A 115343-nucleotide genomic window follows, 5' to 3' on the forward strand; every position below is an offset into this window, starting at 1 on the left:
GGTGCCCAGCGGGCCGTTACGTTGCTTGCCGATGATGATTTCGGCCACGCCCTTGAACTCGGTCTCGGGGTGGTACACCTCGTCGCGGTACACGAACAGGATGATGTCGGCGTCCTGCTCGATCGCCCCGGATTCGCGAAGGTCGGAGTTGATCGGGCGTTTGTTCGGGCGCTGTTCGAGGCCCCGGTTCAACTGAGATAGGGCGATCACCGGACAGTTGAACTCCTTGGCCAGGGCCTTGAGCGAGCGCGAGATCTCGGAAATCTCGTTCACCCGGCTATCGCCGCTGGAACCGGGAATCTGCATCAGCTGCAGGTAGTCGACCATGATCAGGCCGATCTCGCCGTGCTCGCGCGCCAGGCGGCGGGTACGGGCGCGCATCTCGGAGGGCGAGATGCCGGCGGTGTCATCGATGAACAGCTTGCGGTCATTGAGCAGGTTGACCGCGGAAGTCAGGCGCGGCCAATCGTCGTCGTCGAGGCGGCCTGCGCGAACCTTGGTCTGGTCGATGCGACCGAGGGACGCGAGCATACGAATCACGATGGATTCAGAGGGCATCTCCAGGGAATACACCAGGATCGCCTTGTCGCTGCGCATCAGGGCGTTTTCCACCAGGTTCATGGCGAAGGTGGTCTTACCCATGGACGGACGGCCGGCGACGATGATCATGTCGGCCGGCTGCAGGCCGCTGGTCAGGTTATCGAGGTCGTTGAAACCGGTGGACAGGCCGGTAATCGCATCGCCGTTGTTGAACAGCTCGTCGATGCGGTCGATGGCCTTGACCAGGATGTCATTGATGCCCACCGGGCCGCCGGTCTTCGGCCGCGCCTCGGCGATCTGGAAGATCAGGCGCTCGGCTTCGTCGAGGATCTCTTCACCGGTCCGTCCCTGGGGCGCATAGGCGCTGTCGGCGATTTCTGTGCTGATGCCGATCAGCTGGCGCAGCGTGGCGCGCTCGCGAATGATCTGGGCATAGGCCTTGATGTTGGCCACCGACGGGGTGTTTTTCGCCAGTTCGCCGAGGTAGGCCAGTCCGCCGACCTGGGACAGTTGGCCTTCCTTGTCCAGCTGTTCGGACAGGGTGACCACGTCGAACGGCATGTTGCGTTCGGCCAGCTTGAAGATGGCGCGGAAGATCAGCCGATGATCGTGACGATAGAAGTCGCCGTCGGACACCTGGTCGAGCACGCGCTCCCAGGCATTGTTGTCCAGCATCAGGCCCCCGAGGACGGCCTGCTCGGCCTCGATGGAGTGCGGCGGCACCTTGAGGGCGGCAGTTTGCAGGTCGAACTGTTCCGGGGCGGTGATTTCGTTCATGGGCTCGGAAAATTCTCGGGCTGGAAAGACATCGGGCACGTCACCGCTTTCGCAATGACGTGCCCGATGTTAGCGAGCCGGCACCTGAGTGCAAGCTCACTTCGACGGCTTGCTTAGCCGGCAATCACGATCAGCTTGACCGCAGCTTCGACGTCGGTGTGCAGGTGCAGTGCAACGTCGTACTCGCCAACTTGACGGATGGTGCCGTTCGGCAGACGGACTTCAGCCTTGGCAACCGGAACGCCAGCGGCGGTCAGGGCGTCAGCGATGTCGTGGGTGCCGATGGAACCGAACAGCTTGCCTTCGTCGCCGGCGCTGGCAGTGATGGTCACTTCCAGTTCGGACAGCTGGGCAGCGCGGGCTTCGGCAGCAGCCTTCTTGTCGGCAGCCTGCTTTTCCAGCTCAGCGCGGCGGGCTTCGAACGCAGCAACGTTCGCAGCGGTAGCAGCGGTGGCCTTGCCTTTCGGCAGCAGGAAGTTACGGCCGTAGCCGGACTTTACGTTCACCTTGTCGCCCAGGTTGCCCAGGTTGGCGATTTTTTCCAGCAGGATGACTTCCATTTGGGTCTTACCTCTTAACTTTTAACCTTCACCGTTCGCGGGACCGGCGCCATTCTTGCGCGCCTTGCGACCGCGAAAATCAATCAGACTGTCGACGATGGCCAAAACCACCAGCAACGGATAGATCAGCTGCATGAACAGCAACAGCGACACGTACAGACCGACCAGCCAGAAACCGGCCAGCCCACCCTGCTTCGCCAGACCGTGCACCAGTGCCAGGCCGGCGAAAGCCAGCGGCACGCTGCAGATCGGTGTCAGCATCGCCAGCTCGAGGCCCAGGTTCGGCCCCAGCAGCATGGCGGCCAGCAAGCCGAAGGCCAGTGCTGGCGGCAGTTTCAGCGCGCGGAACTCGCTGCCGAAACCACCAGGGTTGTACAGGGCTGCCTGCCAGTAGCGACCGAGCGTCAGGCTCAGCACGCTGACCAGCTGCAGCAGCGCAGCGATCAGGCCGGTCAGGACCGGCGCGACCATGGCTCCCAGACGCGCTCGCTCGTCATCCGCCAATTGCGAATAGACGCCCCCCATCACCTGCGGCATGAGCTTCTGCAGCTCACCCGCCATGGCGGCAATGGGTTCGCGGAACACCGCGCCCAGCACCAGGCCGTACAACAGACCAAGCGCCACGCTGATCATCAGCACCCGCGTCCAGGACACGCTGGAACGCAGTACCAGAGCCAATCCCAGCGCACCGAGCAGCACCATCAAGGTGCGCGGTTCGCCGAAATACCACCAGCCAAGAGCTGGTAGAAGGGCCCAGGCAATGATGCCGAGAGCATCGTTCACACCACGCCGCAGCAGCACCAGGCAACCTGCGGCTGCGCTCAGCCAGAACATCAGGGGCAGAGCCGCTGCACCCGCCACCACGAGGGTGGCCTGCATACGGCCGCGCATGATGAATTCCGCCAGAGCGCGCATTGCGATCTATCCCTTACCTAGGTCGACCGACCGAGATCAACGGCCGTGGCTGTCGGTGTAGGGCAGCAGGGCCAGGTAGCGGGCGCGCTTGATAGCGGTAGCCAGCTGACGCTGATACTTGGCTTTGGTGCCGGTGATACGGCTCGGAACGATCTTGCCGGTTTCGGAGACGTATGCCTTCAGGGTGTTGAGATCCTTGAAGTCGATCTCTTTCACGCCTTCAGCGGTGAAACGGCAGAACTTACGACGACGGAAGAAACGTGCCATGAACTTGGCTCCTCAATAGATCCGTGGATTACTCGTCAGCGTTGTCGCTGTCTTCGCCTTCGGCGACAGCGTCAGTCTCAACGCGCTCACGGCGCTCACGGCGCTCGTTGCGGTTTTCCTCGGCCTTGAGCATCTCGGACTGGCCAGTGATGGCTTCGTCGCGACGGATGACCAGGTTACGGATGACGGCGTCGTTGTAGCGGAAGTTGTCTTCCAGCTCGGCGAGGGCTTTGCCGCTGCACTCAACGTTCAGCATCACGTAGTGAGCCTTGTGAACGTTGTTGATGGCGTAGGCCAGCTGACGACGGCCCCAGTCTTCCAGGCGGTGAATCTTGCCACCGTCTTCTTCGATGAGCTTGGTGTAGCGCTCAACCATGCCGCCAACCTGCTCGCTCTGGTCCGGGTGAACCAGGAAGATGATTTCGTAATGACGCATAAATGCTCCTTACGGGTTGTAGCCTGCCAACATCGTGGTCAGGCAAGGAGTGAATATCTCGTTTGGGCTTGCCGGGTCGGGGACGTGCGCGAGCCTGCCCCCACGGCAAGGGGCGACATTCTAGAGAAGGGTCGAATGCCGCGCAAGATGAATTGGTGAAACTTTGAACAGCCCCGGACGACAGGAAAGCCGCCCGGGGCAAGCCGGCCTCAGGGGCGGCTGCGGCGCTGGCGCACGGCCTCGAACAGGCAGACGCCGGTGGCCACGGAGACGTTGAGGCTGCTGACGCTGCCGGCCATGGGCAGCTTGACCAGGTAATCGCAGTGCTCGCGGGTCAGGCGGCGCATGCCCTTGCCTTCCGCGCCCATGACCAGCACGGTCGGACCGGTCATGTCCTGCTCATAGACTTCCTGCTCCGCCTCGCCGGCAGTACCGACCACCCACAAGCCCTTCTTCTGCAGCTTCTCCAAGGTACGCGACAGGTTGGTCACAGCCACCAGCGGCATGACTTCCGCCGCGCCGCAGGCAACCTTGCGCACCGTGGCGTTGAGGGTGGCGGACTTGTCCTTCGGCACGATCACCGCCAGCACGCCGGCAGCATCGGCGGTGCGCAGGCAGGCGCCGAGGTTGTGCGGATCGGTGACGCCGTCCAGGGCGAGCAGCAAGGGTGCACCCGGGCTGCGCTCGAGCAGTTCGTCGAGCATGTTCTCGCCCCAGACCTGGCTAGGGCTGACCTCGGCCACCACGCCCTGGTGGACGCCTTCGGCCCATTCGTCCAGTTCGTGGCGATCCTTGTGGCCCACCGCGATGCGATGCTGCCCGGCCAGGTCGAGCAGGACCTGGACCCGCGGGTCATGCCGACTTTCCGCCAGCCAGAGCTGCTTGACGCGTTTGGGGTGATGGCGCAGCAGCGCCTCCACAGCATGTACGCCGTAGACCTTTTCCAACTGACTCATTTATTGACCTTGCTACCAGGCGCCTTGGGTTTCGGCGGACCTTTGCGATGTTTCGTGGGTTTGCCGGCGGCCTTGGCCTTCGCCGCCTTGGATTTTTTCTTCGGCGGCTTGGCGCCCGTCCTGGCGGCATCGTTAGCCGGTTTTTCCAGCGCTTTCTGGGCCGGGCGCGTACCTTTGCTGGCCTTGGCACCCTGACGGGCCTCGCTGAGCAGCGCCTGCTTCATGGCCCTGCTCTTGCCTACATCGGTATTGCCAAGCAATTCCTCTGCCTGGGCGAGCATTTCCGGCGGCACTGCCGGCAACGCCTGGACCTTGCCAGCGCGATGACGCCGCGGCGCCACGGCTGCCCTCGGTTCATGCTGCTGGGGCGTGTCACGCTGGGCGTGGCGAGCAGCACCCTTGGCACCCCGACTGCGGCCCTTGCCGACCTTGGGCTCGGCAGCCTTGGCCTTGCCTTTGACCGGAGCGGACTTGTCGGCGCCCCGATTCTTGCGGCCGACCGGTGCGGTGAGGACGTTGTCGGAGAGCTCGAAATCGATCTTGCGCTCGTCCAGATCGACCCGCGCCACCACCACTTCCACCTCGTCACCCAGGCGGAAGCTGCGACCAGAGCGCTCGCCGGACAGGCGATGGTGAATGGGATCGAAGTGGTAGTAGTCGCCCGGCAATGCGGTCACGTGCACCAGGCCTTCGACATAGATGTCGATCAGCTCGACGAAGATGCCGAAGCCGGTCACTGCCGATATCACACCGGGGAAGGTCTCGCCCACGCGATCACGCATGTACTCGCACTTGAGCCAGTTGGTGACATCGCGGGTCGCCTCGTCAGCGCGGCGCTCGGTCATCGAGCATTGCTCACCGAGCTGGACCAGGCGCGCTTCGTCGTACGGGTAGATGCGTGCCTTGGGCATGCTCGCCGCACCGGCCCGCTGCACATGGGCGCTTTCGCGCTTGGAACGGATCAGGCTGCGAATGGCGCGATGCACCAGCAGGTCCGGGTAGCGCCGGATGGGCGACGTGAAGTGGGTGTACGCGTCGTAGTTGAGGCCGAAGTGCCCCTCGTTGTCCGGGCTGTACACGGCCTGACTGAGGGAGCGCAGCATCACCGTCTGGATCAGGTGATAGTCCGGGCGCTCGCGAATCTGCTCGAGCAGCGCCTGGTAGTCACTCGGCGTCGGCTCGTTCTTGCCGCGATTCAGGGACAGCCCCAGCTCGGCCAGGAACTGTCGCAGCTTGTCCAGACGCTCGCTCGGCGGACCGTCGTGGACACGGTAGAGCGCCGGAATCTCGTGCTGCATAAGGAAGCGGGCGGTGGCCACGTTGGCGCACAGCATGCATTCCTCGATCAGCTTGTGGGCGTCATTGCGCTGAGTCGGCAGGATCTCGGAGATCTTGCGGTCGGCGCTGAAGACGATGCGGGTTTCCTGGGTCTCGAAGTCGATGGCTCCACGCAACTGGCGCTGCGCCAGCAGGACCTTGTAGAGCTTGTAGAGTTGCTGAAGCGGCTTGACCAGATGCGGCAGCTGCCCGGCGAACTGTTCGGCTTCGGCGGAATCCGGGGTTTCCAGGAACTGGCTGACCTTCGTATAGGTAAGCCGCGCATGGGAATGAATGACCGCCTCGTAGAACTCGTACCCGGTCAGCTTGCCGGCGCGGGAAATGGTCATATCGCAGACCATCGCCAGGCGATCCACCAGGGGATTCAGGGAGCAGAGGCCATTGGAAAGCACCTCGGGCAACATCGGAATGACCTTCTCCGGGAAGTACACCGAGTTGCCACGGTTGCTCGCTTCTTCATCCAGCGCCGAGCCCACCTTTACATAGTGGGAAACGTCGGCGATGGCGACGACCAGGCGCCAGCCGCCACCCTTGCGGGCCTCGGCATAAACCGCGTCGTCGAAGTCACGGGCGTCTTCGCCGTCGATAGTGACCAGGGGCAAGTCGCGCAGGTCGATGCGCTTCTCCTTGTCCTTCTCGGCCACCTCGGGCTTCAGTTTGGCCGCTTCCTTGATCACAGCGGCCGGCCATTCGTGCGGGATGTCGTAGCTGCGCAGGGCGACTTCGATCTCCATGCCCGGCGCCATGTATTCGCCCAGCACTTCGATCACCTCGCCCTGGGCCAGGCGGAAGTTGCTCGGCCACTGCTCGATCTTCACCTGGACGAACTGGCCGTGCTTGGCCGCACCCTGCTTGCCCTGGGGCACCAGGACTTCCTGCTGGATCTTCGGATTGTCGGCGACCACTCGGGCAATGCCGCTTTCTTCAAAGAAACGGCCGACCAGAGTTTCGTGGGCGCGCGCGATCACTTCCACCAGGGCACCTTCGCGGCGACCACGGCGGTCAACGCCGGACACCCGCGCCAACGCGCGGTCACCATCGAATACCAGGCGCATCTGCGCGGGGCTGAGGAAGAGGTCTTCGGAAGCGTCGTCAGGAATGAGGAAGCCGAAGCCATCGCGGTGACCACTGACGCGACCACAGATCAGGTCGAGCTTGTCCACCGGTGCATAGGTTCCGCGACGGGTATAGATAAGCTGGCCATCGCGCTCCATGGCGCGAAGTCGACGACGCAGGGCTTCGAGCTGCTCGTCGGTGGTCAGGCCGAACTCTTCCACCAGCTGCTCCCGACTGGCCGGGGCGCCGCGTTCGTCGAGGCGCTGCAGGATCAATTCGCGGCTGGGGATGGGGTTCTCGTATTTTTCCGCCTCGCGAGCGGCCTCGGGGTCGAGGTTCTGCCAATCGGCCATTAGGGGGTGATCACCTTTTTATCCATAGAGGGATTTGCCATGTGTCTTATTGAAGCGCGAATTCCGATTGTCGGTCAGCTTAGTCCGAAGAATAATTTTTTTCGCGCTCAGGGGTTTACAACACAAAAGTCGGCTCGTATAGTTCGCGCCCACAGCGTCGCTGAGACGTTGTGAAGGAAGTGAATGAGCAATCATCGCATCCTGAAGTGCCCAGGTGGCGGAATTGGTAGACGCACTAGGTTCAGGTCCTAGCGGTGGCAACACCGTGGAAGTTCGAGTCTTCTCCTGGGCACCATTTTCAAAAACCGAGCCGCGAAGCTCGGTTTCGTTTTAACGGACTGTACGGTTCCGTGTCGTTCACGATGAACACCGTATAAGTCGATGAGCGATCATCGCAATGTGCCCAGGTGGCGGAATTGGTAGACGCACTAGGTTCAGGTCCTAGCGGTGGCAACACCGTGGAAGTTCGAGTCTTCTCCTGGGCACCACTCTTCAACAAAGCCGAGCTCTGCTCGGCTTTGTGCTTTCTGGCTCCCGGCAATTCCGCGACAGCCACCTGATAAAGAGGCGAGCCTGCGCCCGCCCCTTCCCCGCTCCCTTTACGCTTTGAACTGCCCCAGGCTGGCCTTCAACTGATCAGCCAGACCGGCGAGCACGCGTCCGCTGCTGGCAGTCGCCGCTACCGCCTCGGCCGCCCGGCTAGCCTCGATATGGATCACATCGACCCGGCCACGAACACCGTCGGCCCCGGTCGCCTGATGCTCCGCCGCACGAGCCGCCGCCTGCACCGCACCATGCACCTGCTCCACGGCCTGCTGCACGCTCTGCTGCAGACGCTCGCTGTCACGCAGCGCCTCCAGCCCCTCCACCGCACGCTCGCGCGCCTGGGAAATCGCCGACACGGCCTCACGCGCACCGGTCTGCAGGGCCACGATGTGTTCCTGGATATCGCCGGTGGACTGCTGGGTCTTGCTGGCCAGCGCCCGCACTTCATCGGCGACGACGGCAAAACCACGCCCGCTCTCCCCCGCTCTCGCCGCCTCGATGGCTGCGTTCAACGCCAGCAGGTTGGTCTGCTCGGCGATGCCATGAATCACCGACAGCACCATTTCTATCTGCTGACTCTGCCGCGCCAGTCGCTCGATCACTTCGGAACCGTTCTGGACCCGCGCCTCCAGGTTCTCGATCAGACCTCCTACTTTGCGCGCGATGGCGGCATTGTCTTGTGCCGCCTGGCGAATCTCTCCCACCTGACGCAAGGCATCCTGCATCGCCTGGCTTTCAGCCTGGGCTTCCGCCGCCATCCCGGCCAACGCACTCAGACTGCCTTCCACCTCACTGCGCTGGCGGTGTGCCGCGGCCTCGGCGGACTGGCTGCGCTCGGACAGCGCCCGGATTTCCACGCCGGTGCGCTGCGCCACATCCCCCGCCTCACGGACGATGGGCTGCAGCTTGTCGACGAAGCGGTTCACCGCAGTGGCCATTTCGCCGACCTCATCACGACTGTCGAGTTTGACGCGACGCGTCAGGTCGCCTTCACCTGCAGCCAGGTCGTTCAGGGCATTGATCAGCAGGCGCAGTCGCACCACCACGCGGCGCCCGAGTACCACAGCAAGCACCAGCAGGACACCGAGACCGACCAACGCCAATCCCAGACCGATGCGCCAGCGCAACTCAGCCGCGGCCGACTCCACCGCCTGACGGGTACCCACACTCATGCTGCCAGCAGCTTCCCGGGCCGACTGCAGGCGAGCCGTCAGGACCGCACTGCTCTCGCTGGCGGCGCCGGAGAGGCTTTCGCTCACCAGTTCGCCTCCACTGGCGATCAGCGCGACGAAACGCTGGTCCAGCGCCTTCAACTGCTCCTCCACTGCGGCAGTCGAGACACCCATGCGCACCTTGCCGATTTCCACGCCATTGGGACTGATAGGCGCCTCCACCAGGTAGACGGAGGGCTCGTTGGCCGCCGCATTCAGCACCTTGTCCAGGGCGCGATCACCCTGCCCCCTGGCCAACAGCGCCTTGATCTGCGGGTTCTCGCGATTGAGGTAGCGGGTCAGATGCTGACCATTGGCGTCGTCATAAACGACGAAGAGCACATTGGGATTGCGCTGGGCGCGACGGGCGAACTCGGAGAGCGTGGGCACATCGTTGTCCCACATGGCGCGCGGCGCTACGGCCGCCAGCAATTGCGCCAGGTCGTTGGCCGACTCCTTGAGGCTCTGCTCGAGGGTCTGGCGCAACTGCCCCTGCTCTTGCTGGAGACGCTCACTCAGGGCCACCCCCAGGCGCTCGCGAGTCTTGGTGGAGAGGGCACTCAAGCTACCGGAAACTTCTTGGCCGGCCTGCTCGAGATCGCCCGCCAGGCGCTGAGTGTCACCCCCGAGGCGCACACCCAGCTCATCCACCAGCGAGTTCACGGTGCTCCTCGTAAGGGCAACGGCAACCAGCACCTGCACCAGGAGGGCAATGCCCAGCGCCATGAAGACCGGACGAAGCAAACGGCTTTGCAACAAAGACAGGATGGCTGACACGACTTGTGGCTCCTTTACGACCGTTACCGCTATAACGGCGACAACTCGGATTTATAAAGTGCCAGCAAGGTACGTGCCGACCAGCAGCGCGACATTCGCGGCCACTGAAACGACGAAGGGCCGCACATGGCGGCCCTTCGGGGGAGTCAGGAGACTCAGGCGTAGGGGTGACGCAGGACGATCGTCTCGTTACGGTCAGGACCGGTGGAGATGATATCGATAGGCGCACCCACCAGCTCTTCCACGCGCTTGATGTAGGCGCGGGCGTTGGCCGGCAGTTCTTCCAGGCTCTTGGCGCCGACGGTGGATTCGCTCCAGCCCGGCATTTCCTCGTAGACCGGCTGCAGGCCGATGTAGCTGTCGGCATCGGTCGGCGCATCGACCAGAATTTCGCCGTTCACATCTTTATAGCCGGTGCAGATACGGATGGTTTCCAGGCCGTCGAGCACGTCCAGCTTGGTCAGGCACAGGCCCGAGATGCTGTTGATTTCGATGGCGCGACGCAGGATCACGGCATCGAACCAGCCGCAGCGACGGGCGCGACCAGTGGTGGAGCCGAACTCGTGGCCACGCTTGGCGAGGAAGGCGCCGGTTTCGTCGAACAGCTCGGTCGGGAACGGGCCGGAACCCACACGAGTGGTGTAGGCCTTGGTGATGCCGAGGATGTAGTCCAGGTAAAGCGGACCGAAGCCGGAGCCGGTGGCGGTACCGCCAGCGGTGGTGTTGGAGCTGGTGACGTAGGGATAGGTGCCGTGGTCGATGTCCAGCAGCGAGCCTTGCGCGCCTTCGAACATGATGTAGGCGCCTTGCTTGCGCAGCTGGTGCAGGCGCGCAGCGACGTCGACCATCATCGGCTTGAGCAGCTCGGCGTAGGCCAGGGCCTCGTCCAGGGTCTTCTGGAAGTCGACCGCCGGCTCCTTGTAATAGTGCTGCAGAACGAAGTTGTGGTAGTCCAGCAACTCGCCCAGCTTGGCGGCAAAGCGCTCGCGGTGGAACAGGTCGCCGATACGCAGGCCGCGACGAGCGACCTTGTCTTCGTAGGCCGGGCCGATGCCGCGACCGGTGGTGCCGATCTTGGCGTCGCCGCGGGCCTTCTCGCGAGCCTGGTCCAGGGCCACGTGGTACGGCAGGATCAAGGTGCAAGCCGGGCTGATGCGCAGGCGCTCACGCACCGGTACACCCTTCTCTTCCAGCTTGGTGATTTCGCGCATCAGCGCATCGGGCGCGACCACGACGCCGTTACCGATCAGGCACTCGACATTTTCACGCAGGATGCCGGACGGGATCAGGTGCAGCACGGTCTTCTCGCCGTCGATCACCAGGGTGTGACCGGCGTTGTGGCCGCCCTGGTAACGCACTACGGCGGCAGCCTGGTCGGTCAGCAGATCGACGATCTTGCCCTTACCCTCATCACCCCACTGGGTGCCCAGGACTACGACATTCTTACCCATAACACTTGTCCTCTTCGCAGAAGCTCGGAGCCGGCAGCCGCCGGCGGAAAACACGGAAAATCGTTAGCGGCCGGCAATTCAGCACCGGCCTTGAAACGTCTTAGGAAAGCGCCGCCACCTGCCAACGCCCGCCGTTCAGAACTAGCTGGCGGTCACAGCCGGCTTCCTGTGCGTTTGCCACTTCCTGGCCCGGCAGGGCCTGCACCACACGCTGGCCATCAGCCCGAAGGCGCTTGACCTCGTACCACAGGTACGGGTCATGGCTGTCCGGGGCCCAGATACCAGAAACTTCCTGCTCCAGCGACATGTTGCCCAGGGTCACCAGGGTCTTCAGGTCGGTGGAGAAACCGGTGGCCGGGCGCGCCCGGCCGAAGTCGGCGCCAATATCGTCATAGCGACCGCCCTGCGCGATGGACTGCCCAACGCCCGGCACGAAGGCGGCAAAGACCACCCCGGTGTGATAGTGGTAACCGCGCAGCTCACCCAGGTCGAAGTACAGCGGCAACTCTGGATAGCGCAGCTCCAGCGCATCGGCGATGGCGATCAGCTCGTCCAGTGCACGATGCACGTCCTCCGGCGCATCCATCAGCACGCCCTGGGCCAGATCCAGCACTTCGCGGCTGCCACAGAGTTCGGCCAGGGAACGGAGCATGGATGCCAGTTCGTGAGGCAGGTCTTCGGTGAGCTCGGCCACCTCGTCCACTGCCTTGCGCTGCAGGGCGTCGAACAGGCTGCGCTCAACCTCGCCGGAAAGACCCGCGGCCTTGGCCAGCCCGCGATAGATTCCGACATGGCCAAGGTCCATATGCACGTCCGGCACGGCGGCCAGTTCGAGCATCTCCAGCATCAAGCTGATGACTTCCACGTCACTCGCCGGACTGGCGTCGCCGTAAAGCTCAGCACCCAACTGGATCGGGCTGCGCGAAGTGGATAGCGCTCGCGGCTTGGCGTGCAGCACGCTGCCGGCATAGCACAGGCGATTCGGGCCTTCACGACGCAGCGTGTGAGCATCGATGCGCGCAACTTGCGGCGTGATGTCCGCGCGGAATCCCATCAGGTGGCCCGACTGCGGGTCGGTCACCTTGAACGTGCGCAGGTCGAGGTCCTGACCGGCACCGGTCAGCAGGGACTCGAGATATTCAATATGCGGAGTGACCACGAAGTCGTAGCCCCAACGCTGGAACAGATCCAGCACCTGGCGGCGGGCTGCCTCGATGCGTGCCGCCTCGGGCGGCAGTACTTCTTCGATACCGTCTGGCAGCAGCCAGCGATCTACCGTTGCCATTTCGCCAATCCCCTCTCAACCGGGCGGCAAGCCATCAGTGAAGCAGATAAAGGAGGCCGGTCCCCAGCAACATGCTGGACAGGCCCATCAGGCGGAGATGACGGTCTTTGAACTCCGCCACCCCAAGCACCGCGGCGCGCCAACGGCGCGGATAGAGGAAGGGCAGGATGCCTTCCAGCACCAGCATCAGACAAAACGCAATGCCGAGTTCCTGCCACATGATTCCCGCGGACGCAAAAAAGCCGGGATTTCCCGGCTGACCCATGATAACACGTTTTCCCTGACGGTCACCCGGCGGACGATGAGCGTCCGCCGGAGGACTTGTATCAGCGTGCGGCCTTGTCCAGATAGCGGAAGAAGTCGCTATTGGGATCCAGCACCATCACGTCGCTCTTGTTGGCAAAGCTTTCACGGTAAGCCTGGAGGCTGCGGTGGAAAGCGTAGAACTCCTGGTCCTGCCCGTATGCCTTGGCGTAGATCGCAGCGGCCTTGGCATCGCCGTCACCGCGGGTCTCCTCGGCTTCGCGATAGGCTTCAGCCAGCAGCACACGACGCTGGCGGTCAGCATCCGCACGGATACCTTCGGCCAGTTCCGAACCCTTGGCACGGTGCTCGCGAGCCTCACGCTCCCGCTCGGTACTCATCCGCTCGAACACGCTGCGGTTGACTTCCTTGGGCAGGTCGATGGCCTTTACACGAACATCCACAACCTCGATGCCCAGCTCCTTGCTGGCCATGCGATTGAGGGCGGAGGTGATGTCAGCCATCAGCGCATCACGCTCACCCGACACCACTTCATGCAGCGTGCGTTTACCGAACTGGTCACGCAGGCCTGCTTCCAGGCGGCGGGACAAACGCTCGTCGGCAATCTGCTTCATGCCAGAGGTGGCGGTGTAGAAGCGCTCGGCATCAGCCACTCGCCATTTGGCGTAGGCATCCACCATCACTGCCTTCTTCTCAAGAGTGAGGAAGCGCTGTGTGGGCGAGTCCAGAGTCAGCAGACGCGCGTCGAACTTGCGCACCTGGTTGACGTACGGAATCTTGAAGTGCAGGCCGGGCTGGACATTCGCCTCGACGATGCGGCCGAACTGCAGCAGCACTGCCTTCTCGGTCTGCGACACGATGTACAGGCTGCTCCACAGGAGCAGGGCCACCACCACGCCGCCGATCAGGGCAAACAGCGATTTATTGCTCATCAGCGACTCTCCCTGGAACGCGAATTGCGCTGCTGCAAGTCAGTGGCGACACGCGAACCGAGATCACTGCCGCTCGCGGCGGCCGACGCTGCCGGAGCAACCGGAGCCTGGCTGGCACCTCGGTTATCGATCATCTTGTCCAGCGGCAGGTAGAGCAGGTTGCTTTGCCCATCCTTGCCGGAAACCAGAACCTTGCTGGTATTGGCCAGCACATCCTGCATGGTTTCCAGGTACAGACGCTGGCGGGTAACTTCCGGCGCCTTCTGGTACTCAGTGAGCAGCTTGGTGAAGCGGTCAGCCTCACCTTCGGCGCGCGCAACGACTTCATCGCGGTAACCGTTGGCATCCTCGATGATGCGCTGGGCTTGACCACGAGCCTCGGGGACCACGGCATTGGCATAGGCCTCGGCCTGGTTCTTGGCACGTTGTTCGTCCTCGCGAGCACGGATGACGTCATCGAAGGCTTCCTGCACTTCACGCGGCGCGGCCGCACTCTGCACGTTGACCTGGGTGACGGTGATACCGGTGCGATAGGTATCGAGGAAGCGCTGCAGGCGCTCCTTGATTTCGCTGGCCATCAGCTCGCGACCTTCAGTCAGCACCTGGTCCATCTCGGTAGAACCGACCACATGGCGCAAGGCACTCTCGGTGGCATGCTGCAGGCTGACCTCAGGCTGGTCGACGTTCAGCACGAAGTCCTGGAGGTTGCTGATCTTGTACTGGACGGTGAGCGGCACTTCGACGATGTTCTCGTCCTCGGTGAGCATCTGACCCTGCTTGCTGTAAGCACGCTCGCGGGTGACGTTCTCCTGGAACTTGCGATCGATCGGCGGGAAGTAGATGTTCAGGCCAGGGCCGACAGTCTCGTAGTACTTGCCGAAGCGCAGCACCACGGCTTGCTCCTGCTCGTCCACAACATAAACCGCGCTGTACAGCCAGACCACGGCAAGCAAGGCCAGGCCGATGCCAAGCAGGCCGAAACCGCCCGACCTGCCGCCACCTTCGTCGCCGCCGCCACGTTTCTTGCCGCTGCCGAACAATCCGTTCAGGCTGTCCTGCAGCTTGCGGAAGGCCTCGTCCAGGTCCGGTGGCCCTTTGCGGTCGCCGCCACGGCGTCCACCCCAGGGGTCCTGGTTATTCGAGTTGCCACCCGGCTCGTTCCAAGCCATAGCGCTCTCCATACTGATAAAGCAAAGACGCGCCCACGGCGCGCCCGCCCATGCTACCCAAGCCCGCGGCCCGCCGCAAAATCACCTCAGCGGGCTTTATTGCAAAGTGTGTTGCTCGAGAAACTCGCTCGGCTGCCAGCCTTCTCGGCTGACCAGTCGATTCAGCTCAACGCGCGGCAGACGCACTGCAAGGAGAGCATCCCCAGCCTCGTTGTGATCCTCGGTCTGTACCGCACCCAAGGCAAAGAACTGTGCCCGCAACCGACCAAAACGCTGAGGCAGACGCAGGGTACCCACGAAGAGATCATCACCCAGCAACTCGGCCACGGCCTGTTCCAGCAACTCGAGACCGCTGCCATCACGCGCCGACAACCAGACCCGTTCGGGCTTGCCGTCCTCGTCGCGCTGGATATGCGGCTCGACGTTCGCCAACAGGTCGACCTTGTTGTAGACCTCCAGCATCGGCAGGCCTTCGGCACCGATCTCACCCAGCACCGCCAGCACCTGTTCGATCTGCGCCATGCGTTCGGGCTCGTGAGCATCGATGACATGCAGCAGTAGATCGGAGTTGGACGATTCTTCAAGGGTAGCCCGGAAGGCTTCGACCAGCTTGTGCGGCAGGTGGCGAATGAACCCCACCGTGTCGGCCAGGACAATCGGCCCGAGGTCATCCAGTTCGAGCCGGCGCAGGGTCGGGTCGAGGGTGGCGAACAACTGGTCAGCGGCATAAACCTCGGACGTGGTCAGCGAATTGAACAGCGTGGACTTGCCAGCGTTCGTGTAGCCGACCAGGGACACCGAGGGAATATCCGCACGCTTGCGCCCACGACGGGCCTGCTCGCGCTGGCTGCGGACCTTTTCGAGACGCTGCTTGATCTGGCGAATGCGCACGCGCAGCAGACGACGGTCGGTTTCCAGCTGGGTTTCACCGGGACCGCGCAGGCCGATACCGCCTTTCTGGCGCTCAAGGTGAGTCCAGCCGCGCACCAGACGCGTACTCATGTGCTCGAGCTGGGCCAGTTCGACCTGCAGCTTGCCTTCATGAGTACGGGCACGTTGGGCGAAGATATCGAGAATCAGACCGGTACGGTCGAGCACCCGGCATTCAAAAGCGCGCTCGAGGTTGCGCTCCTGACTGGGTGTGAGGGTGTGGTTGAAGATGACCAGTTCGGCCTTTTCGGCCCCGACCAGGTCATGCAACTCATCGACCTTGCCGCTCCCGATCAGATACTTGGCCGTTGGCTGGTGACGGGAAACAGAGACGAATGCCACTGTATCCGCACCGGCCGAACGAGCAAGTTCCAGGAATTCCTGCGGGTCTTCGCGCGCCTCGGGATCTTGGCCTTCCAGATGAACCAGAATGGCTCGTTCACCACCACCAGGGCGTTCGAAAAACAAAGCAGTCTCCTATCAGGCGTTACCCGGCTCAGCCTGCTCTTGCTCGGAAGCGCTGGGCAGACGTACGGGGCGGCTCGGTACCACAGTGGAAATGGCGTGTTTGTAGACCATCTGGCTGACAGTGTTCTTCAGCAGAATCACGAACTGGTCGAAGGATTCGATCTGGCCCTGCAGCTTGATGCCGTTCACCAGATAGATGGAAACCGGTACGCGTTCCTTACGCAGGGTATTGAGGTAAGGGTCTTGTAGCGAATGCCCTTTTGACATGTGCCGCACTCCTTTAGGGAAAAGTTTTTAGTTTTCAAATGACAAGAAAGATGACTGGTCCCGCCCTACCCCCAAGGATAGACGGTAACCGGTAAGGTCTCAGTTCAATATGGAGACCGACTTCAGGTATTTCAAGGTACGCGGCAGATTGTCGCAAGCAAGACTGTCCAACCAGTACAGATCGGACCAGCTACGCAACCAGGTGAACTGTCGCTTGGCGAGTTGGCGGGTGGCGATGATGCCGCGCTCTTCCATCTCGTTCCGGGTCAGCACGCCATCCAGGTAATCCCAGGCCTGGCGATAGCCAACCGCCCTTATCGACGGCAACCCTGCATGCAAGTCACTTCTGCAGCGCAGCGCTTCGACCTCTTCGATGAAACCCTGTTCCAGCATCAGACGAAAACGTTGCGCAATTCTTTCGTGCAACACCTGACGCTGGGTCGGCGCAATAGCCAAGTGCGCGACAGTATACGGCAAATGCGCCGTTCCTGGCGTGTTCTCGGCCGTAGTTTGCGCAGCTTGCCGCTGTCGGTGGGCGGTCATGGTGAGCCCGCTGACCTTGTAGACCTCAAGCGCCCTTGTCAGACGCTGCGGGTCGTTGGGATGGATGCGCGCCGCGGACTCGGGATCGATCGCTGCCAGCTCCCGATGCAGCGCAGCCCAGCCCTCGCGGGCCGCCCGGGCCTCCAGCTCGGCACGCACATCGGGATCGGCGCTGGGCATATCCGCCAACCCTTCCAGCAATGCCTTGTAATACAGCATGGTGCCGCCCACCAGCAGCGGAATCCGCCCCTTGGCGGTGATTTCCGCCATCGCAGCCAGGGCATCAGCGCGGAATTCCGCGGCCGAATAGCTCTCTGCCGGATCACGGATATCAATGAGGCGATGGGGAAACTCGGCCAGGGTGGCCTTATCCGGCTTGGCGGTACCGATATCCATGTCGCGATAGATCAACGCCGAATCGACGCTGATCAGCTCGCAAGGCAGGGTTCGCGCCAGCTCCAGCGCAAGATCGGTCTTGCCGGCGGCTGTCGGGCCCATGAGGAAGATTGCCGGTGGCAGCCTTTCAGCCATGCTCAGCGACCACGAAGGAACAGTTTATCCAGGTCATCCATGCCCAATTGGGTCCAGGTCGGACGCCCGTGGTTGCATTGGCCGCTGCGCTCCGTGTGTTCCATGTCGCGCAGCAGGGCATTCATTTCCGGCTGGGTCAGGCGACGATTCGCCCGCACGGCACCGTGACAGGCCATGGTGCCCAGAAGCTCGTTGAGGTGCGCCTGGATACGGTCGCTCGTGCCGTATTCCAGCAGGTCTGAAAACACATCGCGCACCAGCTGGGAGGCCTCGGCCTGTTTCAGCAGGGCCGGGATCTGGCGGATGGCCAGGGTTTCCGGACCCAGGCGCTGCAACTCGAAGCCAAGACGGCGGAACCACTCGCCATGCTCCTCGGCACAATCGGCCTCGCGCTGGCTGACTGCGATGGATTCCGGCACCAGGAGCGGCTGCCCCTTGAGCCCTTCGCTGGCCATGGCCACTTTCAGGCGCTCGTAAGTAATGCGCTCATGGGCCGCATGCATATCCACCAGCACCAGCCCCTGGGCGTTCTCCGCGAGGATGTAGATGCCCTTGAGCTGCGCCAGGGCGTAGCCCAGCGGCGGCACATCGCCCTGGGCCTCCGGCAGCGCAGCCGGTGCAGAAGCCGTCGACAATGGTGCGAAGAACTCACGGTACGCTCCCTGGGCCTCGGCAATCGGCACGACAGGTTGCGGACGCGGCGCCTGGTAGCCACTGACAGGCGGATTCCAGGCCGGTTGAGACGACGAGCGTTCCAGGACGTTGGCCGCCAAGCTCATTTCCCCCTGGGGACCGAATTCACCCGCAGCAAGACCACTCGGCCGGACAACCGCGTCGGTAGCGGCAGGCGCAGCGAGCTGATCCTCCGGACGCACTTCACCCAGGGCGCGGTGCAGGGTGCCGTAAAGGAAGTCATGAACCATGCGGCTATCGCGGAAGCGCACTTCGTGCTTGGTCGGGTGCACATTGACGTCGACCACTGCAGGATCGACCTCGAAGAACAGTACGAAGGTCGGATGCCGGCCGTTGTAGAGCACATCCCGGTAGGCCTGGCGTACAGCGTGGGCCACCAGTTTGTCGCGCACCATGCGGCCATTCACATAGAAGTACTGCAGATCGGCCTGGCTACGGGAGAAGGTGGGCAGGCCCACCCAGCCCCAAAGATGCAAGCCATTGCGCTCGACCTCGATGGGCAACGCCTGCTCCAGGAAGGCGGGACCGCACACCGTAGCGACCCGGCGGGCACGGGCGATGGCGTCGCGTGCTTCATGGAGCGCGAAGATGGTCTTGCCGTTGTGCCGCAAATGGAAGGCCACATCGAAGCGAGCCAGGGCCAGACGCTTGATGACTTCCTGCAGATGGTCGAACTCTGTTTTCTCGGCACGCAGGAACTTGCGCCGCGCCGGGGTATTGAAGAACAGGTCACGAACTTCCACCGAAGTGCCCACCGGATGCGCAGCGGGCTGGACCCGCGCTTCCATGTCGCGCCCCTCGGTTTCCACCTGCCAGGCCTGGTCGGCATCGGCAGTGCGCGAAGTCATGGTCAGCCGCGCAACGGAACTGATCGACGCCAGCGCTTCGCCACGGAAGCCCAGGCTCATCACCCGCTCCAGGTCTTCCAGATCGCGAATCTTGCTGGTGGCGTGGCGCGCCAGTGCCAGGGGCAGGTCGTCCGGGGGAATGCCGCCGCCGTCGTCGCGAACCCGCAGCAGTTTGACGCCACCCTGCTCGACTTCGACATCGATACGGCGGGCACCCGCATCCAGGCTGTTTTCCAGAAGCTCCTTGATGACGGAGGCGGGACGCTCGACCACCTCGCCGGCGGCAATCTGGTTCGCCAGCCGCGGACTCAGCAGCTGGATGCGCGCCAGCTCGCTCATGGCTGTGCCGCCAGGGTCGCGGCAGGGATGTTCAGGACCTGACCAACCTTGACGTTGTCGTTGGACAGCGAGTTGGCCTTGCGCAGTGTCGCCACACTCACTTCGTAACGCTGGGCGATCAGCGCCAGGCTCTCGCCGGAGGTGACAATGTGCTCGCGCGGGCCAATGGCGATCTTGCCCTGATCACGCAGCCAGGCGACGTAGGTACCGGGCGGCGGGTTCTGCTGGAAGAACTGCTTCACCCCGGTCTTGATCGAGCGCGCCAAGGCCTGTTGGTGGCCCGGCGATGCCAGCTTCTGGGATTCGTTATGGTTGGAGATGAACCCGGTTTCCACGAGGATCGAGGGAATATCCGGCGACTTCAGCACCATGAACCCCGCCTGCTCCACCCGACGCTTGTGCAAGGAAGTGACCTGGCCGACGTTGGACAGCACCTTCTGCCCGACATTGAGGCTGGAAGACAACGTCGCCGTCATCGACAGGTCGAGCAGCACGCCAGCAAGCATCCGGTCCTTGTCATCGAGACTGACACTGCCCACGCCGCCGATCAGGTCGGAGCGGTTTTCGTTATCGGCCAGCCAGCGGGCGGTTTCCGACGTGGCGCCGCGGTCCGACAGGGCGAACACCGAGGCCCCGAAGGCGCTGCGGCTGGGCGCAGCGTCGGCATGAATGGAAACGAAGAGGTCAGCGCCTTTCTTGCGGGCGATCTCGGTGCGTTTGCGCAACGGGATGAAATAGTCGCCGGTACGCACCAGTTCGGCGCGGAAGCCTTTCTCCTGGCTGATCTGGCGCTGCAGTTCCTTGGCGATGGCCAGCGTCACGTTCTTCTCATGCTGGCCCTTGGGCCCAAGGGCACCGGGGTCTTCGCCGCCGTGGCCGGCGTCGATTGCGACCACGATGTCGCGCTTGCCACCGGGCACTGGCGGCAGCTTGCTGGGGACCGGCTGGGTGGGTGTCACGGGCGGTTGCGGCGTGGTCGGTGCAATCGCCACCTGGGGCGCGCTGGCCTCTTTGGCGGCGGCTTCCTGATCGAACAGGTCCACCACCAGGCGGTTGCCGTACTGCTGGTTGGGCGCCAGGAAAAAGCTTTTCGGCGTCACGGTGGAAGATATATCGATCACCACCCGCAGGTCGGTGGGCGTGCGCTGGGCGGAGCGAACACTGGTGATCGGCGTATTGCTGAGGGACAACTGCTCCAGCTTGGTAGCCAGCTGGGCGCCATTGATATCGATGACGATGCGGTTGGGCGCCGTCAGGGTGAATACGGAATGTTGCACCGGCCCGGATAGATCGAAGACCAGACGGGTATTGTCAGGCGCGCGCCAAAGCCGCACCCCGCGGACCTCCGCGGCAGCCAGGACATCAGCGGCGAACGCCGCGAGCAGAACCCCAATCCCGGCAAACAGTGCGCGCGAGCGCATACCCCACCCCATCTTTGTTTTCATGCTCCCAAGGCCAGGGCGGCACACCATGCTTCGCCACGTTTGGTATGTGGCGAAAAACGCAGCGAACGGCCGCCCGCTTGCGGCGTAATGTTAATGTCCAGGTCGGCCTTTGGCAAAATGCCGGCGCCCCGCTGGGGCCACTCGATCAGACACAAGGCGTCGCCTTCGAAGTAGTCGCGGATACCCAGAAATTCCAGTTCTTCCGGGTCGGCCAGGCGGTATAGATCGAAATGGAAGGCGCGCTTGTCACCTATTTCATAAGGCTCCACCAGGGTGAAGGTGGGACTTTTCACCGCCCCGGCATGACCCAATCCCCGCAGGAGGCCGCGAGATAGCGTGGTCTTGCCCGCTCCCAGATCCCCGTGCAGATAGAGAATGCCGTGCCCTTCGGTCAGGGTCGCCAGACGGGCGCCGAGGGCCATCATGGCGTCCTCGCCTTCGGCATACAGGATCACTTCAGGCACGGTGCAAACTCCTCGAGCAACTGACGAATGGTCGGAATCAGATCGCTGGCCGCCAGCCCCCGGCCCGCTCGGGCCAGGTTCTCGCCCGCATTGGCATGCAGCCAGACCGCAAGGCAGGCGGCGGCATAGCCGTGCATCCCCTGCGCCAGCAGGGCGCCGATCAGCCCGGCGAGCACATCGCCCAGCCCCGCCCCGGCCATTACCGGATGACCGCGATCACAAAGTGCGAGACGGCCATCAGGGGCCGCCACCAGACTGCCAGCGCCTTTCAGCAGGACGACAGCATTGAACTTCTGCGCCAGCGCGAGGGCCGCGCGCGGCCGATCAGCCTGTACCTCGTCGGTCGGAATACCGAGCAGGCGCCCCGCCTCGCCCGGATGCGGCGTGATCACCGACCCCGCAGGCAGTTGAGCCTGACCGTTCGCGAGCAGATTGAGTGCATCGGCGTCCCAGACCTGGGTAGCCTCCAAGCCGACCACGACGCTGAGCAGGCTGCGCCCCCAAGCGCCCTGCCCCAGCCCCGGCCCCACTACCAGCACATCGGCTTTCTCGGCCAAGGCCAGCAATTGATTGGCGGAGCTGATCCCGGCACACATCACTTCCGGACACCTCGCCAGGGCGGCAGCAACATGCTCCGGCCGGGTCGCCAGGGATACCAGTCCGGCGCCGCTACGCAGCGCACTCTCCGCCGACAGCAGTGCCGCGCCGCCCAGCCCACGATCACCGCCCACGACCAGCAGGTGCCCGAACTGCCCTTTGTGAGCGGTACGCGGCCGCGGCGCCAGGCGTTGCAGACTGCCCGCCGCCATGCGCTCGGCGACACGGGGCGTTGCAGCGACCAGTGCGGTGTCGGCCTGCAGATCATCGAACACCAGTTCGCCGACCTGGTTCGGCGCATCCGCCGTGAAAAGGCCCAGCTTGAGCCCGATAAAGGTCACCGTCAGATCCGCGCGCACCGCAACACCCAGCACACGACCGGTATCGGCACAGAGGCCGGACGGAATATCCACTGCCAGCACCGGCAGGCCACTGGCATTGACCAGGCGGATGGCCTGCGCATAGGGCTCGCGCACTACGCCAGCAAGACCGGTACCCAGCAGCGCATCGACTATGACGCCTTCGAGTACCGCGCATTCACTCCAGGGCTGGATGGCGATCCCGGCGGCAACGGCTTCGTCCCGTGCCAATGCGGCATCACCAACCAACGCATCGGCAGCGCCCACAGCCAGGACCTTCACCCGCCAGCCGGCACGCAAGGCCAGAGCAGCGACCAGATAACCATCGCCGGCATTATTGCCACGCCCGGCCAGCACGCTGAGGCTACCTGCCTCAGGCCAGCGTCGGCGCAAGGCACGCCAGGCCGCATGGGCGGCGCGCTGCATCAGCTCGAAACCCGGGATACCCGCCGCAATCAGACGGGCATCGAGGTCGCGCACCTGGGCGGCGCTATGAAGTGAAAGTGGCAGGTCGTCGCGGGAGGAAAGCATCGGATTCGGTTATGGCTGCGAGGTCTGGCAGAATTATATCCACCTCGCCACCGGTTTCCCGCCCCAGCATGACCCTTTCCACGCAAGATCTCGCCTCCCTCGCCCAATCGATCAAGGAATGGGGCCGAGAGCTGGGCTTTCAGCAGGTGGGTATCACCGATGTGGAACTCGGCGAACACGAACACCACTTGCAGCGATGGCTGGACGCCGGCTACCAGGGCGAGATGGACTATATGGCCGCGCATGGCAGCAAGCGCTCCCACCCTGACGAGCTGGTGCCGGGCACGTTGCGCGTGATTTCCCTGCGCATGGATTACCTGCCCGGCGACACGCGGATGGCCAAGGTGCTGGGCCAGCCGGAAAAGGCCTATGTGTCGCGCTACGCCCTGGGCCGCGACTATCACAAACTGATCCGCAAACGCCTGCAGCACCTGGCCGAACGCATCGAGAAGGCGATAGGCCCCTTCAGCTACCGCGCCTTCGTCGACAGCGCACCGGTACTGGAGAAAGCCATCGCGGAGAAGGCCGGCCTGGGCTGGATCGGCAAGAACACCCTGGTTCTCAATCGCAAGGCCGGCAGCTACTTCTTCCTCGGCGAGCTGTTCGTCGATGCCCCGCTACCGGTGGACGCACCGCACGGCAGCGAACATTGCGGCCGTTGCTCGGCGTGCATGGATATCTGCCCGACCGCCGCGTTCACAGGCCCCTATCAGTTGGACGCGCGGCGCTGCATCTCCTACCTGACCATCGAATACAAGGGCAGCATTCCCGAAGACTTGCGCCCGCTGATCGGCAATCGGGTATTCGGCTGCGACGACTGCCAGATGGTCTGCCCGTGGAACCGCTTCGCCCGCCCGTCGGATGAAGGCGATTTCCAGCCGCGCCATGGCCTGGACAACGCCGAACTGGCGGAGCTGTTCCGCTGGAGCGAGGAAGAATTCCTGAGTCGCACCGAAGGCTCGCCCCTACGCCGCGCCGGCTATGAGCGCTGGTTACGCAATCTGGCAGTGGGGTTGGGCAATGCGCCTTCGAGCATTCCGGTACTGGAGGCGCTCAACCTGCGCCGCGAACATCCCTCGGCGCTGGTTCGCGAGCATGTGGAGTGGGCGCTTGCCCGGCACGGGGCAAGCGGGGCCTGAATCAGATCTTGAAGAAGTGCTCGCGGTAGTGCTGAAGCTCCGCGATCGAATCACGGATATCGTCCATTGCCAGGTGGCTGCTGCTCTTCTTCACCCCTTCACGCACTTTCGGCGACCAGCGCGCGGCCAACTCCTTGACGGTGGAAACGTCCAGGTTGCGGTAGTGGAAGTAGGCTTCCAGTTGCGGCATGTGCCGATAGAGGAAGCGGCGGTCCTGGCAGATGCTATTGCCGCAGATCGGCGATTTGCCCTTGGGCACCCATTGTTCGAGGAAGGTCAGGGTCTGCGCCTCGGCTTCCGCCATGCTGATACGGCTCTCGCGTACGCGCTGGGTCAGACCGCTCTGGCCATGCTGACGGGTGTTCCACTCATCCATGCCGGCAAGAATCTCATCGCTCTGATGGATCGCAATGGTCGGACCCTCGGCCAGGACGTTCAACTCGCTGTCCGTCACGATGGTGGCCATTTCGATGATGACGTCCGTATCCGGGTTCAGGCCGGTCATTTCCAGATCGATCCAGATCAGGTTCAGGGCATTCTGCATGTTCGGTCTCCAGGGCAAGACGCGCATTCTAGCTCAGAGCCTATCCACCGATCTGCTGCGCGTCGGCCCTGCTGCGTTAAAAGCAGGCTCGGGTGCTCATTTACCACTCGTAAACTCCGCGCCCTCGCCTGCTTCTGCCTTGCATGACTCTAGCTCGCGATATCGTGAACAGGCTCTCGGGGCCTGAAGTGGTGGGCTGCGTGCTAAACTCGCGCGGTTTTTTCCAAGCGGAACCACCATGGCCAAACGCCAACTTACCCGCCGGCAGAGCTGGCGCATCGAGAAGATTCAGGAGGAGCGCGCCGCCCGCGCAGCCAAGCGGGAGTCGCGCGCACTCGAAGAGCTTGAGGGTGGCGACCTCGGCCCCGAGCAGACGGGTCTGGTGATCGCCCACTTCGGCGTCCAGGTGGAGGTCGAAGCCCTGGACGGCGAGCAGGCCGGCGAAGTGGTGCGCTGCCACTTGCGCGCCAACCTGCCGCCCCTGGTGACCGGTGATCGCGTCGTCTGGCGCCATGGCAACCAGGGCAGCGGCGTGATCGTCGCCCAGCTGCCCCGCAGCTCCGAGCTGTGCCGACCGGACATGCGAGGCGTGCTCAAGCCGGTGGCGGCCAACGTCGACCAGATCGTCATCGTCTTCGCCCCGCTCCCGCATCCGCACGCCAACCTGATCGACCGTTACCTGATCGCTGCCGAGCACGCTGGCATCCACCCGCTGCTGCTGCTGAACAAGGCCGATCTGGTGGATGACGAAAACGCCGCCATGCTCGACGACCTGCTCGGCGTGTATCGCCAGCTGGGCTACCCGCTGCTGGAAGTATCGGCGCGCGAAGGCGGCGGCATGGAAGACCTGATGGCCCGGCTCGACGGCCACATCAGCGTGTTCGTCGGCCAGTCCGGCGTGGGCAAGTCGTCGCTGGTCAACAGCCTGTTGCCGGGAGTGGACACCCGCGTAGGCGCGCTTTCCGAACTCACCGGCAAGGGCACCCACACCACCACGACGGCGCGCCTGTTCCACTTCCCGGGCGGCGGCGAGCTGATCGACTCCCCCGGTATCCGCGAGTTCGGCCTGGGGCATGTCAGCCGTAGCGATGTCGAGGCCGGCTTCGTCGAGTTCAACGAGCTGCTCGGAACCTGTCGCTTCCGCGACTGCAAACACGACCGCGAACCGGGCTGCGCCCTGCTCAAGGCCCTGGAAGACGGCCGCGTGCATCCGCAACGGATGGCCAGTTACCGGCACATCCTTTCCAGCCTGCCGGTGGACGAATACTGAGCCGGCAGCCGCCCGGCAACGCAAAAGCCGCGTAAGGCGCGGCTTCTGCTCGGCATCCGCTAGGCGTCAGCCCGACACAGCCTCGATACCGGGATGCGCATAGGGTGGGAGGACGGGCGCCGGCAGGGTCTCGACACCGTCCAGGGAGTGGACGGTCAGCCCGGCGGAGAGCGGGAAGTGCAGACTGTGGGTGAGCAGTCCGGTGCGTTCCCGGGCAGGTAGGTGACAGAGCGCCAGCGCCGTCTCGGCCAGGTATTCCACCCGCTCGGTGGGGTACTCGGCCGGGATATAACGGGCGGCACCCGGCGTGAGAATCGCGGTACTCGGCGCAACCAGGTTGACCGCGATGTTATCGGCTTCCAGCTCGGCGGCCAGCCCCTGGGTGAAGCGCGCTAGAGCAGCCTTGGCCGCGGCATAGACACTGATACCGCCTACCCGGGCGAAGTCGTCGTAGGGTTTCAGCGGCGGCAGGGCGGTGACCGAGCCCAGGTTGACTATCCAGCCGGCGCCGCGCGGGCGCATCAGTGGGATCGCAGCCTTGCAGAGGGCAAAGGGAATGCGCAGGTAGTGGTCCAGCGTGCGTTCGTACACCTCCAGCGGCATGTCCTCCACGCGACTGTAGTCCGCCACTCCGGCATTGTTCACCAGGATGTCCAGCCCGCCTGCCAGCTGCGCCGCGCGGGCCGGCAGCGCATCGCGCTCGGCTGCGTTGCACAGGTCCACGGCGAGCGGGATGGCGCGGCCACCAGCCTGCTCGATCAGGCCCACCGTTTCGGCCAGGGTGCCGCTCATGCTCGCCGAGTGCTCCTGGCTGCGCGCCGCGACCACCACAGTGGCGCCTGCGGAGGCGAGACGCTGGGCGATGGCGCGGCCGATGCCGCGGCTGGCACCGGTCACCAGTGCGACCTTGCCGGCGAGTTCGGGCTTGCGGGAATGGGACATGGTTCATCTCCTCAGGGATTGGATGAACCGATTGTGTGAGGTCCGCCTGCGGACAACCGTCGCTCTGTCACTCAACACGCGCTACCGGATCGCTCACTGCGCGTTTCGGTAACGGCTGGGTGGATGGCCCGTCAGCCGCACCATCGCACGGCGCATCGCGGCGGCGTTGCTGAACCCCAGATAACCGGCTACCCGCTCGATAGGCCACTCGGTATTGCGCAGGTAATGTTTCGCCGCTTCCAGCAGGCAGGCCTCGCGCAGGGCGCGGTAGCCAGTGCCTTCGGCGTGCAGCCGGCGGCGCAGCGTGGCCACGCTGAGGGACAGCGCGGCGCCGAGTTCCTGCTGGGTCGGCAGCGGCGCCTGCCGCGCCAGGGCGGCATCGATGAAACTGCGCACCTGCTGGGCCAGCGGAACCTGCGAGGCCGGCTCGCCGGCCGCCAGGCGAAAGGGGAAGTCCACCAGGAAGGCCTCGAGCTCCGCAGGCCGGCGCCGCACCGGACGCGCCAGCAGCGCGGCGTCGAAGACGAAACCGTAGGTCGGTTGCCCGACCTCCACGGGGCGGTCGAACAGGCTGAGGAAGGGAATGGCGTCCTCGCGGTTCGGATGGCCGATAAAGTTGCGCAGCGGGCGGATGGGTTCGCCGATCAGCCAGGTGAACAAGCGCTGGTAGAACAGCAGCCCGGTGACATCCACCAGGCAGGCCGCCGGGCTGTGCCGGCGGCGCAGCGAGTCCATGCGAAAAACCGCGGCGCCCTGATCGGTGGAAAGGCTCAACGCCCCCGCTCGCGGGTTCAGCATCGAGCAGAAGTCGGCGGCGCAGTGGATGGCATCGGCCAAGGTCCGGCAGCTCAGCAGACAGCGGCAGAGCAAGTCCACCTCGCGCTTACGCATCGGTGGGTGGCCGTCGCCCTGGGCAACCTGGGCCTCCAAGTGCTCGATGGCCGAACGGTACAGCGTGGCGAATGCGCCGGCGGACAGGTGCCCGGCCGCGTCGGCCATTGCCGCGCTGTCGGCACCGCTGCGGCGCAACTCGTCCAGCAGCCGGGTACCAAGGCCCGGGGCGGGTGGAACTTCGGCGGAACGGGATCGCGGCATACAGCCCAGCCTGAGCGTTCTAATGGCGTTGGGTGATCGGTCGGGTAGCGGTCCGACCGGGTATGAGCATGCAAGATGTCCATCGAATTTGGCAAAGGGCCCGATCGATGATTCACCTTCTTGACGAACTCACCCTCGACGCCAGCGACGTGAAACAGGTGCTGGCGCTGCTCGACGAGGAATTGCTGCCGGGCCGAGCGGAGCCCATTCCGCACCTGCTCAACCGCTGGGTCTCGCCGCCGGTGGTGGTGCCGGGTGTGTCCACCACGCTCTGGCTGCTCTGGCAGGTACCCGATCCGCCGGCCTATTACCGGATGCGCGGCAACCCCGGTTCGACGCCAGCCGTCTGGCCGAAGCTGGACCGTCTCTGCCACCAGCGGCAGCGCCACATCCTGACTGACGCGGAGGCGGTGCTGCCGCTGCCGGGGGAGTTCGATCATGCCGGCTGAAGTCGCTCAGGTTTACCTCGCTGGCGATGCCGACCAGCCCGCGTTCGAGCAGGCCCTGGTGCGCTGGTGCCAGTCCCATCCCGGTGCCTTCGGCGGCCGCAATCTGTCGGGCTGCTGGGGCGCGGGGGACTTCAGCGTCGAGTCGCGCGGGAACGGTTTGGCCAGTCTTGAAGACTTGCCCGGCGTAGCGTGGGTGGATCGGCTCGGCCATAGGCGCATCGGCGGCGGCACCCGAGCACCAGGCCTGACCGGCGGTGTCCTGCGCACCTTGCTGCTCCGGGTGCGTACGGATGTCGCGGCTAGTCAGGTGGAGGCGCTGGAGCGCGAACTGCTGGCCATGCCCAACTACATGGCGGGCATCCGCAACTGGCAACTCGGCCGCGTCACCTCCGACAGCAGCTGGACCCACGTCTGGCAGCAGGAATTCGCCGAGGTGGGTGACCTGCATGGCGAATACCTGATGCACCCCTACCACTGGGGCTGGGTCGACCGCTGGTTCGACCCGGCATTCCCCGAGTGGACGGTCGAGGCCATCTGCCATGCGTACTGCCCGCTGCCGGCGAGCATCCTCGCGGCGGACTGAGCGAGCGCCGCGCAGCAGTCGCCACGGACGGCGATTATTCAACCCGGCGCGGCCTGCGCACGGCGGCGACCTGCAGCCACATGCCCAGCGGCGAGGCGCTGGGCCGGGTGGAAGTTCTATCGCGGGCTTTGACTGACCGGCGGCAAGACGGGACACAGCCATAAAAAAGGCCACGCATTGCGTGGCCTTTCAGTTTCTCGGATGGATCACTGCCCTTTGGGCTCGTCCATCTTCAGCACGCCATCCTCGAAGATATTCAGCTTCTCCCGCAGTTCACGCGGCTGGGTGGGCACTGCCGGCTCGTTCGCTGGCGCTTCCGGCGCTACACCTCCGCTGGCGGGCGGTTCGGGCTGCACCGGCGGCTCTTCAGGCTTGGCTGCATCGCCCTGCTCGCCCTCGATGGCGCGCTGGGCCTTCTTGGTCAGGACGATGATGTCGATACGGCGGTTCACGGGGTTGAACGGGTCCTTGCGGTCGAACAACGCCGACGACGCATAACCCACCACCCGCGCCACCTGCTCGTCCGGGTAACCACCGGCGATCAGGGTCCGGCGCGCAGCGTTGGCACGACCGGCGGAAAGCTCCCAGTTGCCGAACTCACCATCCCCCGCATAGGGCTTGGCGTCGGTATGCCCACTGATGCTGATCTTGTTCGGCACCGCCTTGATGGTCTCGGCGAGGATCAGCAGGATGTCTTCGAAGTACGGCTGCAGGCGCGCGCTGCCGAGGTCGAACATGGGCCGATTGGCCGCGTCCATGATCTGGATACGCAGACCGTCCTGGGTGATCTCGAAGAGGATCTGGTCCTTGAACTTGCGCAGTTCGGGGTTCTCTTCGACTTTGTTCTGCAACTCCTGCAGCAACAATTCCAGGCGTTCCCGCTCGATCTGGTCGGCCAGTGTTTCCACCTGACTGGCATCCACCGGCGCCTTTTCCGTGGAATCGATCGCCGAATCCTGGGAGTCGGGGGCGTCCTTCAACTCCGGATTGAGCGTGCGGTCAGGTGCAGGCGTCGGCGTACCACCCAGGTCGATGACATAAGGACTGGCGCTTTCGGTGAAGCCAATGGGGTCCTTGAAGTAGCCGGAAATGGCCTTCTTCTGTTCCGGAGTGGCCGACGACATCAGCCACAGCACCAGGAAGAAGGCCATCATCGCGGTGGCGAAGTCGGCGAAGGCGATCTTCCATGCGCCGCCGTGATGCCCGGCGGCGTAGCGCTTGACGCGCTTGACGATGATGGGCTGATTGTTCTCCATGACTCAGCCTTCAGCTGCCGCGTACGGCCTGCTCCAGCTCGCTGAAGCTCGGACGGTGGGCCGGGAACAGCGTCTTGCGGCCGAACTCCACTGCCAGAGACGGCGGCATGCCTGAAGCCGAGGCTACCAGGCAGGCCTTGATGGACTCGAACACGTTCAATTCCTCGCGAGCGTCATGCTCCAGCGACACTGCCAGCGGGCCGAAGAAGCCGTAAGCCGCGAGAATACCGAGGAAGGTACCCACCAGCGCCGCCCCCACGTGCTGGCCCAGCGCTGCCTGCTCGGCCTCGCCCAGCATGGCCATGGTGACCACGATGCCGAGTACCGCCGCGACGATACCGAAACCCGGCAGGCCGTCGGCGATGCGGTTGACCGCGTGGGCCGGGTGCTCCAGTTCTTCCTTCAGGCTGGCCAGCTCCATGTCGAACAGGCCTTCCAGTTCGTGGGGCGCCATGTTGCCGGAGGACATGATGCGCAAGTAGTCGCATATATAGGCAGTCATTCGCTCATCCTTGAGGATGCCGGGATACTTGCTGAAGATCGGACTGGCGGGAGCGTCTTCGATGTCGGCCTCGATGGCCATCATCCCTTCGCGACGGCTCTTGTTGAGGATTTCGTAGAGCAGCCGCAACACTTCCAGGTAGAACCCGTGAGTGAAGCGGGAACCGAACATCTTCAGCGACTTCTTGAACACGATCATTGTCGTGCTGCCAGGGTTGGCCTGCAGGAATGCACCCAGCGCAGCACCGCCGATGATCATCACCTCGAAGGGTTGGATCAGCGCGGCGATCTTGCCGTGGGACAGGATGTATCCGCCGAGCACGCTGGCGAATACGACGATGATGCCGATGATTTTTGCCATAGGAAGGGAGCTTGAAGAGTCAGTAGAAAGGGTTATGAAAAGAGCCCCTTCTAATTATCGGAAGATATGCGCCAGACTATAGCCTGTTCAGGCGAAAAGCCAGATTGGCGGCCCCCTATGTCAACCGCAAAGCCCATGCCACGCAGCCTCGAAGGCTGGATCAAGCACCTCGATGGGGTTCGCCTGCCCGTTCCCGCCGCCGCCCACGAAAGTGTCCGCCGTGCCTTGGGCGACAACCGCCGCTCCCTGCGCGAGATCGCCGATCTCACCCAGGACAGCCCCGCCCTCGCCCTCAGCCTGCTGCGCGAGGCCAACGCCAGCGCCAATATGCTGAGCAGCCCCGCGGAAAGTCTGGAAGTCGCCCTGAGCCGACTCGGCCTGAAACGCGCGGAAGTGCTGCTCAATCGCCTGCCCGCTGTGCCCGAAGAAGAAATTCCCCACGGCCTGCGGCAACTGCAATTGATCAGCCAGCACGCCGCCCAGCAGGCCAACGGTCTGTTCGCCGCCCGCCTGGCCCGCCTCTGGCAGGAAATCCATTGGTGCAGCCTGCTGTTCCTTTCTCCCCTGTGGCCGTTGCTGGCCAGCCACCCGGAACTCCTCGATACCTGGGAGAAACGCGTGCTGGGCGAAGGCGAGCCGGCCCGCAAGGTCGAACGCGAGTTGCTCGGCGTGCCGCTGCTGCGCCTCTGCCAAGCGCTGGCCACGCACTGGAAGCTGCCTGACTGGATCATCCAGGGCTATCGCCTGCTGAACGAGGACCGCCGCCTACTGGTGCAGGCCTTGCACATCGCCCGCGACAATGAACATCCGCTGCACCAGCAGCAGCAACTGGACAGCAACCCAACCCTGGCTCGCTGGCTGACCCAGCCGGGCAATACCGTTCTGCTGGCCAACGGCCTGGCGATGTCCGCCCATGTCGGCTGGGGCGACGGGCACAGCCTGCGCTGGCAGCGTCTCACCGGCTTGTTCATGAAGGTGCCGCTCGCCGAACTGCAACAGCAGGTCCACCAACATGCAGCGCAGAGTGGGCGCCTGCATGGCCGCAGCGACCTCTGGCACCCCGCCGAAGCCCTGCTCTGGCCCTGGAACCAGCATCGCCTCAAACGCGAACCGGCCACCGCACCGCCGCCTAACAGCGCCGAACTGGAAGACTGGCGCCGGTTCTGCGGTGAACTGCTCCGCGACCCCAGCCCCTTCACCAACGTCGTGCAGCTCGCCGCATGCGCGCGGGACGCCCTGCAAAGCGGGGGCATGCGCCGTGTCCTGCTGTTGCTGGCTGACCGCAATCACAACCGCTTGCTCGCCCAGAACCAGGCGGGGTTGCCGAAAGAAGCCAACGGCCTGCAACTGGACCCCAGCCAGAGCCAGCTGCTGCGGCGCTTGCTGGCGCAACCCGGTCAGCTGCGCCTGGGGCCTGACAACATGGCGCAATTCTCCGCGCTGTTACCCGGCCAGCTGAAAAGCCTGTTCCCGGGCCATCACATCCTGCTCCGCTCCATTGCCGTGAATGGCCGGGTGGTCATGCTGGTGGTGGCCGACCAGGACGGGGCCCCCTTTGCCGAACTCAGCCTGCGCGCCTTCGCCAAGACCGCGCAGTGCATTGAGCGCGCCCTCTCCAGCTTCGCCAGCCGCGGTCGCTAGGCTTTCCTATACAATCTGCCACTTTGCCCATTACTGGAGGCTTCCATGTCCGCCTTCTCCAACCTGCCGCTGGTGATCGAACCGGCCGAGCTGGCGCCCCTGCTTGGTGCCAACGAGCTGATCCTGGTCGACCTCACCAGTGCCGCCCGTTACGCGGCGGGCCATGTTCCGGGCGCTCGATTCGTCGATCCTAAGCGCACCCAGCTCGGCCAGCCGCCGGCACCGGGCCTGCTGCCCGCCAAGGCCGACCTCGAAGCACTGTTCGGCGAACTGGGTCATCGCGCCGATGCCACCTATGTGGTCTACGACGATGAAGGTGGCGGCTGGGCCGGCCGCTTCATCTGGCTGCTCGATGTCATCGGCCATCAGCGTTACCACTACCTGGACGGCGGCCTGCACGCCTGGCTGGCCGAAGGCCGGGAAACCAGCGATGTCGTTCCGGCTGCGGTCGGCGCCCCGATTCCCTTGACCTTGCATGACGAGCCCACCGCCACTCGCGAGTACATCCAGAGCCGCCTCGGCGCCGCCGACCTGGCCATCTGGGACGCCCGCGGCCCCGGCGAATACAACGGCACCAAGGTGCTGGCCGCCAAGGGCGGGCATATCCCCGGCGCGGTCAACTTCGAGTGGACCGCTGGCATGGACCCGGCACGCGCCATGCGAATTCGCAGCGATATGGCCGAGATCCTCCAGTCCCTGGGCATTACCCCGGACAAGGAAATCGTCACCCATTGCCAGACGCACCACCGCTCGGGCTTCACCTACCTGGTCGCCAAGGCCCTGGGCTACCCGCGCGTGAAAGGCTACGCCGGCTCGTGGTCCGAGTGGGGCAACCATCCGGACACCCCGGTCGAGCTCTGAAGCTCCCCATCAAGGAAAACCAATGAAAGAACGCCTCTTCATCATCAGCCAGTACCTGCTGCCGCATAACCTGATTTCGCGCCTGGCCGGCTGCATCGCCGAGTGCCGCGTGCCCTGGTTCAAGAATGCCTTCACCGCCTGGTTCGCCAAGCGCTACCAGGTGAACATGGGCGAAGCGCTGGTCGAGGACCTCACCGCCTACCAGCACTTCAACGATTTCTTCACCCGTGCGCTGAAGCCTGGTGCCCGCCCGCTGGACGAAACCCCCGGCGCCATCCTCTGCCCGGCCGACGGCGCCATCAGCCAGATCGGCCCGATCGAGCACGGCCGCTGCTTCCAGGCCAAGGGGCACAGCTTCAGCGTGCTCGAACTGCTGGGCGGCGACGCTGATCGCTCTGCGCCCTTCATGGGCGGCGAGTTCGCCACGGTGTACCTGTCGCCCAAGGACTACCACCGCGTGCATGCGCCCTTGGGTGGAACCCTGCGGGAAATGGTCTACGTGCCTGGCCGTCTGTTCTCGGTGAACCAGAGCACCGCCGAAAACGTGCCCGAACTGTTCGCCCGCAACGAGCGTGTCGTGTGCATCTTCGACACCGAACGCGGCCCGATGGCCGTGGTGCTGGTGGGGGCGATGATCGTCGCTTCGATCGAAACCACCTGGGCCGGCCTGGTCACCCCGCCCAAGCGCGAACTGAAAACCTTCAGCTACGACGAAAACGCGCGCGCACCCATCACGCTGGAGAAGGGTGATGAGATCGGCCGCTTCAAGCTGGGCTCCACCGCCATCGTCCTGTTCGGGCCGGATCAGGTGAATTGGGCCGAAAGTGCCTGGCCCGGTAGCCCGGTACGCATGGGCCAACTGCTGGCCACGCCGAAGAGTGCCTGACCTGGCGCTGATCCCGGTCGAACCGCTGGGTTCGATCGGGGTCGGATCAGGAATGCGGCACAGGTCCACCGGAATCTGCCAACGCCTCTACAGCCCGGCCATGGATAGGCTGCGACCGGCTAAAGATGCTGATAGAGTGCTGAGATTCAACCTTTTCCCCCGTATGAGAATTCGGAGAAACTGATCCGAATGGAGCACCAGAGCCCTCACCTGCTGTTGCGCGTACCAGCGCCTAGCAAACAGAGCCTGTCCTTCTGCGATGCCACCCCTCGTGAGCTGAAACGCTGGATCTCCCACCTGCCCAAGGCCAATCTCGGCGAGACAGCTCGCCAGCTTTATCAGGCACTGGTGGAACTCAACCAATTCGTCACTCCGACCGAAAACCGCCTGCAACTGCTGGAACTGATGCGGCCTGAGGTGCACTTCGTCTGCCAGCACCTGGAACGCCACTTCCTCGGCCAGTCGATCGTCCTGGATGAACGTCCGCGCAAAGTCGCCAACCTCTGCCAGGCCCTGCAGAACCATCTGGCGATCGGTTACAAACTGATCATCGTGCAGGAATCGCCTCGCCCGACCCGCGACCGCGAGCGCGCCCAGTTCCTCGCCATCGCCCTGCAGCGCGCAGTGCACAGCCTGAACGGCCCCCTCATTCGCTCCAGCCAGCTTTATTGCCCAGTTCCCGAAGGCCTCTGGCTGGAACTGCACCAGCTCTACCAACTGGCCCAAAGCCGTCAGCTCCACCGCGTGACCGTGCGCGACCCGCTCGCCCGCCATACCGCTGGGCTGAGCGTCGAGCAGACCTACCTGGTCGCCCTGCTGCTGGGTTGCGCCCGCTGCAACCAGATGCGCCAGAACGGTATCGCGCGTCTCGCGGAAATTCTCGAACCCTGGAGCGCACTGGTACGACTGCAGACGGCGGAACTGCCTTCCAGCCTCTTCGCCGTGGCGCCGCAGCTCGACGGCCCGCCCCGCTACAAGTCGTTGTTCCAGGAAGTCGAACCGCGCACCTTGCTCGGCCTCGATCCGCTGCCGCTGGTGGATGCCATCAAGGAATACCTGCTGCTGCCGGCCGAGCAGCGCAACCAATCGCGCCTGCCGATGGCCGAGGGCCTGACCCTCGACCTCCTGCAGCATGTGAGTTCGGCCTGGGGCGACATTTCCGAGCGCACCTTCCAGCGCAATCCCGGCCAGGGCAGCCTGACCCTGTGCATCGGCATGAGTGCGCTGCACTTCTTCCTCGCTGGCAGCCGCCCCTTCAGCGAAGTGCTCAAGCTGCAGGAAGAGATTGGCCAGGCAGTGTTCGATATGGCTACCAAACAAACCGCCAAAGATATCTGGGCCAACGCTTTCGACGCCCAGCCCACGCAAGGTTGGCAGCCGGGCATGCCGCTGGAAGAAATCGAGTACTCCAGGCCTGCGACTGAGAGCGGTGCCCCGCCGCCCCAGAGCAGTAGCGCACCGGAAAGCTATCCGACATTCAATGTCGCCGTGGTCAACCACAGCCCGGGCGGCTACTGCCTGAGCTGGCCGAAGGAAGTTCCCAGCCAGTTGCAGGCCGGCGAACTGCTCGGTGTGCAGGACGCACCCGGCCAGGGCTGGAGCATCGCCGCCGTACGCTGGATTCGCCAGGTACGCGGTGGTGGCACGCAGATGGGCATCGAACTGGTGGCACCCCAGGCGCAATCCTGTGGCGTGCTACTGCTGCGCAAGGGCGAGCAGAACAGTCACTACCTGCGAGCCCTGCTGCTCCCGGCCATCGGCGCCATTTCCCGCCCCGCCACCCTGATCACTCCGCGACTACCCTTCCAGGAAGGCAACAAGGTGCAGATCAATCTGCATGGCGACGAGCACCGTGCCGTCCTGACCCGGCGCCTCACCAGTACGGGCAGTTTCAACCAATTCGAGTACCGGACTTTCGAGCAGCCGACACCTCCACAGGGGAAGCCGGCCACCGGTTCGGGAACCCAGCCACAGGGTGGCGAGGAAGATTTTGACTCACTATGGAAGTCACTGTAGATTCCGGATTCACCACCATTCGTCGCCTATTCGCGCTCGTTCGGCGCTAAGCACAGGCCATGGCCATCGAAAAGAAAACGATCCGTCTGCTGATCCTGGAAGACTCGCAGAACGAAGCCGAGCGCCTGGTCAGCTTGTTCCGCAACGCCGGTCGCGCGACGCGAGTCCATCGCATCGTTTCCGCCGACGATCTCAATGAAGCTCTGCAGCAGAGCTGGGACCTCCTGATTGCCGCGCCAAGCAGCGAGCACCTGAGCCCCGGCGAAGCCCTCGGCAGCATTCGACGCCAGTCCAAGGACATCCCCTTCATCCAACTGGTGCAGGACAACGACTCCGACCTCATCACCGAGGCCCTGGCCCTGGGTGCGCAGGACGCCCTGCCCCAAGGCGAGGATGAACGGCTGGTACTGGTGGCCAACCGCGAGCTGGCCAACCTCGAGCAACGCCGCGCCCGTCGCGCCGCCGAGGTCAGCCTGCGGGAAGCGGAAAAACGCTGCCAGTTGCTGCTGGACAGCTCGGTCGACGCCATCGCCTACGTTCACGACGGCATGCACATCTATGCCAACCGCGCCTACGTGGAGATGTTCGGCTACGACGACGGCGACGAACTCGAAGGCATGCCGATGATCGACCTGATCGCTGGCGCCGACCAGGCCGGATTCAAGGACTTCCTGAAGAATTATCGAGAAGGCGAAGGCAGTGGCGAGCTCACCTGCAACGGCTGCAAGGTCGACGGCCAGAGCTTCCAGGCGCGCATGAACTTCTCCCCCGCCACCTACGATGGCGAGCCGTGTATCCAGGTGGTGATCCGCGCCGAAACCGACAGCACCGAACTGGAAGAGAAGCTTCGCGAGATCAGCAGCCAGGACCTGGTCACCGGCCTGTTCAACCGCTCCCACTTCAACGAGATGCTCGACGCCGCTGCCGAACGCGCAGTCAAGGCCAGCCAGCCATCGAGCCTCGCGTACATCCGCGTCGCACGCTATTCCAGCCTGCTGGCCGAAATCGGCATCGCCGGCGTCGACCTGCTGCTCACGGATCTCGCCAACCTGCTGCGCGCCCACTTCGCCGGCGATGCGCAACTCGCCCGCTATGGCGACGACGTCTTCAGTGTCCTGCAGCAGGGAATCTCGCCAGAACAGGCGGCAGAAGGACTGCACGGCCTGCTGAAGAAGATCGACATCCATCTGTTCGACGTCAGCAGCCGTACCGTGCAGCTCAACCTGTGCATCGGCGTTGCCGGTCTCAGTGAAACTACGCCGAAGGCCCAGGACGTGGTGGACCGCGCCCACCGCTGTGCCGACGAGCTGGGCGACGCGAACGGTCTCAAGCTTTACAACCCTGCCGATGAGCTCGCGGCGGCGGCCAACCGGGGCAGCCTCGTGGCCATGGTCCAGCAGGCCCTGGAGAACAACAGCTTCCGACTGCTGTTCCAGCCGATCATCAGCCTGCGCGGTGACAGTTTCGAGCACTACGAAGTTCTGCTGCGCCTGCTCAACCCGCAAGGCGCGGAAGTACCGCCAGTTGACTTCCTCGATGCGGCGAAGGACGCCGGCCTGGCCGAGAAGATCGACCGCTGGGTGATCCTCAATTCCATCAAGTTGCTCGCCGAGCACCGCACCAAGGGTCACAACACGCGGCTCTTCGTTCATCTCTCGGGCGCAAGCCTGCAGGACCAGACCCTGCTGCCCTGGCTCAGCGTGGCACTGAAAGCGGCGCGACTGCCGTCCGACGCGCTGATCTTCCAGTTCAGCGAACCGGATGCCATCGCCTACCTGAAACAAGCCAAGGCGCTGACCCAGGGTCTCGCCGAGCTGCACTGCCAAGTGGCGCTCAGCCAATTCGGCTGTGCCCTCAACCCGTTCAACACCCTCAAGCATCTCTCCATCGACTTCGTGAAAGTGGACGGTTCCTTCACCCAGGACCTCAGCCGCGCCGAGAACCAGGAAGTCCTCAAGACCTTGCTGGCCAGTCTGCATGCCCAGGCCAAGCTGACCATCGTGCCCTTCGTCGAGACCGCCAGCGTGCTGGCGACCCTCTGGCAGGCCGGCGTCAATTACATCCAGGGCTATTACCTGCAAGGGCCCAGCCAGGCGATGGACTACGACTTCTCGTCCGGCGACGAGTAACCCGCCTGCAACGAAAAAGCCGCCCGAAGGCGGCTTTTTCATGTCCAGCTGGACGATCAGTCCTTGCCGTCGCGGTCGCGGAAACCGAGCAGATAAAGGATGCCGTCCAGGCCGAGGGTGGAGATGGCCTGCTTGGCCGACTGCTTGACCAGGGGCTTGGCACGGAAGGCCACGCCCAGTCCCGCCAGCCCCAGCATCGGCAGGTCGTTGGCGCCATCGCCGACGGCGATCGTCTGCTCCAGACGCAAGCCTTCCTTCTGCGCCAGCTCGCGCAGCAGATCAGCCTTGCGCTGGGCGTCGACGATCGGCTCGATGGCCACGCCGGTCAGCTTGCCGTCGACGATCTGCAGTTCGTTGGCGAATACGTAGTCGATCCCGAGCTTTTCCTGCAGTTGCTTGGCGAAATAGCTGAAGCCGCCGGAGAGGATTGCAGTCTTGTAGCCCAGGCGCTTGAGCTCGGCGAACAGGGTTTCCGCCCCTTCGGTCAGGCGCAGGGAAGCACCTATTTCTTCCAGCACGTCCTCGGACAGCCCCTTGAGCAGCCCCAGGCGTTCCTTGAAGCTGGCGCGGAAGTCCAGCTCGCCACGCATGGCACGCTCGGTGATCTCGGCGACCTGCTCGCCCACGCCAGCGGCCTTGGCGAGTTCGTCGATCACCTCGGCCTCGATCAGGGTCGAATCCATGTCGAACACGGCCAGGCGGCGGTTGCGGCGGAACAGCGAGTCGCGCTGGAAGGCGATGTCGACATTCAGCTCCTGGGCCACGCTGAGGAATTCGGCGCGCAGGGCCACGGGGTCCGCCGGCTCGCCGCGAACGGAGAACTCGATGCAGCCCTTGCCTTGGTCAGCAGGCGTATCCAGCGGCATGCGACCCGACAGACGGTCGATGTGATCGATGTTGAGGCCGTACTTGGCGGTGATCGAGCTCACTCGCTGCAGCTGCTCCGCGGTGACCTTGCGGGTCAGCAGGGTGACGATATAGCGGCTCTTGCCCTGGCCATCGACCCACTGCTGGTAATCCGCTTCGGGAACCGGGGTGAAACGCACCTGCTGGTCCAGCTTGTAGGCGGTGAACAGCACGTCCTTCAGCACGGCCGAGGCCTCGGCGTTATCCGGGATTTCCACCAGGATGCCGAACGACAAGGTGTCGTGGATCACCGCCTGGCCGATATCCAGGATATTCACGCCGCCCTGGGCCAGAGCACCGGTAATGGCCGCGGTCAGGCCGGGGCGGTCCTCGCCAGTGATGTTGATCAGGACAATTTCGCGCAAGGCGCACCTCACTCAACGCATGAAAAGGCGCACATTCTACCCACTTTCGCAGCACTCGTAGCATGCCCGGCGCTTTGCCCTGCAAGGGGCGCTCGCTATACTGCGCCACAATTTCGTCCGAGAAGAGCCGCGCTCTGTGAACCGGCCCACGCCTGTCAAACCCGACAATTTCTTCCTGTTGATCTTCCACGCCCTGCGCCAGCGCCGCGTGCCGATCGCCCTGCGCATCGCCAGCCACAGCCTGCTCCTGGTGGCGCTGGCGCTGGTGATCTACGCCTGGGTCATGGGCATGCAGTTCAAGCAGGCCATGCAGCAGCAGGCCGACGCCCTGGGCCAGAGCCTGACGGCGCAGACCGCCGCATCCGCCACGGAGCTGCTGGTGTCCAACGACATCCTCAGCCTCAACGTGCTGCTGAATAACCTGGTGAAGAACCCGCTGGTGGCCCACGCTGCCATCTACAGCGTGGACAACCGCATCCTCGCAGAGGCCGGTTCACGCCCCAAGCAGGGCCTGCTGGGCGAGACCGAGGGCCTGTATTCCACCCCCATCACCTTCCAGGAAGTGATTGCCGGCCACCTGCGCCTGAGCCTGGACATGGAGCAGTTCCAGCAGCCCATGACCATCAGCCTGCAGAGCATGGGGCTGCTCAGCCTGATCCTGCTGGCGTTAACCCTGTCCCTGAGCCTGCGCCTCGGCCGCCATATCTCCACGCCGCTGCTGCAACTGCGGGTGTGGCTTCGTGACCCCGACGATCCCGCGCCGGGGGCCGGCCGCCAGGATGAAATCGGTGATCTCGCCCGCCAGCTGCAAGCCCGCCTCGTACCGGAAAAGCCGGAACCCGAGCCGGAGCTGGAGTCCATCCCCGAAATGGACTTTGCCGAGGCCGACGAAGACTACCTGGACGAAGAGCAAGACGAGCAGGACGAGCACGACGAACAGGATCACTTCGAAGTCCGCGACCTGCGTGACGACAGCTTCGACGGCGAAGACGAAACGCCGAGCAAGCTGTTCACCCCGGATGACGAAGACCCGTTCTCCGAGCTGCGCGAGGAATCGGCCGAGCCGACCCTGGCCCCCGCCCCAGTCGCAGAGCAAGAGCCCCAGAACAGTGCCGTCCTGGCCATCCAGCTGGGTGCACAGGACCAGTTGCGCCGCCTGCCGCGCACGCGCTTGATGGACCTGCTGCAACGCTATCGCGACTGCCTCGACCAGGCCGCCCGCCTTTATCACGGCCAGTTGCTGACCCTGAACGACGGCAGCAGCCTGATGCTGTTCCACAGCCAGGACGGCGGCGAGGACTACCTCACCCACGCCCTCTGCTGCGGCGAGCTCATGCGCGCCCTTGGCCACGCCCTGCAGATCGAGGTCGCCGACAGCGGCATCACCCTGCAACTGCAACTGGGTCTTACCCTGGGCGAAGACCTTTCCAGCCTCGGCCAGGGCGACCTCCTGCTCAACGACACTACCCAGAGCGCCCTGGCACTGAGCCAGCACAGCCGCAACCTGCTGCTGGTGGAGCGCGCCATCGCCGACGACGAACTGGTCCGTCAGCGCGCGCGCATCCGCGCCATCACCAGCCCGGAAGGTGCCTGCTGCGTCGAACGCCTGCTGGAACCCTATCCCTCGCTGCTTGAGCGCCAACTGGCACGTATGCATGAAGCCCGCGCACATTGAATGCACGAATGACGAAAAAGCCCGCTTGATGCGGGCTTTTTTGTAGCCGATGCCCTGACTTTCCAGAGTGAACAACGCTTCGCGAGCAGAGCTCGCTCCTACAGATAGCAAGGGTGCGGGGCGTCAGCTCAGCGGACTCAGGAAAACCGGACGATCAGACAGCAAAAAGCCCGCATTGAGCGGGCTTTTCACAATCCAGCGATCAGAAGCGGAACACTTCCACATCCGTGCGCACCGGAGCCGCCATGGGAATCTTCGGCGGCTGCGGTTCCTTGGCCTTTGCCGGGGCTGGCGCTGCAGGTTTGCGCGGCGCCTCGACAACGACCGGCTGGCCTTCCAGGGGTTTGACCGCAGCAGCCAGCTGCTCGGCCAGTTGTTGCAGCAATTTGCTCTGCGCGCGCACCTGGTCGGCAGCGGTACCGGCATGGGCCTCTTCCAGGCGCACCAGGCGGCTGTCACGCAGCTGACCGGCACGATCCAGCAGGCGCCATTGGGCTTCCAGCACAGCCGGGCGTTGCGGACCCGAGTCCAGTCGGCTGATGGTCAGCAGGACCTGCACTTCAGGTGTGAAACCAGGATTGCCCGGCGCCAGCACCAGGCGCTGGCTGTCCAGACGCCAGGACAGCTGACGCAGCAGTACCTGATCGATATCCGCTGCCAGACTGCCGGCCCAGCGACCATCCGGTGCGGCGGTCAGGGTGCCGTCGGCCTGGCGCTGCAGGAGGGTTTCGCGCTGAAGATAGTCGGCCACGGTCACCGGACCGAGCAGAACTTGCATCCCAGCCTTCTTGGAGGGCACCTCCGGGGTGCCCGCGTCCAGCTGGAACATCGGAATAGGGGGGCTATGTACGCAGCCAGTAAGCCCAAGCAGGCTCACCAGCATCAATGCCACGGGGAAACGCAAAGTCATCAATCTCACCCACGGCCGCCTTGTGGGCAGCCTGCAGTCGAATTCATTCGTCTTGGCCATCATCAGTGAATGGCGAGGGGACATATCATCCGTCAATGTGACGCAGGACTCCAGAGCCCCACGTCAATTCGCAGCCGTCAGTGTCAGGCCAGCGGTTCCACCTGCAGGGCATCGACCCGCTGGAAGCCACGCGGCAGCTTGTTGCCACGGCGTCCACGCTCGCCCTTGTAGTGCTCAAGATCATCCGCCTTGAGTGAAAGGGTGCGCTTGCCAGCCTGGAGGACCAGGGTTGCACCGGCCGGCAGAACCGCCAGGTCGGTGAGGTATTCCTCGCGGCTGGCCACGCGATCGCCGGGTATACCGATGATCTTGTTGCCCTTGCCCTTGGCCAGCTGAGGCAGGTCGGCCACCTTGAACAGCAGCAGACGACCTTCGGTGGTCACCGCCGCCAACCAGTCTTCTTCGACGCTCTGCACGGGCCGTGGAGCAACCACCTTGGCCCCATTGGGCAGGCTGAGCAGGGCCTTGCCGGCCTTGTTCTTGGCTTGCAGGTCCGCACCTTTTACCACGAAGCCGTAACCGGCATCCGAGGCGATGACATAGGTGGCATCGTCTTCTGGCAACATCACGCAGTCGAAGCTGGCGCCCGGAGGCGGTGTCAGGCGGCCGGTGAGCGGCTCGCCCTGGCCACGTGCCGAGGGCAGCGAATGGGCCGCCAGCGAGTAGCTGCGACCTGTGGAGTCGATGAACACCGCATATTGGTTCGAACGTCCGGGGGCGGCCGCCTTGAATCCGTCACCCGCCTTGTAGGACAGGCCGGTGGCATCGATATCGTGGCCTTTGGCGCAGCGCACCCAGCCCTTTTCGGACAACACGACGGTCACCGGCTCGGTGGGCATCAGCTCGGTTTCCGACAAGGCGCGGGCTTCGGCGCGGGCGACTATCGGCGAACGACGGTCGTCGCCGTAGGTTTCGGCATCCTTGATCAGCTCGTCGCGCACCAGCTTTTTCAGCTTGGTATCGCTACCCAGCAGGGCCAGCAGCTTCTTCTGCTCTTTCAGCAATTCATCCTGCTCGCCACGAATCTTCATTTCCTCGAGGCGCGCCAGCTGACGCAGGCGGGTGTCGAGGATGTAGTCCGCCTGGATTTCGCTGAGTTCGAAGCGCGCCATCAGCACCGGCTTGGGCTGGTCTTCGGTGCGGATGATGTGAATCACTTCGTCCAGGTTGAGGAAGGCGACCAGCAAACCGTCCAACAGGTGCAGGCGCTTCTCTACCTTGTCCAGGCGGAACTGCAGGCGACGGCGCACCGTGCCGATGCGATAGGTCAGCCATTCACTGAGCAGGGTGCGCAGGTCCTTGACCTGCGGCTTGCCGTCCAGACCGATGACGTTGGTGTTGACCCGATAGCTGGATTCCAGGTCGGTGGTGGCGAACAGGTGCTGCATCAGCTCGTCGGCGTCCACTCGGTTGGAACGCGGAATGATCACGATGCGGGTCGGGTTCTCGTGGTCCGATTCGTCACGCAGGTCAGCCACCATCGGCAGCTTCTTGGCCTGCATCTGACCGGCGATCTGCTCGAGCACCTTGGAGCCCGAGACCTGGTGCGGCAGCGCGGTGACGACGATATCGCCGTCCTCCACACGATACACGGCACGCATGCGCACCGAGCCACGACCGGATTCGTAGATCTTCAGCAGTTCGGCACGGGGAGTGATCACCTCGGCCTCGGTGGGGAAGTCCGGGCCGAGAATGTGTTCGCAGAGCTGCTCCACAGTGGCGCTCGGCTCGTCCAACAGGCGCACGCAGGCGGCGGCGACTTCCCGCAGGTTGTGCGGAGGTACGTCGGTGGCCATGCCCACGGCAATGCCGGTGGTGCCGTTGAGCAGCAGGTTGGGCAAACGCGCCGGCAGGGTCGCGGGTTCATTCAGGGTGCCGTCGAAGTTCGGCACCCAATCCACCGTGCCCTGCCCCAGTTCGGACAGCAGTACTTCCGAATAGCGCGACAGACGCGCTTCGGTGTAACGCATGGCGGCGAAGGACTTCGGATCGTCCGGCGCACCCCAGTTGCCCTGGCCGTCGACCAGCGTATAGCGGTAGCTGAAGGGCTGGGCCATCAGCACCATCGCTTCATAGCAGGCGGAGTCGCCATGGGGGTGGAACTTGCCGAGCACGTCACCAACGGTACGCGCGGACTTCTTGTGCTTGGAGTCGGCGTCCAGGCCCAGTTCGCTCATCGCGTAGATGATGCGGCGCTGTACGGGCTTCAGACCGTCGCCGATATGCGGCAGGGCACGGTCCATGATCACGTACATGGAATAGTTGAGGTAGGCCTGTTCGGTGAAGTCGGCCAGGGAGCGGCGCTCAACGCCTTCCAGGCTCAGATCGAGGGATTCGCTCATGCGTGCCTCACGGAGAAGTGACTTGGCGCAGCACCAGGGTGCCGTCGCGCTGGGTGAATTCGAGTTGTTTGAGGGCGCTCATGCCAAGCAGCACCTCTTCGCCGTCCATGCCCGGCACGATGATCGCCGGCACCTGGGTCAGGCGGATGTCTCCTAGGCGCAGGTCCTGCAACTGGGTACGGTGGCCGGTGACTCGGCCATTGGCGGTGCTCAGGGTGACCGCCGCGCCGGGTTTCAGCCCAAGGCGTTCAGCCAGCCGTGCCGGTACGGCCACCTGGGTGGCGCCGGTATCGAGCAGGAAGGTCACGCCCTGGCCGTCGATACGGCCGTCGAGCAGGTAATGCCCCTGGCGGCTGCTGGCCAGGCGCACTTCCACATAACCGTCGCCCTGCACCGACTCGGGCGCACGATTGGGATTGAGTTGGCGGTCTTCCCAGAGGCCGAAGTAACGCGTGGCCAGGATCAGGCCGATGCCCCAGGCGAGCACCAGCATGACCCTTCCCACACGTTTGCCCGGCGTCTGCGTGGTCATTTCGCGCTCCAGCCGCCCTGCGGCGCGGTGAAGCGCCAGACGATGGGGCGTCGTTCGCCGTCGCCGCGGGCCTTGCCGCCGTTGTCGAGGCCGATCCAGGCCCCTTCGGCATCTATCCACAGGCCCTCGGCCACCCCGAAAGGCACACCGTATCGGCGGGTATCGGCCAGTGCTTCCTCGGCGAAGGACCAGCAACGCTCGACTTCGCCATTGTTCAGCTTGCGCCGGCAGACCTGATGCGCCAGGCGCTCCAGGGTGAAGAGTTTCTCTTCGTGGAAGGCGACGTCGGAGAAATCCCGCGGCATCTGTTGCTCACTGCCGATGGGGGCCGGCGGACGCTCGGTACCCCCCTCGCTCAAGATCACGCAGCCGCCGGTGCAATTCCAGGTGGACTGCTGCTTGTGGACCACCATCAGGCCCCGGCGCTCGCGTTCGGCGGCCAGCCAGAGGCGCTCGCCCTTGGGATCGACGGCAATGCCTTCAAGCAAGGCATTGAAGTGCAGCAGCATGCCACTGGCGCGGGCCTGACGGATCAGGTTGTCCGGCAGCAGCATCCAGCTGGGTTCACCGGACACTGGCAACTGCAGAACCGCCGCATTGGCCTCGCTCACCAGGTAGCGATTGCCGACGGCATCGCAGCTGATGCCTTCGAAATCCAGGTCGTTGCCGCGCAGCAGGCTGATGACCCAGGAACGGGCGCGCACCCCCCAGGGCAGGCTGCTCTGTGGAGGTGGCGGCGCATGGAAGGTCTCGGCTTCGGCCTGGAGTACGCCACCGATGGGTTTGAGCCGGTAAATCTGGCTATCCACCCGATCGGAGACCGCTACCAGGTCGTCACCGCAGCGGGCCAGCCCTGAAAGGTTGCCCTGGCGCATGCCTTCTACCGGGTATTCGAAGGCCAGCCTCAATTGCTTCGGATCGTCGGCGGCCCAGAGCGGTGCACAGGACAACAGGCCGAGGAGGAAAAAGACTCCCCTCACGCCATGACCTCGGCCAGGTTGCCCTTGGATTCCAGCCAGGACTTGCGATCACCGGCGCGCTTCTTCGCCAGCAGCATGTCCATGACTTCCAGCGTGCCTTCCGCGTCCTCGAGGGTCAGTTGGACCAGGCGACGCGTGTTCGGGTCCATGGTGGTTTCGCGCAGCTGCGGCGGGTTCATCTCGCCCAGGCCCTTGAATCGTGTGACCTGCGGTTTGCCACGCTTCTTCTCGGCCACCAGGCGATCAAGAATGCCATCGCGCTCGGCTTCGTCCAGGGCGTAGTAGATCTCCTTGCCCAGGTCGATGCGGAACAGCGGCGGCATCGCCACATAGACGTGCCCGGCTTCCACCAGCTGGCGGAAGTGGCGCACGAACAGCGCGCACAGCAGCGTGGCGATGTGCAGGCCGTCGGAGTCGGCGTCAGCAAGGATGCAGACCTTGCCATAGCGCAGCTGGCTGAGATCGGTCGCGCCAGGATCGACGCCGATGGCGACGGCGATGTCATGCACTTCCTGGGAGGCCAGCACTTCGCCGCCGTCCACTTCCCAGGTGTTCAGGATCTTGCCTCGCAGCGGCATGATCGCCTGGAATTCCTTGTCACGCGCCTGCTTGGCCGAACCACCGGCGGAATCACCTTCCACCAGGAAGAGTTCGGAGCGCATCGGGTCCTGGCCCGCGCAGTCCGCCAGCTTGCCGGGCAGCGCCGGACCCTGGGTGATCTTCTTGCGCTCGACCTTCTTGCCCGCCTTGAGACGGCGGCCGGCATTGCTGATCGCCAGCTCCGCCAACTGCATGCCCAGGTCCGGGTGCTCGTTGAGCCAGAGGCTGAAGGCATCCTTGACGACGCCGGAGACGAAGGCCGCCGCCTCACGGGAGGACAGGCGCTCCTTGGTCTGGCCGGAGAACTGCGGCTCCTGCATTTTCATCGAGAGGACGAAAGCGATGCGCTCCCACACGTCTTCGGGCGCCAGCTTGACGCCGCGCGGCAGCAGGTTGCGGAACTCGCAGAACTCGCGCATGGCGTCCAGCAAGCCCTGGCGCAGGCCGTTGACATGGGTGCCGCCCTGAGCGGTCGGGATCAGGTTGACGTAGCTTTCCTGGACGCTGTCGCCACCTTCGGGCAGCCAGAGCAGCGCCCAGTCCACCGCCTCCTTGTTGCCCGCCAGGCTGCCGCAGAAGGGCTCGCTCGGCAGTCGCTCGAACTCGCTGACGGCATCCACCAGGTAGGAGCGCAGGCCATCTTCGTAATGCCATTCGACGCGCTCGCCGCTGGCCTTGTCTTCGAAGGTGACGGAAAGACCCGGGCAAAGGACGGCCTTGGCCTTGAGCACATGCTTGAGGCGGCTGACGGAGAATTTGTGGGAGTCGAAATACTTGGCATCCGGCCAGAAATGCACGCTGGTACCGGTGTTGCGCTTGCCGACACTGCCGATGACGTCCAGCTCGCTGGCCTTGAAGCCATCGGCGAAGGTCATCATGTATTCGCTGCCCTCGCGCTTCACCCGCACTTCGACGCGGGTGGACAGGGCGTTCACCACCGAGATGCCCACGCCATGGAGGCCACCGGAGAACTGGTAGTTCTTGTTGGAGAACTTGCCGCCGGCGTGCAGCTTGGTGAGGATCAGTTCGACGCCGGGCACCCCTTCTTCAGGGTGGATATCCACCGGCATACCACGGCCATCGTCGATGACCTGCAGCGAGTTGTCCTCATGGAGGATCACCTGCACGCTCCGGGCGTGGCCCGCCAGGGCCTCGTCCACACTGTTGTCGATGACTTCCTGGGCCAGGTGGTTGGGTCGGGAGGTGTCGGTGTACATGCCCGGGCGCTTGCGCACCGGGTCGAGGCCGGAGAGGACTTCGATGGCATCCGCGTTGTAAGTAGCCATGGATTCCCTTTCAGTCAGAGGTCGGAAAAGTCGATGTCACGCCACAGCTGCGCGGGAAAGCCGGCAAAGGCCAGCAAGGCGGGCAGATGGGCAGGGAAGTTCTGGAAACCGTGGTCGCCGCCCGCTTCGATACGCAAGGCGCAGGCGCGGTAGTAGCGCTCAGCCTGGCGGTAATCGAGGGTTTCATCGGCCGTCTGCAACCACACCTGGTAACGGGCCGGGTCCTGTGGGGGCGGCACTTCCAGTTCGGCCAGCGCCATCACATGCTCCAGCGTCAGCTCCCAGATTTCGTCGCTGTAATAGTTCTTCTGTGGGCCAAGCTGGCCGTCGAACAACCGATGCGGGGCGACCGCAGGGTTGATCAGCACGGCCTTCAGGCCGTGGCGTTCGGCCAGGTGGGTCGCATAGTAGCCGCCCAGGGAGCTGCCGACCAGCACCGGGCGCCCCAGCTCGGCGATGGCGTCTTCGAGCTGGCCGATGGCCAGGCGCGGATGATGGTGCAGGGCCGGAACCCGCAGGCGTTCGGCCAGGCCGAGGCGCTGCATGAGCGCGTCGAGCTGGCGCGCCTTGAGCGACGCCGGCGAGCTGTTGAAGCCGTGTATATAAAGGAGGCTGGGGTGCGAGCTGGACACGCGGTTTCCTGGCAGATCGAGGGAAAGTTGTACTTCTTGCCGTGCCGCGGCGCGAAGGTCAATAACCCTTGATGCTGTAGTCCACTTCGAAGGTGATCCCGGTGACCCTCGAAACGCCGGTTTCCACGCGACCATCACGGGTCAGGCGCAACCAGCGATACCCCGGTGCCTCGTTACCCACGCAGAAATCCTCGCTGCCTGGCGCGAACTGCACGCAGGTGGAGGGCGACGCCAGCAAGCGTACGCCATTGCGGACCTGGTCGAACTCCTGGTGAACGTGGCCCCAGAGCAGCGCCCGCACCTGTGGATAACGATCCAGCACGGCGAACAGGCTGTCGGGGTTGCGCACGCCGATCGGGTCCATCCAGGTGCAGCCGATGGGCACCGGATGATGATGGAAGCTGACCAGCACATGGCGCTCGCCGGCTCCTTCGAGGGCGCTTTCCAGAAATGCCAACTGCTCGGCGGGGAAATGTCCGGGCACCGCGCCGGCAATGGTGGAATCCAGCAAAACCAGACGCCAATGGGGGAAGTCGACGACGGGTTCCAGCTCGGCGGTGCCAGCGCACACATCACGCATCACCGGAACTTCATCGTGATTGCCCGGGAACCAGCGGGCAGGCGCAGGAATGACCGCGGTCAGATCCCGGAATGCTTCGTAGGATTCGACCGAGCCGTCCTGGGACAAGTCGCCCGTAGCCAGTACCAGGTCGATGCGCGGCTGCTCCCGGAGCACCTGATCGATCACCCGCTGCAAGCTGTCGCGGGTTTCCATGCCCAGCAGCTTGCCGTCCGCCTCGGCGAACAGGTGGCTGTCGGACAGCTGCACCAGCAGCACCGACTCGTCAGCGGCAGGGGGGACTGGATTGGGCAAGGCCTTCTCCTCGGGCAAGATGTTCCGATTATGGTTGTTGCGCGCGCAATGGGTAAACCCGCGAATCGGGAATGGTTCACAGTTAGCGGCTGCGGATCGACCTGGCCGACCAGTCGCAGGCGCTTGCAGACCAAAGCGGGACCTGCGGGAGCCCGTCGATCGCGGGGCGTTTCGCGAGTTTAGAGGACGACCGGTTCCAGCTCGTGGCCACAAGCCAGGCAATGGCTCAGCCACTCACCGAGGAAGAGATTGAGCTGACTCTTCTCATCAGGCTGGTGCATGTCGGCGTTGGGATAGGAATACACGCTGCGGAATCGCCGTGCATTCTCGGCACCGACCACTTCCGCCATGCGCGCGTCATGGTAGACGCGCACTTCCAGCTGCGGCGACGGCAGCCAGGGCAGGCTGTGCTCCTGGCGCACTTGCAGCGTGGTGGTATAGGGGCAGGCTTCGACCACTTCCAGGGCCAAAACACCGAGCAGGCGCTCGCCCTGGCTCAGCGCGACGCGTCGGGAACCCCGCACCTCACGCATCTGCGGAAGCAGACGCATCAGGCGCGCGTAGTTCGCCTCACAGGCTGCTTGCAGCCCGATGAGATCGACCCGGTAGCGATCGCGCAACAGATTCACGTCCACAACCCCCTGACTTCAGCACGATTCAGCGCCAGCCACTGCAGGGCCAGCATACTCGCGGCATTGTCCAGCCGCCCTTCACGCATCAGGGCCAGGGCGTCTTCCAGCGGCAGTACATGCACGCGGATATCTTCGCCCTCCTCCGCCAGCCCGTGTACGCCGCCCGCGCCGTTACTGTCGCAACGTCCGAGGTACAGGTGCACACGCTCGTTGGAGCCCCCTGGTGAAGGATAGTAGGTGGTGATCGGCCACAGCGAAGTCAACTGCAGATCAGCTTCTTCGACCGCTTCCCGACGGGCGACCTCTTCCGGCTCCTCGTCCTTGTCGATCAACCCCGCCACCAGCTCCAGCAGCCACGGGCTTTCGCTCTTGCCGAAGGCACCGACGCGGAATTGTTCGATCAGCACCACCGCATCCCGTTGCGGATCATAGGGCAGCACGCAGACAGCATCGTGACGGACGAAGAGTTCCCGATGGATGACCGGTCCCATGTCGCCGGAGAACAAGCGATGGCGCAGGCTCAGGCGGTCCAGGCGGTAGAAACCCTGGAAACAGGTTTCTCGTTCGACGATCTCGACAGCGTCGGGGCCCGGCTTGAAGGTTTCAGTCATGGGAGGGTCTCACTGCTGCGGAAGGCTTCGATTCGCGCATCCTACCCCTTGGTCGAGCAGGCTGCAGCCTCTTTGCAGACGGGGCACGGACTGGGAAGATGCGCGGCGAAAAGCTGCCCGGGAAACGCGAACTCATGGCCCCGGTGGCAGTCGAAGCCTGCACTTTTTCGGAATCCGCCCCTCAATGATGAAGCCGATGCCCCTCGCCCGACTCCTCGCCGCTGCCAGCCTCGGCGTACTGCTCAGTGCCTGCCAGATGCTGCCCGGCGGCAGCGCCAAACTGGAACCGCAGCGCCACGCCTGGGAACACCTGAAGCCCGGCTGCCAGGGTGAAGCCTGTCCGCTGGTGAACATCGACACCATCAGCTTCGCCGATGAGCCGCAGCTCAATTCGCTGATCAACCAGCGATTGCTGAAGATGACCCAGAACGGCCCCGGCGAGCCGCTTCCGGCGTCGCTCGAATCCTACGAAAAGGACTTTCTCGCCAGCGCCGAACCGGGCTGGAGCAGCTACCTGCAAGCCAAGGTGCTGGAACAGCACGACAAGCTCGTGCTGGTGGAGCTGTCCAGCTACCTCTTCACCGGTGGCGCCCATGGCATGCCCGGGCGCGGTTTCATCAACTACGACCGCAAGCTGGAGAAGCCGCTGAGCCTTGGCGACATGTTGCTTCCTGGCCAGGAAGAAGCCTTCTGGCAAGTCGCCGAACAGGCCCACCTGCGCTGGCTGGCGGCCAACAAGTTCGACCAGGACCCCGACTTCATCGAGACCTGGCCGTTCGAACGCACCGCCAATGTGGGCCTTGGCTACGGTGCGATGCTGCTCAAGTACGACGTGTACAGCATCGCGCCCTACTCCAGCGGGCACCCGGAGATTCGCATCCCCTACCCGCAGCTCAACGGAATACTGAAGCCCCAGTATTTCCCCGGACGCGGCTGAAGCGTCCCAGCAGCAATTGCAACCCGCCGGCTGCCAGCAGGGCTGGCAGGGTTGCACCCAGCTCCGGCCAACGATTGGCCAGCAGGTGGTAGATCGCGACACCGCAGCCCCAGGCCACCAGCGTGTCCCAGCGCAATGCCACGCGCGGCGCCAGTTCGGCGCGGCGGCGGCGCAGGATGAAGTGATCCACCAGCACCACACCGAACAACGGCGCGAATACCGAGCCGATCAGCAGCAGGAAGTTCTGGTACTCCGCCAGCGGCGCGAACCAGGCGATCAGGGTGCAGAGCAGGCCAATGGCGAGCGCCAGCTGCTCGACCTTCAGCGGCAGCAGGATGCCGCTGGACACGGCCGCCGAGTGGATATCGGCAAAGGCCTTTTCCGACTCGTCCAGCAGGATCAGCAGCAGCGGTATCCCCATGCCCGCGCCGGCCAGGGCCAGCAGCAGTGCGTTGGCATCGGCGCCCTCGGCGAACGCCAGGGTGTAGGCCACGCCCAGGCCCATCAGCCACAGGCAACCGATGAAGAAGCCCAGCGCCGAACCGGCGAAGACGCCACCACCACGACGGCCGAAGCGCGAGTAGTCGGCGATCAGCGGCAGCCAGGACAGCGGCATGGCGATGGCGATATCGAAGCCCAGGGCGAAGCTCATAGAACCGTCGCCGGCCCGCGCCATCAGTGCCGAGAAATCAGCGCGGTTGAACAGGTCCCAGGTCAGCCAGACACAGGCGCCCAGCAGCAGCCAGATGCCCCAGCGGCGCAGGATGCGGCGTACGAAGGCGAGCGGACCGGCGACCGCGAGCAAAGTGGCCAGGGCGCCGAACACCAGGGTCCAGAGGGTGGGGGAAGCCCACAGGCCGTCCTCGCCCAGGCCACGAGTGATCAGGACGCTGGCCGCGTCGCGCATCACGATGATTTCGAAGGCGCCCCAACCCACGAGTTGCAGCAGGTTGAGGAAGGCCGGCAGGGTCGCGCCCGCCGAGCCGAGGCTGAGCTTCATCGCCGCCATGGAGGCCAGGCCGGTATCGCTTCCGATCATCGCGGCCGCACCCAGCAGCAGCACGCCGACGCCGGTGCCGAGGAAAATGGCCAGCAGCGCGTCACTGGCACCGAGCCCCGGCGCCAGGAGCGCGCCGGTCTGCAGCACCATCAGGCCAAGGCCGAGGGAGAACCAGAGGGAAAACAGATCGCGCGTGCCGAGAACGCGCTGGTCGAAGGCGACCGGGATGGACGGCGAGTAGCTGGTCGGGGTGTTCACGTTGGCAGTTGCCCTGATGGACTGTAGTTATGAATTGGCCACAAACCGGAAAGCCGGGCACGAGGCCCGGCTTCCAGCGTGGGGATGACAGGTCAGTGCCTGTTCATCGTTCCAGAGCTGACGCTCACACTTGCTTGTAGATCACCGATCCCTCGTCCTTGAAGCGCCCGGACTGCTCGGCGAAGCCGGCCTCGATGGCCTTCTGTTCGTCGGTCAGGCCATTTTCCTTGGCGTAGTCACGCACTTCCTGGGTGATTTTCATGGAGCAGAACTTCGGTCCGCACATGGAGCAGAAGTGCGCCACCTTGGCCGAATCCTTCGGCAGGGTTTCGTCGTGGAAGGACCGCGCGGTGTCCGGGTCCAGGCCGAGGTTGAACTGGTCTTCCCAGCGGAACTCGAAGCGAGCCTTGGACAAGGCGTTGTCGCGGATCTGCGCGCCCGGATGCCCCTTGGCCAGGTCGGCCGCGTGGGCGGCGATCTTGTAGGTGATGATGCCGGTCTTCACGTCATCCTTGTTCGGCAGGCCCAGGTGCTCCTTCGGGGTCACGTAGCAGAGCATGGCGCAACCGAACCAGCCGATCATCGCGGCGCCGATGCCGGAGGTGATGTGGTCGTAGCCGGGGGCGATGTCGGTGGTCAGCGGGCCGAGGGTGTAGAACGGCGCCTCGTCGCAGCACTCCAGCTGCTTGTCCATGTTTTCCTTGATCAGGTGCATCGGCACGTGGCCGGGGCCCTCGATCATGGTCTGCACATCGTGCTTCCAGGCGATCTTGGTCAGCTCGCCGAGGGTTTCCAGCTCACCGAACTGGGCGGCGTCGTTGGCATCGGCAATGGAGCCCGGACGCAGGCCATCGCCCAGCGAGAAGCTGACGTCGTAGGCCTTCATGATTTCGCAGATTTCCTCGAAGTGGGTGTAGAGGAAGTTCTCCTTGTGGTGCGCCAGGCACCACTTGGCCATGATCGAGCCGCCGCGCGAAACGATGCCGGTCACGCGCTTGGCGGTCAGCGGCACATAGCGCAGCAGTACGCCGGCGTGGATGGTGAAGTAGTCCACGCCCTGCTCGGCCTGTTCGATCAGGGTGTCGCGGAACAGCTCCCAGTTCAGGTCCTCGGCGATGCCGCCCACCTTCTCCAGGGCCTGGTAGACCGGCACGGTGCCGATCGGTACCGGCGAGTTGCGGATGATCCACTCGCGGGTTTCATGGATGTGCTTGCCGGTGGACAGGTCCATCACGGTGTCCGAACCCCAGCGGATGCCCCAGGTCAGCTTGGCCACTTCTTCTTCGATGGACGAACCCAGTGCCGAGTTGCCGATGTTGCCGTTGATCTTCACCAGGAAGTTACGGCCGATGATCATCGGCTCCAGTTCCACGTGGTTGATGTTCGCCGGAATGATGGCGCGGCCGCGGGCGATTTCCTCGCGGACGAACTCCGGGGTGATTTCCTTCGGGATGCTGGCGCCGAAGCTCTGTCCCGGATGCTGCTCCTTGAGCAGGCCGGCGGCGCGTGCCTCGGCCAGTTTCATGTTCTCGCGGATGGCGACGTATTCCATCTCGGGCGTGATGATGCCCTGCTTCGCGTAGTGCATCTGGGTGACGTTGCGGCCGGCCTTGGCGCGACGCGGGTTGCGCACATGGGCAAAACGCATGGCCGACAGCTCAGCATCGGCGAGACGACGCTGGCCGAACTCGGAGGTCAGGCCCGGCAGGCGCTCGGTGTCGTTGCGGTCTTCGATCCAGGGCGAACGCACGTCGGCCAAGCCCTTGCGCACATCGATGCTGATGCTCGGGTCGGTGTACGGGCCAGACGTGTCATAGACAGTGACCGGGGCGTTGATCTCGCCACCGAAGGCGGTGGGCGTCACATCCAGGCTGATTTCGCGCATGGGCACGCGGATATCCGGACGGGAGCCCTGCACATAGACTTTCTGCGAACGTGGGAAAGGCTGGATGGATTGCTGGTCGACCTGGGCGCTCTCGCTCAGGTTCTTTTGTTGTTTTGCGGTCATCGGGCTGGCTCCTGGGATGATGTCGGAGCGAACCTGAAAGAGAGTGCACCGGGACTGGTGCCGAGAGGGGCCTCCCGGAATGCGGGATGGGGAGGCACATCTTGTTCCCTACGCAGGCTTTAACCTGATCAGGTTCAACGGGATCCGGAACTCTCCGATCTCAGCCTCCGATTCGAGGCACCCCGACAAGAACTCGCGCAGTCTAAACAAGCTCACCCGAGAAAACCAACCCGGTGGTCAGAATAATGTGACCGGCGCGTCGACAAGTGACGCAAGTACCTCAACCGGAAAGGATTGTTGCAGGCAGGCAACATAGCTTGTCGCAAACTACACTGAGGCCGCCGCCAGGGCGTCTTGACCCGCCCCCAGCGCCCCCGTAGCCTTGCCCGACACCTCAGTATCCAGGATTGATCATGCTGCGCAGACTCTCGCTGGCCATCGCCGTGGCTTCCGCCTTTGCCGGAACCGCCTGGGCCGTAGATGCCCCCCTGTCAGCCAAGACGGACCTCGTGACCGTCTACAAGGACGCCGTCGACAACAACGCTGACCTCGCCGCTTCCCGCGCCAACTACGAAGCGCAACGCGAGGCCGTACCCCAGGCTCGTTCCGGCCTGCTGCCGCAGATAAACGGCGGCGCCACGTCCAACGACACCCGGACCAAGCTGGACGACCCCTCCAACACCTTTTCGCGCAGCGGCATCGCCTACCAGGCGACCCTGAGCCAACCGATTTTCCGGGCCGACCGCTGGTTCCAGCTGAAGGCCGCGGAATCCCTCACCGAGCAGGCCTCGCTGGACTTCTCCGCGACGCAGCAGAATCTGATCCTGCAGACTGCGGAAACCTACTTCTCCGTGCTGCGCGCCCAGGACAACCTGGCCTCGACCAAGGCCGAGGAAGCGGCGTTCAAGCGCCAGCTCGACCAGGCCAACGAACGCTTCGATGTGGGCCTTTCGGACAAGACCGACGTACTGGAAGCCCAGGCCGGTTATGACACCTCCCGTGCCAACCGGATAATCGCCGAGCGCAACGTGGAAGACGCCTTCCAGGCGCTGGTGACCCTGACCAACCGCGAGTACCCCTCCATCGAGGGCATTCGCCACACCCTGCCGGTCGTGGTGCCCGCGCCCAACGATGCGAAGGCGTGGGTCGACACCGCTGCCCAGCAGAACCTCAATCTGCAGGCCGCCAACTACGCCGTCGACGCCGCCGAAGAAACCCTGCGCCAGCGCAAGGCCGGCCACGCGCCGACCCTGGATGCGGTGGCCAGCTACCAGAAGGGCGACAACGACAGCCTCGGCTTCAGCAATAACGGTTCCACCCTGCCCGGCCAGGATCCGTTCAGTGGCGACGTGGAGCAACGCAGCATCGGCCTGCAGCTGAACATCCCGATCTACAGCGGCGGCCTGACCAGCTCGCAAGTGCGCGAGTCCTATCAGCGCCTGAACCAGACCGAGCAGCAGCGTGAAAGCCTGCGCCGCAACATTGTGCAGAACACCCGCAACTTCCACCGCGCGGTGAACACCGACGTGGAACAGGTGAAAGCGCGCAAGCAGTCGATCATCTCCAACCAGAGCGCCCTGGAAGCCACCGAGATCGGCTACCAGGTGGGTACCCGCAATATCGTCGACGTGCTCGACGCCCAGCGCCAGCTGTACAGCTCGGTACGCGACTACAACAACGCGCGCTATGACTACATCCTCGACAACCTGCGTCTGAAGCAGGCTGCCGGCACCCTGAGTCCGGGCGACCTGGAAGCGCTGGCCGCATTCCTCAAGCCCGACTACAACCCGGACAAGGACTTCCTCCCGCCGGATCTGGCCAAGGCAGCAGAAGCCAGCCTGAAAGGCGACCCGGAGTACTGAGTTCCGCTCCACACGAAAAAGCCCGGCATGAATGCCGGGCTTTTTCATTGGATTGTCGGAGCGCCGCCAGTCGTAGGGTCGGTTATTTGGCCGCCCAGGCGTTGAAGCGCTGCTCAAGGTCTTCGCCGTGGTCTGTCCAGAACTCCACGTCCATCGGCAAGGCCTGCGCCATGTTCTGCGGCGCGCTGGGCAGCCAGCCGGTCAGCGCCGGGTCGAGACGCTCGAAGGTCTGCTGGTTGACCGGCCCGTAGGGAATCCGTTTGACATAGTCGGCCTGGTTATCGGCCTTGTTGATGAAGGCGATCAACTGGTGGGCGCGGTCGACATGTTTCGAGCCTTTGATGATCGCCCAGTAGTCCATGCCATAGAGGCTATCCGGCCACACCACGGCGAACTTGTTGCCTTCCTGATGAGCCGCGGCGATGCGCCCGCTATAGACCGAAGTCATGGCCACGTCACCGGCCGCCAGCCATTGCACGGGCTGGGCTCCCGCCTCCCACCACTGGATATGGGGCTTGAGCTGATCCAGCTTGGCAAAGGCCCGTTCCACCCCGGCCGGCGTAGCTAGCACCTTGTAGACTTCCTCGCGCTTGACGCCATCGGCCAGCAGCGCGAATTCCAGGTTGTACACCGCCCGCTTGCGCAGTCCGCGCTTGCCGGGGAAGCGCTGCACATCCCAGAAGTCCGCCCAGGACTTCGGCGCGTCCGCCAGCTTGCCGGCGTCATAGGCCAGCGCCACGCTCCAGACCATGGTGGCCGAGCCACATTCCTGGGCTGCATCGGCGATCAACTGGTCGGCACCGCCGATGCGCTGCCAGTCCAGGCGCTCGAACATGCCTTCCTCGCAGCCACGCACCAGGTCAGGCGCCTCGATCTCCACCAGGTCCCAGTCGACGCTGCCGGTATCGGCCATCACCTTGATACGCGCCATCTCGCCGTTGTATTCGCCCTCCGTCAGCGGCGCTCCGCTGGCCTTGGCGAAGGGCTTGAAGAAGGCGTCACTCAGGGCTTTCTGCCCTGCCCCGCCGTAGCCCACCACCACCATGGTGTCAGCTGCCTGGGCGCTTCCCAGGCTACAAGCGAGCACCAAGCCGGCGAGCAGACGGCCCGCGTGGCTGGAAGCAGTAACGGAACAAGGATGTGAACGGTTGCTCAGGTGAGGGACGAAAGACTGCCGCATGGTGCTTCTCCTCTTGTTGTTGTCATGAAGCCTGCCCGTGTCGGGCTGACTCGAAGCTAAGCCAGGGCAAAGTAAAAAAACAAGTTGATTTTTTACTGAAGGTAAATTTCCATGGCTCCACAAGAACAAGCGGGCCCCAGGCCCTCAGGAGCCTCCATGTCCAGCGCTACCTTCCCGCACCTTTTCGAGCCCCTGGAAATCCGCGGCAAACGCCTGAAGAACCGGATCATGTCCAGCGGACACGACACCTCGATGCCCGCCGACAACCTGGTCAACGACCAGCTCGTCGCCTACCACCGTGCTCGCGCCAGGGGCGGAGTCGGTCTGATCGTTCTGCAGGTGGCCGGGGTGCATGACAGCGCGCGCTACACCTCCCATGTGCTGATGGCCACCGACGATGCCTGCATCGAGGGCTATCGCCGCCTGGCCGACGCCTGCCATGCCGAAGGCACGGTGGTGCTCTCCCAGGTCTTCCATCCGGGCCGGGAAATCATGGAGTCCAGCGATGGCCTGCTGACGGTGGCCTGGTCCGCGTCGGCTTCGCCCAACGAGCGCTTCCGCGTAATGCCGCGAGCCCTGGACCAGCGAATGATCGACGAGATCGTCGCCGGCTACGGCGCAGCCGCCCGCCGACTCTGCGCGGCCGGCCTGGACGGTGTGGAGATCGTCGCCAGCCACGGCTACCTGCCCGCGCAGTTCCTCAACCCGCGCGTGAACCGCCGGGAAGACGGTTACAACGGCGATCTGGACGCCCGCCTGCGCTTCGTCCGCGAAGTGATACAGGCCGTGCGCGCCAACTGCCCGGACGACTTCATCGTCGGGATGCGAATCTCCGCCGACGAACGCGACCCGGAAGGCCTGACAGAGAACGAATCCCTGAGCGCCGCTCTCGCCCTGCAAGGGCAACTCGACTACCTGCACCTGGTGGCCGGCACTTCCGCCTCCATCGGGGGCGCCATCCATATCGTGCCGCCCATGGCCATCGAAGCGGCCTACCTGGCTTCCACCGCCGGGACCTTCAAGTCACGCCTGGACATCCCGCTGTTCGTCACCGGGCGGATCAACCAGCCCCAGGAAGCCGAAAGCATCCTCGCCCGCGGCCAGGCGGATGTCTGCGGCATGACCCGCGCACTGATCTGCGATCCGCAAATGCCGAACAAGGCTGCCAATGGCCGCAGCGAGGATGTGCGCGCCTGCATCGCCTGCAACCAGGCCTGCATCGGCCACTTCCACCGTGGCTATCCCATCTCCTGTATCCAGCACCCGGAAACTGGTCGAGAACTGACCTATGGAGAACCCAGCCCTGCCACGGCGCGCAAGCGCGTGATGGTGGTGGGCGGAGGGCCGGCGGGAATGAAGGCCGCCGCCGTGGCTGCCCAGCGTGGTCATGAGGTGACCCTCTTCGAGGCGGCCAACCAACTCGGTGGGCAAGTGTTGCTGGCCCAATTGCTGCCGCGCCGCGCGGAGTTCGGCGGGGCGGCCACCAACCTGCAACGGGAGATGGAACTGGCTGGCGTGCACGTGCAGCGCAATGTCCGCGTCGACCGTGCCCTGGTGGAGCGGGAGCGCCCCGACCTGGTGATCCTCGCCACCGGCGCGAAACCCTACTGGCCACCCTTCGAGCGTGGCGGCGAACTGCAGGTGGTCGACGCCTGGCAGGTCCTGCGTGACGAGGTGCAACTGGGCCGTTCGGTTCTGGTTACCGACTGGCGCGGCGACTGGATCGCTCCCGGCATCGCCGAACGGCTGACACGCAACGGCCACCAGGTGCGCCTGGCGGTGAGCGGTACCCATTGCGGCGAGAGCCTGCCCCTTTACGTGCGCGACCAGATGGCCGGAGAGCTGCACAAGTTGGGGATTCCGATCACTCCCTATGCGCGCCTCTACGGCTGCGACGACAACACCGTGTACATGACGCATGCCGCCTGTGGCGAACCGATGCTCTTCGAAGAGGTGGACACCCTGGTGCTGTGCCAGGGGCACCAGCCGGTGGATGACTTGGGCAGTGAGCTGGAAGGCTTGGTGGAGTTTCGTCGCATCGGCGACTGCCTGGCGCCTCGTACGGTGGAAGAGGCGATTTACGAGGGATTGAAGGTCGCCTGGGATATCTGAGTGTCGCCGGTGATCGCGCCTGCCCTACAATGCCGCGATCCCGTGCCCCATGGAGGGAACCATGAGCCCCAGCCTGCCATCGCCGAACGCCAACGCCGAGAGCCAGTTCCTCGGCACGCGCATCCGCGCGCTGCGCAAACGCCGGGGTCTGACCCTCACCGAGCTGGCCGAGCAGAGCAAGCTCACCGCCGGCTACATCAGCCAGCTGGAACGCAACCTCGCCTATCCCTCGATTCCCGCGCTATTCAATATCGCCCGCAGCCTGGGCGTGACCATTCAGTGGTTCTTCGCCAGCGAGGCGCCCACCACCGAAGCCGATCGTGGTTACGTCGTGCGTCGTAACGCCCGCACCAGCCTTCATTACGAAGACGGCATCACCGACGAGCTGCTCAGCCCGCAGCCCCTGCGCCAGCTGGAGATGCTCCATTCGCGCTTCCCGCCCGGCACCTACAGCGAAGAAAGCTACAGCCACGAGGGTGAGGAAGCCGGCTATGTGCTCAGCGGCGAGTTCGAACTCTGGGTCGGCGAGCGGCACTTCCACCTGCAGGAAGGCGACAGCTTCAGCTTCTCCAGCCAGGAGCCGCACCGCTATGGCAATCCCGGCGAGAAGGATGCGCTGATCCTGTGGGTCATCACGCCGCCAACGTTCTGAGTTAACGCCCGACCTTCTTTGCGGATACTTGTGGGAGCGAATTCATTCGCGATGCAGGCCGAAGGTCTGCCCTTGAGGTGGGAGGGGCTGCTGCGCAGCCCTTTCGCGAATGAATTCGCTCCTACAGATAGTTCTTCAGCGCTGTAGCAACCGCGCAATCCCACCCAACAACCGCTCCAACGCGCCCTGGTTGGCCTTGAGCACACCCAGCCCTGCTTCGCGCATGGCCCCGGCACGACCGGAATCGGCCCAGAGTCCGCCGACCTGTGAGGCCAACTCTTCGGCGTCCGCCACCTCGGCTAGCGCCCCGGCGTCACGCAGCTGCGCGGCAATTTCGAGGAAGTTGAACAGGTGCGGGCCGCTGAGCACCGGTTTGCCCAGGGCCGCGGGCTCCAGCAGGTTGTGACCGCCATTGGGCACGAGGCTGCCGCCCACGAAGGCGATATCGGCCAGCGCGTAGAGGAACAGCAACTCGCCCATGGTATCGCCCACAAGCACCGCATCTGTCGCGGCGACCGGCGCGCCGGTGGATCGGCGCACCGTTGTCAGCCCTTCGCGACGACTCAGCTCGAACACCGAACCGAATCGCTCCGGGTGACGCGGCACCAGGATCAGCAGCGCGTCCGGCCGTTGCTTCAACAGTGCCTCGTGAGCGGCCAGGACGATTTCGTCTTCCCCGGCATGGGTGCTCGCGGCAATCCACACCGGCCGCGAATCAGCGCCCCATTGGCCACGCAGTTCCGCGGCGCGCTGGAGCAGCGCCGGGTCGATACGGAGGTCGAACTTGATCGAGCCGGTCACACCCACGCATTCAGGACGCGCACCCAGGGTGCGGAAGCGCTCGGCTTCGGCTTCCGTCTGCACAGCGATCCAGCTCAGTTCGGCCAGCATGGGCGCGGTGAGCTTGGCGAATCGCGCATAGCCACGGGCTGAACGCTCGGACAGCCGGGCATTGGCCAGTACCACTGGGATGCCGCGACGGGCGCACTGGTGGATGTGGTTCGGCCAGAGTTCGGTTTCCATGATCACCGCCAGCTTCGGCCGCACCTTGTCGAGAAAGCGAGCAGCTGCCCAGGGCAGGTCATAGGGCAGGTAGCAATGCTGCACCTTGTCGCCGAACAGCGCGCCGATGCGCTCGGAACCGGTGGGCGTCATGCAGGTGATGGTGATGGGCAGGTCCGGGTGGCGCTCCAGCAGGGCGCGGACCATGGGAGCGGCGGCGATGCTCTCGCCTACCGACACGGCATGGACCCAGATACCGCCCGGCTTGATTGATGGCAGGCCAAAGGCAAAACGCTCGCCGATGCGCCGCGCATAGGCGGGCGCACGCCAGGCGCGCCAGGCCAGGCGCACAGCGACCAGGGGCAGACCGAGATGGAACAGCAGGGTATAGAGGGTGCGATTCATGGGCGCGGAGCTTAGCGTGACTCGCCGTTGATCGCACTAACCCATGGCTTGCAGGTGCTCCGCCAGGCTATCAGCCAGCCAGAGCGCCGCCGGCCCCAGCGCCGCGTCGCGACGACAGACCAGCTCCACCACCAACGATGGCGGCGTCCAGTCGCTGCGTAGCTCCACCAGCTGTCCCTGATAGGCCGGGTACTGGGCCACATGGCGCGGCAGCCAGGCCCAGCCGAGTCCACGCATCAGCAGTTCGGCCATCACATAGAAGCTGTCGGCACGCCAGACTTGCGGGCCGATCTGCTCGCCGCCCGGATAATGGCTGTCCTGCGGCGACATGAGGATCTGCCGGTGTCGCGCCAGTTCGCTGCGGTCGGCGTAGGTCCTTCCAGCCAGGGCGTGGCCGGCACCGCAGACCGTGACCATCTCGATGGTGCCGAGGCGCTGGCGCTCCAGGGCATCGGGCATCTGCTCGTGGTGGAATAGCAGTCCGAGGTCGGCACGACGCTCCAGCAGCTTGCGCGCCACTTCGCCTTGCGCGCTGGAAGCCAATTGCACCTCCAGCAGGGGAAACGCCTTGCCCAACGCCTCCAGGCTGGCCAGCACGGGCTGATAGGGCATCGCCTCATCCTGAGCCAACCGCAGGCGGGCTTCCTCACCCTTGGCCAACCCATGCGCCTTGCCCTCCAGGCGCTGGCACTGGCGCAGGACTTCGCGTGCCTCCTCCAACAAGGCCACGCCCGCCGCAGTCAAGCGCGGCTGGCGACCGCTACTGCGTTCGAACAGCTGCACCCCAAGATCATCCTCCAGCGCGGCGATCCCACTGCTGACAGCGGACTGGGCCCGCCGCAGCTTGCGTGCGACGGCAGAAAAGGACTGGCTCTCGGCCACTCCGACGAACAGGCGGATCTGCTCCAGATTCCATTGCATGGCCATCAACCTATCTTCCACACAGATAGGTAATGACTTTATCCCATCATCCGGAAGTCTAGAATCCGCCCATCGCACAGGAGGCCCGACCATGACCGGCTATATCTATCTCGCTATCGCAATTGCCGCCGAAGTGATCGCCACCACCTCGATGAAGGCCATCGACGGCTTCAACAAACCGCTGCCCCTGATCCTGGTGATCGGCGGCTACGCTATCGCCTTCTGGATGCTGACCCTGGTGGTGCGCAGCATTCCCGTGGGCATCGCCTACGCCATCTGGGCTGGCCTCGGCATCGTGCTGGTCAGCGTCGCCGCGCTGGTGCTCTATCAACAAAAGCTGGATGCCCCCGCCGTGCTCGGCATGGGGATGATCGTCTCGGGTGTGGTTGTCATCCAGCTCTTCTCTAACAGCACCGGGCACTGAGAGCCTGCTGTAGGTCGGCACCACGACAGGGGCGCTATACTGCGCCCCTGTTTTTTCCGAGGCGCTGCGACCCATGGCCGAATCCCTTTCCACTGATGTGCTCATTCTTGGCGGCGGCATCGCCGGCCTCTGGCTCAACGCCCGCCTGCGCCAGCAAGGCTTCGCCACGCTGCTGGTGGAAAAGGCCAGCCTTGGCGGCGAACAGAGCGTCAAATCCCAGGGGATCATCCACGGTGGTGCCAAGTACGCCCTGCACGGTGCCCTGACCGGCGCCTCCGAAGCCATCGCCGACATGCCCCGCCGCTGGCGCGAGGCGCTGGCCGGTAACGGCGAACTGGATCTTCGTGGCGTGCGCCTGCTCTCCGAAGCCCACTACCTCTGGTCGCCCGGCACGCTGGCGGGCAATCTCACCAGCTTCTTCGCCAGCAAGGCCGTACGCGGCCGCGTCGATCAGGTGAAGGGCAACGAGCTTCCTCCCGCGCTGCAGCATCCCAAGTTCAAGGGCAAGGTCTATCGCCTGGCCGAACTGGTACTGGACGTGCCGAGCCTGATCAGCCGACTGGCGGAACTGGCCGGCGATGGCCTCCTGGCCGCCCATGAGGTCGAGCCCCTGCTGGAGGACGGTCAACTCACCGGCCTGCGCCTTGACGGCCGTGAAGTCCGCGCGCAACGCATCGTGCTAAGTGCCGGTGCCGGCAACCAGGGGCTGCTCGAAACCCTGGGACTGAGCCAGCCAGCCATGCAACGCCGGCCACTGCACATGGTGATGGTCAAGGCGCCCAGCCTGAAGCCGCTGTATGCCCATTGCCTGGGTGGTGGGCCGAAGCCGCGCATTACCGTCACCAGCCACCCGGCTGCCGACGGCCAGTGGGTCTGGTACCTGGGCGGCGACTTGGCCGAAGCCGACGGTGTAGCCCGCAGCGAAGCCGAACAGATTGCCGCCGCCGAACAGGAACTGCGCCAGCTGGTGCCCTGGATCGACCTGTCCGCCGCCCAGTGGGCAACCCTGCGGGTGGACCGCGCCGAGCCGGCGCAGAGCGGCCTGGTACGTCCGGACAACGCATTCCTCAACGAACAGGGCCGCCTGCTGGTGGGCTGGCCGACCAAACTGGCCCTGGCGCCCGACTTCGCCGACCGCGTGCTGGCCGCCTTCGAGCGCGACGGCCTGCGTCCTGCTGCCAACCCGCCGTTGCCGGCCCTGCCCCGTCCGCCTGTGGCACAACCTGCGTGGGAGGAATTGCTGGGATGAACAGCCTGCACAGCCTCCACCGTCCACTAGGCGACACGGGCCTGATGGTTTCCCCTCTGGGCCTGGGCACCGTGAAGCTGGGCCGTGACCAGGGCGTGAAGTACCCCAACGGCTTCACCATCCCCGACGACGCCGACGCCCGTCAGCTGCTGGCGCTGGCCCGTGATCTCGGCATCAACCTGATCGACACCGCCCCCGCCTACGGGCGCAGCGAGGAACGTCTCGGCCCACTGCTACGCGGGCAGCGCCAGGACTGGGTGATCGTCAGCAAGGTCGGTGAAGAGTTCGAGGCCGGCGTTTCCCGCTTCGACTTCAGCCCCGAACACACGCGTTATTCCATCGAACGCAGCCTGAAGCGCCTGGAAACCGACTTCATCGATCTGGTGCTGGTGCACTCCGACGGCAATGACGTGGCCATCCTGCGGGACAGCGGTGTCTACGAAACCCTTGCCGAGCTCAAGCAGGCCGGCAAGATCCGCGCCTTCGGGCTGTCCGGCAAGACCGTGGACGGCGGGCTCCTCGCCCTGGAGCGGGGCGATTGCGCCATGGTCACCTACAACCTGAACGAGCAGGGCGAGAAGCCGGTACTGGACTTCGCGCTGCAACAGAACAAGGGCATCCTGATCAAGAAAGGCCTCGCCAGCGGTCACGCCTGCCTCGGCGCCGGCGTCGATCCGGTCCGCGCCAGCTTCGAACTGATCTTCGGTCATTCCGGGGTGACCGGCGCGATAATCGGGACCATCAATCCGCTGCATCTGTCCCATAATGTCGCGACGGCCGCTGCCGTTATCGGAGCCCATCGCCACTAACCGAGCCCTGCCAAGCCACTAGCCGACCCCTGCCAGAAGGAGCCGACATGCCGCGAATCCTCGCCCGCAAGGACCCCAGCGCGTTCAAGACCCTGCCGCTGCATGTCGAAGCCAGCGCTGATAGCCTCAGCTATCAGAGCCTTGGCAGACCCTTGAACTTCACCCAGATGCTCGAACGCCGCCGCCCCGTGCAAGTGAGCGATTCCCAGCGTTTTGCGGTGGAACTGGCGAACCTGGGCGTTTCGGTGAGGCTCACCCTGAACCTGCACGGCCGCGACTACTGGCTGCTGGTACGCCAGCGCCGGCAGGATCGGGGCGACACCGTGTTGAAGCTGATTTCCGGCTATGTTCCGGCCCATGAGCTGAACCTGCCGCTGCTCACGGCGATCCAGGAAGTGGCCGAGGAATGCCTGATCGAAACCCCGGAGGGCTGGCTGGGAGGGCGCTTCGCCGATACCTGGCTGCCCACGCCCTACCAGCGTGAATTGCGCTACCGCGATGCCAACCACTTCCGCCTCAGCCCGCTTTCCGGTGCCGCGCGCCCGGTGCACAACGGCAAGCTGATCCTGCTGGAGCGGCCCGAAGCCTACGTGCATCTGCCAACGGCCTCTCTGCAACTGGTCTATGACCTGCGCCTGGACCTGCCTCGGGACAGCCATCAGATCAGCCTCTTCCATGTGGACGAAGTGCTGCAGGGTGGCCAGCTCGTGGCCAGCCTTGAGCGGCGCCGACCCGATATCTACTTGCTGCCGCTGCACCAGGGGCTGCCGACCGGCGATTTGCTGACCGTGCGCAATGGCGAATTCAAGGCCGCCAGCACCCGTGGTATCTGGTTGTCGGAGAGCTTCGCCGAACAGGATGGCTGGCTGGTGCACGAGGAGCGCGTACGCTGGCGCGACTGGCTGGTGCGGGTCGGGACGGCCCGACCGATGGGAAAGAAGATCGCCTGCTGACAACCAGGGCGCCCCGCCCTCATTAAGCTCGCCCGCTTCGCCTCGTCACTTCAGCTCACTGGAGCTCACTGGAGCTCTTGCCCAGCAGTCGCCGGGCAACGATCAGCAACTGGATCTGCTGGGTGCCTTCGAAGATGTCGAGGATCTTCGAATCCCTCGCCCATTTCTCCAGCAACTCGTCCTCTCCATAACCCAAGGCTCCTGCCAATTCCACGCATTTGAGCGTGAGCTCATTGGCCACTCGCCCGGCCTTCGCCTTGGCGATGGAGGCCTCCTTGGAGTTCGGCAAGCGGTTGTCGGCCATCCAGGCGGCCTTCAGGGCCAACAATCGCGCCGCTTCCCATTCGGCCTCAAGGCGATAGAGCGTGGCTTCAGCATGGCTGACGACCAGCAGCGGCTTCGCATAGTCGAACCTGCAACCCGCCTTGACCAGCAACTCACGGGTCCGATCGAGCGCAGCCTTCGCCACCCCCACAGCCATTCCCGCCACCAGCGGGCGCGTGTTGTCGAAGGTCTCCATCACCCCGGCAAAACCCTTCTGGACATCAATCTCGGCATTACCCAGCAGATTGGCCGCGGGAACCCGGCAGTCGCTGAAGCTAATGGAGGCGGTATCGGAGGCCTTGATGCCGAGTTTCTTCTCCAGGCGCGTCAGGTTCATGCCAGGCGTGCCTTTCTCCACTACGAAGGACTTGATTGCCGCACGCCCCAGGTTGCGGTCCAGTGTGGCCCATACCACCACCGCATCGGCGCGTGCCCCCGAGGTGACGAAAATCTTTTCGCCATTCAGCACGTAGTGATCGCCGTCCTTCACCGCAGTGGTGCGGATGGCGGCCGAATCCGAACCGCAACCGGGTTCGGTGATGGCCATGGCCGCCCAAGCGCCGCCAAAGCGTTTGAGCTGCGCCTCATTGGCGACGGCAGCGATGGCCGCATTGCCCAACCCTTGGCGCGGCATGGCCAACAGGAGGCCGACATCGCCCCAGCACAGTTCCATCACGCCAAGCAGGGCAGCGAGGTTGCCGCCGTTGCGCACGCCCTCCTCGGCTCCTGCACCACGCTTGCTGGCAGAGCCAGCGCCGATGGTTTCAGGCGAGCCGGCGTTCATGCCATCGAGCAGCGCCGCCAGCAGGTCGAGCTCGCGTGGATAGGCATGCTCGGCCTTGTCGTACTTGCGTGACAGCGGGCGAAAGTACTGCGCCGCCACCTGATGGGCCTGAAGGCTCAGGCCGCGGAATTTCTTCGGAACTTCCAGGTTCATGCTGCCTTCCTCACAAATGCAGGCCGCCGCTCATCACAGCAATGGCACGCAGGTCGCGGTACCAGCGCTCGGCCGGGTGTTCCTGGGTGAAACCATGGCCGCCGAGCAATTGCAGGGCGTCGGTGCCGATCTTCATGGCCTTTTCGGCGCAAAGCAGGCGCGCCAGGTAGGCCTCGCGCTGGAACGACTCCCCACGATCGGCACGGGCACAGGCGCGCCAGACCATCAGGCGCATCGCGTCGAGTTCGACGGCGATGTCCGCGACCATGAAGGCCACGCCCTGGCGATGGCTGATGGGTTCACCGAAGGCCATCCGGTCGTTGCAGTACCCGATCACGTAGTCCAGGGCCGCCTGGGCGGTTCCCAGGGCCAGGGCGCACCAGGCCAGGTGACCGAGATCGAGGAACGCCTGGTAGTCGAATTCGAGGGCAGCCAGGCGATGTTCGAGCGGGACTTTCACGCCCTTCAGGCGAATGCGGGCAGTGCCGCATCCCTTCAAGCCCATGGCAGGTTCCGTGCGCAGCTCCAACCCCTTGCTGCCAGCGTCGACCAGGAACAGCGCGGTGCCTTTTTCAGTGCTGGCAGCGACGATGATGCGGCTGGCATCCAGGCCGTCCAGCACCAGGCATTTCTCTCCATTCAGCACGAAGTGACTCTTCTTGCGCTGCGCGCGGGTGGCCAGCGTGTGAGGGTCGAACAGGACAGTCGGCTCATTCACCGCGATGGCCATGCGCGGCGCGGACTGCCCATCGACGAAAGCCGGCAGCCAGGCGGCCTGCTGTTCAGGTGAGGCCCAGCGACGGATGCAGTTGGCGGCAGACAGCGGTGCCAGCAGTGCGGCCGCCAGGCTCAGGTCGCCTTTGGACAGCGCTTCAGCCATCAATGCGTTGGTAAGGATCGCGCCCTCGTCCGCCATGCCACCCAGATCCTCGCCGACGCCGTAGTGCGCCAGCCCGAGCGCCTGCGCCTGGTTGAGCAACGCGGCTGGCACCGCGCCCCGGGCATCCGCATCGTGGGCCGCCGGACGCAGGGCTTCCAGGGCGAAAGCCTCGAGCATCTCCACCAGCATCCGCTGCTCGTCGGTGAGGGTGAGATCGAACAACTCGTTGGTAGTGGCCTCGCGCGGGAGTTGGCGGGAACGCCGTGCCGCCAGTTTGAAGCCAGCACGGGTGCCGCCGTAGAGCAGCTTTTCCAGCGTCTTGCGCAGTTTGAGGCGGTCAGGCCAATGGGACTGGGCTACGCGATTGAGCACAGCCAGGGCGCGGCCCTGTGCGTTGGGGAACATCGGCATCGCACTCCATGCAGGATGAGGATGCCGGGATGATGTTCGGCATCGACCCGGTCGCCTATGACCGGGCCGACATCTGTGACTGGCAGAGTTGCCAGTCGGCAGGGATCACTTGCTGCGGATCTTCTCGACGATCGCCGTGGTGGAGCTGTTCTCCACCAGGCCGAGCACTCGCACCTCGCCACCGTAGGCGCGAACGATATCGGCTCCCACGACCTGGTCGATGCCATAGTCGCCGCCCTTCACCAGGACATCCGGCTTGACCTGGCCGAGCAGGCGTTCGGGAGTGTCCTCGGGGAAGCTCACGACCCAATCCACCGCGCCCAGTCCAGCCAGCACGGCCATGCGGCGCTCGACGCTGTTGATCGGACGACCCGGCCCCTTGAGGCGGCTGACCGACGCATCGTCATTGACCGCCAGCACCAGGCGATCGCCTTGTGCGCGGGCCTGCTCCAGGTAAGTCACGTGGCCGGCGTGGAGAATGTCGAAGCAGCCATTGGTGAAGACGATCTTCTCGCCGTGGGCGCGGGCATCTTCGATGGCCAGCAGCAACTGGTCGAGGCTCAGCACCCCACGCTCGGAACCCTGCTCGCGCTGCACGGCACGTCGCAATTCCGGCGCGCTGATGGCGGCGGTACCCAGTTTGCCGACGACGATGCCAGCGGCGAGGTTGGCCAGCGCCACTGCCTGCGGCAACTCTTCGCCAGCGGCCAGGGCGGCGGCCAGTGTGGAAATCACGGTGTCGCCAGCGCCGGTGACATCGAATACTTCGCGGGCGCGCGCCGGCAGGTGCAGGGCGGGATGGCCAAGACGCAGCAGGGTCATGCCGTGTTCACCGCGCGTGACCAGCAGAGCACCCAGCTCCAGTTCCTGCATCAGCGCCGCGCCCTTGGCGACCAGCTCCGCCTCATCGGCGCAGCGGCCGACGATGGCTTCGAATTCGCTGAGGTTCGGGGTAATCAGGCTCGCGCCACGATAAATGCTGAAGTCCTTGCCCTTGGGATCAGCCAGTACCGGCACACCGCGACGACGGGCAGCCTGGATCAGCACCTGATGGTTTTTCAGCGCGCCCTTGCCGTAATCGGACAACACCAGCACTCGGGCCTGGGGCAGCAGGCGTTCGACTTCCGCAGCCAGGGCCTCTGCATTGGTGCCGAAGGCTTCCTCGAAGTCCATGCGCAGCAGTTGCTGGTGACGGCTCATGACGCGCAGCTTGACGATGGTCGGCTGCTCGGCGAGGCGCTGGAAATGTACGTCCACACCTGCGGCGTTGAGGCTGTCGGTCAGGCTCTCCGCTGCCTCGTCGACACCGGTGATGCCCACCAGCATGGCAGGGGCGCCCAGGGCGGCGATGTTCAGCGCAACGTTCGCGGCGCCGCCGGGACGATCCTCGATCTGCTCCACCTTGACCACAGGCACCGGAGCCTCGGGCGAAATGCGCGAGGTGCCGCCGTGCCAGTAACGGTCAAGCATGACGTCGCCCACCACCAGAACGGGGGCCTGATCGAATCGGGGCATGGACAGTTTCATGGAGTCTCCGGACGTCAAAATCGGCGCGGATCATACCATAGCAGGTCAGTTGGCCTGACCTACCCGATTGGACACCGGGCACCGCAACACCGCTCGCGAAGGCAACGGCGTGCCCTGAAACGCGCCGAGCTTTCGAAGCGGCACAACGTGCAGTGGTTTTAGGCTGCGATTTCGCCCTGCGCCAGGGTAAGCAGACTGGCGCGGGCACATCGACTGGTGGAGAGGAAGGCCAGCCGCTCAGCTGGCTTCCGGCTGTGCTTCTTCCGCGAACTGATTGGCATGCAGACGGGCGTAGTAACCGTTCATTGCCAGCAGTTCGGCATGGTTGCCGCGCTCGACGATGCGCCCCTGATCCATGACCAGGATCAGATCCGCCTTTTCGATGGTGGACAGGCGGTGAGCGATGACGAGGGTGGTGCGGCCGTCCATCACGCGGTCCAGCGCGGCCTGGATATGCCGCTCGGACTCGGTATCGAGCGCCGAGGTAGCCTCGTCCAACACCAGCACCGGTGCGTTCTTCAGCAACGCCCGGGCAATCGCCAGACGCTGGCGCTGGCCGCCGGACAGCAGCACGCCGTTCTCCCCCACTTCGGTATCGAAGCCCTGCGGGAGCTTGTCGACGAATTCCTTGGCGTAAGCCGCCTCGGCTGCCCGCTCGACGTCCTCACGTGGCGCGCCGGCGAGGTCGCCATAGGCGATGTTATTGGCCACCGAGTCGTTGAACAGCGTCACCTGCTGGGTCACCAGTGCGATATGACGGCGCAGGTTGCGCAGGCGATATTCCTCGATATCGACACCATCCAGCAGGATCTGCCCTTGCTCATGGTGGTAGAAGCGCGGAATCAGGTTGGCCAGTGTGGACTTGCCGCTGCCGGAACGCCCCACCAGGGCGACCATCTGACCCGGTTGGGCCTCGAAGCTGATGTCCTGCAGCACCGGCTTGTCGGTGCCGGGGTACTGGAAGCTGAGATTGCGGACTTCCAGGCGGCCACCGACGCGATCGCGCTCGACGGTGCCACGGTCCACTTCGGTTTCTTCATCCAATTGCTCGAAGATGCTTTCCGCACCTGCGACGCCGCGCTGCACGGTGGAGCTGACTTCGGAGAGCTGGCGGATCGGCTTCGGCAGCAGGCCGGCCGCCGTGATGTAGGCCACCAGGTCGCCGGCGCTGGCATCTCCGCGCAGGAAGAGCACGAGGAACATGAGGGCAGCCATCGCGGTGTAGATCACCAGCTGCAGCATCGGGGTATAGACCGCCGAGGTCTTGGTCATGCGCAATTGCTTGCGGGTGTTGTCCTCGCTGGCCGTCCTGAAGCGGCCGGATTCGTAAGACTCACCGCCGAAGCTGCGGACCACCCGGTAGCCCTGGATGGTTTCGGAGGCCACGTGGGTGACATCGCCCATGGCCACCTGGATCTTTTTGCTCTGCTTGCGGAATTTCTTGCTGGCGCTGCTCACCATCAGGGCGATCAGCGGCAGGATGGCGACCATCACCAGCGTCAGCTTCCAGTTCATCCACAACAGGTAGCCAAACAGGAAGATCACGGTCAGGCCTTCGCGGATCACCACTTTGATCGCATCGGTGGCTGCGCCGGTGACCATGGTGACGTTGAAGGTTATGCGTGAGATCAGGTGGCCGGAGTTGTGGCTGTCGAAATAGCGGTTCGGCAGGGCCAGCAGGCTGTTGAACAGAGCCAGGCGCAAGTCATGCACCAGGCCGAGGGAAACCCGGGCGAGGAAGTAGTTACCCAGGTACGAACCCAGTCCCTGCCAGGCCGCGATGAGGATGATCAGCAGCGGCACCGCTTGAAGCAGCTTCAGGTCCCGTAGGTAGGCAACGTCGGGGAACAGGACGGCATCAGGATTGCTCAGGCCGTCCACGAAGTATTTGAGAATGCCGGCCAGCATCGGCTGGGTCGAGGCAAAGATGATGTAGCCAATGATGCTGACCAGGAACATCCCGGTGTATGGGCGAACGTAACCCAGCAGGCGGAGATAGATCTTGAGGCTGGAGGGCCGGGACTGGTCGTTAAGACTCATAGGGCTCGGATGCTCGATAAAGAGCGAGAGTGTAACACAGGGTCTATTTTGCCCATTCAACCCGATGGCCTGGGGTAATATACGGGGTCATTTTCTTAAGGCCCCCGCATGCAAGCTCTGGATCACGACGCTTACCTGAAACTGAGTGAGAACGCAGATGTCCTGGAGCGCGACAGATATGGGGAAAAGGTGCTGCGCCTGACCGACGGAAGCTACATGAAGCTGTTCCGACGGAAGCGCCTGCTGTCCTCAGCCGTCCTCTACCCCTACGCCCAACGATTCGCCGACAATGCAGTCCAGCTTCAAGCGCGTAATGTGCCGTGCCCGCGCATTCTGGGCGTGTACCGGATTAGCGCCCTGGCGCGCGATGTCGTGCACTATCAGCCCCTGCCCGGCAAGACACTGCGACAGGTATACGAATCAGGCGACGAGAAGTTCGCCCAGGGACTCAAGAAGCAATTGGGCTCCTTCATCGCCAGGCTCCATGAACAGGGTATCTACTTCCGCTCGCTGCACCTTGGCAACGTTATCCTCACGCCGGGCGATGCCTTGGGACTTATCGATTTTGCCGACCTGAAAAGTCAGGCTACGCCGCTGGGCAAGGCGAAACGGCTACGGAATTTCCGTCATCTGCTGCGTTACACCGAAGATCGCAATTGGCTCCTGGCAGAGGATCACGCCTTCTTCGAGGCCTATCTGGCCGATACCGGCCTGTCTGCAAAAAACACGTTTGTGACTCGACTGAAATCTTTATGACCGCTATGCAAAACAAGAGTGGACTGACTCATGGTTCAACATCAGCCGAATGGTGGACACGAGGCTCCGACTGGCTGATCAAGATCGTTCTGCCCATCGGCTGGATTGCGCTGCTGACCGGAATGTTCTGGATTGGAGATCGGCCGTACTACCACAAGCTCTTCTATTCGCTGCTGGCTGCCCCTGCATTGCTGGCACTGATAGCGGGGCGCGGTCTACTGAAGCCGCTGCTTCGCTCGCCAATAGTGATCGTCTTTCTCCTGTTCAGTGCGTATACGTTGACGACTCTTCTGTGGTCCAGCACTGACGATCCCTTCAGCTCTCTGGGCAAGCGACCTGTCTACGTGCTGTTCCTGTTCTTCTCCGCAGGGCTGCTGGCCATGAAGGCCCCCTCACGATTGCAGACCAGCGTCAAAATCAGTGCGGTGATGGCAAGCCTGGCAGGCGCGACCTTTCTCGTGCTGTTCCTGCACGCCGGGGCGACGGGCCGATTTGCGGGCTATGGCGCTCTTTACAATCCGCTGCTCAGCTCCCATGTCTTTGGTTTCTTCATGGCCTACTGGGCGGCTTACTGGTTCCTCCAGAAGAACATCTTCGATCCACTCTCGCTGATCTCGCTGTTCATCCTGGCTGCGCTCATTCTCGCAACGGGTTCACGAACCCCCCTGGTCGCGGTGGGCTCCTGCCTCCTTTGGCTATCGATAGCGAACTGGAACAGGCGCAGCCTCGTCGTGCTGGTCACGGCTGTGTTTACCGGCGCGCTACTTCTGGCCCTCTATCCCGACATCCTGATCGGCCGTGGCGTGTCCTTCCGCCCGGAGATCTGGGCGAAAGCCTGGCAGCAGATACTCGAAGCCCCCTGGCTGGGCCACGGCTATGACGCGCCTATGAAAATATGGATATCGGCCCACGACTACGCGATGGCCGATCCGCACAACGTATGGCTGGCAGTACTCTATTACTGCGGTGCAATCGGCCTGGTGCTTTGGGTGACACTGTATGTCGTCGCGTTCCGGTTCGCCTGGCGGCACCGCGAACAACCGTGGGTGATGATTTCATCAGCGCTGCTGGTGTTTGGTCTTGCGGCCAGCATGACCGAGGGCGGCTCATTCCTTTCCCGCCCCAAGGAGCACTGGTTCCTGATCTGGATTCCCATGGCCCTGATGGTTTCGGCCGAGCTGATCGACAGATTCAAAAGCACTTCGAAGTGAAGTCGCGCGGCCTGCTGGCTTCAATGCCGCAGGCCCGCCCATAGCGCCAAGGCGAGCAACTCAAAGGCCGGGGACTAACTTGGCCGGATGGCCCGGCCAGCAAATCAAGCCGGCAACAGAAGCCGCCAGAGCCCGCGCAGGGTTTTCAGGTTCCACGCACTCATGGGCAGTCCGGCAAGCAGCTCGCGGGCCAGCGCCTTGTCCTGGCGGGCGCATTTGAGCAGCATCGAGTTGCGGAAACGCGCGCAGACCTCGGGATAGGCTGGGTGGTCACTGAACCGCGCATAGGTCTTCAGCACGTTATCCACCATGAAGCGGTAGTTCTTGTAGGTGTTGGTGTCGTGTACCCGATATAGCGCCAGGGGTTCCCCCAGGATGTCGATGAAGTAACCGGCATGGGTGATCTTCAATTCGATCATCAGGTCCTCAAGACGGACGTCAGGCTCGAACCCCCCGACCCGTTCCAGCGCCTCACGACGGAACAATAGCGTGGGAGCAGGTGCCCCCGGCTTGCGATCGAGGAAGACATCTTCGAAATCCAGGCGGCGGAGCGGAAGGCCCCGCGGCTTACCGCTGGGCTTCCCATTCGCATCGATGGTCTGGATATCCCCAGCGCAAATGCCGACGTCCGGCTTGTCCGCCAGGTAGGCGACCTGCTTGGCAATGCGGTCCGGGAGCATGATGTCATCCGAACCGAAGGGCGCGATCAGGCTACCTTTCGCGCGGGCGATGGCCTCATTGAGGGTTCTCGATAGCCCCTGGTTGGCTTGGCTTCGGAAGTCGAAACCATGGGTAGCCTGCAGCGCCTGGATGCGAGCCACACTGTCGTCACGGGACCCATCGTCCACCACCAGCAGCTCGATGTTTGGATAACTCTGCCCCAGGACGCTGAGAATGCTCGCCTCGATGTAGGGCGCGTGGTTGTAGGAGGCGATGATCACGCTCACCAGCGGCTGCTGGGCATTGTTCGTCGAAGACATGGGATTGCTCAAAAGGGATTGATCCGGGACCAGAAAGCCCGCCAGGCGGGAACGGGCTCAACCGAGGGCCAGGGCTCGTCCAGAACCTTGAGAATTCGTTCGGCCAAGCGAGGGTGGGAAAGCTGCTGTTCGACGAATCGGCGCCCGCCCTCGGCCAGAGCCCGCTCCAGAGTCGAATCATCGCGCAGCCGTGCCAAGTGGGCCCGCAATTCATCGACACCTGAGTACAGGAGCAGGTGGACACCGTCCTCAAGGCCGATGGCCGGCTCTTCACTGCCCTGACGCCAAGCCAGCAAGACGCAGCCACAGGCCATCGCCTCGAAATTCTTTGCCATGTACTCGCCCAGGCTGACATCAGCGCTGACGAAGTACCGGATGCGGTTCAGCATTTTTCGGTAGGGCTCGCCGGGAGCCGTGCGCAATAGTTGCAGCGAATCCTCGGCCGCCAGACGGTCCAGCAATCGCTTCCGGTCCTGGTAGGCGGCGCTGGCAGTCCGGCCTATGAACCCCAGCTCGATATCCCGTTCCGCGCCCTCGAGGAAAATCGATCGCGGGTCATAGCCCTTGGGAATGAAGTGGACCTGGAAACCTTCGCCCCTCAATCGCTCGGCGACGCTGGCGCCGGTCACCACGATGCGCGCATTGGGCAACTCCCTGTAGAACCGGCTGAAGTGACCGCGCCAGCGGGAACTGTCCAGATAGTTCTGGCAGGCGTCCTCTTCGTAGATCAGCAGGCCGGAAACTTGGCTGAGGAAGCGGGTCTGCCGATGGATGTTCTTGAAATGAAGATCAACAAGAATCCGATCATAACGGGACAGGTCCACCCCGCTCAGTGTGCGCCGCAAATTGCGCTGGGCATCCTTGTCGAGGACTTTCAGCTCGAGATCGACCAGTCCCCGGAGGTGTTCGTAGACGCAGGAAAAATCTGGCTCCCGTCCAGCCGAGCTGAGCGCGAGGACTTTCATAGGCTTCAGCGCAACCACAGGCGGGCAGCCTTGCGCGTGTAGGACCACTTCAGCAGCACACGCCAATCCGTGCGCAGCGCTTCTCGGTAGTACTTGCGCGCGCGGTCCTGGTCACCGGCCAGGAGGCAGGTGCGGAACAGCGACAGGCAGCGCTGGGCGCGATAGGCGGGCTTGAGCGATTGCAGACCGGCCGGAAGCTTGAGGAAGACTTCGTCGACCAGGTCCAGACCGACCTTGCGGGCTGCTTCGGCGTTGTGGCGCAGACTGCCGGGATGCTTGTGGATACGCGCCAGCATCAGGTCGAGAACTTCTACTTGTCGCTGAGTCAGGCAGTAAGCGAAGACCGGAATGTCCTCGCTGTGGCGCAAGTGCTCGGGATAGGGGCGCTCGAGCAGCAGTTCGCGGAGGAACACACAGGCGCCGTGGCTGAGGCCAATCTTCTTGTCCAGCAGGTAGTGCTTGAGACGCTGCGCGGGTTCAGCGGGAACGGTGCTGGCGGGGTGTTCCCGCTCGCGACCGTCGGGCTGGACGGCGATGTGGCCGGCCAGCCAGAGGCCGACGTCGGGTTGGCGGCGCAGGCGCTCGCAGAGGCCCGGCAGGACGCCGGCAGCCAGTTCGTCATCGGCGTCGAGGAGCAGGACATAGCGACCCTGCGCCAGTTGCACGCCGTTGTTGCGAGCGGTCGACGGCCCGGCATTCGCCTGGCGCACGCCCTGGAAAGCAGCGCCGTAGCGCTGGCTCAGGGCGGTGAAGACTGCCGGGGTGTCGTCGGTGGAGCCATCGTCCACGACCCAGAGTTCGACCTCCGGGGTGGCCTGGGCCAGCACCGACTCCACGGCACGCGGGAGCACGCCCGCGTAGTTGTAGGTGGGAATGACGACGCTAAGCAGCGGCTTAGCCGACATTGTCATACCAATCCTTGCCTTCCTTGACGACGAGGATGTCTTCCATGATCAGGTACTGCAGGTCCGAGCCGTAGAACATGTTCAGCGCGTCGGTGGGCGAGCAGATCATCGGCTCGCCGCGACGGTTGAGCGACGTGTTCAAGGACACGCCGTTGCCGGTGAGGACTTCCAGCTCCTTCATCAGGTCGTACCAGCGCGGGTTGTGGCGGCGCTCCAGCACCTGGGCGCGGGACGTGCCGTCCTCGTGCACCACTTCGGCCACGCGGGTCTTCCATTCTTCGTTGACCTCGAAGGTGAAGGTCATGAAGGGCGACGGGTGATCGACCTTGAGCATCTGCGACGCGACGGTATCCAGCATCGACGGGCAGAAGGGGCGCCAGCGCTCACGGAACTTGATCTGCTCGTTGATGCGGTCAGCCACGCCGGCCGCACTCGGGCAACCGATGATGGAGCGGCCGCCGAGGGCGCGCGGACCGAACTCCATGCGGCCCTGGAACCAGGCAACCGGGTTGCCGTCGACCATGATCTTGGCGATGCGTTGCGGGGTGTTCTCGATACGCTTGAACACCGGCTGCTGCGGGTGCTTGGCGCAAGCCGCGATGACGTCTTCGTTGCTGAAGGACGGGCCGAGGTAGACGTGCTCCATCTTCTCCACCGGCACGCCGCGCTTGACCGAGACGTAAGCGGCGGCGCCCACGGAAGTTCCGGCATCACCGGAAGCGGGCTGGACGAACAGCTCCTTCACTTCCGGCCGGGCGATGATCTTCTGGTTCAGCTTGACGTTCAGTGCGCAGCCGCCGGCGAAGGCGATCTTGCCGGTCTCGCGGATGATGTCGCCGAGGTAGTAATCCATCATCTCCAGCGCCAGCTTCTCGAACAGTGCCTGCATGCTGGCGGCGTAGTGGATGTAGGGGTCATCGGCGATGTCGCCCTGGCGCTTAGGCCCCAGCCACTCGATCAGCTTCGGCGAGAAGTAGAAGCCCTTGCCGTTTTCCTTGTAGCGACGGAAGCCGATGACGTTGGCGTAATCGGTGTTGATGATCAGCTCACCGTTCTCGAACTTTGCCAGGCGCGAGAAGTCGTACTTGGCAGCGTCGCCGTAGGGCGCCATGCCCATGACCTTGAACTCGCCGTCGAGCATCTCGAAGCCCAGGTATTCGGTGATTGCGCCGTAGAGGCCGCCGAGGGAGTCCGGATCGAAGAATTCCTTGATCTTGTGGATCTTGCCGTTCTCACCCCAGCCGAAGAAGGTGGTGGCGTACTCGCCCTTGCCGTCGATACCGAGGATCGCGGTCTTCTCCTTGAAACCGGAGCAGTGGTAGGCGCTGGAGGCGTGGGCCAGGTGGTGCTCCACCGGCTCGATCTTCACTTTCTTGGCATCGAAGCCCAGTTGCTCCAGGCACCAGACGATCTTCTTGCGGTAGCGCTTGTAGCGGCGATTACCCATGAGGATGGCGTCCAACGCACGATCCGGGGCGTACCAGTAGCGCTTGGCGTAATGCCAGCGGGCCTTGCCGAACAGGCTGATGGGGGCGAAGGGAATGGCCACGACGTCGACGTCGGACGGTTTGATGCCGGCCTGTTCCAGGCAGAACTTGGCCGACTCGTAGGGCATGCGATTCTTCGCGTGCTTGTCGCGCACGAAGCGCTCTTCTTCGGCGGCCGCGATCAGCTTGCCGTCGATGTACAGCGCGGCGGATGGATCATGGCTGAGAGCGCCGGAAAGGCCGAGAATCGTCAATGCCACGGGGTTAGCCTCTTTCAGGGCAGGTGCCCGGCACCTGCGGTAAACGTTTGTCTAGTAGCTGGTGCAATGCCGACTCGGCCGACCAGTTCCGCAGGAAGCGCGCCCGGTCCTTGGCGTAGGCCCGGGCAAAGCTTGCCTCGCTGTGATGCTGGCAAACGGCATCGAGGTCGATCAGGGTCCAGCGGCCGTCGTGCCAGAACAGATTGCTGCCCTTGAAATCGCCATGACTGATGCGTTCACGGATCAGCGCGGCAAACAGTCGGTCGAGGGCGCGTAATTCGGCTTCGGGTGGAGCACCAGCCCCATCCGGGTCATCCAGATGAGGTCGAAAACGGGCGATTATATCTTGGCCGGAGAGATATTCGGTAATCAGGTAGGCACGGCTGCGCAGCCACAGGAATCGCCGCTCTATCACGGCCAACGGACGCGGTGTGGCGATGCCGAGGAACTCAAGTCGATTGCCTTCACGCCAGCTGTGCCAGGCCCGGCTCGGGCGCCAGAAGCGTGTCAGCCAATGTCCAAGGCCTTTGATGTTGTAGCGCTTGACCAACAGCTTGCGCCCGCCGACGGTGACCTCCGCCACGGTGGCGGTGCCGCCCTGTTTCAGCGAGCGCCCTTGCGCCAGCGCGGCATCCGGAGCCTGCAACAGCGCCTCGAGGTCCGCTTGCGCTTCGCGGCGGACCGCACGCAGGCCGAATGCACCGCGAACCACGCCGAACAGGCTGCAATCGCGAGCGATCTTCTTCATGTAGTCGCCGAGACGCCAACGCCGCATCCGGGCAATTTCCTTTTCCAGCGCCTCCAGCGGCAAGGCATGTTCGCCGTTGACCAGCAGGTACTGCACCAACAGCTCTTCCAGGAACGGGTCCAGCTCCGCAGGCAGCTGGGCGAAGAACACCCCCAGATTGGCCATGACCTTGTCCCGGGGAAGCGGACTTCCGGGCGTTTCGGCGCGGATGCCGCCACCATCGATCACCTGCAGCTTGCCGCCGTGGCGCAGCAGATTGTCGAGGTGCAGGTCCTCCTGGGCGAGCCCGACCAGGTGCAACCGTGCAATGGCGCCGAGCGCCTCGCCCAGCACGGCCTGCTGGCCGTCGGACAGCGGTGCGTCACGTTCGACCTCGCGCCAGGCGTCCCAAAGACTCTCCGCCGACTCCAGGTACTCGAACAAGAGCCAGCCGCCCTGCCCCGCTTGATGCCCATCGCTCAGAAGCTCCGGGGTATCGATGCCATGCTCACGCAACGCGCGGGCACCTGCGAGCTCGCGATGGAAGTGCCGCTCGGCCTTGCCGCCAACCAGCAGCTTGGCCAGCACCTTGCGCCCTTGCCACAGGGCCTCGCCCACGTAGCGCTGTCCGGGCAGCACCCGCAACAGGCTCTGCAGCTCCAGGCCGCCAGCGACGTCAAGGCGAATGGGCAGTTGCGGACTGCGCCCCGCCTGGGCCAGCTCTGCAAGGGTCATTGCCCGCGCTCCTTGTTGCGGCGGCGACTGGCGAGACGAGCCAGCCAATCGCTGACCTCGGCCGAATCCCGTGGACGCTCCAGATAGCCAGCCAACAGCTCGCGCACCTCGATCTCACCCCAGGCATCCGCCCGGCGAACCAGGGCTTCCAGGTCCTTGACGCGATCACGACGACCCAGCAACAGCGGACGAGTCTTTTCCAGGTCGATCAGACAGGCGTCGAATCCGTCCTGGGCTTCTCGCAGAAAGACGTGCTTGGGATAGAAGCACCCATGCACCTGTCCAGCGCCATGGAGACGACGTGCCAGGCCCGCTACGGCGGCAATGACGGCCGCACGCTGCTCAGCAGCCATCCCGTTCCACAGCTCGAGGTAACTGGCAAGTTCACGCCAGCCGTCCAGGGCACGGGATACCAGGATCGCGCGGCGCTCGCCCTCGACCTGGCGGGTACCGAAAAACGCCGCCTGCAAGGCCGGAACGCCCAGGTTCTGGTAACGGCGAATATTGCGAAACTCGCGGGAGAAAGTGGGCTCGCCAAATGGCCGCAATACGCTTCGGCTGAGGAAGTTGCTCTGCCGCTTCAGATAGTAGGCGGCGTCGCCGAGATCCAGGCGGAACACGCTGCTCCAGCCTCCGCGCCCGGTATTGGGCGCATCCACTGCCTCCAGGCGCAGTGCCCAGAGCGAATCGAAGCTGTCCAGGCCGTGGCGGGCGAGAATTTCTCGGTCAGCCGCTGCGATGAAGTCGCTCATTCGCGTCCCTCGAAGAACTTGAGAATCTGCCGTATCCGGCGCTTGTCGTTGCGCTCCAGGGTCGGTCGATCCCGGTATTGCAGGTAGAAGCGCAGACGCTGGCTGCGGCTCAGGTGGTACTTGGCGACCTTGTCCAGGCACGCCAGGTCCTTGATGACCCGGTAGTGCAGGAACGGGCCCCACCAGAAGGTGCCGGTCGGACAGTCGATCAGGAACAGCTCGCCCGCATCGTCGACCAGCAGGTTGCGCCACTTCAGGTCGTTGTGGGCGAAGCCGTGGTCGTGCAGGCAGCGGGTGGCCTTGGCCAACTGGCGGCTGACGCGGTCGACCCAACGCGGATCGGCCAGGCGCGGATCGCCCTGCTTGGCCAGTTCCGCCAAGTCGCTCGTACCCTTGAGTTCCTGGGTGATCAGCGCGCCACGATGGAAGGCACCGCCACGGCGTTCCTGGCCCCAACCCACGACGGGAGCGGTGGGAATGCCCCACTTGGCGAAGTGCTTGAGGTTCTGCCACTCGGCCTTGACCCGCGGTCGACCCAGCCAGCGGCGCAAGCCTTTGCCCGCGCCCCAGTAACGCTTGACGTAGTAGCGCACCCCACGGTGTTCCACGCGCAGCACTTCGGACAACGGGTCCCCGGTGATCCAGTCGCCTTGCAGGGCGAACACCTTGTCGAGGTCAGCGAACAGCTCGGCAACACCGGCATCCAGCCCCTCTGCCAGTTTCCATTGGCTCACGCCTGTCCTCCCTCGGCGTACTTGCGCTCATAGCGCGAAAGCAGGCGCGCGGCCTTCTGCTCGAGCCAGGCAAGCAGTGCAGCTTCATCCTTCAGCACCTGGCGCAGTGGCTGGCGGAAATAGGCCTTGAGGAAGCGCAGCTTGTCGCGACGGGTCAGGCCGATGTTCAGCGCCGAGAAATACAGCCCGGCCAGGTCCTTGTCGCGCCAGCGTCTGGGCGTGGCGGCGCGCGTCTGCGCACGATGCAGGTCGATCAGCGACAGTTTGAAGTCGTCGGCGGTGACCGGTCGCGCGGTGTGTAGCAGGAAGTGGCAGATATAGCAGTCGCGGTGATTGACCCCGGCGCGGTGCATGGTGCCGGTCATGCGAGCCACTTCGTCGATGAGCGCCCACTTCAATCGCAGTGGTGGCGGATTTCGCGGCCAGTCGACGCAATAGTCTTCAAGGCTGATGGTAGGCGCCAGTTCTTCGGTAACGATGAACGACTGCTGGCGCGCCGGATTGCTGCCACGCTCGCCGAACGCCACGGCGGTCATGGTCGGCACGCCGGCTTCATGCAGTCGCTGGATGGCCTCCCACTCCTGGCCGGCACCGAGTACGGGGGCCTTGGCGGTGACCAGGTTCTTGGCGATCTCGCCCCAACCGATGCCACGGTGAATCTTGACGAAATATCCCTCGCCATTCACTTCAGTACGCAGGGTTCGGCGGCCTTCCAGTTCGCGATAGACCTCGCCCTTGAGCGCTTCGACCTCGGCGAAGGCATCGCGCCCGGCCCAGAGCTGCTCGAAGGGTGGTTCAAGGACAAGTTTCATGGGCGCTCCGCGAGGATCACGTCCGCCGCGTGCTGCGGCATGCTGTAGAGGTCGGCACTGTCGGCGAAGGCCAGGCCGTTGGCGCTCCAGTGGGCGCGGGCGGCCTGGTCGGCGAGCATATCCGCGAGCAACTGGTTGAGCGCGTCCTGATCGAAGGGACTGGGCAGCACGCGGCCACTATCAGCCTCGGCGATGTAGTGGGCGTAGCCGCAGACGTCAGTGACCAGCACCGGCAGGCCAGCGACCAGGGCTTCCAGCAGCACGGTGCCGGTGTTTTCGTTGTAAGCCGGATGGATCAGCAGGTCGGCGCCCAACAGGAATCGCGGGATATCGCTGCGGCCTTTGAGGATGTCCACCTGGTCGGAGATACCCAGGGTCTTCATCTGCAGCAGGAAAGGCTTCGGATCATCCTGGCCGATGACGATGAGACGGGTACGTTTCTTCAGCTCGCGGGGCAGCGCGGCCACGGCCTTGAGGCTGCGATCCAGGCCCTTGGTCTTGAAGCCCGAACCGATCTGCACCAGCAACAGGTCGTTGTCGCCCAGTTTGAACTCGCGACGGAATTCGGCGCGGATTTCCGCGGCATTGACGGGCGCGCGGCGGTCCGCGGCAATGCCCGGCGGCAGCAGGTGAAAGCGCTTGGCCGGCGTCGCGTAATGCTTGACGAACAACGGCTGCTGCACCTCGGAGATCATCAGCACTTCGGTCTTCGACTCAGGGGCGAATACTGCGCGCTCATAGTCGGAGAAATGCTTGTAGCGGCCCCAGCGGCGATAGAGACCATTGCGCAGGTTTTGCGCCTTGTCTTCGAAGCAGGGGTCGGCGGCGTAGTAGACATCCAGGCCGGGCATCTTGTTGAAGCCGACCACCCGGTCCACCGGACGCCGCGCCAGGTCAGCCTCGACCCAGGCGGTGAATTTTTCGTTGCGCTTGTGGTTGAACAGCGCCTTGACCGGCGCGATCAGGACCTCGAAACCTTCGGGGATATCGCCTTCCCAGATCATGGTGTAGACGCGAACGGCATGCCCACGGCGCTGGCACTCCAGGGCGATGCGCATGAAGTCGCGCTGCAGGCCACCGAAGGGGAAGTACTTGTAGAGCACGAATGCCAATTGCATCAGTGGATATCCTCGGTCAGCAGCAGGGCTTCCAGCTGGGTCGCCACGCGCTGCGGATTCAGCCGGGTAAAACATAGCGGCTGTTCACGCTTCAGGTCGAACAGGCGGATATCTTCCGCGGACGGTTTGTAGACGCAGGTCTTCTTCAGGCAGGGCGCGCAAGGGAAGTCGCTGCCCAGGTGGATCTGCGACCGCCCGTAGGCGCCGGTGAAACCGGGATTGGTCGGGCCGTAGAGCGACAGCGTCGGCACATCCAGCGCAGCGGCCAGGTGGCCGAGGCCGGTGTCCACCGCCACGCAGGCGCGCGCCCCGGCTACCACCTTGGCCATTCCCGCCAGGGACAATCTGGGGAGCACCGCGGCCTTTTCCAAGCCCTCGGCGATGCGTTCGGCACGCGCCTTCTCCGCCGGGTTGCCCCAGGGTAGGCGCACGTGCCAACCGTGATCGCAGGCACGCTCGGCAAGCTCGCGCCAGTACTTCTCAGGCCAGTGCTTGGTGTCCCAGGTGGTGCCGTGGAGGAACAGCAGATAGGGCGATCCGCCCGGCGCATCGGCGAGCTGGGCACGGTTCAAGCCGTAGTTGCCCACACCTTCCGGCACGCGGTAATCCAGTGCCTGAGCGAACAGTTGGCGCACGCGCTCGACGGCATGCTGCCCCCAGACAACCGGATAGCGCCGGTCATAGAAGTGGCTGGCCAGCGGCTCGCGGGCGGAATCCCGGTCCAAACCCACCACCGGAGCCTTGGTGTAGCGCGTCAGCAGGGCGCTTTTCAGCAGGCCCTGGGCGTCGATCACCAGGTCGTAGCGGGCTTCCCGCAGACGGCGTTTGAAGCGGCGCCACTCGCCACTCCTGAGCGTCTGCCAGATGTTCTTGCGCCAGCGCCGGATGGCCACCGGGATGACGTGGGCGACTGCCGGGTGCCAGGCCGGAATCTCGGCAAAACCTTCCTCGACCACCCAGTCGAACTGGATACCGGGAATTGCACGTGCTGCATCGGTCAGCGCTGGCAGGGTGTGGATGACATCACCCAGGGAAGAAGTCTTGATCAGTAGTACCCGCACTCAGCGACTCTCCACCAATTCGAGCGGGTCCGGCACCAGGCGGTCCAGGGCTTCGATCACCGGACGCGGCTTGAGCTCGCGCAGACAGTTGTAGTGGCCGAAGCGGCAGGTACGGTCAAAGCAGGGGCTGCATTCCAGGCCAAGGCGGACGATCTCCACCTGCTCGGCCAGGGGCGGGGTGAACTGCGGCGAGGTCGAGCCATAGACCGCCACCAGCGGCCGCGCGAGCGCAGCGGCGACGTGCATCAGGCCGGAATCGTTGGACACCACGGCGCTGGCGCAGGAGAGCAGGTCGATGGCTTCCGCCAGGCTGGTTTCGCCGGAGAGGTTCACCGCTTCCTCGCGCAGGCCGGGGATCAGGCGCATGCGGATGTCTTCGCCGCCCGGGTGGTCGTTCTTCGAGCCGAACAGCCAGACTTGCCAGCCGGCGCGAATCTTCAGCTCCGCCACCTTGGCGTAGTGCTCGGCGGGCCAGCGCTTGGCTTCTCCGAACTCCGCACCCGGACAGAGCGCGAGCACCGGACGATCCACGTCCAGGCCGAACTTCGCCAGGGCCGCGTCGCGGCTGACCGGGTCGATCTGCAACGAGGGACGCGGATAAGGCTTGGGCAGCTCGGCGTCCGGCTCGAAGGCCAGGGCCATGAAGCGCTCGATCATCAGCGGGTAGCGCGACTTGTCGAGCGTACGGATGTCGTTCAGCAGGCCGTAGCGCATCTCGCCCTTCCAGCCCGTGCGCTTGGGAATGTCGGCGAACCAGGGCACCAGCGCCGATTTCAGCGAGTTCGGCAGGAGGATCGCCTGGTCATACTGCCCCGCCAGGGACTTGCCGATCTTGCGCCGGCTGGTGATATCCAGCACGCCGTGGCCGATGGGGAAGCTCAGGGCCTGGCGCACTTCCGGCATGCGTTCGAGGATGGGCCGGCTCCACTCGGGGGCCAGCACGTCGATCTGGCTGTCGGGATGGCGAGCTTTCAGGCACTGGAAAAGTGTCTGCGCCATCACCATGTCGCCGACCCAGGAGGGTCCTACGATCAGAATGTTCATAAGGGCAGCTTCAAGCCTCAGCCTCAAGCGACAAGCCGCAAGCTCCAAGCGGCGATGACCACTTGCAGCTTGCGGCTTGCCGCGTGCAGCTCAGTCGGATTACTTGACCAGGGTGCGCCACTCGCCGTGGGCGGAGGTCTTACCGGTCACCAGGTCGAAGTAGGCTTTCTGCAGCTTCTCGGTCACCGGACCACGACGGCCGATGCCGATCTTGCGGCCGTCCACTTCGCGGATCGGGGTGACTTCAGCGGCGGTACCGGTGAAGAAGGCCTCGTCGGAGATGTACACCTCGTCACGGGTGATGCGCTTCTCGACCACCTTGATGCCCAGCTCGCTGGCCAGGGTCAGGATGGTGCTACGGGTGATGCCGTTGAGGCAGGAGGTCACTTCCGGCGTGTACACCACACCGTCCTTGACCAGGAAGATGTTCTCGCCCGAACCCTCGGCCACGTAGCCTTCCGGGTCCAGCAGCATGGCCTCGTCGGCGCCGCCGGAGATGGCTTCCTGCAGGGCCAGCATCGAGTTGATGTAGTTGCCGTTGGCCTTGGCGCGGGTCATGGAGATGTTGACGTGGTGGCGGGTGTAGGAGCTGGTACGCACCTTGATGCCGTTGACCAGCGCTTCTTCGCCCATATAGGCGCCCCAATGCCAGGCGGCGACGATCACATGGACCTTCAGGCCAGTGGCGCGCAGACCCATGCCTTCGCTACCGAAGAACACCATCGGGCGCAGATAGGCGCTTTCCAGGCCGTTTTCACGGACGGCGGCGCGCTGCGCTTCGTTGATCTCTTCCTTGGAGAAGGGAATCTCCATGTTGAAGATGTGAGCGGAGTCGAACAGGCGGTCGGTGTGCGCTTGCAGGCGGAAGATGGCGGTGCCGTCCGGGGTGTTGTAGGCGCGCACGCCCTCGAACACACCCATGCCGTAATGCAGGGTGTGGGTCAGGACATGAGTGGTTGCTTCGCGCCACGGCACCAGTTCGCCGTCATACCAGATCACGCCATCACGATCGGCCATCGACATATTGCCAGCTCCTCAAGAATTCGATTGGTTCAGCCCGTCGAGTCAGTTCAAGCCCAACTCGCGCCAGATCCGCGTCACGCCTTGGCGCTCCGCGTGGAACTGGTCCCCGCGCACCACCCCCGGTTGCTTTTGCAGGGCCTGGCGGTGAGCTGCTGAACGGTAGGCTTTGTAGGCTTCCTGCAGCAGGCGAACTTCGTCGCCGGTCAGCAGATTTGCCTGTTCCAGGCCATCCAGGATGCGGATGTTATCGGTGTAACGAACCAGCTCGGGATGCTGTCGTGACCAGGCCAGGGCCGCATATTGCACCATAAATTCGATATCGACGATACCGCCGGCATCCTGCTTCAGATCGAAGGCCGCCGCGGCCTCGAAGGCATTCTGAGCGGTGCCGGCGGCGGTTTCTCGAGTACCGAGGTTGTCGCGCATCTTGGTCCGCATCTCGCTGACCTCGGCACGCAGCGTGGCCAGGTCGCGCTCGCGGCCGAGCACTGCCAGGCGGACCTGCTCGAAGGCAGTGGCGACGCGCGGTGAACCGGCAAGCACCCGCGCACGCACCAGCGCCTGGTGCTCCCAGGTCCAGGCTTCATTCTCCTGGTAGCGCTGGAAGGCGCCGAGGGAGCTGACCAGCAGGCCCGCCGCACCCGACGGGCGCAGGCGCATGTCCACTTCATATAGGGCGCCGGAGGTGGTCTGGGTCGTCAGCAGGTGGATGATGCGCTGCCCGAGACGCGTAAAGAACTGCGCCCCATCGATGGGCTTGGCACCGTCGGTTTCGGCCTGCGGGTCGCCGTCATGGATGAATACCAGGTCCAGGTCCGAACCATGGCCGAACTCCAGGCCGCCCACCTTGCCATAGCCGACGATGATGAAATCCGGGTCGCAGAGACTGCCATCGGCGCGCTTGGGTGTGCCGTGCTTGGCCACGGTATGGCGCCAGGACAACGCCAGGACCTGATCGAGAATCGCCTCGGCAAGCCAGGTCAGGTAGTCGCTGACCTTCATGAGTGGTAGCGTGCCGGCGATCTCCGACGCCGCCACGCGCAGGCTGTGGGCCAGCTTGAAGTGCCGCAGGGCCTCCATCTGCTGTTCCAGGTCGTCTTCCGGAATGCGCGTCAGGCGCTCACGCAGCTCCGCAGCCAGCTCGGGAGCCAGTGGCGGACGATAGAGCCGTCCTTCATTGAGCAGTTCATCCAGCAGCAATGGGAAACGGGTGATCTGCTCGGCGATCCAGGGGCTGGCTGCGCACAGCTCGATCAGCCGCTGCAGGGCACCCGGGTTCTCGCTCAGCAGCACCAGATAGGCGGAACGCCGTGCCACCTTCTCCACCAGCGGCAGTACCCGCTCCAGCACCAGGTCGGGATTGCCGTGCTCCACGGTCAGGTTCAGCAAACGCGGAATGAAGGCATCCAGCCGCTCCCGACCAAGACGCTGCATTGCCCGCACCTGGGGGCCATTGCGCAAATCGGTGAGTCGACGCCAGGCGGCGGCAGGCTCGGTAAAGCCGGCCTCACCCAGCTGCCGGCAAGCACTCTCCTCGTCCAGCGCCTCTTCCCAGAGCGGAAGCCATTCACCGCCGATGCAGCTTTCGCCGTCGCCACCCTCTTCTTCATCCGGGTCGGCGATCACCTGCTGGAAGTGCCATTCGACACGCCCACGCCAGTACATCAGGCGCTCGTGGAAGGTGGTCCAGTCGTCGAACCCCATGATAAAGGCGATGCGCGCGCGATCGAGGTCGTTGTCCGGCAGCATCTGGGTCTGGCGGTCGGCGATCGCCTGCAAGGCATGCTCGGTATAACGGAGGAATTCGTAGCCTTCCTTCAGCTCCGTCACCACGGGTGGTGGGAGATAGCCCTGGCCTTCCAGGGTATCCAGGACGGTCAGCAGCGGCCGCTGTTGCAGGCTGAGGTCGCGACCGCCGTGGATCAGCTGGAACGCCTGGGCGATGAACTCCACTTCGCGAATGCCGCCGGAGCCGAGTTTGACGTTCTCGGTCATGCCCTTGCGGCGCACTTCCTGCTGGATGAGCTGCTTCATCGAGCGCAGCGCCTCGATGGCGGAAAAGTCCAGGTAACGGCGATAGACGAAGGGACGCAGCATCTGCAGGAGCTGGGCACCGGCAGCCTGATCGCCGCCCACGGTGCGCGCCTTGATCATGGCGTAGCGTTCCCAGTCGCGCCCCTGGTCCTGGTAGTACTGCTCAAGCGCATTGAAGCTGAACACCAGGGGCCCGGAGGAACCATAAGGACGCAGGCGCATGTCCACGCGGAAAACGAAACCGTCCACGGTGATCGCATCCAGCGCCTTTATCAGGCGCTGGCCGAGACGGGTGAAGAACTCCTGGTTATCCAGGGCGCGCTTGGCCCCCTCGGTTTCGCCCCCTTCCGGGTAACCGAAGATCAGGTCGATATCGGACGACAGGTTCAGCTCAAAGGCACCCAGCTTGCCCATGCCCAGCACGACCAGATGCTGCGGCAGACCGGAGCGATGGCCGATGGGCGTGCCGAACTGGGCGCAATGGCGGCTATAGAGCCAGTGATAGGCCAGATCGATGCAGGCGTCGGCGAGATCGGAGAGGTCGCGGCAGGTTTCAGCCAGATCGGCCTGGCGGGTCAGATCGCGCCAGATGATGCGCAGCTGCTGGCGATTGCGATAGCGACGCAGGCGACGACCGAGATCGTCTTCTTCGGCGCAGTCGTCCAACAGCGAGGCGATCTGGGCGCGCAGCTCACCCGGAGCCAGCGACCGCTCCAGCTCACCAGTAGCCGCCAGCGCCAGCAGCATTGCCGGGTCGCGCTGGGCCTGATCGGAGACGAAGTCACTGGCGGCGGCGACGCGGGCGAATGCCTGCTGCCGCTCGTCGGGCCAACTGTCGAAGTCCGGGATTCGCTCGGCGAGGGCAATGCGGACGGCAGACAGCGCCCGATCGGCGCTGGGCTGGAGGTTGGCCGAGAGGTCGGCCAGCGGCGGCAGGCTCATGGTCTATCCTTTCTGGGCTGCGGGCCGAGGCTGGACCCGTGGCTGGCGCAGCGGTGGCGGAATAGCTCTAACTCGGGGCTTTCAGCCGACTGCGCCGCGCAGTCTGTAGTTTTACTACGAAAGATTGTATCCAGAGTGCTGAAACCTTCGTCGATTTGTAGTAAAACTACACGAGCCCGGTTCTACCCCCGGTAACAAGAATTTCGCCGCGACCGCCCCACAAGGCCGGCCGTGACCACTGGCATCCGATTCTGGAAGCCTTTCCGCCCTGGAGCAAGCCATGCAAGACCTCGATCCCGTCGAAACCCAGGAATGGCTGGATTCCCTGGAGTCCGTACTCGACAAAGAAGGCGAAGACCGCGCGCACTACCTGCTGACCCGCATGGGTGAGCTGGCGACCCGCAGCGGCACCCAATTGCCCTACGCCATCACTACGCCCTACCGCAACAGCATTCCCGTAACCCACGAAGCACGCATGCCCGGCGACCTGTTCATGGAACGCCGCATTCGCTCCATGGTGCGCTGGAACGCCCTGGCAATGGTGATGCGCACCAACCTGAACGACCCGGACCTGGGCGGTCACATTTCCAGCTTCGCTTCCTCGGCAACCCTGTACGACATCGGCTTCAACTACTTCTTCCAGGCTCCCACCGAAGAGCATGGCGGCGACCTGATCTTCTATCAGGGCCACGCCTCCCCCGGCATCTACGCCCGCGCCTTCATGGAAGGCCGCATCAGCGAAGACCAGATGGTCAACTTCCGTCAGGAAGTGGACGGCAAGGGCCTGTCCTCCTACCCGCACCCGTGGCTGATGCCGGACTTCTGGCAGTTCCCCACCGTCTCCATGGGCCTCGGCCCGATCCAGGCCATCTACCAGGCTCGCTTCATGAAGTACCTGGAAAGCCGCGGCTTCATCCCCGCCGGCAAGCAGAAGGTCTGGTGCTTCATGGGTGACGGCGAGTGCGACGAGCCGGAATCCCTCGGCGCCATCTCCATGGCCGGCCGCGAGAAGCTGGACAACCTGATCTTCGTCATCAACTGCAACCTGCAGCGCCTCGACGGCCCGGTCCGCGGTAACGGCAAGATCATCCAGGAACTGGAAGGCGTCTTCCGCGGTGCCCAGTGGAACGTCAACAAGGTGGTCTGGGGTCGCTTCTGGGACCCGCTGTTCGCCAAGGACAGCAACGGCACCCTGCAACGTCGCATGGACGAAGTAGTCGACGGCGAATACCAGAACTACAAGGCCAAAGACGGCGCGTACGTCCGCGAGAACTTCTTCAATACCCCGGAACTCAAGGAAATGGTCCAGGACCTTTCCGACGACGAGATCTGGAAGCTCAACCGTGGCGGCCACGACCCCTACAAGGTCTATGCGGCCTACCACCAGGCGGTCAACCACAAGGGCCAGCCCACCGTCATCCTCGCCAAGACCATCAAGGGCTACGGCACCGGTGCGGGCGAAGCGAAGAACACCGCTCACAACACCAAGAAGGTCGATGTCGAGAGCCTGAAGCAGTTCCGCGACCGCTTCGACATCCCGGTCAACGACGCCGACCTGGAAAAACTGCCGTTCTTCCGTCCGCAGGAAGGCAGTGCCGAGTACAAGTACCTCCACGAGCGCCGCGCCGCCCTGGGTGGTTACGTGCCGCAGCGTCGCGTCAACAGCTTCAGCATCCCGACGCCGCCGCTGGAAACCCTCAAGGCCATCCTCGACGGTTCGGGCGATCGTGAAATCTCCACCACCATGGCCTTCGTGCGCATCCTGGCGCAGCTGGTCAAGGACAAGGAACTCGGCCAGCGCATCGTTCCGATCATCCCGGACGAAGCCCGTACCTTCGGTATGGAAGGCATGTTCCGCCAGCTCGGCATCTACTCCTCGGTCGGCCAGCTCTACGAGCCTGTCGACAAGGACCAGGTGATGTTCTACCGCGAGGACAAGAAGGGCCAGATCCTCGAGGAAGGCATCAACGAAGCGGGCGCCATGTCCTCCTTCATCGCCGCCGGTACCTCCTACAGCAACCACAACCAGCCGATGCTGCCGTTCTACATCTTCTATTCGATGTTCGGCTTCCAGCGTATCGGTGACCTGGCCTGGGCCGCTGGCGACAGCCGCGCCCGTGGTTTCCTGATCGGCGGTACCGCCGGCCGTACCACCCTGAACGGCGAAGGTCTGCAGCACGAGGACGGCCACAGCCACCTCATGGCGGCCACCATTCCGAACTGCCGCACCTACGACCCCACCTTCGGCTATGAGCTGGCGGTGATCGTGCGTGAAGGCATCCGCCAGATGACCGAAGAACAGCAGAACATCTTCTACTACATCACCGTGATGAACGAGGCCTACACCCAGCCGGCGCTGCCGGCAGGCACCGAGGAAGGCATCATCAAGGGCATGTACCTCCTCGAGGAGGACAAGAAGGAAGCCGCGCATCACGTGCAACTGCTGGGTTCGGGCACCATCCTGCGCGAAGTCCAGGAAGCGGCGAAGATCCTCCGCGAGCAGTTCAACGTCGGCGCCGATGTCTGGAGCGTCACCAGCTTCAACGAGCTACGTCGCGACGGCCTGGCAGTCGAGCGCCAGAACCGCCTGCACCCGGAACAGAAGCCGAAGCAGACCTATGTCGAGCAGTGCCTGACTGGCCGCAAGGGCCCGGTCGTGGCCTCTACCGACTATATGAAGCTGTTTGCCGACCAGATCCGCCAGTGGGTCCCGAGCAAGGAGTACAAGGTCCTCGGCACCGACGGCTTCGGCCGCAGCGACAGCCGCAAGAAGCTGCGCCACTTCTTCGAAGTGGACCGTAACTGGGTGGTCCTGGCAGCCCTGGAGGCCCTGGCAGACCGCGGCGAGATCGAACCCAAGGTCGTGGCCGAGGCCATTGCCAAGTTCGGTATCGACCCTGAAAAACGCAACCCGCTGGACTGCTGAGGAGACGCATTGTGAGTGAATTGATTCGCGTACCCGACATCGGCAGTGGCGAAGGTGAAGTGATCGAGCTGTTCGTCAAGGTTGGCGACCGCATCGAAGCCGATCAGAGCCTGCTGACCCTGGAATCCGACAAGGCCAGCATGGAAATCCCGGCCCCCAAGGCCGGCGTGATCAAGAGCCTGAAGGTCAAGCTCGGAGATCGCCTGAAGGAAGGTGATGAACTGCTGGAACTGGAAGTCGAGGGTGCCGCCGCTGCGGCGCCCGCGCCGGCTGCCGCTCCCGCACCTGCTGCTGAAGCGAAGCCCGCCGCGGCTCCAGCACCGGCTGCTGCGCCTGCGGCCGCCAGCTCCAGCGTGCAGGACATCAAGGTTCCGGACATCGGCTCTGGCGGCACCGCCAAGGTCATCGAAGTGCTGGTCAAGGCGGGCGACACCGTCGAAGCCGAGCAGTCGCTGATCACCCTGGAGTCCGACAAGGCCAGCATGGAGATCCCCTCCCCCGTCGCGGGCGTGGTGGAGAGCGTCGAAGTCAAGCTGGATGCCGACGTCGGCACCGGCGACCTGATCCTCAAGCTGCGCGTTGCTGGCGCAGCTCCGGCAGCCGCAGCGCCTGCCCAGGCTGCTGCACCCGCTGCCGCCCCGGCACGTGCCGCCGCTCCGGCTGCAGCCCCTGCGCCGGCGGCTGGCGCCTCGGTGCAGGACGTCAAGGTTCCGGACATCGGTTCGGCCGGCAAGGCCAAGGTCATCGAAATCCTGGTCAAGGCGGGTGACACCGTCGAAGCCGAGCAGTCGCTGATCACCCTGGAATCCGACAAGGCCAGCATGGAGATCCCCTCGCCCGCCGCCGGCGTGGTGGAGAGCGTCGAGGTCAAGCTGGACGCCGAAGTCGGCACCGGTGACCTGATCCTCAAGCTCAAGGTTGCAGGCGCTGCTGCTCCGGCTCCGGCCGCCGCACCGGCTGCCGAGCAACCTGCGCACCGCGTACCCGACGGCGCTCACCCGGTCGCTGCCGCCGAGGTCGCCGCCATCGCGGCCCTGGCCGCCGCCGCGGCGAACACCACCGGCGTACCGGCGCGCTCCAGCGGCGCCAAGGTCCACGCAGGTCCGGCGGTTCGCCAGCTGGCCCGCGAGTTCGGTGTCGAGCTGAACGCAGTTCCGGCTACCGGCCCCCACGGCCGCGTGCTGAAGGAAGACGTGCAGGCGTACGTCAAAGCCATGATGCAGAAGGCCAAGGAAGCCCCGGCCGCAGCTGCCGCCGGTGCAACCGGCGGTGCTGGCATCCCGCCGATCCCGGTGGTGGACTTCAGCAAGTTTGGTGAAATCGAAGAAGTGGCCATGACCCGCCTGATGCAGGTCGGTGCCGCCAACCTGCATCGCAGCTGGCTCAACGTGCCGCACGTGACGCAGTTCGACTCGGCCGACATCACGGAGCTGGAAGCCTTCCGCGTGGCCCAGAAAGCGGTGGCCGAAAAGGCCGGCGTCAAGCTGACCGTCCTGCCGCTGCTGCTCAAGGCCTGTGCTTACCTGCTCAAGGAACTGCCGGACTTCAACAGCTCCCTGGCCCCCAGCGGCAAGGCGCTGATCCGCAAGAAGTACGTGCACATCGGCTTCGCCGTGGACACCCCGGACGGCCTGCTGGTGCCGGTGATCAAGAACGTCGACCAGAAGAGCCTGCTGCAACTGGCTGCCGAAGCCGCCGCCCTGGCTGAAAAAGCCCGGACCAAGAAGCTCTCTGCGGACGACATGCAAGGCGCCTGCTTCACCATCTCCAGCCTCGGCCACATTGGCGGCACCGGCTTCACGCCGATCGTCAACGCGCCCGAAGTGGCGATCCTTGGCGTGTCCAAGGCCGCCATGCAGCCGGTGTGGGACGGCAAGGCCTTCCAGCCGCGCCTGATGCTGCCGCTGTCGCTGTCCTACGATCACCGCGTGATCAACGGTGCCGCTGCCGCGCGCTTCACCAAGCGTCTCGGTGATGTGCTGGCGGACATCCGCACCATGCTGCTGTAACTCGTTTCAAATTCGCGAGCACGCCACGCTCGTACCTCAACCCCGCCCCCCTGAGGCGGGGTTTTTTTTGACTACGCGATACGCCCGCGCGCAAGCCGACTGTGCGATCGCGCACAGTTTCCATGCGCCCCTTTCCACTCGCGAATTGCACCGTGCGGCATGCTTGCCAGTGCCATCATCATGATGCACCCTTGCCCGATGCTTTGAAGAAGTAGGCCGGCCCCTCTACCGGTCAGAGAAGTGGAAGCCCAGCGCCCAATGAAGAGCCATCCCGATGCCGCCAGCCGTACGGTGGCCGAGATAGTGACGCAGTTGCCCGTCCCCTCGCGACTGGGCCTGATGCGTTTCGAGCGGCTCAACGAGGCCAGCTGGGCGATGCTTTTCCTCGATCCGAGCTGCGAGCGTTCCCTCGGTCTTCCAGCCAGCGAACTCTGCGCCCTGATCGACGCCCCCTACGCCAGCCTGATGGAACCGGAAACCCGCTATCGACTGCATGACGAGCTGCAGCTGCAGCTGGCCAGCCACCCGCACTACTCCATCCAGTACACGCTGCATTCACCCAACGGCCCCTTGTGCCTGCAGGAAATCGGCGAGTCTTTCCAGCAGCACGGGCGGCAACTGCTGCGTGGCTACCTGTTGGTGGCAGGCGATGCATCCGAACACAAGGAGCGGCTGAAGAACCTCGACCTGGAGGCCCAGAACAGCCGCCTGCGCACCTCCCTGGAGCTTTACCAGCGCTCCCAGGACGACCACCTGCAACACCTGATCCGGTCCCGTGCCCAGCAAAGCCTGATCGTCCGGCTGGCACGCCATCGCTACAGCTCCAGCAACCCGGCGCAAGAAGCCGCGCAGTTGATCACGCAGGCCGCCTGCGAGGCCTACGATGTGGCCCGCGTCGGCATCTGGCTGCTGGACGGCACCCAACTGTCAGCGGTCGGTCTGTTCCGCCGCGACGAGGATAACCACGAGCATCCAGGCGCGATGGAAATGAGCCAGTTTCCGCGCTACCTCGAAGCCTTGCACAGCGGCCGCGCCATCGATGCCCACAATGCCCAGAGCGATCCGCGCACCAGCGAACTGACCAGTACGTACCTCAAGCCACAAGGCATTACCGCCATGCTCGATGCCAGCATCCGCATCGGTGGCGAGGTGGTCGGCGTACTCTGTCTGGAGCACATCGGCCCGCCAAGGGTCTGGCAGACCGACGAGATCGCTTTCGCCGGCGAGCTGGCCGACCAGTTCGCGCAGGTGCTGGTGAACCAGCAGCGACGCCACGCCACCAGCGCCCTGCACCTGTTCCAGCGCGCCGTGGAACAGAGCGCCAGCGCCTTCCTGCTGGTGGATCGCGAAGGCCTGGTGGAGTACGTCAATCCGAGTTTCACCGCCATTACCCAGTACAGTGCCGATGAGGTCCACGGCCGCCGCCTTTCGGACCTGCCGGCCCTGGAGAACCTCAGCGAGCTGCTGTTCGACACCAGCTCGGGCCTGGCCGCCTGCAACAGCTGGCAGGGCGAGTTCCGTAGCCGGCGCAAGAACCTGGAGCCTTACTGGGGCCAGCTGTCCATTTCCAAGGTGTTCGGTGAAGACGGCGAGCTCACCCATTACATCGGGATCTACGAGGACGTCACCCACAGCAAGCTGGCCCAGCAGCGCATCGAAAAGCTGGCCTACACCGACAACCTCACCGGACTCGGCAACCGCCCCTATTTCATCCGTACCGTCGAAGAGCGCTTCAACAGCGACCGCGACACCCCGCTCTGCCTGCTGCTGGTGGATATCGACAATTTCAAGCGAATCAACGACAGCCTCGGCCACCAGACCGGCGACAAGCTGCTGGTGAGCCTGGCGCGGCGCCTGCGCAACAGCCTGAGTCCGAGCGGCATCCTCGCGCGTTTCGCCAGTAACGAGTTCGCTGTGCTGCTCGACGGGGCTGACCTGGAGAATGGGCAGAAGATCGCCGCCCAGGTACTGCAAACCCTCGACAAGCCGCTGTTCGTCGACAACCAGCTGATCAGCGTCACCGGCTCCCTCGGCCTTGCCTGCGCGCCGCTGCACGGCCGCGACCCACAAACTCTGATGAAGCACGCGGGCCTCGCCCTGCACAAGGCCAAGGCCAACGGCAAGCATCAGCTGCAGCTGTTCACCGAAGCGCTGAATGCCGAGGCCAGCTACAAGCTGTTCGTCGAGAACAACCTGCGCCGTGCGCTGGCTCAGAACGAGCTGGAAGTCTTCTACCAGCCCAAGCTGTGCCTGAAGACTGGCCAACTGCTCGGGATGGAGGCCCTGCTTCGCTGGCATCACCCGGAGAAGGGCATGATCAGCCCGGACCAGTTCATCAGCGTGGCCGAAGAGACCGGCATGATCATCCCCATCGGCAAATGGGTGATCCGCGAAGCCTGCCGCATGAGCAAACGTCTCTCCGCCGCAGGACTGGGCGACCTGCAGGTGGCGATCAACTTGTCGCCCAAGCAGTTCAGCGATCCCGACCTGGTGGGCTCCATCGCCGCCATCCTCCACGAAGAGCAGTTGCCGCCGAAACACCTGGAGCTGGAACTCACCGAAGGCCTGCTGCTGGAAGCCACCGACGACACCCGTCACCAGCTCAATCACTTGAAGAGCCTGGGACTGACCCTGGCCATGGACGACTTCGGTACCGGCTACTCCTCGCTCAGCTACCTGAAAAAATTCCCCATTGACGTGATCAAGATCGATCGCAGCTTCATCAAGGACATCCCCGAGAACCAGGACGACAAGGAGATCACCTCCGCGGTCATCGCCATGGCCCACAAGCTCAAGCTCAAAGTGGTCGCCGAAGGCATTGAAACCGCCGCCCAGCTCGGCTTCCTGCGCCGCCAGCATTGCGATGTGGGCCAGGGATACCTGTTCGACAAGCCGATCTCCGGCAAGCACCTGTTCGAAAACCTCGGTCGCTACCCCTGCCGCAAGGGCCCTTGAACAGCCGTTGAAAATTGACTGCGCAATCGGGGTAACATCGGGATTCATTGCAATCCCGAGGAGACGGCTGATGGTCCTGCGTTCGCAAATACTCGCCCACAAACTCGAGCTGCCCAGTGCCGCCCAGGCCCTGCCCGGCCGCGAGACGCCAATGCCGGTGCCTGACAGCCACTACGTCAATGGTCGTCCGCTGCAAGGCCCGTTCCCCGCTGGCCTGCAAGTGGCGCAGTTCGCCATGGGATGCTTCTGGGGCGCTGAAAGGCGCTTCTGGCAACAACCGGGAGTCTGGACCACCGCCGTGGGTTACGCCGGCGGCTTCACCCCGAACCCCACCTACGATGAAGTCTGCTCCGGCCTGACCGGGCACACGGAAGTGGTGCTGGTGGTGTTCGATCCACAGAAAACCAGTTTCGACGAACTGCTGAAGGTGTTCTGGGAAGCGCACAACCCGACTCAGGGCATGCGCCAGGGCAATGACATCGGTACCCAGTACCGCTCCGCCATTTATTGCTACGACGAAGACCAGTTGGCCGCGGCCCGCGCGAGCCAGGAGCGCTTCCAGGCGGAACTGGAGCATTCGGGATTCGGTGCCATCACCACTGAAGTAGAGGAGGCGCCTGCCTTCTATTACGCAGAGGCCTACCACCAGCAATATCTGGCGAAGAATCCCGGCGGCTATTGCGGCCTGGGTGGCACCGGCGTGTGCCTGCCAGGCTGAAGGAGTGCAGACGGGGCGGTTACCGAAGGATTAGACTCAAGTGGCCAGTCGCCACCAGTCACTCGGTATGCCGTCCCGACATCATTACATCCAGTCTGAACAACTCTGCATCGGCCTGTACATCCAACTGGAGCTGGGCTGGTGGGAACACGACTTCGCGTTCAGCAACTTCAAGATCAAGGACGACGCACAGGTTCGAGCCCTGCAGGCCCTCGGCCTGAACCGGCTTCGCTACGACCCGGCGCGCAGCGATTGCGAGCCCTTGCCGCCACCCGCCGAACCGGACTCTCGACCCCAGGCGCCGGTCGCCGAAGACCCGGAAACAAAGGCGCGTCAGGTTCGCAGTGAAAAGCTCCGCCAGCTTCGCCAGCGGGTGGCCGAGGTGGACCGCCGCTTCATCCAGGCCAGCCAGCAGGTCAAGACGCTCAACCAGACACTGCGGAGCCGGCCGGAAGAGGCCGTGAAGCAGGCCGGTGCGATAGTCGTAGAACTGGTCGACACCCTCCTCGGCGGGCCCGGCGCGGTGCTCCACAGCATCACCGGCAAAGCCGCCGACGACAGCTACTTCCATGCGCTCAACGTCACCGTTCTGGCCCTGCTGCTGGGCCGTCAGCTCGGCCTGGATGCCGAGGCCTGCCATAGCCTCGGGCTGGGCGGCCTGCTGCATGACATCGGCAAGTTGGAAGTACCGAGCAAGGTGCTGCTGAAAAGCGAGCCCCTGACCAAACCCGAATTGCAATTCCTGCAGCTGCACACGGATTTCGGCCTGAAGATGGGCCAGCGCCTGATGCTCGACGACGAAGTGCTGCGGATCATCCACGAGCACCACGAACACTGCGATGGCAGCGGCTACCCGCGCGGCCTGAAGGAAGCCGGCATCGGCCGCCTGAGCAAGCTGGTGGCCATCGCCAACCAGTTCGACAACCTGTGCAACCCGCTCGACCCGCGCACCGCCCTAAGCCCCCACGAGGCCCTGGCGCTGATGTTCAAGCAGCAGCGCCAGCGATTCGACGAAGTCGCGCTGAAAGCCTTCATCCGCGCCATGGGCGTCTACCCGCCGGGCAGTCTGGTGCAGCTGAATGACGAGCGCTTCGCCCTGGTGCTGGGTGTGAATCCATCCCAGCCGCTGAAGCCGACGCTGGTCGTCCACGACGTGGACGTTCCCAAGCAGGAGGCACTGATCCTGGATCTGGAGCAGGAGCCGCGCCTGTCCATCGCCCGCAGCTTGCGTCCATCGCAACTACCGCTGGAGGTGCTGGAATACCTCAGCCCGCGTCGCCAGCTGACCTACTACATCGAACCGCAGCCAGGCCGCAGCTGAATTCAGCGGCGGCCAGCCCGCTTCACTCCTCGATCAACCAGTCCAGCGTCCAACTGCCCTCGGTCTGCGCCAGGCGCTGGGCGAGCCAGGGCAGGGTCTGGCGCAGTTCATCCTCGATGCCCCATGGCGGATTGGCGATGGCCAACCCGGAACCGTTCAGTCCGGAGTCAGCGCGATCAGCCGCATGCACCCGTAGTTCCACACGCAAAAGCTTGGGCGCGCCACTGGCCTGCAGGCCCTGATAGAAGCGCCGGAGCTGTCGCTGGTCCTTGATCGGATACCAGATCGCGACCACCGTCTGCCGCATGCGGCCAATGGCTTCCTTGAGAGCGGTGACGCAGCGTTCCAGCTCATCTGCCTGCTCGAACGGCGGATCGATCAGCATCAGCGCGCGTTTTTCCGGCACCGGTAGCAGGGCTCGAGCCAGGTGCCAGCCCTCGCCCAGGTGCACGGCAACGCGACGGTCACCAGCCATGTTGTCTTTCAGCAGCTGGCCATCTTCGGGGTGCTTTTCGTTCAGCTGCAGCCGGTCCTGCGGGCGGGTCAGGCGCCGCGCCAGCTCAGGCGAACCGGGGTAGTAGCGCAGGCTGCCATCCGGATTCAGCTCGTGGATCACCCGCAGGTAATCGGCCATGGGCGCGGGCAGATCCGGCAAGTCCCAGAGACGGCCAATGCCTTCGCGCCATTCGTCGGTGCGACTGGCCTGGTCACCCAGGAGGTCGTAGAGGCCAACGCCGGCGTGGCTGTCGAGGACGGCGAAGGGTGCCTCCTTGCGCGACAGCAGGGCGATCAGGCGGGCCAGGGTGAAGTGTTTCAGCACGTCGGCATGGTTGCCGGCGTGAAAGGCATGGCGGTAGTTCATGGGGAATCCTCGCAAGGCGCGCATTCTACCAGCCAGCGCCCAATCACGGCTTCACCCCCTTTATCACGCTCGTGGATGTTGCTAGGCACCTTTCATTCACCGACCTAGACTCGGCTGATTACATCCGGAGAGCCACCATGTCCGAGACCCTGCTCAGTTCCCGCAACCTGGCCTTCGAACTCTACGAAGTGCTGGACGCCGAAGCCCTGACCCAACGCGAGCGCTTCGCCGATCACAACCGCGAGACCTTCGACGCCGCCCTGGGCACCGCCCGCAGCATCGCTGAAAAATTCTTCGCCCCGCACAACCGCAAGGGCGACGAACAGGAGCCGGAGTACGTCAACGGCGCCGCGACCCTAATCCCGGAAGTGAAACCCGCAGTCGACGCCTTCCTCGAAGCCGGTTTCCTGAATGCCACGCGCAGCTTCGAACAGGGCGGCATGCAGCTTCCCACCCTGCTGTCCCAGGCCTGCTTCGCCCACTTCCAGGCGGCCAACGTCGGCAGCTCGGCGTACCCCTTCCTGACCATGGGCGCGGCCAACCTGATCGAGAGCTTCGGTAGCGACGAGCAGAAACAGCGCTTCCTGCAGCCGATGATCGACGGCCGCTTCTTCGGCACCATGGCCCTGACCGAGCCCCATGCTGGTTCCTCGCTGTCGGATATCCGCACCCGCGCGGAGCCGGCCGCTGACGGCACCTACCGCATCAAGGGCAACAAGATCTTCATTTCCGGCGGCGACCACCCGCTGTCGGACAACATCGTGCACATGGTGCTGGCCAAGCTGCCGGACGCACCGCCCGGCGTGAAGGGCATTTCGCTGTTCATCGTGCCCAAGTTCCTGGTCAACGATGACGGCTCCCTGGGCAAGCGCAACGACGTGATCCTGGCCGGCCTGTTCCACAAGATGGGCTACCGCGGCACCACCTCCACGGCGCTGAACTTCGGTGATAACGGCGACTGCGTCGGCTATCTGGTGGGCAAACCCCACGCCGGCCTGTCCTACATGTTCCAGATGATGAACGAGGCGCGCATCGGCGTCGGCATGGGCGCGGTGATGCTCGGCTACGCCGGCTACCTCTACTCCCTGGAGTACGCCCGCGAACGTCCCCAGGGCCGCCTGCCGGACGGCAAGGACCCGACCTCGCCCCAGGTGTCGATCATCCAGCACGCCGACGTACGCCGCATGCTGCTGACCCAGAAGGCCTATGTGGAAGGCGCCTTCGACCTCGGCCTGTACTCCGCGCGCCTGTTCGACGACACCCAGACGCTGACCACCGAGGAAGAGCGCCAGCAGGCCCACGAACTGCTCGACCTGCTCACGCCCATCGTCAAATCCTGGCCTTCGGAGTTCTGCCTCAAGGCGAACGAACTGGCCGTCCAAATCCTCGGCGGCCACGGCTACACCCGTGAGTACCCCGTTGAGCAGTACTACCGCGACAACCGTCTGAACCCGATCCACGAAGGTACCCATGGCATCCAGTCCCTCGATCTGCTGGGCCGCAAGCTGGCGCAGAACAAGGGCGCCGGCCTCAAGCAACTGACCCGACTGATCAATGACTGCTGCGCACGCGCTGCCGAATACGAGTCGCTGAACGCCCTGCGCCAACCGCTGGAGCACCTGCTCGCGCGTCTATCCAACGTCACCCTGGCGCTGCTGGGTGACCTGATGCAGGGCAAGGTCAACCAGGCGCTGGCCAACTCGGCGCTGTACCTGAAGGTCTTCGGCCATACCGTGATCGGCTGGCGCTGGCTGGAACAGGCGATCCGCGCCGAACAGGGCCTGGCCCGTGGAAACGCCGCCGACGCCGACTTCTATCGCGGCAAGCTGCAGGCCGCGCGCTACTTCCTCACCTGGGAAGTACCCGGCTGCCATCACGAACTGGCGCTGCTGGAAGCCCGCGACGATACGTGCCTAGCCATGCAGGACAACTGGTTCTAGCCCTTATTCAGGGTTCTTCATGCCCCGCGCACATGCGGGGCTTTTTTATTGCGCGTAGCACGCCCCCGATAACAGCGCCCGGAACGCCGTCAGTCGTTACTTCATCCGCATTTTTCCCCTCTCCGGAACCTCGAACCCGTTCTCCTGCCCAAGGGCTTCCCGACGCTGGCAAGAACCCTGCATGAAATCTTGCAGAGCCTTGCCACCGGCAGGTTAGAATTCCTCGGCATGCGCCCCTGCATGCCGTTCCCAATCCCCATTTGCTAGGAGCTGCCAGTGGATGCCACCACCGTCAATAGCCTGTTCCTGATCGGCGCGGTGCTGGTAGGCATGAGCATTCTGGTCAGCGCCTTCGGATCTCGCTTCGGCGTCCCCATCCTGGTGGTGTTTCTCGTCGTCGGAATGCTCGCGGGCAGCGACGGCCCTGGCGGCATCGTCTTCAACAACTATTCCCAGGCCTATCTGGTCGGCAACCTGGCGTTGGCGATCATCCTGCTCGACGGCGGCATGCGTACCCGCGCGGCGACCTTCCGCGTGGCGCTCTGGCCTTCACTGTCACTGGCCACGGTCGGGGTACTGGTCACCGCCGGCCTGACCGGCGTCGCAGCTGCCTGGCTGTTCAACCTGAGTACCTTGGAGGGGCTGCTGATCGGCGCCATCGTCGGCTCCACCGACGCTGCGGCGGTGTTCAGCCTGCTCGGCGGGCGCGGCCTCAACGAACGCGTCAGCGCCACCCTGGAAATCGAGTCGGGTAGCAACGACCCCATGGCCGTGTTCCTCACGGTGACCATGATCGAGATGCTCGCCACCGGCCAGAGCGGATTCAGCTGGACCTTCGTCGTGCATATCGTCCAGCAGTTCGGCGTCGGCACCGTCATGGGCTTCGCCGGCGGCTGGCTGATGCTGCAAATGATCAACCGCCTGACCCTGGCCAACGGCCTCTACCCCTTGCTGGTGGTCGCCGGCGGCCTGCTGGTGTTCGCCCTGACCAACGCCGTGCACGGCAGCGGTATCCTTGCCGTCTACCTGTTTGGCCTGTTCCTCGGCAACCGCCCGATCCGCTCGCGCCACGGCATCCTGCATATCCTCGATGGCCTGACCTGGCTGGCGCAGATCGGCATGTTCCTGGTGCTGGGCCTCCTGGTCACGCCCCACGAACTCTTCCCGATCATCCTGCCGGCCCTCGGCCTGGCGCTGTGGATGATCGTGGTCGCCCGTCCGCTGTCGATCTTCCTCGGCCTGGCGCCGTTCCGCGCCTTCCATGACCGCGAGAAGGCCTTCATCGCCTGGGTCGGCCTGCGTGGCGCAGTGCCGATCATTCTGGCGGTGTTCCCGTTGATGGCCGGGCTGCCCAATGCCCAGCTGTTCTTCAACGTGGCCTTCTTCATCGTGCTGGTCTCGCTGGTGCTGCAAGGCACCAGCCTGCCCTGGGCGGCCAAGCTGCTGCGCGTCACCGTACCGCCGGAGCCCGCGCCCATCTCCCGCGCCGGCCTGGAGGTCCATCCCACCAGCGAGTGGGAGCTGTTCGTCTACCGCCTGGGCGCCGAAAAGTGGTGCATCGGCGCCGCCCTGCGTGAACTGAAGATGCCGGACGGCACGCGCATCGCGGCACTATTCCGGGGCAAGGAACTGCTGCACCCGTCGGGCAGTACCACCCTGGAAGCCGGCGATATTCTCTGCGTGGTCGGCCATGAACATGACCTCCCGGCCCTGGGCAAGCTGTTCAGCCAGGCGCCGCAACGCGGCCTCGACCTGCGCTTCTTCGGCGATTTCGTGCTGGAGGGCGATGCCCAGCTTTCGGCAGTGGCTTCGCTTTACGGCCTCAAGCTTGGCGAGCAGGACGGCCACTTGCCCCTGGGTCGCTTCATCGCCCACGAAATCGGCGGCGAGCCGGTGGTGGGCGATCAGGTGGAATGGAATGGCCTGACCTGGACCGTTGCTCTGATGGAAGGGAACAAGGTGCGCAAAGTGGGCGTCAAATTCCCCGAAGGTCAGAGCCGGCCGGGGCTGTTCCTCTAGGGGGACGCTCAAGGACGGCACTTTCAGGTCCAGGCCCCGCCACGGAAACGATGGGGCTCGCCAACAAGGCGACCCCGGATCACAACCGCTCGTGCCCGGCAGCCCCGCAAAGGCCGTCGTGGCATATCATTAGCCGCATTCAAACCCGAGCTGCCCGATCGCGATGATTGCTTCCTTGCGCACCTTTTTCGCTGCTGCCCTGCTGGGCTTCTGCCTGACGCCGGCCTACCTGCAAGCCGCCACCACCGTCACCCCCGGCCTGCCCAAGCCGGCCGCCGCGCCTGCCGAGAGCAAGCCCGCCGGTGCCGAGACCGCGGCCAAGGCCTCGATCGAGGAGCAGACCCAGTCCTTCGTCGCCAGCCAACAGGAGAGCGAGCAGGCCCTTGCCGCCCTCAAGCGCCAGCTGGAGAGCGCTCCCCGCCTTGTCGGCGAATCCCAACGGGAGCTCGCGCGGCTGAAGACCAGCCCGGCGGTGCCGGTGAAGGACCGCTACGGCAAATCCGATCTCGGACAGCTGGAAAAGCTGCTGGACACGCGCAGCAGTGAACTGGCCGAGCTGCAGAAGGAGCTCACCGAAGCCAACAGCCTGATCATCACCTCGCAAACACGCCCGGAGCGAGCCCAGGCCGAGATCAGCAGCAATCAGTCGCGTACCCAACAGATCAACGCCACGCTCAAATCCGGCAAGGAAGCGGGCAAGACCATCAGCGAAGAGCAGCGCACCCTGCTCAATGCCGAGCTTGCCGCTCTCGCCACCCAGACCGAACTGCGTCGCGAGGAACTCGCCGGCAACAGCCTGCTGCAGGACCTCGGCAACAGCCGCCGCGACCTGCTCATGGAGCGCATCCGCCGCCTGGAACAGGAAACCCAGGACCTGCAGTCGGTGATCAACGGGATGCGCCGGGAGAGCTCGGAGCAGACGGTGGCGGAGCTCGCTCGCGACGCCGACAAGGGCACGCCGGACAGCGTGTTGGCGAAGGAAAGCGCCATCAACCTGAAGATGTCCGATTATCTGCTGCGCTCTACTGATCGCCTCAATGAGCTCACCCAGCAGAATCTGCAGACCCGCCAGCAACTGGACAATCTCAGCCAGGCCGACCAGGCCCTGGAGGAGCAGATCAGCGTGCTCAAGGGCAGCCTGCTGCTGGCCAAGATCCTCTACCAGCAGAAGCAGGCCCTGCCTCAACTGCACCTCGACTCGAACCTGGCCGATGAGATCGCCGACATCCGCCTTTACCAGTTCGAGCTGAATCAGCAGCGCGACAAACTGGGCAATCCCCAGGCCTACGTCGACAGCCTGCTCGCCGATCAGCCGCCGGAACAGGTCACGCCGGAACTGCGCACCACCCTGACCAATCTGATTTCCACCCGCAGTGAACTGCTCGACCGCCTGAGCCGCGAGCTGAACAACCTGCTCAATGAATCCATCACCCTGCAGCTCAACCAGAAGCAGTTGCAGGAGACCTCCCAGGCCCTGCGCAACACCCTCGACGAGCAGATGTTCTGGATTCCCAGCAACAAGCCGCTGGACCTCAACTGGCTCAAGTCCGCCCCGCACCTGCTGGAACGCCAGTTGGGCGAAATGCCCTGGGGCGCGGGCGTGCGCGAACTGGGTGAAGGCCTGCTGGACCGCCCCTGGCTGTTCCTGCCCCTGCTACTGTTGATCGGCGGCCTGCTGTGGAAGCGCCGCTACCTCTACGCCAAGCTCAACGAAATCAACCAGGACGTCGGCCACTTCAAGCGTGACAGCCAACTGCATACGCCGATGGCGCTGTTCCTCACGGTGCTGCTGGCCCTGCCGGTCAGTCTGTTCCTCGTCCTTTGCGGCTTTGCCCTGCAGATCGACGCCCGCGGCCAGAACGCCACGCTGGGTGCAGCCCTGATAGAGATGGCCCAGGCCTGGATGGTGTTCTACACCCTCTATCGCATCCTCGCGCCGGGTGGCATCGCCGAACTGCACTTCCACTGGGATCGCCCGCAGGTCGCCTTCCTGCGCAGCCAGATACGGCGCCTCGGCGGCGTGGTCATGGCGTTGGTGGCCATCGTCACCGTGGCCGAACACCAACCGGCAGCCCTGGCCGACGACATCATCGGCGTGCTCGTGGTCCTCAGTTGCTATGCCCTGATGACCCTGGTGCTGAGCAACCTGCTGCTCGCCGAACCGATGCGCGAGCAAACCTCGCCGTTCCGCCTGCTGATCGGCGTCGCCTTCACCCTGCTGCCGCTGGCGCTTATCGTCGCGGTGGGCTTCGGCTACTACTACACCTCGCTCAAGCTCACCGACCGCCTGATCACCACGCTCTACCTGCTGATCCTCCTGCTGCTGGTCGAGGCCACCTTCGTGCGTGGTCTCGCCGTCGCGGCGCGGCGTCTGGCTTACCAGCGCGTGCTTGCCAAGCGCCAGGCGCAGACCAAGGAAAACGCCGAGGGCGAGGAAGTGGTGGTGGAAGAGCCGGCCCTCGACATCGAGAAGGTCAACCAGCAATCGCTGCGTCTGATCCGCCTCGCCCTGCTGGGCGTGTTCATCACCTGCCTGTACCTGGTCTGGGCCGACCTCATCAGCGTGTTCGCCTACCTCGACCAGGTCACCCTCTACCAGTACTCCAGCGGCACCGGCGACGCCGCCACCCTGGTACCGATCAGCCTGTTGGACGTACTCGGCGCACTGATCATCGCCGGCATCACCACGGCCCTCGCGCGCAACCTGCCGGGCCTGTTGGAAGTTCTGGTGCTGTCGCGGCTCAAGCTTGCCCAGGGTAGCGCCTACGCCACCACCACGCTGCTGTCCTACGCCATCGCCGGCATCGGTTTCGTCAGCGCGCTGTCCACCCTCGGGGTCAGCTGGGACAAGCTGCAATGGCTGGTCGCCGCGCTGTCCGTCGGTATCGGTTTCGGCATGCAGGCGATCTTCGCCAACTTCATTTCCGGCCTGATCCTGCTGTTCGAGCGCCCGGTGCGTATCGGCGACCTGGTGACCATCGGCACCGTCACCGGCACGGTGAACCGCATCCGCATCCGCGCGACACACATCACCGATAGCGACCGCAAGGAAGTGATCGTGCCGAACCAGATCTTCCTCACCAGCCAGTTGATCAACTGGACGCTGACCGACACCGTCACCCGCATCGTGCTGGTGTACAACGTCAACCGCAGCTCCGATCTCGACCTGGAACTGGTGCGCAAGCTGCTGCTGCAGGCCACTCAAGAGAACTCGCGCGTGCTGCGCGACCCGGCGCCTACCGTACAGCTGAAGACTTACGGCGCCAGCACCCTGGAGCACGAGCTGAAGATCTACGTTCGCGAGCTGGGTGATCGCGGCCTGGCGACCGATGAGCTGAACCGACGCATCGATGAGCTGTTCAAGGAACACGACATCAACACGTCCAGCACACCGAAGATGGACATCACCCTCACCCGCCCCGCCGAGAAACATGCCGAGGGCGAAGTCGCAGAAGTGACGATCAAGGGCAAGGCCCCGGTTCCGGAGGCCCGATGATCTGTGCACTTCCTGTCGGCACGGCGGCGTGACAAGCTGAACCCATGAAAAAACTCGACGAACTGCGCTTCGACAACCGCTTCGCCCGCCTGGGCGACGCCTTCTCCACCGAGGTGCTGCCCGAGCCCCTCGCCGAGCCGCGCGTGGTGGTATCCAGCCCGGCGGCCATGGCCCTCCTCGACCTGGACCCGGCTGAAGCCGACAACCCGGTGTACGCCGAAGTGTTCACCGGACACAAGGTCTGGGCGGATGCCGAGCCACGGGCGATGGTCTATTCCGGCCACCAGTTCGGCGTCTACAACCCACGCCTTGGCGATGGGCGCGGCCTGCTCCTGGGCGAAGTGCTGAACGACAGGGGCGAGTACTGGGACCTGCACCTCAAGGGCGCCGGCCAGACGCCCTATTCACGCATGGGCGATGGCCGCGCCGTGCTGCGCAGCTCGATTCGCGAATTTCTCGCCAGCGAGTACCTGCATGCGCTCGGCATTCCCACCAGCCGCGCACTGTGCGTCACCGGTTCCTCGACGCCGGTGTACCGGGAAACCCGCGAAACCGGTGCCATGCTGCTGCGCCTGTCGCCCAGCCATGTGCGCTTCGGCCACTTCGAATACTTCTATTACACGCGCCAGCACGAGCAGCTCGAAGCCCTGGGCCGGCACGTTCTCGAATGCCATTTCCCCCACTGCCTGGAACAGGAGCAGCCCTGGACCGCCTTCTTCCGCGAAGTGCTGGAGCGCAACGCCGAGATGATCGCCCTCTGGCAGGCCTACGGCTTCTGCCACGGCGTGATGAACACCGACAACATGTCGATCCTGGGCATCACCTTCGACTACGGCCCCTACGCCTTCCTCGACGACTTCGACGCCAACCACATCTGCAACCACTCCGATGACGGCGGACGCTACAGCTTCAGCAACCAGGTGCCCATCGCCCACTGGAACCTGGCCGCACTGGCCCAGGCGCTGACGCCCTACATCGACGTGGAACAGCTGCGGGAAACCCTCAACCTGTTCCTGCCGCTCTACCAGGCCCACTACCTGGACCTGATGCGCCGCCGCCTGGGCTTCACTTCCGCAGCCGAAACGGACGACGCCCTGGTGCAACGCCTGCTGCAATTGATGCAGGGCAGCGCAGTGGACTACAGCCAGTTCTTCCGCCGACTGGGCGATGAAGCACCGGAACAGGCGTTGAGCCGATTGCGGGACGACTTCGTCGATCTCGCCGGCTTCGATGCCTGGGCGGCGGACTACCGGGCCCGCGCGGCGCAGGATGGCGACGATCAGCAAGCACGCCGCACGCGGATGCATGCGGTGAATCCGAAGTACGTTCTGCGCAACTACCTGGCCCAACGCGCGATCGAGGCCGCCCAGCAAGGCGACTACGCCGAGGTGCGCCAACTGCACGCGGTGCTCTCGCGTCCGTTCGACGAACAACCGGGCATGGAGCGCTTTGCCGAGCGCCCGCCGGAATGGGGCAAGCACCTGGAGATCAGTTGCTCGTCCTGAGCCCCAATCCCTGTAGGAGCTAGCTTGCTAGCGAACAGCAGTTTCTTCGCCAGCAAGCTGGCTCCTACAAATCAGGCCCCATTGCCACATGCCGCTCGGCGCTGTCCACCAGATGCTGCGGCCCTGAGCCCCGATCCCTGTAGGAGCTAGCTTGCTAGCGAACAGCGGTTTTTTTCGCCAGCAAGCTGGCTCCTACAATTCAGGCCCCATCGTCATATGGCGCTCGCCGCTGTCCACCAGATGCTGCGGTCCTGAGCCCCGATCCCTGTAGGAGCTAGCTTGCTAGCGAACAGCGGTTTCTTCGCCAGCAAGCTGGCTCCTACGAAGTAAGGCTAACTGCCGAGCATCCACTCCAGCCCCATCGCCACATGTCGCTCGCCGCTGTCCACCAGCGGCAGCGGCGATTCGCAGCCTTCCAGTAGCAGCCCGATCTCGGTGCAGCCGAGTACCGCCGCCTGCGCACCTTGCGCCTTCAGCTGCGCCAGCTGGTCGAGGTAGAAGGCGCGGGCATCGGGCAGGAACCGACCCACGCACAGCTCCTGGAAGATCACCCGGTCGATTTCGGTGATGGCCTGGTCATCCGGCACCCGCACTTCGATGCCGTAGCGTTGACCCAAGCGCTCGCGATAGAAGGCTTCCTGCATGGTGAAGCGGGTACCGAGCAGAGCGGCGCGTTCCACCCCTTGCCCCTGCAGTGCCTGGCCGACGGCATCGCCAATGTGCAGGAGCGGGATATCCACAGCCTGCTCGATGGCCGCAGCGACCTTGTGCATGGTGTTGGTGGCCAGCAACAGCGCCGTCGCACCCGCCCCCTCCAGCCCTCGTGCGGCCTGTGCGAGCAGCTCGCCGGCCGCTTCCCATTCGCCGGCTTTCTGCTGCGCGGCGATTTGCGCGAAATCCACCGAATGCAGCAACAGCGGCGCGGAATGCAGCCCGCCCAGGCGGTCACGAACACCGCGATTGAGCAGTTGGTAATAGGTCACGGTGGACTCCCAGCTCATTCCGCCCAACACACCCAACATGCGCATGACATCCGCTCCCCTGTAGGAAAGCTCCAGCCTAGTCCAGGCTCGTCGCAAGTCGGGCATACAGTTGCCGGGAAACGGGGAGATACAGCGCGGCCGACGACGGGATCAGCGCCGTTGCCTCGCACAAAATGGAATATAAACCTGCATAAATCTTCTTAGACTCTCTAAGAAAAGCCAATTATCTTCAGCCCCCTGCTTATTCCAGCCTGTTCTACCACCCACTGTCAGGCGCTGTGCCCGCATGAAGATTCGCGACCTCGACCTCAGCCAGAGTTCGATCAACACCGAACACGAAGCGCTGGGGATCCCGCCAGTCGAAGATTTCGTTTCCCATCCCGACGACCACCCGGTCCTGCGGGCTGCGATGTGGGCGGCGATCCTCATTTTGGTAGGTCTGCTCTGCTTCCTCGCCTGGCGCCTGTTCTTCGATAACGGCGGCAACAGCGGCCTGGAGATCATCGAGAACGCGCTAACCAGCAAGGGCTTCTGGAGCGCGGTTGCGGTGGGCTTCTTCGCCCAGGTCATCGACGGCGCCCTGGGCATGGCCTATGGCATCACCGCCACCACCTTCCTGCTCACCACTGGCGCCTCGCCTGCCGCGGCCAGCGCCAGCGTGCACATCGCAGAAGTCTTCACCACCGGCCTGTCCGGCATCTCCCATGTGAAGCTCGGCAACGTCAACAAATCCCTGTTCCTGCGCCTCTTGCTGCCGGGCATCATCGGCGCCGTACTGGGTGCTGTGCTGATCACCCAGTTCGACGGCGCGGCACTCAAGCCCTTCATTTCCGCGTACCTGCTGCTGATGGGCCTGTACATCCTGAGCAAGGCCTACCGTCATGTGGCCAAACGCAGGGCGCCCAAGCACGTTGCCAAGCTGGCCCTGTTCGGCGGCTTCGTCGATGCCGCAGGCGGTGGCGGCTGGGGGCCGGTGGTGACCAGCAGCCTGATCGGCTCCGGTACCGATCCGCGCACCACCATCGGTTCGGTGAACTTCGCGGAGTTCTTCCTGACCATCTCCAGTGCCACTTCCTTCATCCTCCTGGCCGGCGCGCCGGACACCTGGAAGATGGTTGCCGGCCTGGTGTTCGGCGGCCTCTTCGCGGCGCCCCTCGCCGCCCTGCTGTGCAAGAAACTGTCGCCGCGCACCCTGCTCATCATCGTCGGCTGCCTGATCACCCTGATCAGCGCCTACAACATCTACATGGCGCTGCGCTGAAGCTGTCTTGATTTCCGCCCGGCGCGACTCCAGATAGGCGGAGTCCGCCACCGGAATTCCATCATGACCGACCCAATGTTGATCCCCTGCGCCCAGTGCGCCGGGCTGAACCGTATTCCCGCTGCCCGCCTGGGCGATTCCCCGCGCTGTGGCCACTGCAAGAGCGCCGTGCTTCCTGCGGCCCCCTTCGACTTGAATGAAGCCGACTTCGCCAAGCAACTGCGGGGCGACCTGCCCCTGCTGGTGGACGTCTGGGCGGACTGGTGCGGCCCCTGCAAGTCCTTCGCGCCCATCTACCAGCAGGCCGCCGGCCAACTCCAGGGGCGCTGCCGCCTGGGCAAGCTGGACAGCGAAGCCAATCGCAATCTGGCCGGCCAGTTGGGTATCCGCTCCATTCCCACGCTGATCCTGTTCAAGGACGGCAAGGAAGTCGCCCGCCAGAGCGGCGCGCTGCCCCTTGCGCAGTTGCTCGGCTGGCTCGGCGCGCAGGGCGTCTGATCGCTCCGGTCAATTCGACTGGCCGTCCCGGTCATTGCCGGGGCGGTCGAGGTCGCTAGGCTCTGTGAATCGCCACGCCGGAGCCCGCCATGTCCATGCCAATCGAGCTGGTTCGCCAGCTGACCGAAGAACACATCGCCTTCGTCAAACGTAGCGGCCTCCAGGCCGAGATCCTGGAACCCGGACACGTACGCCTGCGCATGCCGTTCGAGGGCAACCAGAACCACATCGGCACCCTCTACGCAGGGGCACTCTTCACACTCGCCGAAATGCCCGGCGGCACCCTGTTTCTCACCAGCTTCGACAGCCGCCGCTTCTACCCCGTCGTGAAAGAGATGAACCTGCGCTTCCGCCGCCCGGCCAAGGGCGACATCACGGTGGACGCCCGAATCGACCCGGCGGAAATCGCCCGCATCCAGCGGGACGCCGAGGCGAACGGCAAGGCGGAATATTGGCTGGAGCTGCAATTGCTGGACGCCAATGGCGAAGTAGTCGCCGAGAGCCGCGGGCTCTACCAGATGCGGGCCTACTGACGGCCTTGCCCTGGATCAATCCGTAGCGCGGAAAAAGGCCACAGAGTGTGGACCTCAGAGGAGGCCCACACCATGCTCAAGCACATCCTGGTTGCCCACGACCTCAGCCATGAAGCCGACATCGCTCTGCAACGCGCCATCCAGCTAGCCCGCCAACACGGCGCAGCGCTCACCCTGCTGCATGTTCTCGAAGACCATCTACCCAATGCCGTGCAGGGCAACCTGCGCGATGCCGCGCAGCAGCACTTCAACGAGCACCTGGCGCGACTGGGCGCCGAAGACTGTCGACTGTTGCTACGCAAGGGCCGCCCCGCCCAGCAGATTCTCGAAGAGATGGGTGACAGCGGCGCCGACCTGTTGGTGATTGGCCGGCACCATCACAATGCACCGGAACTGTTCATCGGCACGACGCTGGAGCGCGTCGCCCGTCATCTGGCCGCCCCTCTGCTGCTGGTGGTGGGCGAGCAACCGGAAAGGCCCTATCAGAACGGCACCGTGGCGCTGGACTTCTCCCTGTGCGCCTGCGACGCCCTGCGCGAGGGTTATGCGCTGCTGCCGCGCGACGCCAACCTGGTCGCGCTCAATGTGATGGAGCTGGGCAGCCGCCTGCTCTCGAAAAGCAGCCAGTCAGCTGACTTCCTCGCCACTCAACGGGAACTGCTGGAGCGGCTGCTGGAGGACGAGCTCGTCGGACTTGGTGACTCTGCACCGGCGGTGCAGCTTGAAGTGGTGCGCGGCGCCCTGCCCCGCGCGCTGGACGACGCCATCGCCGCACAACGCCCCCAACTGCTGGCCCTCGGCAGTCACGGCCGCAGCCTGATCTCCCAGGCGCTGCTCGGCAGCCTTGCCCTGCGCTACCTGCAGAACCCGCCCTGCGACCTTTTGCTGGTCAAATAACGCATTCGCCCCGGCAAGCCGGGGCGAACAGGGTGACCTTCACTTCCGCTGGGATCAGCTTTCCAGCAGCTCGTGCAGCTCGACGAACTGCTGGGTCAGTTTGTGCCGAGGCTCCAGGTAGATCAGCGGTTTGCAGGCCTGGTGCGACTCGCGCATCTTCACCGACATCATCAGGTTCACCGGCAGTACCGGCAGCCCTTCCTCCACCAACTCATCCAGCAGCTGCTGCGGCAACGATGCGCGCGGTTGGAATTGGTTGACCACGATGCCTTCCACTTCCAGCCCCTCGTTGTGGTCCTCCTTCAACTCCTCGATTTCCGCCAGCAGCCCATAGAGCGCATTGCGGGAGAAGCTGTCGCAATCGAAGGGGATCAGGCAACGATCGGCGGCGATCAGTGCGGAAACCGTGTAGAAGTTCAAAGCCGGCGGCGTATCCAGATAGATGCGGTCGTAATCCTCGCTCAGATCCTCCAGCAACTTCCGCAGCTTGTTGATCTTGTGCTTGGCTTCCAGCTTTGGCTGCAGGTCGGCCAGCTCTGCCGTGGCAGTGACCACATGGAGGTTGTCGTAAGGCGTCTCGTAGATATCCACCTTGCCCTTGCGGAAGGCGGTGGCCGACAACGTCTGCTTGAAGAAATCGGCAATGCCCATGGGGATATCCTCACCGGTCAAACCGGTCAGGTAGTGCGTGGAGTTGGCCTGGGCATCCAGATCGATCAGCAGGGTGCGATACCCCTGTGAAGCACTCACTGCTGCCAGGTTGCAAGCAATGCTGGACTTGCCCACTCCGCCCTTCTGATTGAAAACCACGCGCCGCATCCCACACCTCCAAAGCCTGACTAGTAGCGGATTCTATGCAACGCCCGTGACAAGGGCGAGGTCAGACACAAACAAAAAGGGTCGCTTTCGCGACCCTCGATGATTAGCAATGGTACTGCGCCGACAGCTCGTGCACCGCCTCGAAGAAGGCGCCAGCGTGGGCCGGGTCGACTTCCGGGGTGATGCCATGGCCGAGGTTGAATACGTGGCCAGAACCCTTGCCGTAGGCGGCGAGGAT

At 64.2% G+C, this 115343-nt stretch carries 94 protein-coding genes, 2 tRNA genes and 1 riboswitch (2 of these 97 cut by a window edge); of the genes, 35 read left to right on the forward strand and 61 right to left on the reverse strand.

The genetic code is table 11. The features are described from left to right. The 7 genes from dnaB to rnr form a co-directional block, all read right to left on the reverse strand. On the reverse strand, positions 1 to 1317 hold the 5' portion of the coding sequence (gene dnaB / locus DM872_RS27760) for a replicative DNA helicase (RefSeq protein WP_077523739.1). 78 nt of this gene lie to the left of the window's left edge; only the first 1317 of its 1395 coding nucleotides appear in the window; the start codon lies at positions 1315 to 1317; its stop codon lies beyond the left edge, outside the window. Between the two features lie 113 nt (positions 1318 to 1430). Then, positions 1431 to 1877, reverse strand: a complete 447-nt coding sequence (gene rplI / locus DM872_RS27765) for a 50S ribosomal protein L9 (RefSeq protein WP_179062419.1) — start codon at positions 1875 to 1877, stop codon at positions 1431 to 1433. Positions 1878 to 1898: 21 nt separating this feature from the next. Then, a complete protein-coding gene (locus DM872_RS27770) occupies positions 1899 to 2792 on the reverse strand; it encodes a hypothetical protein (RefSeq protein WP_179062420.1) in 894 nt (297 codons plus the stop codon). A gap of 36 nt (positions 2793 to 2828) precedes the next feature. Continuing rightward, on the reverse strand, positions 2829 to 3059 hold the full coding sequence (rpsR, locus tag DM872_RS27775) for a 30S ribosomal protein S18 (RefSeq protein WP_016495030.1): 231 nt from the start codon (positions 3057 to 3059) through the stop codon (positions 2829 to 2831). A 28-nt stretch (positions 3060 to 3087) separates the two neighbouring features. Next, on the reverse strand, positions 3088 to 3495 hold the full coding sequence (rpsF, locus tag DM872_RS27780) for a 30S ribosomal protein S6 (RefSeq protein WP_077523742.1): 408 nt from the start codon (positions 3493 to 3495) through the stop codon (positions 3088 to 3090). Between the two features lie 209 nt (positions 3496 to 3704). Next, on the reverse strand, positions 3705 to 4451 hold the full coding sequence (gene rlmB, locus DM872_RS27785) for a 23S rRNA (guanosine(2251)-2'-O)-methyltransferase RlmB (RefSeq protein WP_179062421.1): 747 nt from the start codon (positions 4449 to 4451) through the stop codon (positions 3705 to 3707). Next, positions 4448 to 7198, reverse strand: a complete 2751-nt coding sequence (rnr, locus tag DM872_RS27790; protein ID WP_179062422.1) for a ribonuclease R — start codon at positions 7196 to 7198, stop codon at positions 4448 to 4450. The genes rlmB and rnr overlap by 4 nt, the downstream gene beginning before the upstream one ends. 208 nt (positions 7199 to 7406) lie before the next feature. Here rnr and DM872_RS27795 point away from each other — a divergent pair. Continuing rightward, positions 7407 to 7493: transfer RNA gene (locus DM872_RS27795), tRNA-Leu, on the forward strand. Between the two features lie 106 nt (positions 7494 to 7599). Beyond that, positions 7600 to 7686, forward strand: a tRNA-Leu gene (locus DM872_RS27800). 111 nt (positions 7687 to 7797) lie between these two features. Here the strand turns inward: DM872_RS27800 and DM872_RS27805 are convergent. From DM872_RS27805 to DM872_RS27865, 13 genes are all read right to left on the reverse strand, one after another. Beyond that, entirely contained in the window at positions 7798 to 9732 is a 1935-nt protein-coding gene (locus DM872_RS27805; RefSeq protein WP_179062423.1) for a methyl-accepting chemotaxis protein, read from the reverse strand. 155 nt (positions 9733 to 9887) lie between these two features. After that, positions 9888 to 11183, reverse strand: a complete 1296-nt coding sequence (locus DM872_RS27810) for an adenylosuccinate synthase (RefSeq protein WP_179062424.1) — start codon at positions 11181 to 11183, stop codon at positions 9888 to 9890. A gap of 100 nt (positions 11184 to 11283) precedes the next feature. Beyond that, positions 11284 to 12468, reverse strand: coding sequence for an ATP phosphoribosyltransferase regulatory subunit (locus tag DM872_RS27815; protein WP_179062425.1), 1185 nt, complete (start codon positions 12466 to 12468; stop codon positions 11284 to 11286). 34 nt (positions 12469 to 12502) lie between these two features. After that, on the reverse strand, positions 12503 to 12688 hold the full coding sequence (locus DM872_RS27820) for a DUF2065 domain-containing protein (protein WP_077523748.1): 186 nt from the start codon (positions 12686 to 12688) through the stop codon (positions 12503 to 12505). Between the two features lie 106 nt (positions 12689 to 12794). Then, the gene (hflC, locus tag DM872_RS27825) at positions 12795 to 13664 is read right to left on the reverse strand and encodes a protease modulator HflC (RefSeq protein ID WP_077523749.1); all 870 of its coding nucleotides are present in this window, start codon (positions 13662 to 13664) and stop codon (positions 12795 to 12797) included. Further along, the gene (gene hflK / locus DM872_RS27830; RefSeq protein ID WP_179062426.1) at positions 13664 to 14833 is read right to left on the reverse strand and encodes an FtsH protease activity modulator HflK; all 1170 of its coding nucleotides are present in this window, start codon (positions 14831 to 14833) and stop codon (positions 13664 to 13666) included. The genes hflC and hflK overlap by 1 nt, the downstream gene beginning before the upstream one ends. Positions 14834 to 14929: 96 nt before the next feature. After that, the gene (hflX, locus tag DM872_RS27835) at positions 14930 to 16231 is read right to left on the reverse strand and encodes a ribosome rescue GTPase HflX (protein ID WP_179062427.1); all 1302 of its coding nucleotides are present in this window, start codon (positions 16229 to 16231) and stop codon (positions 14930 to 14932) included. 12 nt (positions 16232 to 16243) lie between these two features. Further along, positions 16244 to 16498, reverse strand: a complete 255-nt coding sequence (gene hfq, locus DM872_RS27840; RefSeq protein WP_077523752.1) for an RNA chaperone Hfq — start codon at positions 16496 to 16498, stop codon at positions 16244 to 16246. Between the two features lie 99 nt (positions 16499 to 16597). Continuing rightward, the gene (gene miaA / locus DM872_RS27845) at positions 16598 to 17572 is read right to left on the reverse strand and encodes a tRNA (adenosine(37)-N6)-dimethylallyltransferase MiaA (protein WP_179062428.1); all 975 of its coding nucleotides are present in this window, start codon (positions 17570 to 17572) and stop codon (positions 16598 to 16600) included. A 2-nt stretch (positions 17573 to 17574) separates the two neighbouring features. Further along, a complete protein-coding gene (gene mutL, locus DM872_RS27850; protein WP_179062429.1) occupies positions 17575 to 19452 on the reverse strand; it encodes a DNA mismatch repair endonuclease MutL in 1878 nt (625 codons plus the stop codon). Then, positions 19449 to 20885: an N-acetylmuramoyl-L-alanine amidase gene (locus DM872_RS27855; RefSeq protein ID WP_179062563.1), complete on the reverse strand. Its 1437-nt coding sequence runs from the start codon at positions 20883 to 20885 to the stop codon at positions 19449 to 19451. Before DM872_RS27855 ends, mutL begins: the two co-directional genes overlap by 4 nt. A gap of 8 nt (positions 20886 to 20893) precedes the next feature. Continuing rightward, positions 20894 to 21361 (reverse strand): tRNA (adenosine(37)-N6)-threonylcarbamoyltransferase complex ATPase subunit type 1 TsaE, encoded by a 468-nt coding sequence (gene tsaE / locus DM872_RS27860; RefSeq protein WP_179062430.1) that lies wholly within the window; start codon positions 21359 to 21361, stop codon positions 20894 to 20896. Beyond that, positions 21349 to 22848, reverse strand: coding sequence for an NAD(P)H-hydrate dehydratase (locus DM872_RS27865; RefSeq protein ID WP_179062431.1), 1500 nt, complete (start codon positions 22846 to 22848; stop codon positions 21349 to 21351). The genes tsaE and DM872_RS27865 overlap by 13 nt, the downstream gene beginning before the upstream one ends. A 68-nt stretch (positions 22849 to 22916) precedes the next feature. Here DM872_RS27865 and queG point away from each other — a divergent pair, with 68 nt between their 5' ends. Then, positions 22917 to 23987: a tRNA epoxyqueuosine(34) reductase QueG gene (gene queG / locus DM872_RS27870; protein ID WP_179062432.1), complete on the forward strand. Its 1071-nt coding sequence runs from the start codon at positions 22917 to 22919 to the stop codon at positions 23985 to 23987. A 1-nt stretch (position 23988) separates the two neighbouring features. Here queG and orn read toward each other — a convergent pair whose 3' ends face one another. After that, positions 23989 to 24531 carry an oligoribonuclease gene (gene orn / locus DM872_RS27875; protein ID WP_179062433.1) on the reverse strand — a complete coding sequence of 181 codons (543 nt, stop codon included), beginning with the start codon at positions 24529 to 24531 and terminating at the stop codon, positions 23989 to 23991. A 238-nt stretch (positions 24532 to 24769) separates the two neighbouring features. Here orn and rsgA point away from each other — a divergent pair, with 238 nt between their 5' ends. Then, complete coding sequence (gene rsgA, locus DM872_RS27880; protein ID WP_179062434.1) at positions 24770 to 25801, forward strand: small ribosomal subunit biogenesis GTPase RsgA; 1032 nt, start codon at positions 24770 to 24772, stop codon at positions 25799 to 25801. Between the two features lie 66 nt (positions 25802 to 25867). Here the strand turns inward: rsgA and DM872_RS27885 are convergent, their stop codons facing one another. Together DM872_RS27885 and DM872_RS27890 are read right to left on the reverse strand one after the other, a co-directional pair. Next, complete coding sequence (locus tag DM872_RS27885) at positions 25868 to 26743, reverse strand: SDR family NAD(P)-dependent oxidoreductase (protein ID WP_179062435.1); 876 nt, start codon at positions 26741 to 26743, stop codon at positions 25868 to 25870. Positions 26744 to 26836: 93 nt separating this feature from the next. Next, positions 26837 to 27838 carry a helix-turn-helix domain-containing protein gene (locus tag DM872_RS27890; protein ID WP_179062436.1) on the reverse strand — a complete coding sequence of 334 codons (1002 nt, stop codon included), beginning with the start codon at positions 27836 to 27838 and terminating at the stop codon, positions 26837 to 26839. 107 nt (positions 27839 to 27945) lie between these two features. Here DM872_RS27890 and DM872_RS27895 point away from each other — a divergent pair, with 107 nt between their 5' ends. Continuing rightward, the gene (locus tag DM872_RS27895; protein WP_179062437.1) at positions 27946 to 28287 is read left to right on the forward strand and encodes a hypothetical protein; all 342 of its coding nucleotides are present in this window, start codon (positions 27946 to 27948) and stop codon (positions 28285 to 28287) included. After that, positions 28277 to 28870 (forward strand): Dabb family protein, encoded by a 594-nt coding sequence (locus tag DM872_RS27900; RefSeq protein ID WP_179062438.1) that lies wholly within the window; start codon positions 28277 to 28279, stop codon positions 28868 to 28870. The genes DM872_RS27895 and DM872_RS27900 overlap by 11 nt, the downstream gene beginning before the upstream one ends. Before the next feature lie 206 nt (positions 28871 to 29076). On the opposite strand, the gene motB is transcribed toward DM872_RS27900, so the two are convergent. Together motB and motA are read right to left on the reverse strand one after the other, a co-directional pair. Continuing rightward, on the reverse strand, positions 29077 to 30126 hold the full coding sequence (gene motB, locus DM872_RS27905; protein WP_179062439.1) for a flagellar motor protein MotB: 1050 nt from the start codon (positions 30124 to 30126) through the stop codon (positions 29077 to 29079). Positions 30127 to 30136: 10 nt separating this feature from the next. Beyond that, positions 30137 to 30988: a flagellar motor stator protein MotA gene (gene motA, locus DM872_RS27910; RefSeq protein WP_077523762.1), complete on the reverse strand. Its 852-nt coding sequence runs from the start codon at positions 30986 to 30988 to the stop codon at positions 30137 to 30139. A 117-nt stretch (positions 30989 to 31105) separates the two neighbouring features. Here motA and DM872_RS27915 point away from each other — a divergent pair, with 117 nt between their 5' ends. The 5 genes from DM872_RS27915 (at position 31106) to DM872_RS27935 (ending at position 38521) form a co-directional block, all read left to right on the forward strand. Continuing rightward, positions 31106 to 32629 carry an HDOD domain-containing protein gene (locus DM872_RS27915; protein WP_179062440.1) on the forward strand — a complete coding sequence of 508 codons (1524 nt, stop codon included), beginning with the start codon at positions 31106 to 31108 and terminating at the stop codon, positions 32627 to 32629. Between the two features lie 45 nt (positions 32630 to 32674). Further along, positions 32675 to 33490 carry a thiosulfate sulfurtransferase gene (rhdA, locus tag DM872_RS27920; RefSeq protein WP_179062441.1) on the forward strand — a complete coding sequence of 272 codons (816 nt, stop codon included), beginning with the start codon at positions 32675 to 32677 and terminating at the stop codon, positions 33488 to 33490. A 22-nt stretch (positions 33491 to 33512) separates the two neighbouring features. Beyond that, a complete protein-coding gene (gene asd, locus DM872_RS27925) occupies positions 33513 to 34376 on the forward strand; it encodes an archaetidylserine decarboxylase (RefSeq protein ID WP_179062442.1) in 864 nt (287 codons plus the stop codon). A gap of 189 nt (positions 34377 to 34565) precedes the next feature. After that, the gene (locus tag DM872_RS27930; RefSeq protein WP_179062443.1) at positions 34566 to 36392 is read left to right on the forward strand and encodes a molecular chaperone; all 1827 of its coding nucleotides are present in this window, start codon (positions 34566 to 34568) and stop codon (positions 36390 to 36392) included. A 59-nt stretch (positions 36393 to 36451) separates the two neighbouring features. Beyond that, positions 36452 to 38521: an EAL domain-containing response regulator gene (locus DM872_RS27935; RefSeq protein ID WP_179062444.1), complete on the forward strand. Its 2070-nt coding sequence runs from the start codon at positions 36452 to 36454 to the stop codon at positions 38519 to 38521. Between the two features lie 56 nt (positions 38522 to 38577). Here the strand turns inward: DM872_RS27935 and serB are convergent, their stop codons facing one another. Continuing rightward, the gene (gene serB, locus DM872_RS27940) at positions 38578 to 39792 is read right to left on the reverse strand and encodes a phosphoserine phosphatase SerB (RefSeq protein WP_179062445.1); all 1215 of its coding nucleotides are present in this window, start codon (positions 39790 to 39792) and stop codon (positions 38578 to 38580) included. Between the two features lie 136 nt (positions 39793 to 39928). Between serB and DM872_RS27945 the strand changes: the two genes are divergently transcribed. Continuing rightward, positions 39929 to 41467 (forward strand): AhpA/YtjB family protein, encoded by a 1539-nt coding sequence (locus DM872_RS27945; protein WP_179062446.1) that lies wholly within the window; start codon positions 39929 to 39931, stop codon positions 41465 to 41467. Between the two features lie 202 nt (positions 41468 to 41669). Here DM872_RS27945 and DM872_RS27950 read toward each other — a convergent pair whose 3' ends face one another. From DM872_RS27950 to DM872_RS27990, 9 genes are all read right to left on the reverse strand, one after another. Further along, positions 41670 to 42380: a PqiC family protein gene (locus DM872_RS27950; protein ID WP_179062564.1), complete on the reverse strand. Its 711-nt coding sequence runs from the start codon at positions 42378 to 42380 to the stop codon at positions 41670 to 41672. Positions 42381 to 42520: 140 nt separating this feature from the next. Further along, the gene (gene parC / locus DM872_RS27955) at positions 42521 to 44779 is read right to left on the reverse strand and encodes a DNA topoisomerase IV subunit A (RefSeq protein WP_179062447.1); all 2259 of its coding nucleotides are present in this window, start codon (positions 44777 to 44779) and stop codon (positions 42521 to 42523) included. 7 nt (positions 44780 to 44786) lie between these two features. Further along, positions 44787 to 45311, reverse strand: coding sequence for a retropepsin-like aspartic protease family protein (locus tag DM872_RS27960; RefSeq protein WP_179062448.1), 525 nt, complete (start codon positions 45309 to 45311; stop codon positions 44787 to 44789). After that, positions 45308 to 46291 (reverse strand): esterase-like activity of phytase family protein, encoded by a 984-nt coding sequence (locus DM872_RS27965; protein ID WP_179062449.1) that lies wholly within the window; start codon positions 46289 to 46291, stop codon positions 45308 to 45310. Before DM872_RS27965 ends, DM872_RS27960 begins: the two co-directional genes overlap by 4 nt. Further along, positions 46288 to 48177 carry a DNA topoisomerase IV subunit B gene (gene parE, locus DM872_RS27970; protein WP_077523774.1) on the reverse strand — a complete coding sequence of 630 codons (1890 nt, stop codon included), beginning with the start codon at positions 48175 to 48177 and terminating at the stop codon, positions 46288 to 46290. Before parE ends, DM872_RS27965 begins: the two co-directional genes overlap by 4 nt. Positions 48178 to 48191: 14 nt before the next feature. Next, positions 48192 to 48944, reverse strand: a complete 753-nt coding sequence (locus DM872_RS27975; protein ID WP_179062450.1) for a YqiA/YcfP family alpha/beta fold hydrolase — start codon at positions 48942 to 48944, stop codon at positions 48192 to 48194. Next, entirely contained in the window at positions 48868 to 49683 is an 816-nt protein-coding gene (cpdA, locus tag DM872_RS27980) for a 3',5'-cyclic-AMP phosphodiesterase (protein WP_179062451.1), read from the reverse strand. Before cpdA ends, DM872_RS27975 begins: the two co-directional genes overlap by 77 nt. A 179-nt stretch (positions 49684 to 49862) precedes the next feature. Beyond that, a complete protein-coding gene (locus tag DM872_RS27985) occupies positions 49863 to 50318 on the reverse strand; it encodes a DUF1249 domain-containing protein (RefSeq protein ID WP_044870743.1) in 456 nt (151 codons plus the stop codon). After that, the gene (locus DM872_RS27990; RefSeq protein WP_179062452.1) at positions 50309 to 50926 is read right to left on the reverse strand and encodes an NUDIX domain-containing protein; all 618 of its coding nucleotides are present in this window, start codon (positions 50924 to 50926) and stop codon (positions 50309 to 50311) included. The genes DM872_RS27985 and DM872_RS27990 overlap by 10 nt, the downstream gene beginning before the upstream one ends. Positions 50927 to 51122: 196 nt before the next feature. On the opposite strand from DM872_RS27990, the gene DM872_RS27995 reads away from it, so the two are divergent. After that, positions 51123 to 51863: a DUF3298 and DUF4163 domain-containing protein gene (locus DM872_RS27995; protein WP_179062453.1), complete on the forward strand. Its 741-nt coding sequence runs from the start codon at positions 51123 to 51125 to the stop codon at positions 51861 to 51863. On the opposite strand, the gene cytX is transcribed toward DM872_RS27995, so the two are convergent. Continuing rightward, positions 51820 to 53121, reverse strand: a complete 1302-nt coding sequence (gene cytX, locus DM872_RS28000; RefSeq protein WP_179062454.1) for a putative hydroxymethylpyrimidine transporter CytX — start codon at positions 53119 to 53121, stop codon at positions 51820 to 51822. The two genes, DM872_RS27995 and cytX, sit on opposite strands and share 44 nt — an antisense overlap. Positions 53122 to 53245: 124 nt before the next feature. Then, positions 53246 to 55129: a phosphomethylpyrimidine synthase ThiC gene (gene thiC / locus DM872_RS28005; RefSeq protein ID WP_179062455.1), complete on the reverse strand. Its 1884-nt coding sequence runs from the start codon at positions 55127 to 55129 to the stop codon at positions 53246 to 53248. A gap of 88 nt (positions 55130 to 55217) precedes the next feature. Then, a riboswitch (TPP riboswitch) is annotated at positions 55218 to 55324 on the reverse strand. A 218-nt stretch (positions 55325 to 55542) separates the two neighbouring features. Between thiC and DM872_RS28010 the strand changes: the two genes are divergently transcribed. Beyond that, the gene (locus DM872_RS28010) at positions 55543 to 56991 is read left to right on the forward strand and encodes a TolC family outer membrane protein (protein ID WP_179062456.1); all 1449 of its coding nucleotides are present in this window, start codon (positions 55543 to 55545) and stop codon (positions 56989 to 56991) included. 82 nt (positions 56992 to 57073) lie between these two features. Here DM872_RS28010 and DM872_RS28015 read toward each other — a convergent pair whose 3' ends face one another. Further along, positions 57074 to 58171 (reverse strand): ABC transporter substrate-binding protein, encoded by a 1098-nt coding sequence (locus tag DM872_RS28015; RefSeq protein WP_256873496.1) that lies wholly within the window; start codon positions 58169 to 58171, stop codon positions 57074 to 57076. Positions 58172 to 58327: 156 nt separating this feature from the next. On the opposite strand from DM872_RS28015, the gene DM872_RS28020 reads away from it, so the two are divergent. Next, on the forward strand, positions 58328 to 60283 hold the full coding sequence (locus DM872_RS28020) for an oxidoreductase (RefSeq protein WP_179062457.1): 1956 nt from the start codon (positions 58328 to 58330) through the stop codon (positions 60281 to 60283). 61 nt (positions 60284 to 60344) lie between these two features. Further along, on the forward strand, positions 60345 to 60935 hold the full coding sequence (locus DM872_RS28025; RefSeq protein ID WP_179062458.1) for a cupin domain-containing protein: 591 nt from the start codon (positions 60345 to 60347) through the stop codon (positions 60933 to 60935). A gap of 135 nt (positions 60936 to 61070) precedes the next feature. Here DM872_RS28025 and waaA read toward each other — a convergent pair whose 3' ends face one another. Next, entirely contained in the window at positions 61071 to 62342 is a 1272-nt protein-coding gene (gene waaA / locus DM872_RS28030) for a lipid IV(A) 3-deoxy-D-manno-octulosonic acid transferase (RefSeq protein WP_179062459.1), read from the reverse strand. A 36-nt stretch (positions 62343 to 62378) separates the two neighbouring features. Beyond that, a complete protein-coding gene (locus DM872_RS28035; protein WP_179062460.1) occupies positions 62379 to 63263 on the reverse strand; it encodes a LysR family transcriptional regulator in 885 nt (294 codons plus the stop codon). 91 nt (positions 63264 to 63354) lie between these two features. On the opposite strand from DM872_RS28035, the gene DM872_RS28040 reads away from it, so the two are divergent. The 4 genes from DM872_RS28040 (at position 63355) to DM872_RS28055 (ending at position 66698) form a co-directional block, all read left to right on the forward strand. Continuing rightward, the gene (locus tag DM872_RS28040) at positions 63355 to 63687 is read left to right on the forward strand and encodes a DMT family transporter (protein ID WP_179062461.1); all 333 of its coding nucleotides are present in this window, start codon (positions 63355 to 63357) and stop codon (positions 63685 to 63687) included. Between the two features lie 73 nt (positions 63688 to 63760). Then, the gene (locus DM872_RS28045) at positions 63761 to 64936 is read left to right on the forward strand and encodes an NAD(P)/FAD-dependent oxidoreductase (protein WP_179062462.1); all 1176 of its coding nucleotides are present in this window, start codon (positions 63761 to 63763) and stop codon (positions 64934 to 64936) included. Next, a complete protein-coding gene (locus DM872_RS28050; RefSeq protein ID WP_179062463.1) occupies positions 64933 to 65745 on the forward strand; it encodes an aldo/keto reductase in 813 nt (270 codons plus the stop codon). Before DM872_RS28045 ends, DM872_RS28050 begins: the two co-directional genes overlap by 4 nt. 47 nt (positions 65746 to 65792) lie before the next feature. After that, positions 65793 to 66698: a metal ABC transporter ATPase gene (locus tag DM872_RS28055; protein ID WP_179062464.1), complete on the forward strand. Its 906-nt coding sequence runs from the start codon at positions 65793 to 65795 to the stop codon at positions 66696 to 66698. 55 nt (positions 66699 to 66753) lie between these two features. Here the strand turns inward: DM872_RS28055 and DM872_RS28060 are convergent, their stop codons facing one another. The 4 genes from DM872_RS28060 to msbA all read right to left on the reverse strand — a co-directional run bounded on the left by DM872_RS28060 (position 66754) and on the right by msbA (position 72817). Beyond that, positions 66754 to 67959 (reverse strand): acyl-CoA dehydrogenase family protein, encoded by a 1206-nt coding sequence (locus tag DM872_RS28060; protein ID WP_179062465.1) that lies wholly within the window; start codon positions 67957 to 67959, stop codon positions 66754 to 66756. Between the two features lie 10 nt (positions 67960 to 67969). Next, positions 67970 to 69244, reverse strand: coding sequence for an acyl-CoA dehydrogenase family protein (locus tag DM872_RS28065; protein ID WP_179062466.1), 1275 nt, complete (start codon positions 69242 to 69244; stop codon positions 67970 to 67972). Between the two features lie 111 nt (positions 69245 to 69355). After that, positions 69356 to 70777 carry a bifunctional D-glycero-beta-D-manno-heptose-7-phosphate kinase/D-glycero-beta-D-manno-heptose 1-phosphate adenylyltransferase HldE gene (gene hldE / locus DM872_RS28070; protein ID WP_179062467.1) on the reverse strand — a complete coding sequence of 474 codons (1422 nt, stop codon included), beginning with the start codon at positions 70775 to 70777 and terminating at the stop codon, positions 69356 to 69358. Positions 70778 to 71014: 237 nt separating this feature from the next. Further along, the gene (gene msbA, locus DM872_RS28075) at positions 71015 to 72817 is read right to left on the reverse strand and encodes a lipid A export permease/ATP-binding protein MsbA (RefSeq protein WP_179062468.1); all 1803 of its coding nucleotides are present in this window, start codon (positions 72815 to 72817) and stop codon (positions 71015 to 71017) included. A gap of 108 nt (positions 72818 to 72925) precedes the next feature. Here msbA and DM872_RS28080 point away from each other — a divergent pair, with 108 nt between their 5' ends. Continuing rightward, positions 72926 to 73573 (forward strand): lipopolysaccharide kinase InaA family protein, encoded by a 648-nt coding sequence (locus tag DM872_RS28080; protein WP_179062469.1) that lies wholly within the window; start codon positions 72926 to 72928, stop codon positions 73571 to 73573. Continuing rightward, entirely contained in the window at positions 73570 to 74784 is a 1215-nt protein-coding gene (locus DM872_RS28085) for an O-antigen ligase family protein (RefSeq protein WP_179062470.1), read from the forward strand. The genes DM872_RS28080 and DM872_RS28085 overlap by 4 nt, the downstream gene beginning before the upstream one ends. Positions 74785 to 74888: 104 nt before the next feature. Here DM872_RS28085 and DM872_RS28090 read toward each other — a convergent pair whose 3' ends face one another. From DM872_RS28090 to glnE, 13 genes are all read right to left on the reverse strand, one after another. Further along, the gene (locus tag DM872_RS28090; RefSeq protein ID WP_179062471.1) at positions 74889 to 75764 is read right to left on the reverse strand and encodes a glycosyltransferase; all 876 of its coding nucleotides are present in this window, start codon (positions 75762 to 75764) and stop codon (positions 74889 to 74891) included. An 8-nt stretch (positions 75765 to 75772) separates the two neighbouring features. After that, the gene (locus tag DM872_RS28095) at positions 75773 to 76729 is read right to left on the reverse strand and encodes a glycosyltransferase family protein (protein WP_179062472.1); all 957 of its coding nucleotides are present in this window, start codon (positions 76727 to 76729) and stop codon (positions 75773 to 75775) included. Positions 76730 to 76734: 5 nt separating this feature from the next. After that, entirely contained in the window at positions 76735 to 77634 is a 900-nt protein-coding gene (locus DM872_RS28100; protein WP_179062473.1) for a glycosyltransferase family 2 protein, read from the reverse strand. Further along, positions 77624 to 79381 carry a carbamoyltransferase family protein gene (locus tag DM872_RS28105; protein WP_077524783.1) on the reverse strand — a complete coding sequence of 586 codons (1758 nt, stop codon included), beginning with the start codon at positions 79379 to 79381 and terminating at the stop codon, positions 77624 to 77626. Before DM872_RS28105 ends, DM872_RS28100 begins: the two co-directional genes overlap by 11 nt. 4 nt (positions 79382 to 79385) lie before the next feature. After that, complete coding sequence (locus DM872_RS28110) at positions 79386 to 80843, reverse strand: lipopolysaccharide kinase InaA family protein (protein ID WP_179062474.1); 1458 nt, start codon at positions 80841 to 80843, stop codon at positions 79386 to 79388. Further along, positions 80840 to 81595, reverse strand: coding sequence for a lipopolysaccharide kinase InaA family protein (locus DM872_RS28115; RefSeq protein WP_179062475.1), 756 nt, complete (start codon positions 81593 to 81595; stop codon positions 80840 to 80842). The genes DM872_RS28110 and DM872_RS28115 overlap by 4 nt, the downstream gene beginning before the upstream one ends. After that, positions 81592 to 82329, reverse strand: a complete 738-nt coding sequence (locus DM872_RS28120; protein ID WP_179062476.1) for a lipopolysaccharide kinase InaA family protein — start codon at positions 82327 to 82329, stop codon at positions 81592 to 81594. The genes DM872_RS28115 and DM872_RS28120 overlap by 4 nt, the downstream gene beginning before the upstream one ends. Next, positions 82326 to 83141 (reverse strand): lipopolysaccharide core heptose(I) kinase RfaP, encoded by an 816-nt coding sequence (gene rfaP, locus DM872_RS28125; protein WP_179062477.1) that lies wholly within the window; start codon positions 83139 to 83141, stop codon positions 82326 to 82328. The genes DM872_RS28120 and rfaP overlap by 4 nt, the downstream gene beginning before the upstream one ends. After that, the gene (locus DM872_RS28130) at positions 83138 to 84259 is read right to left on the reverse strand and encodes a glycosyltransferase family 4 protein (RefSeq protein ID WP_179062478.1); all 1122 of its coding nucleotides are present in this window, start codon (positions 84257 to 84259) and stop codon (positions 83138 to 83140) included. The genes rfaP and DM872_RS28130 overlap by 4 nt, the downstream gene beginning before the upstream one ends. Then, complete coding sequence (gene waaC, locus DM872_RS28135) at positions 84259 to 85320, reverse strand: lipopolysaccharide heptosyltransferase I (RefSeq protein ID WP_179062479.1); 1062 nt, start codon at positions 85318 to 85320, stop codon at positions 84259 to 84261. Before waaC ends, DM872_RS28130 begins: the two co-directional genes overlap by 1 nt. Further along, positions 85321 to 86364 carry a lipopolysaccharide heptosyltransferase II gene (waaF, locus tag DM872_RS28140; RefSeq protein WP_179062480.1) on the reverse strand — a complete coding sequence of 348 codons (1044 nt, stop codon included), beginning with the start codon at positions 86362 to 86364 and terminating at the stop codon, positions 85321 to 85323. A gap of 99 nt (positions 86365 to 86463) precedes the next feature. Continuing rightward, complete coding sequence (locus DM872_RS28145) at positions 86464 to 87387, reverse strand: branched-chain amino acid transaminase (RefSeq protein ID WP_077524775.1); 924 nt, start codon at positions 87385 to 87387, stop codon at positions 86464 to 86466. Between the two features lie 42 nt (positions 87388 to 87429). Further along, positions 87430 to 90363 (reverse strand): bifunctional [glutamate--ammonia ligase]-adenylyl-L-tyrosine phosphorylase/[glutamate--ammonia-ligase] adenylyltransferase, encoded by a 2934-nt coding sequence (gene glnE, locus DM872_RS28150; protein WP_179062481.1) that lies wholly within the window; start codon positions 90361 to 90363, stop codon positions 87430 to 87432. A 280-nt stretch (positions 90364 to 90643) separates the two neighbouring features. Here glnE and aceE point away from each other — a divergent pair, with 280 nt between their 5' ends. The 5 genes from aceE to DM872_RS28175 all read left to right on the forward strand — a co-directional run bounded on the left by aceE (position 90644) and on the right by DM872_RS28175 (position 100292). Beyond that, entirely contained in the window at positions 90644 to 93289 is a 2646-nt protein-coding gene (aceE, locus tag DM872_RS28155; protein ID WP_179062482.1) for a pyruvate dehydrogenase (acetyl-transferring), homodimeric type, read from the forward strand. Positions 93290 to 93300: 11 nt separating this feature from the next. Continuing rightward, the gene (gene aceF / locus DM872_RS28160; protein ID WP_179062483.1) at positions 93301 to 95298 is read left to right on the forward strand and encodes a dihydrolipoyllysine-residue acetyltransferase; all 1998 of its coding nucleotides are present in this window, start codon (positions 93301 to 93303) and stop codon (positions 95296 to 95298) included. A 258-nt stretch (positions 95299 to 95556) separates the two neighbouring features. Next, positions 95557 to 98253 (forward strand): putative bifunctional diguanylate cyclase/phosphodiesterase, encoded by a 2697-nt coding sequence (locus DM872_RS28165; protein WP_179062484.1) that lies wholly within the window; start codon positions 95557 to 95559, stop codon positions 98251 to 98253. Between the two features lie 70 nt (positions 98254 to 98323). Beyond that, a complete protein-coding gene (gene msrA / locus DM872_RS28170; protein ID WP_179062485.1) occupies positions 98324 to 98971 on the forward strand; it encodes a peptide-methionine (S)-S-oxide reductase MsrA in 648 nt (215 codons plus the stop codon). Between the two features lie 40 nt (positions 98972 to 99011). Beyond that, complete coding sequence (locus DM872_RS28175; protein ID WP_373273746.1) at positions 99012 to 100292, forward strand: HD-GYP domain-containing protein; 1281 nt, start codon at positions 99012 to 99014, stop codon at positions 100290 to 100292. 22 nt (positions 100293 to 100314) lie between these two features. On the opposite strand, the gene DM872_RS28180 is transcribed toward DM872_RS28175, so the two are convergent. Beyond that, on the reverse strand, positions 100315 to 101154 hold the full coding sequence (locus DM872_RS28180; RefSeq protein ID WP_179062486.1) for a 23S rRNA (adenine(2030)-N(6))-methyltransferase RlmJ: 840 nt from the start codon (positions 101152 to 101154) through the stop codon (positions 100315 to 100317). Positions 101155 to 101291: 137 nt separating this feature from the next. Here DM872_RS28180 and DM872_RS28185 point away from each other — a divergent pair, with 137 nt between their 5' ends. The 4 genes from DM872_RS28185 to selO all read left to right on the forward strand — a co-directional run bounded on the left by DM872_RS28185 (position 101292) and on the right by selO (position 110114). Further along, positions 101292 to 103094 carry an acyl-CoA dehydrogenase gene (locus DM872_RS28185; RefSeq protein WP_179062487.1) on the forward strand — a complete coding sequence of 601 codons (1803 nt, stop codon included), beginning with the start codon at positions 101292 to 101294 and terminating at the stop codon, positions 103092 to 103094. Positions 103095 to 103370: 276 nt separating this feature from the next. Next, complete coding sequence (locus tag DM872_RS28190; protein WP_179062488.1) at positions 103371 to 105113, forward strand: potassium/proton antiporter; 1743 nt, start codon at positions 103371 to 103373, stop codon at positions 105111 to 105113. Positions 105114 to 105279: 166 nt separating this feature from the next. Next, entirely contained in the window at positions 105280 to 108609 is a 3330-nt protein-coding gene (mscK, locus tag DM872_RS28195; RefSeq protein ID WP_179062567.1) for a mechanosensitive channel MscK, read from the forward strand. Positions 108610 to 108653: 44 nt separating this feature from the next. Next, positions 108654 to 110114, forward strand: a complete 1461-nt coding sequence (gene selO / locus DM872_RS28200) for a protein adenylyltransferase SelO (protein ID WP_179062489.1) — start codon at positions 108654 to 108656, stop codon at positions 110112 to 110114. Positions 110115 to 110446: 332 nt separating this feature from the next. On the opposite strand, the gene DM872_RS28205 is transcribed toward selO, so the two are convergent. Next, positions 110447 to 111142 (reverse strand): aspartate/glutamate racemase family protein, encoded by a 696-nt coding sequence (locus DM872_RS28205; protein WP_179062490.1) that lies wholly within the window; start codon positions 111140 to 111142, stop codon positions 110447 to 110449. 241 nt (positions 111143 to 111383) lie between these two features. On the opposite strand from DM872_RS28205, the gene DM872_RS28210 reads away from it, so the two are divergent. The 4 genes from DM872_RS28210 (at position 111384) to DM872_RS28225 (ending at position 114286) form a co-directional block, all read left to right on the forward strand. Next, the gene (locus tag DM872_RS28210) at positions 111384 to 112358 is read left to right on the forward strand and encodes a sulfite exporter TauE/SafE family protein (protein ID WP_077524763.1); all 975 of its coding nucleotides are present in this window, start codon (positions 111384 to 111386) and stop codon (positions 112356 to 112358) included. A 63-nt stretch (positions 112359 to 112421) separates the two neighbouring features. Beyond that, positions 112422 to 112856, forward strand: coding sequence for a thioredoxin TrxC (gene trxC, locus DM872_RS28215; RefSeq protein WP_179062491.1), 435 nt, complete (start codon positions 112422 to 112424; stop codon positions 112854 to 112856). An 89-nt stretch (positions 112857 to 112945) separates the two neighbouring features. Beyond that, positions 112946 to 113389 (forward strand): PaaI family thioesterase, encoded by a 444-nt coding sequence (locus DM872_RS28220; RefSeq protein ID WP_179062492.1) that lies wholly within the window; start codon positions 112946 to 112948, stop codon positions 113387 to 113389. Between the two features lie 72 nt (positions 113390 to 113461). Continuing rightward, positions 113462 to 114286: a universal stress protein gene (locus DM872_RS28225; protein ID WP_179062493.1), complete on the forward strand. Its 825-nt coding sequence runs from the start codon at positions 113462 to 113464 to the stop codon at positions 114284 to 114286. A gap of 54 nt (positions 114287 to 114340) precedes the next feature. Here DM872_RS28225 and DM872_RS28230 read toward each other — a convergent pair whose 3' ends face one another. Beyond that, positions 114341 to 115105 carry a ParA family protein gene (locus DM872_RS28230; protein ID WP_179062494.1) on the reverse strand — a complete coding sequence of 255 codons (765 nt, stop codon included), beginning with the start codon at positions 115103 to 115105 and terminating at the stop codon, positions 114341 to 114343. A 103-nt stretch (positions 115106 to 115208) separates the two neighbouring features. Then, positions 115209 to 115343: the 3' end of a uroporphyrinogen decarboxylase gene (hemE, locus tag DM872_RS28235; protein ID WP_179062495.1), read on the reverse strand. 933 nt of this gene lie beyond the right edge of the window; only the last 135 of its 1068 coding nucleotides appear in the window; its start codon lies beyond the right edge, outside the window; it ends in the stop codon at positions 115209 to 115211.

Origin of the sequence: Pseudomonas taiwanensis (assembly GCF_013393345.1) — a bacterium.
Classification (GTDB): domain Bacteria; phylum Pseudomonadota; class Gammaproteobacteria; order Pseudomonadales; family Pseudomonadaceae; genus Metapseudomonas; species Metapseudomonas resinovorans_C.

What these genes read in the sequence shown, in the direction of transcription:
- DM872_RS28130 (WP_179062478.1), bottom strand. Translation starts at nt 84,259, where the DNA reads ATGCAATTGGCATTCGTGCTCTACAAGTACTTCCCCTTCGGTGGCCTG.
- DM872_RS27865 (WP_179062431.1), bottom strand. Translation starts at nt 22,848, where the DNA reads ATGCTTTCCTCCCGCGACGACCTGCCACTTTCACTTCATAGCGCCGCC.
- DM872_RS27820 (WP_077523748.1), bottom strand. Translation starts at nt 12,688, where the DNA reads ATGTGGCAGGAACTCGGCATTGCGTTTTGTCTGATGCTGGTGCTGGAA.
- DM872_RS27995 (WP_179062453.1), top strand. Translation starts at nt 51,123, where the DNA reads ATGCCCCTCGCCCGACTCCTCGCCGCTGCCAGCCTCGGCGTACTGCTC.
- glnE (WP_179062481.1), bottom strand. Translation starts at nt 90,363, where the DNA reads ATGAGCCTGCCGCCGCTGGCCGACCTCTCGGCCAACCTCCAGCCCAGC.
- DM872_RS28165 (WP_179062484.1), top strand. Translation starts at nt 95,557, where the DNA reads ATGAAGAGCCATCCCGATGCCGCCAGCCGTACGGTGGCCGAGATAGTG.
- DM872_RS27810 (WP_179062424.1), bottom strand. Translation starts at nt 11,183, where the DNA reads ATGGGTAAGAATGTCGTAGTCCTGGGCACCCAGTGGGGTGATGAGGGT.
- waaA (WP_179062459.1), bottom strand. Translation starts at nt 62,342, where the DNA reads ATGAATCGCACCCTCTATACCCTGCTGTTCCATCTCGGTCTGCCCCTG.
- DM872_RS28055 (WP_179062464.1), top strand. Translation starts at nt 65,793, where the DNA reads ATGCCGCGAATCCTCGCCCGCAAGGACCCCAGCGCGTTCAAGACCCTG.
- DM872_RS28115 (WP_179062475.1), bottom strand. Translation starts at nt 81,595, where the DNA reads ATGAGCGACTTCATCGCAGCGGCTGACCGAGAAATTCTCGCCCGCCAC.
- DM872_RS28020 (WP_179062457.1), top strand. Translation starts at nt 58,328, where the DNA reads ATGTCCAGCGCTACCTTCCCGCACCTTTTCGAGCCCCTGGAAATCCGC.
- rpsR (WP_016495030.1), bottom strand. Translation starts at nt 3,059, where the DNA reads ATGGCACGTTTCTTCCGTCGTCGTAAGTTCTGCCGTTTCACCGCTGAA.
- DM872_RS28045 (WP_179062462.1), top strand. Translation starts at nt 63,761, where the DNA reads ATGGCCGAATCCCTTTCCACTGATGTGCTCATTCTTGGCGGCGGCATC.
- DM872_RS27915 (WP_179062440.1), top strand. Translation starts at nt 31,106, where the DNA reads ATGTCAACCGCAAAGCCCATGCCACGCAGCCTCGAAGGCTGGATCAAG.
- DM872_RS28010 (WP_179062456.1), top strand. Translation starts at nt 55,543, where the DNA reads ATGCTGCGCAGACTCTCGCTGGCCATCGCCGTGGCTTCCGCCTTTGCC.
- thiC (WP_179062455.1), bottom strand. Translation starts at nt 55,129, where the DNA reads ATGACCGCAAAACAACAAAAGAACCTGAGCGAGAGCGCCCAGGTCGAC.
- DM872_RS27815 (WP_179062425.1), bottom strand. Translation starts at nt 12,468, where the DNA reads ATGGCAACGGTAGATCGCTGGCTGCTGCCAGACGGTATCGAAGAAGTA.
- msrA (WP_179062485.1), top strand. Translation starts at nt 98,324, where the DNA reads ATGGTCCTGCGTTCGCAAATACTCGCCCACAAACTCGAGCTGCCCAGT.
- miaA (WP_179062428.1), bottom strand. Translation starts at nt 17,572, where the DNA reads ATGGCTGAAAGGCTGCCACCGGCAATCTTCCTCATGGGCCCGACAGCC.
- DM872_RS27990 (WP_179062452.1), bottom strand. Translation starts at nt 50,926, where the DNA reads ATGACTGAAACCTTCAAGCCGGGCCCCGACGCTGTCGAGATCGTCGAA.
- DM872_RS28205 (WP_179062490.1), bottom strand. Translation starts at nt 111,142, where the DNA reads ATGCGCATGTTGGGTGTGTTGGGCGGAATGAGCTGGGAGTCCACCGTG.
- DM872_RS27855 (WP_179062563.1), bottom strand. Translation starts at nt 20,885, where the DNA reads ATGGGGTGGGGTATGCGCTCGCGCGCACTGTTTGCCGGGATTGGGGTT.
- DM872_RS28230 (WP_179062494.1), bottom strand. Translation starts at nt 115,105, where the DNA reads ATGCGGCGCGTGGTTTTCAATCAGAAGGGCGGAGTGGGCAAGTCCAGC.
- motA (WP_077523762.1), bottom strand. Translation starts at nt 30,988, where the DNA reads ATGGCAAAAATCATCGGCATCATCGTCGTATTCGCCAGCGTGCTCGGC.
- DM872_RS28050 (WP_179062463.1), top strand. Translation starts at nt 64,933, where the DNA reads ATGAACAGCCTGCACAGCCTCCACCGTCCACTAGGCGACACGGGCCTG.
- selO (WP_179062489.1), top strand. Translation starts at nt 108,654, where the DNA reads ATGAAAAAACTCGACGAACTGCGCTTCGACAACCGCTTCGCCCGCCTG.
- DM872_RS28085 (WP_179062470.1), top strand. Translation starts at nt 73,570, where the DNA reads ATGACCGCTATGCAAAACAAGAGTGGACTGACTCATGGTTCAACATCA.
- DM872_RS28065 (WP_179062466.1), bottom strand. Translation starts at nt 69,244, where the DNA reads ATGTTCCCCAACGCACAGGGCCGCGCCCTGGCTGTGCTCAATCGCGTA.
- waaF (WP_179062480.1), bottom strand. Translation starts at nt 86,364, where the DNA reads ATGAACATTCTGATCGTAGGACCCTCCTGGGTCGGCGACATGGTGATG.
- DM872_RS27930 (WP_179062443.1), top strand. Translation starts at nt 34,566, where the DNA reads ATGGAGCACCAGAGCCCTCACCTGCTGTTGCGCGTACCAGCGCCTAGC.
- DM872_RS27885 (WP_179062435.1), bottom strand. Translation starts at nt 26,743, where the DNA reads ATGTCCCATTCCCGCAAGCCCGAACTCGCCGGCAAGGTCGCACTGGTG.
- rhdA (WP_179062441.1), top strand. Translation starts at nt 32,675, where the DNA reads ATGTCCGCCTTCTCCAACCTGCCGCTGGTGATCGAACCGGCCGAGCTG.
- motB (WP_179062439.1), bottom strand. Translation starts at nt 30,126, where the DNA reads ATGGAGAACAATCAGCCCATCATCGTCAAGCGCGTCAAGCGCTACGCC.
- DM872_RS28210 (WP_077524763.1), top strand. Translation starts at nt 111,384, where the DNA reads ATGAAGATTCGCGACCTCGACCTCAGCCAGAGTTCGATCAACACCGAA.
- hflC (WP_077523749.1), bottom strand. Translation starts at nt 13,664, where the DNA reads ATGAGCAATAAATCGCTGTTTGCCCTGATCGGCGGCGTGGTGGTGGCC.
- mutL (WP_179062429.1), bottom strand. Translation starts at nt 19,452, where the DNA reads ATGAGCGAGCTGGCGCGCATCCAGCTGCTGAGTCCGCGGCTGGCGAAC.
- DM872_RS28090 (WP_179062471.1), bottom strand. Translation starts at nt 75,764, where the DNA reads ATGTCTTCGACGAACAATGCCCAGCAGCCGCTGGTGAGCGTGATCATC.
- DM872_RS28035 (WP_179062460.1), bottom strand. Translation starts at nt 63,263, where the DNA reads ATGCAATGGAATCTGGAGCAGATCCGCCTGTTCGTCGGAGTGGCCGAG.
- DM872_RS27770 (WP_179062420.1), bottom strand. Translation starts at nt 2,792, where the DNA reads ATGCGCGCTCTGGCGGAATTCATCATGCGCGGCCGTATGCAGGCCACC.
- DM872_RS28225 (WP_179062493.1), top strand. Translation starts at nt 113,462, where the DNA reads ATGCTCAAGCACATCCTGGTTGCCCACGACCTCAGCCATGAAGCCGAC.
- orn (WP_179062433.1), bottom strand. Translation starts at nt 24,531, where the DNA reads ATGCAGAATGCCCTGAACCTGATCTGGATCGATCTGGAAATGACCGGC.
- DM872_RS27975 (WP_179062450.1), bottom strand. Translation starts at nt 48,944, where the DNA reads ATGGTCGCGTGGAAACCGGCGTTTCGAGGGTCACCGGGATCACCTTCG.
- hfq (WP_077523752.1), bottom strand. Translation starts at nt 16,498, where the DNA reads ATGTCAAAAGGGCATTCGCTACAAGACCCTTACCTCAATACCCTGCGT.
- DM872_RS28185 (WP_179062487.1), top strand. Translation starts at nt 101,292, where the DNA reads ATGTCCGAGACCCTGCTCAGTTCCCGCAACCTGGCCTTCGAACTCTAC.
- DM872_RS28060 (WP_179062465.1), bottom strand. Translation starts at nt 67,959, where the DNA reads ATGAACCTGGAAGTTCCGAAGAAATTCCGCGGCCTGAGCCTTCAGGCC.
- parE (WP_077523774.1), bottom strand. Translation starts at nt 48,177, where the DNA reads ATGGCTACTTACAACGCGGATGCCATCGAAGTCCTCTCCGGCCTCGAC.
- DM872_RS27890 (WP_179062436.1), bottom strand. Translation starts at nt 27,838, where the DNA reads ATGCCGCGATCCCGTTCCGCCGAAGTTCCACCCGCCCCGGGCCTTGGT.
- DM872_RS27895 (WP_179062437.1), top strand. Translation starts at nt 27,946, where the DNA reads ATGATTCACCTTCTTGACGAACTCACCCTCGACGCCAGCGACGTGAAA.
- DM872_RS28220 (WP_179062492.1), top strand. Translation starts at nt 112,946, where the DNA reads ATGTCCATGCCAATCGAGCTGGTTCGCCAGCTGACCGAAGAACACATC.
- queG (WP_179062432.1), top strand. Translation starts at nt 22,917, where the DNA reads ATGACCCTTTCCACGCAAGATCTCGCCTCCCTCGCCCAATCGATCAAG.
- rlmB (WP_179062421.1), bottom strand. Translation starts at nt 4,451, where the DNA reads ATGAGTCAGTTGGAAAAGGTCTACGGCGTACATGCTGTGGAGGCGCTG.
- DM872_RS27935 (WP_179062444.1), top strand. Translation starts at nt 36,452, where the DNA reads ATGGCCATCGAAAAGAAAACGATCCGTCTGCTGATCCTGGAAGACTCG.
- msbA (WP_179062468.1), bottom strand. Translation starts at nt 72,817, where the DNA reads ATGAGTCTTAACGACCAGTCCCGGCCCTCCAGCCTCAAGATCTATCTC.
- DM872_RS28040 (WP_179062461.1), top strand. Translation starts at nt 63,355, where the DNA reads ATGACCGGCTATATCTATCTCGCTATCGCAATTGCCGCCGAAGTGATC.
- DM872_RS28100 (WP_179062473.1), bottom strand. Translation starts at nt 77,634, where the DNA reads ATGTCGGCTAAGCCGCTGCTTAGCGTCGTCATTCCCACCTACAACTAC.
- DM872_RS28080 (WP_179062469.1), top strand. Translation starts at nt 72,926, where the DNA reads ATGCAAGCTCTGGATCACGACGCTTACCTGAAACTGAGTGAGAACGCA.
- DM872_RS28180 (WP_179062486.1), bottom strand. Translation starts at nt 101,154, where the DNA reads ATGAACTACCGCCATGCCTTTCACGCCGGCAACCATGCCGACGTGCTG.
- DM872_RS28025 (WP_179062458.1), top strand. Translation starts at nt 60,345, where the DNA reads ATGAGCCCCAGCCTGCCATCGCCGAACGCCAACGCCGAGAGCCAGTTC.
- DM872_RS27900 (WP_179062438.1), top strand. Translation starts at nt 28,277, where the DNA reads ATGCCGGCTGAAGTCGCTCAGGTTTACCTCGCTGGCGATGCCGACCAG.
- trxC (WP_179062491.1), top strand. Translation starts at nt 112,422, where the DNA reads ATGACCGACCCAATGTTGATCCCCTGCGCCCAGTGCGCCGGGCTGAAC.
- aceE (WP_179062482.1), top strand. Translation starts at nt 90,644, where the DNA reads ATGCAAGACCTCGATCCCGTCGAAACCCAGGAATGGCTGGATTCCCTG.
- hflK (WP_179062426.1), bottom strand. Translation starts at nt 14,833, where the DNA reads ATGGCTTGGAACGAGCCGGGTGGCAACTCGAATAACCAGGACCCCTGG.
- parC (WP_179062447.1), bottom strand. Translation starts at nt 44,779, where the DNA reads ATGAGCGAATCCCTCGATCTGAGCCTGGAAGGCGTTGAGCGCCGCTCC.
- DM872_RS28110 (WP_179062474.1), bottom strand. Translation starts at nt 80,843, where the DNA reads ATGACCCTTGCAGAGCTGGCCCAGGCGGGGCGCAGTCCGCAACTGCCC.
- DM872_RS28095 (WP_179062472.1), bottom strand. Translation starts at nt 76,729, where the DNA reads ATGAAAGTCCTCGCGCTCAGCTCGGCTGGACGGGAGCCAGATTTTTCC.
- rnr (WP_179062422.1), bottom strand. Translation starts at nt 7,198, where the DNA reads ATGGCCGATTGGCAGAACCTCGACCCCGAGGCCGCTCGCGAGGCGGAA.
- DM872_RS27960 (WP_179062448.1), bottom strand. Translation starts at nt 45,311, where the DNA reads ATGACCACGCAGACGCCGGGCAAACGTGTGGGAAGGGTCATGCTGGTG.
- DM872_RS28145 (WP_077524775.1), bottom strand. Translation starts at nt 87,387, where the DNA reads ATGTCGATGGCCGATCGTGATGGCGTGATCTGGTATGACGGCGAACTG.
- rplI (WP_179062419.1), bottom strand. Translation starts at nt 1,877, where the DNA reads ATGGAAGTCATCCTGCTGGAAAAAATCGCCAACCTGGGCAACCTGGGC.
- rfaP (WP_179062477.1), bottom strand. Translation starts at nt 83,141, where the DNA reads ATGAAACTTGTCCTTGAACCACCCTTCGAGCAGCTCTGGGCCGGGCGC.
- DM872_RS28015 (WP_256873496.1), bottom strand. Translation starts at nt 58,171, where the DNA reads ATGCGGCAGTCTTTCGTCCCTCACCTGAGCAACCGTTCACATCCTTGT.
- hldE (WP_179062467.1), bottom strand. Translation starts at nt 70,777, where the DNA reads ATGAAACTGTCCATGCCCCGATTCGATCAGGCCCCCGTTCTGGTGGTG.
- rsgA (WP_179062434.1), top strand. Translation starts at nt 24,770, where the DNA reads ATGGCCAAACGCCAACTTACCCGCCGGCAGAGCTGGCGCATCGAGAAG.
- asd (WP_179062442.1), top strand. Translation starts at nt 33,513, where the DNA reads ATGAAAGAACGCCTCTTCATCATCAGCCAGTACCTGCTGCCGCATAAC.
- rpsF (WP_077523742.1), bottom strand. Translation starts at nt 3,495, where the DNA reads ATGCGTCATTACGAAATCATCTTCCTGGTTCACCCGGACCAGAGCGAG.